At 70.4% G+C, this 115,029-nt stretch carries 101 protein-coding genes (2 of these 101 only partly in view); 23 read left to right on the forward strand and 78 right to left on the reverse strand.

Annotated elements, in window-relative coordinates:
- Positions 1-102, reverse strand: partial view of an acyl-CoA dehydrogenase family protein gene (locus ACQEVJ_RS27240; protein WP_433105782.1) — the start only. The gene continues 1,068 nt to the left of window position 1, outside the view; 102 of the gene's 1,170 nt are visible here — the first part of the coding sequence; its start codon is at positions 100-102; its stop codon lies beyond the left edge, outside the window.
- Between the two features lie 110 nt (positions 103-212).
- Between ACQEVJ_RS27240 and ACQEVJ_RS27245 the strand changes: the two genes are divergently transcribed.
- The gene (locus ACQEVJ_RS27245; RefSeq protein ID WP_433105784.1) at positions 213-908 is read left to right on the forward strand and encodes a TetR family transcriptional regulator; all 696 of its coding nucleotides are present in this window, start codon (positions 213-215) and stop codon (positions 906-908) included.
- 104 nt (positions 909-1,012) lie between these two features.
- Positions 1,013-1,618, forward strand: coding sequence for a class I SAM-dependent methyltransferase (locus ACQEVJ_RS27250; RefSeq protein ID WP_433105786.1), 606 nt, complete (start codon positions 1,013-1,015; stop codon positions 1,616-1,618).
- A gap of 139 nt (positions 1,619-1,757) precedes the next feature.
- On the opposite strand, the gene ACQEVJ_RS27255 is transcribed toward ACQEVJ_RS27250, so the two are convergent.
- From ACQEVJ_RS27255 to ACQEVJ_RS27280, 6 genes are all read right to left on the reverse strand, one after another.
- Complete coding sequence (locus tag ACQEVJ_RS27255; RefSeq protein WP_433105788.1) at positions 1,758-3,896, reverse strand: (Fe-S)-binding protein; 2,139 nt, start codon at positions 3,894-3,896, stop codon at positions 1,758-1,760.
- Positions 3,897-3,995: 99 nt separating this feature from the next.
- Positions 3,996-6,152: a methylmalonyl-CoA mutase gene (scpA, locus tag ACQEVJ_RS27260; RefSeq protein ID WP_433105790.1), complete on the reverse strand. Its 2,157-nt coding sequence runs from the start codon at positions 6,150-6,152 to the stop codon at positions 3,996-3,998.
- The gene (locus ACQEVJ_RS27265; protein WP_433105792.1) at positions 6,149-7,906 is read right to left on the reverse strand and encodes a methylmalonyl-CoA mutase family protein; all 1,758 of its coding nucleotides are present in this window, start codon (positions 7,904-7,906) and stop codon (positions 6,149-6,151) included. The genes scpA and ACQEVJ_RS27265 overlap by 4 nt, the downstream gene beginning before the upstream one ends.
- Entirely contained in the window at positions 7,903-9,672 is a 1,770-nt protein-coding gene (locus tag ACQEVJ_RS27270; RefSeq protein ID WP_433113005.1) for an acetyl/propionyl/methylcrotonyl-CoA carboxylase subunit alpha, read from the reverse strand. The genes ACQEVJ_RS27265 and ACQEVJ_RS27270 overlap by 4 nt, the downstream gene beginning before the upstream one ends.
- Positions 9,673-9,680: 8 nt before the next feature.
- Positions 9,681-9,896, reverse strand: a complete 216-nt coding sequence (locus ACQEVJ_RS27275) for an acyl-CoA carboxylase epsilon subunit (protein ID WP_433105794.1) — start codon at positions 9,894-9,896, stop codon at positions 9,681-9,683.
- Entirely contained in the window at positions 9,893-11,458 is a 1,566-nt protein-coding gene (locus ACQEVJ_RS27280; protein ID WP_433105796.1) for an acyl-CoA carboxylase subunit beta, read from the reverse strand. Before ACQEVJ_RS27280 ends, ACQEVJ_RS27275 begins: the two co-directional genes overlap by 4 nt.
- A 93-nt stretch (positions 11,459-11,551) precedes the next feature.
- Between ACQEVJ_RS27280 and ACQEVJ_RS27285 the strand changes: the two genes are divergently transcribed.
- Positions 11,552-12,232 (forward strand): TetR family transcriptional regulator, encoded by a 681-nt coding sequence (locus tag ACQEVJ_RS27285; protein ID WP_433105798.1) that lies wholly within the window; start codon positions 11,552-11,554, stop codon positions 12,230-12,232.
- 67 nt (positions 12,233-12,299) lie between these two features.
- On the opposite strand, the gene ACQEVJ_RS27290 is transcribed toward ACQEVJ_RS27285, so the two are convergent.
- The 10 genes from ACQEVJ_RS27290 to ACQEVJ_RS27335 form a co-directional block, all read right to left on the reverse strand.
- Complete coding sequence (locus ACQEVJ_RS27290) at positions 12,300-13,781, reverse strand: FGGY family carbohydrate kinase (protein WP_433105800.1); 1,482 nt, start codon at positions 13,779-13,781, stop codon at positions 12,300-12,302.
- A complete protein-coding gene (locus tag ACQEVJ_RS27295; protein WP_433105802.1) occupies positions 13,778-15,529 on the reverse strand; it encodes a glycerol-3-phosphate dehydrogenase/oxidase in 1,752 nt (583 codons plus the stop codon). The genes ACQEVJ_RS27290 and ACQEVJ_RS27295 overlap by 4 nt, the downstream gene beginning before the upstream one ends.
- 13 nt (positions 15,530-15,542) lie before the next feature.
- Complete coding sequence (locus tag ACQEVJ_RS27300) at positions 15,543-16,586, reverse strand: DUF2804 domain-containing protein (protein WP_433105804.1); 1,044 nt, start codon at positions 16,584-16,586, stop codon at positions 15,543-15,545.
- Complete coding sequence (locus tag ACQEVJ_RS27305) at positions 16,583-18,028, reverse strand: NAD-dependent succinate-semialdehyde dehydrogenase (RefSeq protein ID WP_433105806.1); 1,446 nt, start codon at positions 18,026-18,028, stop codon at positions 16,583-16,585. Before ACQEVJ_RS27305 ends, ACQEVJ_RS27300 begins: the two co-directional genes overlap by 4 nt.
- A complete protein-coding gene (locus tag ACQEVJ_RS27310) occupies positions 18,025-18,711 on the reverse strand; it encodes a GntR family transcriptional regulator (protein ID WP_433105808.1) in 687 nt (228 codons plus the stop codon). The genes ACQEVJ_RS27305 and ACQEVJ_RS27310 overlap by 4 nt, the downstream gene beginning before the upstream one ends.
- A gap of 15 nt (positions 18,712-18,726) precedes the next feature.
- A complete protein-coding gene (locus ACQEVJ_RS27315; protein WP_433105810.1) occupies positions 18,727-19,887 on the reverse strand; it encodes a mandelate racemase/muconate lactonizing enzyme family protein in 1,161 nt (386 codons plus the stop codon).
- Complete coding sequence (locus ACQEVJ_RS27320) at positions 19,884-20,717, reverse strand: carbohydrate ABC transporter permease (RefSeq protein ID WP_433105812.1); 834 nt, start codon at positions 20,715-20,717, stop codon at positions 19,884-19,886. Before ACQEVJ_RS27320 ends, ACQEVJ_RS27315 begins: the two co-directional genes overlap by 4 nt.
- Positions 20,711-21,556, reverse strand: a complete 846-nt coding sequence (locus ACQEVJ_RS27325) for a carbohydrate ABC transporter permease (protein ID WP_433105814.1) — start codon at positions 21,554-21,556, stop codon at positions 20,711-20,713. Before ACQEVJ_RS27325 ends, ACQEVJ_RS27320 begins: the two co-directional genes overlap by 7 nt.
- 110 nt (positions 21,557-21,666) lie before the next feature.
- Positions 21,667-23,031 (reverse strand): ABC transporter substrate-binding protein, encoded by a 1,365-nt coding sequence (locus ACQEVJ_RS27330; protein WP_433105816.1) that lies wholly within the window; start codon positions 23,029-23,031, stop codon positions 21,667-21,669.
- A gap of 52 nt (positions 23,032-23,083) precedes the next feature.
- Positions 23,084-24,214, reverse strand: coding sequence for a zinc-binding dehydrogenase (locus ACQEVJ_RS27335; RefSeq protein ID WP_433105818.1), 1,131 nt, complete (start codon positions 24,212-24,214; stop codon positions 23,084-23,086).
- Between the two features lie 424 nt (positions 24,215-24,638).
- Here ACQEVJ_RS27335 and ACQEVJ_RS27340 point away from each other — a divergent pair, with 424 nt between their 5' ends.
- Positions 24,639-25,145 carry a carboxymuconolactone decarboxylase family protein gene (locus ACQEVJ_RS27340; protein ID WP_433105820.1) on the forward strand — a complete coding sequence of 169 codons (507 nt, stop codon included), beginning with the start codon at positions 24,639-24,641 and terminating at the stop codon, positions 25,143-25,145.
- A gap of 277 nt (positions 25,146-25,422) precedes the next feature.
- Here ACQEVJ_RS27340 and ACQEVJ_RS27345 read toward each other — a convergent pair whose 3' ends face one another.
- On the reverse strand, positions 25,423-26,604 hold the full coding sequence (locus ACQEVJ_RS27345; protein ID WP_433105822.1) for a thiolase family protein: 1,182 nt from the start codon (positions 26,602-26,604) through the stop codon (positions 25,423-25,425).
- 446 nt (positions 26,605-27,050) lie between these two features.
- Here ACQEVJ_RS27345 and ACQEVJ_RS27350 point away from each other — a divergent pair, with 446 nt between their 5' ends.
- The gene (locus tag ACQEVJ_RS27350) at positions 27,051-27,674 is read left to right on the forward strand and encodes a TetR/AcrR family transcriptional regulator (RefSeq protein WP_433105824.1); all 624 of its coding nucleotides are present in this window, start codon (positions 27,051-27,053) and stop codon (positions 27,672-27,674) included.
- 80 nt (positions 27,675-27,754) lie between these two features.
- Here the strand turns inward: ACQEVJ_RS27350 and ACQEVJ_RS27355 are convergent, their stop codons facing one another.
- Positions 27,755-28,957, reverse strand: a complete 1,203-nt coding sequence (locus tag ACQEVJ_RS27355; protein ID WP_433105826.1) for a TetR/AcrR family transcriptional regulator — start codon at positions 28,955-28,957, stop codon at positions 27,755-27,757.
- 173 nt (positions 28,958-29,130) lie between these two features.
- On the opposite strand from ACQEVJ_RS27355, the gene ACQEVJ_RS27360 reads away from it, so the two are divergent.
- On the forward strand, positions 29,131-30,909 hold the full coding sequence (locus ACQEVJ_RS27360) for an AMP-dependent synthetase/ligase (RefSeq protein ID WP_433105828.1): 1,779 nt from the start codon (positions 29,131-29,133) through the stop codon (positions 30,907-30,909).
- Complete coding sequence (locus tag ACQEVJ_RS27365) at positions 30,906-32,048, forward strand: acyl-CoA dehydrogenase family protein (protein WP_433105829.1); 1,143 nt, start codon at positions 30,906-30,908, stop codon at positions 32,046-32,048. Before ACQEVJ_RS27360 ends, ACQEVJ_RS27365 begins: the two co-directional genes overlap by 4 nt.
- A gap of 322 nt (positions 32,049-32,370) precedes the next feature.
- Here the strand turns inward: ACQEVJ_RS27365 and ACQEVJ_RS27370 are convergent, their stop codons facing one another.
- From ACQEVJ_RS27370 to ACQEVJ_RS27385, 4 genes are all read right to left on the reverse strand, one after another.
- Positions 32,371-32,847, reverse strand: a complete 477-nt coding sequence (locus ACQEVJ_RS27370) for a (2Fe-2S)-binding protein (protein WP_433105831.1) — start codon at positions 32,845-32,847, stop codon at positions 32,371-32,373.
- Between the two features lie 14 nt (positions 32,848-32,861).
- The gene (locus ACQEVJ_RS27375) at positions 32,862-35,162 is read right to left on the reverse strand and encodes a molybdopterin cofactor-binding domain-containing protein (RefSeq protein WP_433105833.1); all 2,301 of its coding nucleotides are present in this window, start codon (positions 35,160-35,162) and stop codon (positions 32,862-32,864) included.
- 3 nt (positions 35,163-35,165) lie between these two features.
- On the reverse strand, positions 35,166-36,398 hold the full coding sequence (locus ACQEVJ_RS27380; RefSeq protein WP_433105835.1) for an oxygenase MpaB family protein: 1,233 nt from the start codon (positions 36,396-36,398) through the stop codon (positions 35,166-35,168).
- Between the two features lie 312 nt (positions 36,399-36,710).
- Positions 36,711-37,940 (reverse strand): oxygenase MpaB family protein, encoded by a 1,230-nt coding sequence (locus ACQEVJ_RS27385; protein ID WP_433105837.1) that lies wholly within the window; start codon positions 37,938-37,940, stop codon positions 36,711-36,713.
- A gap of 189 nt (positions 37,941-38,129) precedes the next feature.
- Between ACQEVJ_RS27385 and ACQEVJ_RS27390 the strand changes: the two genes are divergently transcribed.
- Positions 38,130-38,786: a TetR/AcrR family transcriptional regulator gene (locus ACQEVJ_RS27390; RefSeq protein WP_433113008.1), complete on the forward strand. Its 657-nt coding sequence runs from the start codon at positions 38,130-38,132 to the stop codon at positions 38,784-38,786.
- Between the two features lie 593 nt (positions 38,787-39,379).
- On the opposite strand, the gene ACQEVJ_RS27395 is transcribed toward ACQEVJ_RS27390, so the two are convergent.
- Positions 39,380-39,811: a hypothetical protein gene (locus ACQEVJ_RS27395; protein ID WP_433105839.1), complete on the reverse strand. Its 432-nt coding sequence runs from the start codon at positions 39,809-39,811 to the stop codon at positions 39,380-39,382.
- A gap of 133 nt (positions 39,812-39,944) precedes the next feature.
- On the opposite strand from ACQEVJ_RS27395, the gene ACQEVJ_RS27400 reads away from it, so the two are divergent.
- A complete protein-coding gene (locus tag ACQEVJ_RS27400; protein ID WP_433105841.1) occupies positions 39,945-41,537 on the forward strand; it encodes a sulfatase family protein in 1,593 nt (530 codons plus the stop codon).
- A gap of 73 nt (positions 41,538-41,610) precedes the next feature.
- Here ACQEVJ_RS27400 and ACQEVJ_RS27405 read toward each other — a convergent pair whose 3' ends face one another.
- The 13 genes from ACQEVJ_RS27405 to ACQEVJ_RS27465 form a co-directional block, all read right to left on the reverse strand.
- On the reverse strand, positions 41,611-42,414 hold the full coding sequence (locus tag ACQEVJ_RS27405; RefSeq protein WP_433105843.1) for an ABC transporter ATP-binding protein: 804 nt from the start codon (positions 42,412-42,414) through the stop codon (positions 41,611-41,613).
- 5 nt (positions 42,415-42,419) lie between these two features.
- The gene (locus tag ACQEVJ_RS27410; RefSeq protein WP_433105845.1) at positions 42,420-43,403 is read right to left on the reverse strand and encodes an ABC transporter ATP-binding protein; all 984 of its coding nucleotides are present in this window, start codon (positions 43,401-43,403) and stop codon (positions 42,420-42,422) included.
- Complete coding sequence (locus ACQEVJ_RS27415; protein ID WP_433105847.1) at positions 43,396-44,244, reverse strand: ABC transporter permease; 849 nt, start codon at positions 44,242-44,244, stop codon at positions 43,396-43,398. The genes ACQEVJ_RS27410 and ACQEVJ_RS27415 overlap by 8 nt, the downstream gene beginning before the upstream one ends.
- Entirely contained in the window at positions 44,241-45,200 is a 960-nt protein-coding gene (locus tag ACQEVJ_RS27420; protein ID WP_433105849.1) for an ABC transporter permease, read from the reverse strand. The genes ACQEVJ_RS27415 and ACQEVJ_RS27420 overlap by 4 nt, the downstream gene beginning before the upstream one ends.
- A gap of 75 nt (positions 45,201-45,275) precedes the next feature.
- On the reverse strand, positions 45,276-46,805 hold the full coding sequence (locus ACQEVJ_RS27425; protein ID WP_433105851.1) for an ABC transporter substrate-binding protein: 1,530 nt from the start codon (positions 46,803-46,805) through the stop codon (positions 45,276-45,278).
- A 157-nt stretch (positions 46,806-46,962) separates the two neighbouring features.
- Complete coding sequence (locus tag ACQEVJ_RS27430) at positions 46,963-48,048, reverse strand: NAD(P)H-dependent amine dehydrogenase family protein (protein WP_433105853.1); 1,086 nt, start codon at positions 48,046-48,048, stop codon at positions 46,963-46,965.
- 2 nt (positions 48,049-48,050) lie between these two features.
- Entirely contained in the window at positions 48,051-48,851 is an 801-nt protein-coding gene (locus tag ACQEVJ_RS27435; protein ID WP_433105855.1) for an SDR family oxidoreductase, read from the reverse strand.
- Positions 48,852-48,876: 25 nt separating this feature from the next.
- Positions 48,877-50,067: an acyl-CoA dehydrogenase family protein gene (locus ACQEVJ_RS27440; RefSeq protein ID WP_433105857.1), complete on the reverse strand. Its 1,191-nt coding sequence runs from the start codon at positions 50,065-50,067 to the stop codon at positions 48,877-48,879.
- Positions 50,064-51,587: a class I adenylate-forming enzyme family protein gene (locus ACQEVJ_RS27445; protein WP_433105859.1), complete on the reverse strand. Its 1,524-nt coding sequence runs from the start codon at positions 51,585-51,587 to the stop codon at positions 50,064-50,066. The genes ACQEVJ_RS27440 and ACQEVJ_RS27445 overlap by 4 nt, the downstream gene beginning before the upstream one ends.
- Positions 51,584-52,771 (reverse strand): alpha/beta fold hydrolase, encoded by a 1,188-nt coding sequence (locus tag ACQEVJ_RS27450; protein ID WP_433105861.1) that lies wholly within the window; start codon positions 52,769-52,771, stop codon positions 51,584-51,586. Before ACQEVJ_RS27450 ends, ACQEVJ_RS27445 begins: the two co-directional genes overlap by 4 nt.
- Positions 52,768-53,877 carry a homogentisate 1,2-dioxygenase gene (locus ACQEVJ_RS27455; RefSeq protein ID WP_433105863.1) on the reverse strand — a complete coding sequence of 370 codons (1,110 nt, stop codon included), beginning with the start codon at positions 53,875-53,877 and terminating at the stop codon, positions 52,768-52,770. Before ACQEVJ_RS27455 ends, ACQEVJ_RS27450 begins: the two co-directional genes overlap by 4 nt.
- An 11-nt stretch (positions 53,878-53,888) precedes the next feature.
- Positions 53,889-55,121: an acyl-CoA dehydrogenase family protein gene (locus tag ACQEVJ_RS27460; protein ID WP_433105865.1), complete on the reverse strand. Its 1,233-nt coding sequence runs from the start codon at positions 55,119-55,121 to the stop codon at positions 53,889-53,891.
- A 12-nt stretch (positions 55,122-55,133) separates the two neighbouring features.
- The gene (locus tag ACQEVJ_RS27465; protein WP_433105867.1) at positions 55,134-56,516 is read right to left on the reverse strand and encodes a 4-hydroxyphenylacetate 3-hydroxylase N-terminal domain-containing protein; all 1,383 of its coding nucleotides are present in this window, start codon (positions 56,514-56,516) and stop codon (positions 55,134-55,136) included.
- A 172-nt stretch (positions 56,517-56,688) separates the two neighbouring features.
- On the opposite strand from ACQEVJ_RS27465, the gene ACQEVJ_RS27470 reads away from it, so the two are divergent.
- A complete protein-coding gene (locus ACQEVJ_RS27470) occupies positions 56,689-57,297 on the forward strand; it encodes a TetR/AcrR family transcriptional regulator (RefSeq protein WP_433105869.1) in 609 nt (202 codons plus the stop codon).
- Here the strand turns inward: ACQEVJ_RS27470 and ACQEVJ_RS27475 are convergent.
- Together ACQEVJ_RS27475 and ACQEVJ_RS27480 are read right to left on the reverse strand one after the other, a co-directional pair.
- Entirely contained in the window at positions 57,294-58,799 is a 1,506-nt protein-coding gene (locus ACQEVJ_RS27475; RefSeq protein WP_433105871.1) for a class I adenylate-forming enzyme family protein, read from the reverse strand. The two genes, ACQEVJ_RS27470 and ACQEVJ_RS27475, sit on opposite strands and share 4 nt — an antisense overlap.
- A 243-nt stretch (positions 58,800-59,042) precedes the next feature.
- Positions 59,043-59,564 carry a flavin reductase family protein gene (locus ACQEVJ_RS27480; RefSeq protein WP_433105873.1) on the reverse strand — a complete coding sequence of 174 codons (522 nt, stop codon included), beginning with the start codon at positions 59,562-59,564 and terminating at the stop codon, positions 59,043-59,045.
- Positions 59,565-59,736: 172 nt separating this feature from the next.
- On the opposite strand from ACQEVJ_RS27480, the gene ACQEVJ_RS27485 reads away from it, so the two are divergent.
- Together ACQEVJ_RS27485 and ACQEVJ_RS27490 are read left to right on the forward strand one after the other, a co-directional pair.
- A complete protein-coding gene (locus ACQEVJ_RS27485) occupies positions 59,737-60,753 on the forward strand; it encodes an LLM class flavin-dependent oxidoreductase (RefSeq protein ID WP_433105875.1) in 1,017 nt (338 codons plus the stop codon).
- A 149-nt stretch (positions 60,754-60,902) separates the two neighbouring features.
- Entirely contained in the window at positions 60,903-61,559 is a 657-nt protein-coding gene (locus ACQEVJ_RS27490) for a TetR/AcrR family transcriptional regulator (RefSeq protein ID WP_433105877.1), read from the forward strand.
- A 115-nt stretch (positions 61,560-61,674) separates the two neighbouring features.
- Here the strand turns inward: ACQEVJ_RS27490 and ACQEVJ_RS27495 are convergent, their stop codons facing one another.
- From ACQEVJ_RS27495 to ACQEVJ_RS27550, 12 genes are all read right to left on the reverse strand, one after another.
- Positions 61,675-62,169: a DoxX family protein gene (locus tag ACQEVJ_RS27495; RefSeq protein ID WP_433105879.1), complete on the reverse strand. Its 495-nt coding sequence runs from the start codon at positions 62,167-62,169 to the stop codon at positions 61,675-61,677.
- On the reverse strand, positions 62,170-62,958 hold the full coding sequence (locus tag ACQEVJ_RS27500; RefSeq protein WP_433105881.1) for a crotonase/enoyl-CoA hydratase family protein: 789 nt from the start codon (positions 62,956-62,958) through the stop codon (positions 62,170-62,172). It abuts the gene before it with no gap.
- Positions 62,959-63,049: 91 nt separating this feature from the next.
- Positions 63,050-63,664, reverse strand: a complete 615-nt coding sequence (locus ACQEVJ_RS27505; protein ID WP_433105883.1) for a TetR/AcrR family transcriptional regulator — start codon at positions 63,662-63,664, stop codon at positions 63,050-63,052.
- 69 nt (positions 63,665-63,733) lie between these two features.
- A complete protein-coding gene (locus tag ACQEVJ_RS27510; protein WP_433105885.1) occupies positions 63,734-65,125 on the reverse strand; it encodes a phosphotransferase family protein in 1,392 nt (463 codons plus the stop codon).
- Positions 65,118-66,302, reverse strand: coding sequence for an acyl-CoA dehydrogenase family protein (locus tag ACQEVJ_RS27515; protein WP_433105887.1), 1,185 nt, complete (start codon positions 66,300-66,302; stop codon positions 65,118-65,120). The genes ACQEVJ_RS27510 and ACQEVJ_RS27515 overlap by 8 nt, the downstream gene beginning before the upstream one ends.
- Positions 66,303-66,344: 42 nt before the next feature.
- Positions 66,345-67,121 carry an SDR family NAD(P)-dependent oxidoreductase gene (locus tag ACQEVJ_RS27520; protein ID WP_433105889.1) on the reverse strand — a complete coding sequence of 259 codons (777 nt, stop codon included), beginning with the start codon at positions 67,119-67,121 and terminating at the stop codon, positions 66,345-66,347.
- Between the two features lie 28 nt (positions 67,122-67,149).
- A complete protein-coding gene (locus tag ACQEVJ_RS27525; protein WP_433105891.1) occupies positions 67,150-67,896 on the reverse strand; it encodes an enoyl-CoA hydratase/isomerase family protein in 747 nt (248 codons plus the stop codon).
- Complete coding sequence (locus ACQEVJ_RS27530) at positions 67,893-69,068, reverse strand: acyl-CoA dehydrogenase family protein (RefSeq protein WP_433105893.1); 1,176 nt, start codon at positions 69,066-69,068, stop codon at positions 67,893-67,895. The genes ACQEVJ_RS27525 and ACQEVJ_RS27530 overlap by 4 nt, the downstream gene beginning before the upstream one ends.
- An 18-nt stretch (positions 69,069-69,086) precedes the next feature.
- The gene (locus ACQEVJ_RS27535) at positions 69,087-69,839 is read right to left on the reverse strand and encodes an SDR family NAD(P)-dependent oxidoreductase (protein ID WP_433105895.1); all 753 of its coding nucleotides are present in this window, start codon (positions 69,837-69,839) and stop codon (positions 69,087-69,089) included.
- A complete protein-coding gene (locus tag ACQEVJ_RS27540; RefSeq protein WP_433105897.1) occupies positions 69,836-71,044 on the reverse strand; it encodes a thiolase family protein in 1,209 nt (402 codons plus the stop codon). The genes ACQEVJ_RS27535 and ACQEVJ_RS27540 overlap by 4 nt, the downstream gene beginning before the upstream one ends.
- Before the next feature lie 87 nt (positions 71,045-71,131).
- Positions 71,132-72,322, reverse strand: a complete 1,191-nt coding sequence (locus tag ACQEVJ_RS27545) for an alpha/beta hydrolase (protein ID WP_433105899.1) — start codon at positions 72,320-72,322, stop codon at positions 71,132-71,134.
- Positions 72,319-73,428, reverse strand: coding sequence for a homogentisate 1,2-dioxygenase (locus tag ACQEVJ_RS27550; RefSeq protein ID WP_433105901.1), 1,110 nt, complete (start codon positions 73,426-73,428; stop codon positions 72,319-72,321). Before ACQEVJ_RS27550 ends, ACQEVJ_RS27545 begins: the two co-directional genes overlap by 4 nt.
- 440 nt (positions 73,429-73,868) lie before the next feature.
- Between ACQEVJ_RS27550 and ACQEVJ_RS27555 the strand changes: the two genes are divergently transcribed.
- Entirely contained in the window at positions 73,869-74,537 is a 669-nt protein-coding gene (locus tag ACQEVJ_RS27555) for a GntR family transcriptional regulator (RefSeq protein ID WP_433105903.1), read from the forward strand.
- Between the two features lie 197 nt (positions 74,538-74,734).
- Here the strand turns inward: ACQEVJ_RS27555 and ACQEVJ_RS27560 are convergent, their stop codons facing one another.
- From ACQEVJ_RS27560 to ACQEVJ_RS27585, 6 genes are all read right to left on the reverse strand, one after another.
- Positions 74,735-75,124, reverse strand: coding sequence for a nuclear transport factor 2 family protein (locus ACQEVJ_RS27560; RefSeq protein WP_433105905.1), 390 nt, complete (start codon positions 75,122-75,124; stop codon positions 74,735-74,737).
- Complete coding sequence (locus ACQEVJ_RS27565; protein WP_433105907.1) at positions 75,121-76,272, reverse strand: SMP-30/gluconolactonase/LRE family protein; 1,152 nt, start codon at positions 76,270-76,272, stop codon at positions 75,121-75,123. The genes ACQEVJ_RS27560 and ACQEVJ_RS27565 overlap by 4 nt, the downstream gene beginning before the upstream one ends.
- 51 nt (positions 76,273-76,323) lie before the next feature.
- A complete protein-coding gene (locus ACQEVJ_RS27570; protein ID WP_433105909.1) occupies positions 76,324-77,862 on the reverse strand; it encodes a class I adenylate-forming enzyme family protein in 1,539 nt (512 codons plus the stop codon).
- Between the two features lie 16 nt (positions 77,863-77,878).
- Positions 77,879-79,060 (reverse strand): CaiB/BaiF CoA transferase family protein, encoded by a 1,182-nt coding sequence (locus tag ACQEVJ_RS27575; protein WP_433105911.1) that lies wholly within the window; start codon positions 79,058-79,060, stop codon positions 77,879-77,881.
- Positions 79,061-79,272: 212 nt separating this feature from the next.
- Positions 79,273-80,166, reverse strand: a complete 894-nt coding sequence (locus ACQEVJ_RS27580; RefSeq protein ID WP_433105913.1) for a hydroxymethylglutaryl-CoA lyase — start codon at positions 80,164-80,166, stop codon at positions 79,273-79,275.
- Between the two features lie 26 nt (positions 80,167-80,192).
- The gene (locus ACQEVJ_RS27585; protein ID WP_433105915.1) at positions 80,193-81,422 is read right to left on the reverse strand and encodes a CaiB/BaiF CoA transferase family protein; all 1,230 of its coding nucleotides are present in this window, start codon (positions 81,420-81,422) and stop codon (positions 80,193-80,195) included.
- A 503-nt stretch (positions 81,423-81,925) separates the two neighbouring features.
- Between ACQEVJ_RS27585 and ACQEVJ_RS27590 the strand changes: the two genes are divergently transcribed.
- A complete protein-coding gene (locus tag ACQEVJ_RS27590) occupies positions 81,926-82,159 on the forward strand; it encodes a hypothetical protein (RefSeq protein ID WP_433105917.1) in 234 nt (77 codons plus the stop codon).
- Between the two features lie 30 nt (positions 82,160-82,189).
- On the opposite strand, the gene ACQEVJ_RS27595 is transcribed toward ACQEVJ_RS27590, so the two are convergent.
- The 8 genes from ACQEVJ_RS27595 to ACQEVJ_RS27630 form a co-directional block, all read right to left on the reverse strand.
- Complete coding sequence (locus ACQEVJ_RS27595) at positions 82,190-82,837, reverse strand: DMT family transporter (RefSeq protein WP_433105919.1); 648 nt, start codon at positions 82,835-82,837, stop codon at positions 82,190-82,192.
- Between the two features lie 18 nt (positions 82,838-82,855).
- Positions 82,856-83,047 carry a hypothetical protein gene (locus ACQEVJ_RS27600; protein ID WP_433105921.1) on the reverse strand — a complete coding sequence of 64 codons (192 nt, stop codon included), beginning with the start codon at positions 83,045-83,047 and terminating at the stop codon, positions 82,856-82,858.
- Positions 83,044-83,760 carry an ABC transporter ATP-binding protein gene (locus tag ACQEVJ_RS27605; protein WP_433105923.1) on the reverse strand — a complete coding sequence of 239 codons (717 nt, stop codon included), beginning with the start codon at positions 83,758-83,760 and terminating at the stop codon, positions 83,044-83,046. Before ACQEVJ_RS27605 ends, ACQEVJ_RS27600 begins: the two co-directional genes overlap by 4 nt.
- Positions 83,757-85,568, reverse strand: coding sequence for a branched-chain amino acid ABC transporter ATP-binding protein/permease (locus tag ACQEVJ_RS27610; protein ID WP_433105925.1), 1,812 nt, complete (start codon positions 85,566-85,568; stop codon positions 83,757-83,759). Before ACQEVJ_RS27610 ends, ACQEVJ_RS27605 begins: the two co-directional genes overlap by 4 nt.
- Positions 85,565-86,434, reverse strand: a complete 870-nt coding sequence (locus tag ACQEVJ_RS27615; RefSeq protein WP_357055672.1) for a branched-chain amino acid ABC transporter permease — start codon at positions 86,432-86,434, stop codon at positions 85,565-85,567. The genes ACQEVJ_RS27610 and ACQEVJ_RS27615 overlap by 4 nt, the downstream gene beginning before the upstream one ends.
- A gap of 49 nt (positions 86,435-86,483) precedes the next feature.
- Positions 86,484-87,644 carry an ABC transporter substrate-binding protein gene (locus ACQEVJ_RS27620; protein WP_433105928.1) on the reverse strand — a complete coding sequence of 387 codons (1,161 nt, stop codon included), beginning with the start codon at positions 87,642-87,644 and terminating at the stop codon, positions 86,484-86,486.
- A 153-nt stretch (positions 87,645-87,797) separates the two neighbouring features.
- Entirely contained in the window at positions 87,798-89,543 is a 1,746-nt protein-coding gene (locus ACQEVJ_RS27625; protein WP_433105930.1) for a thiamine pyrophosphate-binding protein, read from the reverse strand.
- Positions 89,544-89,545: 2 nt separating this feature from the next.
- Positions 89,546-90,991 carry an aldehyde dehydrogenase family protein gene (locus ACQEVJ_RS27630; protein WP_433105932.1) on the reverse strand — a complete coding sequence of 482 codons (1,446 nt, stop codon included), beginning with the start codon at positions 90,989-90,991 and terminating at the stop codon, positions 89,546-89,548.
- Between the two features lie 302 nt (positions 90,992-91,293).
- Between ACQEVJ_RS27630 and ACQEVJ_RS27635 the strand changes: the two genes are divergently transcribed.
- From ACQEVJ_RS27635 to ACQEVJ_RS27645, 3 genes are all read left to right on the forward strand, one after another.
- Entirely contained in the window at positions 91,294-92,058 is a 765-nt protein-coding gene (locus ACQEVJ_RS27635) for an IclR family transcriptional regulator (RefSeq protein ID WP_433105934.1), read from the forward strand.
- An 88-nt stretch (positions 92,059-92,146) separates the two neighbouring features.
- The gene (locus ACQEVJ_RS27640; protein WP_433105936.1) at positions 92,147-93,415 is read left to right on the forward strand and encodes a CaiB/BaiF CoA transferase family protein; all 1,269 of its coding nucleotides are present in this window, start codon (positions 92,147-92,149) and stop codon (positions 93,413-93,415) included.
- Positions 93,412-94,188 carry a citryl-CoA lyase gene (locus ACQEVJ_RS27645; protein ID WP_433105938.1) on the forward strand — a complete coding sequence of 259 codons (777 nt, stop codon included), beginning with the start codon at positions 93,412-93,414 and terminating at the stop codon, positions 94,186-94,188. The genes ACQEVJ_RS27640 and ACQEVJ_RS27645 overlap by 4 nt, the downstream gene beginning before the upstream one ends.
- A 139-nt stretch (positions 94,189-94,327) precedes the next feature.
- Here ACQEVJ_RS27645 and ACQEVJ_RS27650 read toward each other — a convergent pair whose 3' ends face one another.
- On the reverse strand, positions 94,328-96,478 hold the full coding sequence (locus ACQEVJ_RS27650) for a PQQ-binding-like beta-propeller repeat protein (RefSeq protein WP_433105940.1): 2,151 nt from the start codon (positions 96,476-96,478) through the stop codon (positions 94,328-94,330).
- Positions 96,479-96,667: 189 nt separating this feature from the next.
- Here ACQEVJ_RS27650 and ACQEVJ_RS27655 point away from each other — a divergent pair, with 189 nt between their 5' ends.
- Entirely contained in the window at positions 96,668-97,633 is a 966-nt protein-coding gene (locus ACQEVJ_RS27655; RefSeq protein ID WP_433105942.1) for a ThuA domain-containing protein, read from the forward strand.
- A 25-nt stretch (positions 97,634-97,658) separates the two neighbouring features.
- On the opposite strand, the gene ACQEVJ_RS27660 is transcribed toward ACQEVJ_RS27655, so the two are convergent.
- The 6 genes from ACQEVJ_RS27660 to ACQEVJ_RS27685 form a co-directional block, all read right to left on the reverse strand.
- Positions 97,659-98,330 carry a TetR family transcriptional regulator gene (locus tag ACQEVJ_RS27660; protein ID WP_433105944.1) on the reverse strand — a complete coding sequence of 224 codons (672 nt, stop codon included), beginning with the start codon at positions 98,328-98,330 and terminating at the stop codon, positions 97,659-97,661.
- Between the two features lie 40 nt (positions 98,331-98,370).
- A complete protein-coding gene (locus tag ACQEVJ_RS27665) occupies positions 98,371-100,233 on the reverse strand; it encodes a bifunctional sugar phosphate isomerase/epimerase/4-hydroxyphenylpyruvate dioxygenase family protein (protein ID WP_433105946.1) in 1,863 nt (620 codons plus the stop codon).
- A gap of 10 nt (positions 100,234-100,243) precedes the next feature.
- Positions 100,244-101,098, reverse strand: a complete 855-nt coding sequence (locus ACQEVJ_RS27670; protein WP_433105948.1) for a shikimate dehydrogenase — start codon at positions 101,096-101,098, stop codon at positions 100,244-100,246.
- Positions 101,095-101,550, reverse strand: coding sequence for a type II 3-dehydroquinate dehydratase (aroQ, locus tag ACQEVJ_RS27675; protein ID WP_433105950.1), 456 nt, complete (start codon positions 101,548-101,550; stop codon positions 101,095-101,097). Before aroQ ends, ACQEVJ_RS27670 begins: the two co-directional genes overlap by 4 nt.
- 91 nt (positions 101,551-101,641) lie before the next feature.
- On the reverse strand, positions 101,642-102,427 hold the full coding sequence (locus ACQEVJ_RS27680) for an N-acyl homoserine lactonase family protein (protein ID WP_433105952.1): 786 nt from the start codon (positions 102,425-102,427) through the stop codon (positions 101,642-101,644).
- Entirely contained in the window at positions 102,424-103,764 is a 1,341-nt protein-coding gene (locus ACQEVJ_RS27685) for an MFS transporter (protein ID WP_433105954.1), read from the reverse strand. The genes ACQEVJ_RS27680 and ACQEVJ_RS27685 overlap by 4 nt, the downstream gene beginning before the upstream one ends.
- Positions 103,765-104,123: 359 nt before the next feature.
- Between ACQEVJ_RS27685 and ACQEVJ_RS27690 the strand changes: the two genes are divergently transcribed.
- The 5 genes from ACQEVJ_RS27690 (at position 104,124) to ACQEVJ_RS27710 (ending at position 108,826) form a co-directional block, all read left to right on the forward strand.
- A complete protein-coding gene (locus ACQEVJ_RS27690; RefSeq protein ID WP_433105956.1) occupies positions 104,124-104,504 on the forward strand; it encodes a PLDc N-terminal domain-containing protein in 381 nt (126 codons plus the stop codon).
- Positions 104,505-105,025: 521 nt separating this feature from the next.
- On the forward strand, positions 105,026-106,090 hold the full coding sequence (locus tag ACQEVJ_RS27695; RefSeq protein WP_433105958.1) for an acyl-CoA dehydrogenase family protein: 1,065 nt from the start codon (positions 105,026-105,028) through the stop codon (positions 106,088-106,090).
- Complete coding sequence (locus ACQEVJ_RS27700; protein WP_433105960.1) at positions 106,087-107,193, forward strand: acyl-CoA dehydrogenase family protein; 1,107 nt, start codon at positions 106,087-106,089, stop codon at positions 107,191-107,193. Before ACQEVJ_RS27695 ends, ACQEVJ_RS27700 begins: the two co-directional genes overlap by 4 nt.
- Positions 107,190-108,014, forward strand: coding sequence for an SDR family NAD(P)-dependent oxidoreductase (locus tag ACQEVJ_RS27705; RefSeq protein WP_061252781.1), 825 nt, complete (start codon positions 107,190-107,192; stop codon positions 108,012-108,014). Before ACQEVJ_RS27700 ends, ACQEVJ_RS27705 begins: the two co-directional genes overlap by 4 nt.
- Complete coding sequence (locus ACQEVJ_RS27710; protein ID WP_433105962.1) at positions 108,014-108,826, forward strand: FadR/GntR family transcriptional regulator; 813 nt, start codon at positions 108,014-108,016, stop codon at positions 108,824-108,826. Before ACQEVJ_RS27705 ends, ACQEVJ_RS27710 begins: the two co-directional genes overlap by 1 nt.
- A 69-nt stretch (positions 108,827-108,895) precedes the next feature.
- Here ACQEVJ_RS27710 and ACQEVJ_RS27715 read toward each other — a convergent pair whose 3' ends face one another.
- The 6 genes in view from ACQEVJ_RS27715 to ACQEVJ_RS27740 are tightly spaced (at most 54 nt apart) and all read right to left on the reverse strand, a layout consistent with a single transcriptional unit that may run on beyond the window.
- Complete coding sequence (locus ACQEVJ_RS27715) at positions 108,896-109,849, reverse strand: acyl-CoA dehydrogenase family protein (RefSeq protein WP_433105964.1); 954 nt, start codon at positions 109,847-109,849, stop codon at positions 108,896-108,898.
- Positions 109,839-110,987, reverse strand: coding sequence for an acyl-CoA dehydrogenase family protein (locus tag ACQEVJ_RS27720; RefSeq protein WP_433105966.1), 1,149 nt, complete (start codon positions 110,985-110,987; stop codon positions 109,839-109,841). The genes ACQEVJ_RS27715 and ACQEVJ_RS27720 overlap by 11 nt, the downstream gene beginning before the upstream one ends.
- 17 nt (positions 110,988-111,004) lie before the next feature.
- A complete protein-coding gene (locus ACQEVJ_RS27725; protein WP_433105968.1) occupies positions 111,005-112,216 on the reverse strand; it encodes an ABC transporter substrate-binding protein in 1,212 nt (403 codons plus the stop codon).
- A 54-nt stretch (positions 112,217-112,270) separates the two neighbouring features.
- Complete coding sequence (locus ACQEVJ_RS27730) at positions 112,271-112,966, reverse strand: ABC transporter ATP-binding protein (RefSeq protein WP_433105970.1); 696 nt, start codon at positions 112,964-112,966, stop codon at positions 112,271-112,273.
- Positions 112,963-114,774, reverse strand: coding sequence for a branched-chain amino acid ABC transporter ATP-binding protein/permease (locus ACQEVJ_RS27735; RefSeq protein WP_433105972.1), 1,812 nt, complete (start codon positions 114,772-114,774; stop codon positions 112,963-112,965). Before ACQEVJ_RS27735 ends, ACQEVJ_RS27730 begins: the two co-directional genes overlap by 4 nt.
- Positions 114,774-115,029, reverse strand: partial view of a branched-chain amino acid ABC transporter permease gene (locus ACQEVJ_RS27740; RefSeq protein ID WP_433105974.1) — the 3' portion only. 623 nt of this gene lie beyond the right edge of the window; the window shows 256 of its 879 coding nt (coding positions 624-879); the start codon falls outside the window, past its right edge; the stop codon is at positions 114,774-114,776. The genes ACQEVJ_RS27735 and ACQEVJ_RS27740 overlap by 1 nt, the downstream gene beginning before the upstream one ends.

Raw genomic sequence — 115,029 nt, forward strand, 5'->3', positions numbered from 1 at the left:
CGCGGCACGCGGGGCGATCTTCTCGTCGGCGAGGGCCCGGACCGTCTCGCGGAGCATCTCGTGCTCCTCCGCCGTGTCATGCAGGTGGTCAGCCAGGCTCATCCACTTCTCCCCAGACATAAAGAGCACTGAGTGCCTCATAATAAGTCACTGAGTGCCAGTGTGCCAGAGCCAGTGTACGGTAGGTCAGCAGGTAGCGGCCGGAGGGACCTATGTCGACCAGGCGGGACGCGCGGCGGGAATTGATGTCAGCGGCCATCGGTCTGTCGCTCGATGCAGGCTTCGACCAGACGACGGTGGACGAGATCGCCAGGACCGCCGGAGTGGCCAGGCGGACGTTCTTCCGGCACTTCCGGAGCAAGGAAGACGCGATATTCCCCAACCACGAAGAGTGCCTGGGACGAGTGACGCAGTTCCTTGAATCGGCCTCCCCCCTGCGGCCGCCGCTCCTCGTGGTCGCGGATGCCGCCGCGATCGTCCTGGACATGTACGTGGAAGATCCCGAGACAGCCGTCAAGCGCTACGAACTGACGCGGCGCGTACCGGCCTTGCGTGAGTGGGAAATCGCGGCGACCAGCCGTTATCAGCGGGCGTTCGTGCGCTACATGGATGGCCGCCGCGAGGAAGCGGACAGGGAGACATTCCGGCTGCGTCACGAGGTGGCGGCCGCCGCCATAGTGGCCGCGCACAACCATGTGCTGCGCACCTGGCTCCGTACGGGTGCCCACGGGGACGTGCGAGCGCAGTTCAACGCTGCGATGACCGAGGTGACGACGGCGCTACGCCCCTGGATAGACGGCCGGGCAACTGTGGACGAGTCATCTTCTGAGGTCGTCGTGGTCTTGACCGTCAAGGGCACCCCACTGTGGAAGGTGGCCGAGGAGATCGAGGCGGCCACCCGGCACTGACGGGCATTAGCGCTGCTGCGGCGTCAACAGCTGTCCACCAGGAACCGAGTCCTGGTCGAGGCCGGCCCGAACGACCGGCTCCTTCGCTCCGGGAGAATGCAGGCATGGTTGAACAGAGCATTTGGATGCAGAAGGTTGCCGCCGACCCCGATAACTCCACCTGGTATATCGAGCGCTTCCGTTCCATGGCTCGCGCCGGTGACGACCTCGCCGGGGAAGCCCGCCTCGTGGACGCCATGCTGCCGCGCCACGCCCGCATCCTCGACGCCGGTTGCGGATCCGGCCGGGTCGGTGGCGCGTTGGCCGAGGCCGGCCACGACGTCGTCGGCGTCGATGTCGACCCGGCCCTGATCGAGGCCGCCGAGCAGGACCACCCTGGGCCGCTATGGATGGTTGGCGACCTGGCCGAACTCGACCTTCCCGCGCGGGGCGTCACCACGCCCTTCGATGCCATCGTCTGCGCCGGGAACGTGATGACGTTCCTCGCGCCGAGCACCCGTCGTGAAGTGCTGAGGCGGTTCCGTGCCCACCTCGCGCCGGACGGCCGGGCCGCGATCGGCTTCGGCACCGACCGCGGCTACGAGTTCAGCGAGTTCCTCGCGGACGCGGCAGCCAGCGCGCTCGAACCCGACCTGCTGCTGTCCACCTGGGACCTGCGTCCGTTCAGGGACGACTCGAGCTTCCTGGTCGCCCTCCTCCGCCCTGCCTGACACGGCGGCTGAGGACGGCTGAGCACTCCGGCCATAGATCCTGATCTTGTGTGCCCAGGTGGGTAACCAGGAGCTGATAGGCAGCTATCACGTACGCCCGTGCCGTCAAGGTCCGCGCCCGTCGAGTCTCATCAGGCGATCATGTGGTGGGCACCGGCTGGCCCTTGATGGATTTGATGAGGAGCTGGGCGACGTCCACGACCTCCAGTGACTCCTTGGCCTGACCGGCGTTCTTCTTCTCGTTGATCGCGTCGCCGAGCATCACGAGGCAGAACGGGCAGGCGGTGGAGACGGTGTCCGGGTCGGTGGTCAGCGCCTCGTCCACGCGCTCGGTGTTGATGCGCTTTCCGATGCGCTCTTCCATCCACATGCGCGCGCCGCCGGCGCCGCAGCAGAATCCGCGTTCCTTGCAGCGGTGCATCTCCTGGGCCTGGACGCCGGGCACCTTGGCCATGATGTCGCGCGGCTGGGCGTAGACCTTGTTGTGCCGGCCGAGGAAGCACGGGTCGTGGTAGGTGATCTTCTCCTCGATCGGGTTGATCGGGGTGAGCCTGCCCTCCTCGACCAGGTGCGCCAGCAGCTGGGTGTGGTGCACGACCTCATAGGTGCCGCCCAGCTGCGGATACTCATTGGCCAGGGTGTTGAAGCAGTGCGGGCAGGTCGCCACGATCTTCTTGACCCCGGCCTCGTTCAGCGTCTCGATGTTCTGCTGGGCGAGCATGGTGAACAGGAACTCCATGCCCAGGCGGCGGGCCGGGTCACCGGTGCAGGCCTCCATCGGGCCGAGCACGCCGAACTTCACCCCGGCGATGTGCAGCAGTTCGGCCACCGCCTTGGTGGTCTTCTTGGCCCGGTCCTCCAGTGCGCCGGCGCAGCCGACCCAGAACAGGTACTCCACATCCTCGGGCATTGTCGAGTCCACGATGGGGACTTCGACGTGTTGTCCGTCCACGGAGGTGGCGAGCTCCTCGATCCACTCGGCGCGCTTCATCTCCGACATGCCCCACGGGTTGCCCTTGTTCTCCAGGTTCTTGAGCATCACCCCGGCCTCGGACGGGAACGACGACTCGATCATCACCTGGTAGCGGCGCATGTCGAGAATGTGGTCGATGTGCTCGATGTCGACCGGGCACTGCTCCACACAGGCGCCGCAGTTGGTGCACGACCACAACACGTCGGGGTGGATGACCCCGTCCTCGCCGACCAGCGGCTTGTCCAGCAGGGCCAGCACATCCTGCGGGAAGCTCTCCTTGTCCTTCTCCCCGGCCAGCAGGTACGGCGCGACGGCGAAGGCGTGGTCACGCTGGTCGAGGATGAGCATCTTGGGCGACAGCGGCTTGTCGGTGTTCCACGCCGGGCACTGGGACTGGCAGCGGCCGCACTCGGTGCAGGTGTAGAAGTCCAGGAAGCCCTTCCAACTCGTTTCCTGGATCTTGCCGCGGCCGAACACATCCGTCTCGGGGTCGGCCTCCTCGAAGTCCAGCACCGTGCCGCCGCTGCGCATCGGCTGGGCCGGGCCCAGCCCGTCGGGGCGGCGGGAGAACAACACGTTCAACGGCGCGGTGAAGATGTGCAGGTGCTTGGAGTTCACCACGAAGACCAGGAACACCAGCATGACGCCGATGTGCAGCAGCAGGCCGACGGCCTCCAGCACCTCGCTGTCGGGCAGGATCTTCGCGACCGCGTCCGAGGCGAACGCCCCCGACTCATAGGGGAGGTTGCCGGTGTTGACGGCCGCCCCGCGGAACAGGAACATCGTCCAGATCACATTGAAGATCATGAACAGCGCGAACCAGGCCCCGCCCAGGTGCGAACCCGAGAAGCGGGAGCCGCGGCCCAGCTTCTTGGGCGAGTTCTTGATCCGGATGACGGCGAAGGCGATCAGGCCGATCAGGGCCGCGACCGCGATGAAGTCCTGCAGGAATCCCAGCACCGGCCAGGTCCCGATCAGCGGGATGTGGAAATCCGGCTTACCGGTTATGGCGCCCTGGATGAGCGCGCCGTAGGCCTCCAGGTAGACCGTGGCCAGGATGAAGAACGCCCACATGACGAAGAAGTGCGCGGTGCCCGACGGCGTCCACTTCAGCAGCTTGCGCTGACCGAAGACCTCGACCAACTGGGCCTTGACCTCGGCGCCCACATGTTCCCTGGCGTACTCGATGCGCTCCGGGGCCGGCTGGCCACTGCGGGCGAGCCGATAGAGGAACAGCACGCGACGGCCCGCCAACACGACCGCCACAGCGGTCGCGACGAGGCCCGCAATCGCTACCCAGAGCACGAGTCCCTCCACTTCATAAGGCATTGAGACGTGACCGCCAATGGGCACGGTGCCCCCGCGTTCCCGGGTCTCTCACTGAATTCGGCGGTCGCCAGCGCGTCAGGCCGCGAGGTCGTGGCCAAGCCGGGCCGACAACTCGCGCACGAGGTCGAGGGCGGCGTCGGTGATGACGGTGCCGGGCAGGAAGACGGCCGTGACCCCGGCGTCCAGCAGCGCGGGGACGTCGCCGGGCGGGATGACACCACCCACCACGATCATGATGTCGTCACCGCCCGCGGCCGCCAGTTCCTCGCGCAGGGCGGGCACCAGCGTGAGGTGCCCGGCGGCCTGCGACGAGACCCCGACGATGTGCACGTCCGCCTCGACCGCCTGGCGGGCGACCTCGGCCGGGGTCTGGAACAACGGGCCCACGTCCACGTCGAACCCCAGATCGGCGAAGCCGCTCGCGATCACCTTCTGGCCCCGGTCGTGGCCGTCCTGGCCCATCTTGGCCACCAGAATCCGCGGGCGCCGCCCCTCGGCCTCGGCGAAGCGGTCACTGGCCTCGCGGACGACGTCGGCCCCCGAACCCATCTCCTGCCGGTACACCCCGGAGATGGTCTGCACGTTCGCCTGATGCCGCCCGAACACCTTCTCCAGCGCGTCGGAGATCTCCCCCACGGTCGCATGCGCCCGGGCCGCGTCCACCGCCAGGGCCAGCAGGTTGCCGCCGGTGGCCGCCCCGCGGGTGAGCGCGTCCAGCGCGGCGCGTACGGCCTCGGCGTCCCGCTCGGCCCGCAACCTGCGCAGCCGCTCGACCTGCCGGGCGCGTACGGCGGTGTTGTCGACCTTGAGCACCTCCACCTCCGGTTCGGCGTCGGTGCGGTACGTGTTGACGCCGATCACCGGCTGGACACCGGAGTCGATGCGGGCCTGGGTGCGGGCGGCGGCCTCCTCGATGCGGAGTTTGGGCAGCCCGGCCTCGATCGCCCTGGCCATGCCGCCCGCCTGTTCCACCTCGGCGATGTGCTGCCGCGCCTTGCGGGCGAGCTGCCGGGTGAGGGCCTCGACGTAGTAGGAGCCGCCCCAGGGGTCGATGACCCGGGTGGTGCCCGACTCGTGCTGAAGTACGAGTTGGGTGTTGCGGGCGATCCGGGCGGAGAAATCGGTCGGCAGGGCCAGCGCCTCGTCCAGGGCGTTGGTGTGCAGCGACTGGGTGTGCCCCTGGGTGGCCGCCATCGCCTCCAGGCAGGTACGCACCACGTTGTTGTAGACGTCCTGGGCGGTCAGCGACCAGCCGGAGGTCTGAGAGTGCGTGCGCAGTGCCAGCGACTTGGGGTCCTTGGCGCCGAAGCCCTTCACCAGGCCCGCCCACAGCAGCCGGGCGGCGCGGAGCTTGGCCACCTCCATGAAGAAGTTCATGCCGATGCACCAGAAGAACGACAGCCGGGGCGCGAAGGCGTCGATGTCGAGGCCGGCGGCGGTCCCCGCGCGCAGGTACTCCACCCCGTCGGCCAGGGTGTAGGCCAGCTCCAGGTCGCAGGTGGCCCCGGCCTCCTGGAGGTGGTAGCCGGAGATGGAGATGGAGTTGAAGCGCGGCATATTGGCCGAGGTGTAGGCGAAGATGTCGGAGATGATCCGCATCGACGGGCCCGGCGGGTAGATGTAGGTGTTGCGGACCATGAACTCCTTGAGGATGTCGTTCTGGATGGTCCCGCTGAGCTGCTCCGGCTTCACCCCCTGCTCCTCGGCGGCCACGATGTACAGCGCCAGGATCGGCAGGACCGCGCCGTTCATCGTCATCGACACGCTCATGCGGTCCAGCGGGATGCCGTCGAACAGGATCCGCATGTCGAGGATCGAGTCGATGGCCACGCCCGCCATGCCGACATCGCCCGCGACCCGCGGGTGGTCGGAGTCGTAGCCCCGGTGCGTGGCCAGGTCGAAGGCCACCGACAGACCCTTCTGCCCGGCCGCGAGGTTGCGCCGGTAGAACGCGTTGGACTCCTCCGCCGTGGAGAAACCGGCGTACTGGCGGATCGTCCACGGCCGCGTCACGTACATCGTCGGGTACGGCCCGCGCACGTACGGCGCGATGCCGGGATAGGTCCGCGCGTCGTACTCCCCCGCCGCGCCCGGCGCCTCCAGGTCATCGCGCGTGTAGAACGGCCTGATCGGGATGCCCTCCGGGCTGTCCCACGCGCTGTCGCCGATCTCGGGCGGCGTGTCCGGTCGCGCGGCTCCGGCCAGACCGACACCTCGAAAGTCCGGGATCATTCGTCCACCTCCAGAACCGCGAGGGTCGTGCGCAGCACGTCGAGCACATCGCACCCCGCGTACAGGTTCCCGTCCACGCCGTCGTACCGGCCCTTGCCGGCCAGCCAGACCCTGACCGCGCCCGCCTCGCGCAACGCATGCGCGACTGCGGACGCGTGATCGGCGTACAGCGCGTCGCCGGAGCACAGGCACGCCACCGCGCTGCCGCTCGCGGCGAACTCCTCCGCGATCGCGTCCAGGTCGGTGGCCGGGCTCGATGTGACCGTCTCGATGCCGCCGGCCTGGAACAGTCCCGCCGCGAACGACACCCGGGCTCCGTGCTCCCCCGCCGGGCCGACGGCGGCCAGGAACACCTTCGGCCGGACGGGCAGGGCCTCGGCCCGGTCGCGCAGGTCCTCGAACTCCTGGGCGTGGCGGATCCTCGGCAGCGCGCCCTCGGGCAACCTCGGCGTGGGGGTGCGGGCGGGCGGCGCCTCGGACAGGTCCGGGAACTGGCTGACCCCGACGATCGGCGCCTTCCGGCGCGCGATGTCGCGCGACCTGCTCTCCCTGGTCCGTGCGACCTTTCCGTGCACGAGTCCCGAGGCGAGCGCCGCGGCCATCCCGCCCGCATCCTCGATCTCCTGGAACCACTGCCAGGCCTTCTCCGCGAGGTCGGCGGTGAGACGTTCGACATACCAGGACCCGGCCGCCGGGTCGGTCACCCTGGCCACGTGGCCCTCCTCGACCAGCAGCACTGAGGTGTTGCGGGCGATCCGGCGGGAGAAGCCGTCCGGCAGGCCGAGCGCGTCGTCGAACGGCCGCACGGTCACCGCGTCGGCCCCGCCCACGCCCGCCGCGAAAGACGCCAGCGTCGTACGCAGCATGTTCGTCCACGGGTCCCGACGGGTCGTCATCGCCGCCGATGTGACCGCGTGCTGGAACTGACCGGGCGGCCCGCCGCAGACCTCCGCCACCCGCGCCCACAGCACCCGGGCCGCCCGCAGCTTCGCGATAGTGGCGAACTGGTCGGCGGTCGCGGCGTACCGGAACTCCAGCTGGCCGAAGGCCTCACTCACGCCGAGTCCGTGACCGGTGAGCGCCCGCAGGTAGGCCAGGCCCGTCGCGATCGAGCAGCCGAGTTCTTCGGCGTCGCTGCCACCGGCCTCGTGATAGATCGTGGCGTCGGCGACGGCGGCGCGCACGCCGGGCAGGCCGTCGGCACAGCGCCGCGCGAGCACGGCCATCTCAGCGAGACCGGACCCGACGGGGCCCGGGCGGCTCAGGGGATCGGCCCCGAGGCAGCCCCGCAGCGACGAGGCGGGGACGCCGCGCCGGGCGGCCAGCGACAACAGCGCATCCGCCGCCTCCCGGGTCCGGTCGCCCGCGTCCAGCGTGATCGAGATCCAGTCCAGGCGCACGCCGTCGAGGACCCGGGGCAACTCCTCCGGGCCGACCGCCAGCCAGAGCGAGCCGACACCGTTCTCCAGATCGGCCATCACGGCCTCCGGATCGGCGACCTCGTGCCGCTGCCGCACCTCCCACCGGCCGCCGAGCCCGCGGCCCCCCGGCGCGTACGGCGCGAGCCCGGGCAACCCCGGCATCTCGGGAAGGTCCGTGGCGTCGTAGAGCGGGGCGACGATGATCTCGTCGTAGGTCGTGCTCGCCAGCGCCTGCTCCGGCGAGTCCGTCTCCCGGCCCGACCGGCGCAGGACCTCCCGTGCAAGCTCGCGCCACTGCTCCCGGGTGGCGGAAGGGAACCCGGCGCCGCTCACGCCTGGTCCTTGATTTCGCAGATGACCGCGCCCGCGGCCACGGTCGCGCCCATGTCAGCGGAGAGGCCGACCACCGTGCCTGCCTTGTGTGCGGTGAGCGGTTGTTCCATCTTCATCGCTTCGAGGACGACGATCGTGTCGCCGGACTCGACGGTGTCGCCGTCGGCGACGACGACCTTCACGATCGTGCCCTGCATCGGGCTGACGAGGGAGTCGCCGCTCGCGGCGGCCTTCTTGGCGGCGCCTCCGCCGGAGCGCCGGGGCGTCGCCTTCCTGGCCGGGCCGGGGCCGCCGGCCGCGCCCGGGTTCTGCGTGCCCAGGCCGGCGGGCAGGACGACCTCCAGGCGCTTGCCGCCGACCTCGACCGTGATCCGCTCGCGCTCGGCGGGCTCGGCCGCCTCCACAGCCCCCTCATACGCGGGGATCTCGTTGGCGAACTCGGTCTCGATCCACCGGGTGTGCACCGTGAACGGCTCGCCGGTGAAGGCGGGGTCGTCCACCACGGCCCGGTGGAAGGGCAGCACGGTCGGCATGCCGCCGATCTCGTACTCGGCCAGGGCCCGGCGTGAGCGCTCCAGCGCCTGGGCCCGGGTCGCGCCGGTGACGATCAGCTTGGCCACGAGCGAGTCGAACGCCTGCGGCACGCTCATGCCGGTCTCATAACCGCCGTCCAGCCGCACGCCGGGGCCGGACGGCACCCGCATCGAGGTGATCGTGCCCGGCGCGGGCAGGAAGTTGCGGCCCGCGTCCTCGGCGTTGATGCGGAACTCGATGGAGTGGCCGCGCAGCACGGGGTCGTCGTAGCCCAGGGCCTGGCCGTCGGCGATGCGGAACATCTCGCGGACCAGGTCGATGCCGGCGACCTCCTCGCTGACCGGGTGCTCGACCTGCAGCCGGGTGTTGACCTCCAGGAAGGAGATCGTGCCGTCCTGGCCGACGAGGAACTCACACGTGCCCGCGCCGACGTACCCGGCCTCGGCCAAGATCGCCTTGGAGGAGGAGTAGAGGAGGTCGAGCTGCTCCCCGGTCAGGAACGGCGCGGGGGCCTCCTCGACCAGTTTTTGGTGGCGGCGCTGCAGGGAGCAGTCGCGGGTGGACACGACCACGACGTTGCCGTGGGTGTCGGCCAGGCACTGGGTCTCCACGTGGCGCGGCCGGTCGAGGTAGCGCTCGACGAAGCATTCGCCGCGTCCGAAGGCGGTGACGGCCTCGCGCACCGCGGACTCGTACAGGTCGGGGATCTCCTCCAAGGTGCGGGCGACCTTGAGTCCGCGCCCGCCGCCGCCGAAGGCCGCCTTGATCGCGATCGGCAGGCCGTGCTGCTGGGCGAAGGCGACGACCTCTTCCACCCCGGAGACCGGGTCGGGGGTTCCGGCCACCAGCGGGGCGCCCACGCGCTGCGCGATGTGCCGGGCCTGGACCTTGTCGCCCAGCGCGGTGATCGCCGAGGGCGGCGGGCCGATCCAGATCAGGCCGGCATCCAGCACGGCCTGGGCGAAGCCGGCGTTCTCGGCGAGGAAGCCGTATCCGGGGTGGACGGCGTCGGCGCCGGTCTTCTTCGCCACCGACAGGATCTTGTCGATGTCGAGGTAGGTCTCGGCCGGGCTCTGCCCGCCGAGCGCGTGCGCCTCGTCGGCCACCCGCACGTGCAGCGCGTCCAGATCCTGGTCGGCGTAGACCGCGACACTGGACATCCCGGCGTCTGCGCAGGCCCGGGCGATCCGTACGGCGATCTCACCGCGATTGGCGATCAGCACCTTCCGCATGGTCGTGCTCACAGAAGTCCTCCACGGTTCCATCTCGACTCCCGCCACCCCTGCGGGCCTGTGGCGAGCGGGCGGCGCATCGCGTGCCGCCGCGCCAGAACGCACCAGCCGGAGGATGCCGGCGGTGCGACCGGGCCGGTCTGCCGCGCCGCGAGCAGCACCACGGCCAGCGCGGCCAGTTCCTCGGGCGACGGAGCGCCCTTCATCACACGGAACCCGGTCACAGCGGGATGTTCCCGTGCTTCTTGGGCGGCAGGGCGACCCGTTTGCCGCGCAGCATCCGCAGCGCGCGGACGACTTCCCGCCGGGTGTCGCGGGGCGCGATCACCGCGTCGACGTAGCCGCGTTCGGCCGCCAGGTATGGCGTGGCGAGGGTGTCCTCGTACTCACGCACCAGCTCGGCTCGCAGCGCGTCGGGATCGTCTGATGCGGCCAGCGTCCTGCGGTGCAGGATGTTGACCGCGCCCTGGGCGCCCATCACGGCGATCTGGGCGGTGGGCCAGGCCAGGTTGACGTCCGCGCCGAGGTGCTTGGACCCCATGACGTCGTACGCCCCGCCGTACGCCTTGCGGGTGATGACGGTGACCAGCGGCACGGTCGCCTCGGCGTAGGCGTACAGGAGCTTGGCGCCGCGCCGGATGATGCCGTTCCACTCCTGGTCGGTGCCGGGGAGGAAGCCCGGCACGTCCACGAGCGTCAGCACCGGGATGCCGAACGCGTCACAGGTGCGCACGAACCGGGCGGCCTTCTCCGATGCATCGATGTCCAGCGTGCCGGCCAGTCGCATGGGCTGGTTGGCGACGACGCCCACAGAACGCCCCTCGACCCGGCCGAAACCGACCAGGATGTTGGGCGCGAACAGCGCCTGCACCTCCAGGAACTCGCCGTCGTCCAGCAGGGCGGCGACGACGGCGTTCATGTCGTACGGCTGGTTCGCCGAGTCGGGGATGAGCGTGTCGAGGGCCCGGTCGCCCTCGTCGATCTCCAGGTCCGCCGGGACCTCGAAGGACGCGGCGTCGTCGAGATTGTTCTGCGGCAGGTACGACAGCAGCGCGCGGGCGTAGTCGAGCGCGTCGTCCTCGTCCTCGGCGAGGTAGTGGGCGTTGCCGCTGCGGCTGTTGTGCACGCGGGCGCCGCCCAGCTCCTCGAAGGTCACGTCCTCGCCGGTGACCGTCTTGATGACGTCCGGGCCGGTGACGAACATGTGGGACGCCTCGTCCACCATGACCGTGAAGTCGGTGAGGGCCGGCGAGTAGACGTGACCGCCAGCGCAGGCCCCCATGATCAACGAGATCTGCGGGATGACGCCCGAGGCGTGCACGTTGCGGCGGAAGATCTCCCCGTACAGGCCGAGCGAGACGACGCCTTCCTGGATGCGCGCGCCCGCGCCCTCGTTGATGCCGACGATCGGCGCCCCGATCTTCAGGGCCAGGTCCATGACCTTGCAGATCTTCTCGCCGTATACCTCGCCCAGACTTCCGCCGAACACGGAGAAGTCCTGGGAGAAGACGCAGACCGGGCGGCCGTGGACCGTCCCATGGCCGGTGACCACACCGTCGCCGGGCACACGGGTGCGCTCCATGCCGAACGACGTGCTGCGATGCACGGCCAGGGCGTCCAACTCGACGAACGATCCGGAGTCGAGCAGCCGCTCGATCCGCTCGCGGGCCGTGAGCCTGCCCTTGGCGTGCTGCTTGCCGGCCGCCCGTTTCTCAGCGGCCCGAATCGCCTCGTCCAGCCGCTCTTCGAGTCGGCTGAGGCCGGCCGCGGTGCCACGCGGTTCCATCGATCACCACATTCGGCGGTAGGACTGAGTTTCGCAGTGACGATACTCAGTCTCGCAGGCGTGGACAAGCCCGGGGTCCGCGACAATGGCGGCATGGCCACACCGTCCATCAGCCACCGCCTCGCCGAAGCGGCGGTGGCCCTGTTCGACGAGAACGGTTACGACGAGACCACCGTCGACGACATCGCGGCCCGCGCGGGGGTGAGTCGCAGCACGTTCTTCCGCTACTACCGGTCGAAGGAAGACGCGATCTTCCCCGACCACGACACGCTGCTCGCGAAGGTGAACGCCCGCCTGCGGGCCTCGACCGCGGACACGGCGTTCGTCGCGGTGACCGACGCGGTCCGCATCGTGCTCGCGCACTACGTGGAGGATGCGGAGGTGTCGCTGCGCCGCTACCGCCTCGTCGGCCGGGTACCGGCCCTCCGCGACCGCGAGATCGCCAGCGTCGCCCGCTACCAGCGGCTGTTCCGCGAGTTCATCGGCAAGTGGCTGGCCGGGACCCCCGACGCCGACCTGCGCGCCGAACTCATGGCCGGCTCGGTCGTCGCGGCGCACAACCAGGTCCTGCGGGGCTGGCTGCGCGCCGGCGGCACCTACGATCCCTCAGGTCCCCTCGACCACGCCCTCCAGTATGTGATCGCGACCTTCCGCCACCTCGAACAACCGAAGGAGCCCGGAAACGAGCAGGTCGTCGTCGCCACCTTCAGCCGATCGACCTCGCCACAGGCCGTTATGGAGGCCATCGAGAAACATCTGAACACCCGCCCCTAGGGGGACCACTCCTGCGGGCCGTTATGGGGGTCACAACGAAGGTCCACTGCGGATGTGCTCGTCCCGCTCAGGATCCGAACCTCCGCACCGCGTCCACCGCGTCCAGCCAGCGACGGTATCCGTCGTCCGGCAGCGGCTGGGGCGTGAACACCTGGCGGCCCTCGCCCGCCTCGGCCAGCTCGGCGAGGTCCTTCCAGACCCCGGCCCCGAGTCCGGCCAGCAGGGCCGCGCCCATCGCGGTGGTCTCGGTCGTCCTCGGCCGGACGACCGGCCGTCCGAGGAGGTCGGCCTGGATCTGGCAGAGCAGGTCGTTGACCGAGGCGCCGCCGTCCACGGCGAGCCCGTCCACCTGAATGCCGGCCGTTCCGGTCACCGCCTCCACGACGTCGCGGATCTGGTACGCGATGCCGTCCAGGACGGCCCGGGCGACGTGCGCGTCGGTGGTGCCCCGGGTGATGCCGAGGATCGCGCCCCTGGCGTGGGGATCCCAGTGCGGGGTGCCGAAGCCGGTGAGCGCGGGGACGAAGACCACCCCGCCGCCGTCCGGGACGGACGCCGCCAGCGCTTCGCTGTCGGAGGAGCGCTCGAACAGCCTCAACCCGTCGCGCAGCCACTGCACTGCCGCGCCGGTGACGAACACCGACCCCTCCAGGGCGTACTGCACCGGCTGCCCTTCGAGCCGCCACGCGACGGTGGACAGCAGTCCGGCCCCCGCCGGGGGGATCCGGTCGCCCGTGTTGACCAGCAGGAAGCTGCCCGTGCCGTACGTGCACTTCATCGCGCCGGGCACGAACCCGGCCTGTCCGAACAGCGCCGCCTGCTGGTCCCCTGCGACGCCGGAGACGGGCACGTCCAAGCCGAGGAAGTGCTCCGGGTCGGTGCGGCCGATGCTCCCGCTCGACGGGACGATCTCCGGCAGCGCGCCCAGGGGCACCCCGAAGAGGCCGGCCAGCTCCTCGGACCAGCAGGCGGAGGCGAGGTCGAGCAGCAGCGTCCGCGAGGCGTTGGACGGGTCGGTCGCATGCAGCCGGCCGCCGGTCAGCCGCGCCAGCAGGTAGGAGTCGACCGTGCCGACCGCGACCCGCCCCGCGCGCACCCGCGCCCAGACGTCGGGCAGGTTCGCGCTCAGCCAGGCGAGCTTGGTCGCGGAGAAGTACGGGTCGAGGGGAAGCCCGGTCAGCTCGCGGACCCGCGGCTCGTGCTCCCGCAGCCGGTCGCACTCCCCGGCGGAGCGGCGGTCCTGCCACACGATCGCGCGGGTGGCCGGGCGCAGCGTGCCGCGGTCCCACAGGACGACGGTCTCGCGCTGGTTGGTCAGGCCCACGCAGGAGACCGTCACCGCCCGCCCGCCGGCGGACGCGGCGGCGAGCGCGTCAGAGGACGCGGCGAGCACGGCGGCCCAGATCTCGTCCGGGTCGTGCTCCACCAGCCCGGGGGCGGGGAAGTGCTGCGGGAACTCGCGCTGGCCGCGCGCCAGCACCCGTCCGTCCTCGCCGACCAGCAGGCAGGTGACGCCGGTCGTGCCGGCGTCGATGGCGAGGACGGTCACGCGGCACCACTCCTGCGCCCGGCCAGTTCGTCGAGCAGCGGCACCAGCTCGGCGTCCTCGGACAGGTCCAGCGCCGAGCGGCGCACCTCGGCGGCGCGCAGGTACTCCTCCGTCTGCTCCCGCGCCCACTCGGCGGTATGGCCCAGCGCCCCGGCGAGCAGCCCGGCCACGTGCGGGGCCGCCTCCGTGCCGGTGTCGGCGGTCTCCAGCCCGGCTCTGCTCCGGCGCAGCAGCACGTCGTCCACGGTCATCGCGGCCTCGTGCCTGGCGGCGTAGAGGACCTCGGCGGCCAGCAGCGAGGGCGCCCCCGGCACCGGCCGCAGCAGCCCGGCATCCCGCCGCCCCATGGCGAGCAGCGCCGGATAATCCGAGCCGTACCGGCGGGCCAGCCGTTCCACGGCGGAGACCGGCAGCCCGGCGGCGGTCGCGGCCGCGTCGCGGCGGGTCCACGTCTGGGCGAAGCCGTTCGCCCCGACCAGGGCGAGGTGCTCCGTGGCGGAGGGGCGCGCGGCGCGCAGCCCGGGCACGACCGCGTCCACCGCGTCGCGCGCCATCACCCGGTAGGTGGTGAGCTTGCCGCCCGCGACGACCACGCAGCCGGGCGCGACCTCCCGCACGACGTGCTCGCGGCTGATCGACTGCGTGCTCTGCCGGTCGGGCTGGTCCACGAGCGGCCGCAGCCCGGCGTACACGCCGAGCACGTCCGACCGGCGCAGCGGCTCGCGCAGCCACTGGTTGGCCTGGTCGAGCAGGTAGCGGACGTCGGCGCCGGTCGGCAGCACCGGCCCCGGGCCGATCTCCCACGGCGTGTCGGTGGTGCCGACCAGCACGACGTCGCCGGTCGGGATGACGAACAGCACCGAGCTGGGCGTGCGCACGATGAGAGCACTGTCCAGCGGCAGCCGCTCCCGGGAGACCACCAGGTGGACGCCCTTGGACGCGCGCACCCGGATGGCGCCGGCGCCGAGCATCTTCTGCGCGAGCCCGGACCACGGCCCGGTGGCGAGGACCACCCGGCGGGCCCGGACCTGGAACTCCTCACCGCTCAGCGCGTCCACACAGGTCGCCACCGTGTGGTCGGAGCGGCCGGTCAGGCCGGTCACCTTCACCCGGCTGAGCACGGTGGCACCCTCGCGCGCCGCCGTACGGGCCAGGGTGAGGACGAGACGGGCGTCGTCCACATGCCCGTCCTCGTACCGGAGCGCGCCGACCGCGACGTCCGGCCGGAGCTGCGGCACCTGCCGCAGCAGCCCGCGCCGGGTCAGATGCCGGTGCCTGCGGAAGCCGTGCCGGTCGCCCATGCCCGCCAGCGCGTCGTACAGCGTGAGCCCGGCCCCGATGTAGCCGCGCTCCCACACCCGGTGGGTGAGCGGGAGCAGGAAGGACATCCGGCGCACGAGGTGCGGCGCGAGGTCGTGGAGCAGCCCGCGCTCATGCAGCGCCTCGCGCACCAGGCCGAACTCCATCTGCTCCAGGTAGCGCACGCCGCCGTGCAACAGCCGGCTGGAGTTGCTCGACGTGCCGGAGGCGAGGTCCCCGCCCTCGACGAGCGCCGTGGTGAGGCCGCGCGAGGCCGCGTCGAGCGCGGCCCCGGCGCCGGTCGCGCCGCCGCCCACCACCAGAACGTCGAGCAGGTCGCGGCTCAGCTCGGCCAGGTCGGCGTCCCTGCGCAGCGGGTCGAGCGCGGAGCCCGCCCCGAACGGCAGCCCGGCCGCGAACGGCTCCGGCCTCTTGTCTGTGTTGATCACGTGAACCGTCCCCCTACCAGCGCCGCTGGACCTCTTCGGCCCACCCGAACAACTCGCCGACATCGATCACGGTCCCGTCGTCGGCGACGACGGTGCCGCTGTAGTGCCCGAACACCTGGTCCTCGCGACTGCGCATCCAGTAGAGCCGCCGCACATCGGCCGAGCGGACGTACTCCGGGGTGAACACCAGGTCGACCCGCTCGCCGATGATCCGCCACGGGGCCATCCAGTCCGAGGTGTCGTAGTGCCAGACCAGCTCCTCGCTGATCTTGTGCAGGCGGCCGTCGATGATCAGGCCGTTCTCGACGCTGCCGGTGCCGTCGGTCCACTTGCCGCCGATCTGGACGGCGATCTCACGGTCGCCGGCCCGGCCGTAGCCGGCCCCCCAGTTCCACACGATGTCGCCCGGCCAGCGGCCCCGGCCGAGGTCCTGCGTGGCCCGCGCGTCCTCCGGCGAGAACCGGATCCGCCGCCCGTTGACCGTTACGGTGCCCTCGGCGGGCCGGCCCACGTCCTTCACCGTGTACTGGAACCGGCGCGACGACCACGGGACCACCACGCTCAGGCTCTCGCGGCCCTCGATCCGGTGGACCAGCAGGTCGGCGTCGAACTCGGCGGACCGCACCCGCAGCCGGGTGCCCTCGGCCGTCTCGTCCACCGCGATCCGCACCGCGCCCCGGCCGATCCGGACGCTGCCCTCGCCGCCGCGCGGCGAGAACGACAGGCCGTGGCCCGGCACGAGCAGGCTGCGGCTCACCACGTCGCGCCGGGTCGTCCGGTCCAGGTACCACGCGGACTCGCCCGCCAGATAGTCCAGGCTGGACGCGCTGAACGCGAAGATGTGCTCCGGCGTGGCGACGCACCAGTAGTCCCAGCGCATCGTGCGGCCCCAGCCGCGGATGTTGGCGCGGTGCAGCGGGGTACGGCTCCAGCCCACGGCCTCGGGGTTGAGACGCCCGTCGGGGCGGCATAGATCGACCCGGCTGGTGATCTCGCGCTCGGTCACCCGCCGCGCGGAGACGTCCGCCGGCCCGGCTGCGGCTGTCGTGCCCGTCATCGGCCCAGTCCCAGGCTGACGTACTTCCACTCCACAAAGTCCTCCACTCCGTGATGGCCGCCCTCACGGCCGTACCCGCTGCCCTTGACCCCGCCGAACGGCCCCTGCGGCGGCGCGAGCGGCGCGCCGTTGATCGAGAGGATCCCGAAGCGCAGCGCCTCGGCGACCCGCACCACGCGGGCCAGCTCCCGCGTCCACACGTACGCCGCCAGCCCGTACGGCGTGGCGTTCGCCCTGGCCACGACCGCGTCCTCGGCGTCTCCGGTGTCCCCGGAGAAGGTGAGCACAGGGGCGAGCGGGCCGAACGTCTCCTCCCGGCAGACGAGCATGTCGTCGGTGACCCCCACCAGGACGGTGGGCGGGTGGAAGCACCCGCCGGGCTCGCCCGGCTCCCGCGCCGTCACCCGCCGGGCGCCGCCGGCCAGCGCGTCCTCGACGTGCCGCCGCACCTTCGCGACCGCCCGCTCGTCGATCAGCGGGCCCATCGTGACTCCGTCGGCGGCGCCGTCCCCCACGACGATCGCGTCCGCGATGCGGGCCAGCTCCGCGGTGAACTCCTCGGCGACGGACTCGTGGACGTAGATCCGGTTGGGCGAGGTGCAGGCCTGGCCCGCGTTCATGAACTTGGCCCGGGCGACGCCCGCCGCTGCCGCCGCCACGTCCGCGTCCGGGAAGACCAGCACGGGTGCGTGGCCGCCCAGCTCGACGCTGAGCCGCTTCACATCGTCGGCGCTCTGCCGGATGAGATGCCTGCCGACGGCGGTCGAGCCGGTGAACGAGATCTTCCGCACCCGTGGGTCGGCCATGACGACGTCGGTGAACTCCTGTGGCCTGGTCGTGGTGACGAGGTTGAAGACGCCCGGGGGGAACCCGGCGTCGGCGAGGCACTCCGCCACCGCTACCGCCGACATCGGGGTCAGCTCGGACGGTTTGAGCACGACCGTGCAGCCCGCCGCCAGCGCCGGCCCGAGCTTGCGGGTGACCATCGACACGGGGAAGTTCCACGGGGTGATGCCCGCGACGACGCCCACCGGCTCGGGCAGCACCATGATCCTGGTGTCCGTGCTGGTGGAGGGGATCGTCTCGCCGTACAGGCGGCGGGTCTCCTCGGCGGACCACAGAAGGTGGTCGGCTCCCGCGACTACCTCGCCGACGGCCTCGCCCAGCGGCTTGCCCTGCTCGGCGGTCAGCACGGCCCCGATCTCGGGCGCCCGCTCGGCCAGCAGGGCCGCGGCGCGGCGCATGATCCCGGCCCGTTCGTGGGCGGGCATCGCCCGCCAGCCCTGCGCCGCGGCCGCCGCCGCGTCCACCGCCTCGGCGAGGACCTCGGGGCCGCACTCGGCCGCCTCGGCCACGGTCTCGCCGGTGGCCGGGTTGGTCACCGCGAACGTCTCCGCGGCCGTGTGCCAGCGCCCTCCCACGAGGGCCCTTCCTGTCTTCATTCCTGCCTTCTTCGATTCGCGTCCATTGCTTGGATCAATGCGGCCATGGCAGCCATCTCGTGGGCGCGCTGCAGCTCGCTCGCGCGGGCGATGTCACCGGCGACGAGCGCGTCCCTGATGGCCAGGTGCTCCGCGTGGGAGAACGGCAGCCGCCAGGGGACCAGGCGGAAGCCGCGCTGCGCGGTCTCGGTCTTGGCCCACAGCCCCTGCAGCATCCGGTGCACGATCCGGGACTCCTCCGTGTCGCACAGCAGCGAGTGGTAGCGCCGGTTCAGCCGGGCGAACGCAGCGACGTCCCCGCCCTCGATCGCCCGCTCGGAGGCGGCGAGGACCTCGTCCACGGCGGCCAGCCGCTGGCCGGAGAGGGGCGCCGCGTGCAGATCGAGGGCGAGCGCGGTCAGCGCCGCCCGGATGCTGTACAGCTCCCGCACGTTGGCCACCGTGAACTCGGCGACCACGGCGCCGATGTGCGGGCGCTCCACCAGCCACTCCTCGGAGACGAGTTGCTTGATGGCCTCGCGCACGGGGGTGTCGCTGACGCCCACGGCCTCGGCCACCACCCGCGTGATGATTTTGGTTCCGGGAGGGGTCTTGCCGGACATGATCATCTGCTTGATGTGCTCGGCGGCGAGCTCCGCCTTGGTCCGGAACGGCCGGTCCGGCGCGAGGAACGTTTCCGTCATCGTTTGCGACACCCCTCAGACCCGTTGGACGGTCAGCGGTTCGATCACCGCGTGGTCCAGCTCTACACCCAGACCTGGGCCCTCGGGAACGGCCACGAAGCCTGTGGAATCAGGGAGAAGCGGCTTGGTGAGCATCACGTGGAAGACCTCGGGCACGATCACCGGAGGGTCGTACGGATACTCCAGCCAGTCGCAGGTCGGCAGCGAGGCGGAAAGGTGCAGGTTGCCCGCGACACCGAGCCCGGTCGCCCACGCGTGCGGGACGACCCGGCGCTGCCGCGCCGCCGCCATGGCGCCGAAGTCGCGCAGGGCGGCGATGTCCTCGCTCTCGTTCGCGTCCGGCTGGTAGATGGTGAAGCAGTCGTCCTCGAGCAGGCGGACGAGCTGGCCGATGCCCCGGTTGTGCTCGCCTCCCGCGATCGGGATCGGCGACAGCGCCGTCAGCTCGCGCAGCGCCCGGTAGTCGTGCCGGGGCAGCGGCTCCTCCAGCCAGGTGACGCCGAGGCCGGCCAACTCCCTCGCCGTGGTGAGTGCCCGGTCGAAGTCCCACATCATCCGGCTGCCGTCGGGCCGGTAGCGCCAGCGGGCCGCGGCCTGATTGGCGTCCACCATGATGGCGACGCCGGGGCCGACCGCCTCGCGCACCGCCGCCACCTGGGCGATGTCCTCGTCCACCGTGTCGGCGTGCACCCGCAGCTTGAGCCCGGTGAAGCCCTCGGACACCACGCGCAGCGCGTCCTCGACCCGCTGCGCCGGGTCGCGGACCTCCCCGAAACTGGCGTACGCACGGATCCGGTCGGTGTGCCCGCCCCAGAGCTTGTGCAGCGGCGTGCCGCACACCTTGCCCACGGCGTCCCAGACGGCAACGCTCACCACCCACGGGCGGGGGAAGACGTACTCCGCGACGTAGCGGAGATGGTTGGCGATGTGCTGGGTGGCGAACAGGTCCATGCCGACCAGCCGCGGCCGGATCCACCCTCTGATCGTCTCCAGGAGCAGCGGCCCGGTCGAGTGGCCCATGTCGCCGCCGGACACGCCGACGACTCCCTCGTCCGTCTCGACCTCGACGATCACAGCGGACATGCTCCGGTGCGCGCCCTCGGGGGCCCAGGACGGGACGAAGGGGCGCGGATAGGGCAGCTCGATGAGCCGTGCCCTGACGTCGCGGATCCTCATCCCTTCGTTGCTCCGTCCGCGAGCCCCTTGACCAGGTACTTCTGCACCGCGAGCGCGAAGATCACCACGGGGAGGACGGTGAGCACGCCCACAGCCGCCAGCGGCCCCCACAGGCCGCCGTTCTCTGTGTCGGCCGCGATGCCGGCGATGGCCACCGGGATGGTAACCGCCTTGTCGTTGGTGAGGATCAGCGCGAAGAGCAGCTCTTCCCAGGCGAGGATGATGCAGTAGATCATCGTGGAGATCAGCCCAGGCAGGCTGCACGGCACGATGATCCGGAAGAAGGCGCCGAACCGGCCGCAGCCGTCCAGCATCGCCGCCTCCTCCAGCTCCTTGGGCAGGCTCCGGAAGAACGCCCGCATCAGCCAGACCACGTACGGCACCAGGAACGTCACGTAGGCGAGGATCACGGTGATGTACTGGTCGGTCAGGCCGAGCCGCCGCGCCACCAGGAACATCGGCACCACGAGCGCGATCGGCGGCACCGCGCGGGAGGCGAGGATGAGCCCCGCCATGACGCCCGCGCCGCGCATCCGCATCCGGGTCAGCGCGTATCCGGCCATCGCGCCGGCGACCATCGAGACGATCGCCGACCCGGCCGCCACGATGACGGTGTTCACCATGCGGGGCAGGATCCGGGCCTGGTGGAAGTAGCTGGTGTAGTTGTCGAAGGTCAGCTCGCTGAACCAACGCGGCGGCACCGTGAAGATGTCGCGCGGCAGCTTGAACGAGATGCTGACCATGTAGATCACAGGGAAGAGGAAGACGAGCGTGGCCAGGATCGCCCCGCCGATCGCCGCCGCCCGTCCCAGGCGGCCGCTGCTCACCATCGGTTCTCCAGATAACGGCTCAGGCGGAACAGGAAGAAGGTGATGATCATGGTGATGACCAGGACGATGGTGGCCATCGACGACGCGGACCCGAACTCCAGCCCCCGGAACCCCTTCTCGTAGATGTAGAGGTTCACGACGTCCGTCGCCTGGCCGGGACCGCCCTTCGTCGCCGCGAGCGCGATGTCGAACATCTTGACCGCACCCAGCCAGCGGACGACGAAGGCCGCCGCGATCACCGGGACCAGCAGCGGCACCGTGACGTGCCGCAGCGTCTGCCAGCGCGACGCGCCGTCCGACCTGGCCGCCTCGTACACGTCGGACGGCAGCGCCATGATGCCCGCCGACGCGACCAGGACGACGAACGGCGTCCAGCGCCAGCTGTCGATGAGGATGAGGCTGACCATGGCGAGAGTGGGATCGCCGATCCACTCGACCGGCCCGATCCCCACCAGGCCGAGCGTGTAGTTCACCACTCCCCACAGCGGGTCGAGCAGCATCCGCCAGACGCCGCCCGCGACGACCGGGGCGACCACCATCGGGATGAGGAACAGCGCCCGCAGCAGGCCGCGGCCGCGCCACTCGACATTGAGCAGGAACGCGATGGCGAAGCCGAGCACGAGCTGCAGCGGCAGGGCGATCACCAGGTAGACCCCGGTGACCTTCAGCGACTGCAGGAACCCGGGATCGTTGATCACCGCCTCGTAGTTCTTCAACCCGACCCAGTCACCGGGCTGGAAGGTCGACAGGTCGAAGTCGGACAGGCTCGTCCAGACCGTGTAGATGATCGGGTACAGCAGCATGCCGGCCAGGAGGACGATCGCCGGGGTGAGGAACACCCAGGCCGTGCCCGGCTCGCCGAGGCGGAGTCGTCGCGCCCGCGGAGGCCCCCCGACCCCCCGGGTGGGACCCGTGGCCCCAACCCGGGAGGACGAAGTGTGGACCGCACTCACTGCTGGTAGCCCTTGGACTTGAGCAGTGCGGTGATGTCGGTGGCCGCCTGGTGGATCGCCTCCTGGGCCGTGGCCTGGCCGGAGACGGCGCGGCTGGTCTGCAGAGCGAGGATCTGCTGCACGGCGTCGGACTCGGGCAGGCGCGGGCGCCACATCTGGCCCTTGGTGGCGGCGTCGAAACCCTCCGCGATCGCGGCGTAGACCGGCTTCAGCCACGGTGCGGGCGGGGTGCCCTTCAGCGTGGAGTCACGCGCGGGAAAGCTACCGAGGTTGGCGCCGATCCACTGCTCGCCCTCCTTGGAAGTCATCCACTGCAGGAGCGTCCACGCGGCGGCCTGATGCGTCGACTTCTTGGCCACGCCGGCCGTCCAGATGCCGCGGTGCGCGCCCGGCCCGGCGCTGCCGGCCGGCATCGTGGTGATCCCGACCTCGTCCTCCTTGAGGGTGGTCGTCGCCTTGTCGACGGCCGTGCCCTTGTAGACGCTGCCCCACATGAACATCGTGGCGACCTTGCCCTGCCGGAACGCCTCCAGCGGTTCGTTGAACTGGTAGGTGGCCGCACCGGGCGGGGCGTACTTCAGCAGGTCGATCTGCGTCTGCAGCGCCTTGACGCCGGCCTCGTTGTCGAACTGCACCTTCAGGTTGTCATCCAGCAGCTTGCCGCCGTTCGAGTTCAGCACGGTCTGCCAGATCGTGGGCGTCAGCGGGTCCTTGGTGAAGTAGGTGCCGACCGCCCAGGAATCGGTCTTGCCGTCTCCGTCGGTGTCCTGGACGAGCTTGGCCGCGTCCTTGAAGTACTGCTCCCAGGTCGTCTGCGGGGTCGGCTCGTCGACCTTGGCCTTCTTGTACAGCGAGCGGTTGTAGAACATCAGCAGCAGGTTCGAGCGCACCGGCACGGTGTACTGGTGGCCGTCCCACTCGCCGGCCGCCAGGGCCGCGGGGTCGATGTCGTCCCAGTCGTAGTTCGCATCGGTGAACTTGGCGAGGTCGGTCTTCAGGTCGGCCAGGCCACCGGTCTTGGCCAGCTGCGGAGCCCAGGGATCGTCGGCGACCACCACGTCGTACGTCGGGGTTGGGCTGGTCAGCTCCAGCATCGTCTTGGCGATCTGGTCGTTGTACGGCACGCCGTCCACGGTGACCTTGATGTTCGGGTACTTCTTGGTGAACTCGGGGACGAGCTGGTCCTGCCACTGCTTGGCGAAGGCGTCGTTGGCGAGGACCCGGATCGAGACCGGGTTCTGCGCGGTGCCCAGACCACCGCCGTCGGAAGCGGAGGCGTCGTCACCGTCGGACGAGCCGCAGGCCGTGACAGTGAGGCTGAAGACGGCGGCGGCCGCCGCCAGCCGGAGATAACGGCGCATGGCCGGTTCTCCTCTCAAGGGGTTGTACGGGGAAATTGCCGGAAAAAGAGGCTCAGGCCCGGGGATCGATCGCGAGCTTGACGATCGGCCGGCCGTCGAGGGAGAAGCCGCCGCCGAGTGCGGTCAGCGCCTCTCCCACCCGCTCCAGGGGCACGCGGTGGCTGACCACACGGTCGTACGGCCGGCCTCCGCGCTCCAGGACGAGCAGCGCCTCGTGGTACCTGCGCTGCATGTCGGGGCCGGCGCCGTAGACGCCGGCGATGGTGATGTCACGCTTCAGGAGGTCGCTGAAGGGGTTGAACGCGACGGTGCCCCGGTCGGTGAAGTTGCCCAGCTCGGCCAGGACGCCTCCGTCCGTGACCAGCCCGATGGCCTCCATGAAGGCCTGCGGGGACCCGCTCGCGCCGATCACGCAGTCCGCGCCGGGCGAGCCCAGCGCGTCGAAGACCGCCCGCCGCCGCTCGGGAACGTCGGTCACCGCGGCGATGTCCACGACCGCATCGGCGCCGAGCGCCTCCGCCAGCTCCAGCCGTGCCGCAGGCGCGCCCACGGCGACGATCCTGGAGGCCCCGGCGGCGCGCGCGGCGACCACGGCCATCAGGCCGATCGCGCCGACACCCTGCACGACGACGGTCGAGCCGAGGCGGACCCCGCCGCGCTCGATGCCGTGCAGCGCGACCGACAGCGGTTCCTGGAGCACCGCGACCTCAGGCGGCAGGTCCGTACGGTGGAACACCGTGCCGGCGTTGGCCGCGTGCAGGTACTCGGCGAACCCGCCGGTCAGATGCGGCGGGGTCGTCACCGGGGACTTGAAGCCGTAGGAGGGGCGGCGGTCGGGGCAGTTCGCGGGGCGGCGCCGCACCTGACACTGGTGGCAGCGACCGCAGCTCACGGCCGGGAAGACGCCGACGCGGTCGCCGACGGCGACGGGGCGGCCGCGGTGGTCGGCCGTCACCCCCTCGCCGAGCGCTGCCACGGTGCCGACGATCTCGTGTCCGAGCAGCGCGGGAAACACGATGCTCGGCAGCCGTCCCTGGTAGACGTGGGCGTCGGTGCCACAGACGCCGCACAGCTCCACTTCGAGCGTGAACTCCCCCGGCCCCGGGTCGGGCACCTCGTAGGTTCTGATCTGCACCTCGCCGCCGGCGTCAACGACGATCGCTGCTCGCGACGTGATGCTCATCCAGATCCTCCATATTCTAGATTCTATAGAATATGGAGGAGACGATAACGAGCTGCTGTGCTTTATGACAACTTGCGTGGCATGTCCGTTATCGAGATGTTTCCTCCGGCGCACCGACCCCACCCGCCCCGGTGAGCCTGTGAGCGACGTCAGGAGGCGGGCGTGATCCGTCCTACGGCGCCCGCGCCGATGACCAACTCGGCCCGGTGGGGCACGCGGAGGCCTCCTCCCCGAGCCGTACGTACCGTCCGCGGCCGGCCAGGTGCTGGTGGCGGGATTCAGCCTGCAGTTCGGGTGCGGTGCGGTGCGGCCGGCCTGGGCCAGGTGCCGGAGATCGGCGCATCGCCTCACATTCCCAGCGGTTGCGTCGTCGGACTACCGAGGCCTCAGAACACCGCTGAGATTCAGAAGGGAAGACTTCGCGATGTCCACACCCACGACGACCACGCAGGACGACCTGCGGTCGCGTCTGCCCGACCCCACCCAGTTCTTCCCCGAGGTGGCGGCAATCGCCGGAGGCATGGCCAAGGCCATCGGGAACGGTTCGATTCCGCGGACCACCATCGGCCTGGTGCAGCTCCGCGCCGGGCAGATCGTCGGCAGCACCTACCACACCGTCCGGCAAGCCGGCGACCTCCGCGCGGCCGGGGAAACGGAGGAGCGCATCACCGCCGTGGCGTCATGGCGGGACGCCCCCTACTTCACCGATGCCGAGCGGGTCGCGCTGGAGCTCGTGGAGGCCGTCCTCACCCCGAACCCGTCCGGGGAGCGCGTCTCCGACGAGCTGTACGCCAAGGCATCCGCCCACTACGACGACAAGGCGTTGTGGACGCTCACCTTGGCGATCGGCCAGATCTGCTTCTTCATCCCCGTCGCTCTCATCGGCAAGCCGATCCCTGGTAAGGCCCTCGGGGAGAATTGGAGCAAGTAACGCCGGCAGGCTCAGGGTGAGAACGCGCAACCGTGCCTCACCCCACGGCCGGCTCTGAGTGAATGCTTCGTTGCGCCAGTTGCCCTGCTCGTCACGTGACGAGCAGGGCAACGCACCCATCCTCATCAACCGCCAAGACTGACGCGATCAGGGGTCGACGGCGGTCAGTCATGACCGGCTCCACGCCGAGGTCAGCGGGCCGTGAAAATGCTTCGTGGTCTTCGTCGAAGAGCGGGCGCCGTGCCCGGAGGCCCTTTCTCATGCCTGCTGTCGTGGGTCAGAGTCGCTCGATGACGGTGGCGTTCGCGAGACCGCCGCCCTCACACATGGTCTGCAGACCGTAGCGGCCGCCGGTGGCTTCGAGGTGGTTCAGCAGAGTGCCCATCAGACGTATGCCGGACGCGCCGAGCGGGTGGCCCAGGGCGATCGCGCCTCCGCGAGGGTTGAGTTTGTCGAGGTCACCGCCGAGTTCGGCCAGCCAGGCCAGCGGCACCGGGGCGAAGGCCTCGTTCACCTCGTAGGCGTCGATCGCGCCGATGTCCAGCCCGGCCCGTTTGAGCACCTGCTGGGTGGCCGGGATCGGCGCGGTGAGCATGAGCAACGGGTCGTCACCGGTCACCGCGAACGCGTGGAAGCGGGCCCGCGCCCGCAGGCCGAGCCTCCCGGCGACGTCCTCGCCCATGATCAATGCGGCGGAGGCCCCGTCGGTCAGGGGCGAGGAGTTGCCCGCGGTGATCCGCCAGTCCAGGTCCGGGAACCGGTCGCGCATATCCGATGTGTCGAACGATGGACGCAGCGCCGCGAGGCCGTCCGGAGTCGTCGTCGGACGGATCGTCTCGTCGGCGCAGAACCAGCCGCCGTCGCCGGTCCACACCGGAACGATCTCGTTGTCGAACCCACCCGCCGCGGCGGTCTCGGCCGCGAGCCGATGGGACCTGGCGGCGTACTCGTCGAGCCGCTCACGCGATAGTCCCCACTTGCGCGCTATCAGCTCCGCGGAGACCCCCTGGTTCACCAGCCCCTCGGGGTAGCGGCGGGTGATCGACGGTCCGTACGGGTCCTCGCCCATGGCGGCGACGCCCATCCGAACCCGGCTCATCGACTCCACGCCGGCGGCCACCACGATGTCGTAGGCGCCGGCCATCACGCCCTGAGCGGCGAAGTGGACGGCCTGCTGACTGGATCCGCACTGCCGGTCGACCGTCGTGGCCGGCACCGACTCCGGCCAGCCCGCAGCGAGCACCCCCTGACGGCCGATGTTGAGTGCCTGCTGGCCGGCCTGGCCCACGCAGCCGGTGATGACGTCGTCGACCCGTGCCCGGTCGAGGTCGTTGCGCAACTCCAGGGAGCGGAGCACAGTGGCGAGCAGTTCGACCGGATGTACTGCGGACAGCGCTCCCCCGGGCTTGCCCTTGCCCGAGGGCGTCCGGACGATGTCGACGATGACCGCGTCGCGCATGACCTCCTCCTTCTCTCGCGGGGCCTCTCAACGCGGAGCCATTCGAATGGCGCCATCGAGGCGGATGGTCTCGCCGTTCAGCATCGGGGTGGCCACGATCGCTGCGACCAGCCGGGCAAACTCCGCCGGATGACCCAGGCGACTCGGGTGCGGCAACCTGGGTTCCCGGGCGCCGGCTGCAACGAGTGCCTCCACCGTCGCCGGCCCGAGCCCGGACGCGCCTCGGGTCACCAGCGCCTGCTTCCCGTGGACCTCCATATCGACCCCCTTGGGCCAATTTAGTTAGCGATCGCTAAGTTAGGCTGCCGAGCGACCGAACGCAACCACTCGCCGCGCCGAGTGCCCGCCGGACACGCTTAGCGAGCGCTTGCTAACCCCTCGCGGGCCGCTTTAAACTCGTTCCCGCTACCGGCACAGACCTGGGCGGGAAAGAGGCGGGGATGCCGGTGACCGAAGACGCATTCGACTGGCGGGCCTACCCGCCCCTCGAGCTGTCACCGATCCTCTCCGCGGCGCTGGCCGAGATCGTCGAACACGGCTACGAGGGGACGACGGTTCGCAAGATCGCGAGCCGTGTCGGCGTCACGGTGCCGGCGCTCTACTATCACTTCGAGAACAAACAAGCCATGTTGCGAGAGCTTCTCGATCGTGCGATGCGGATCGTCCTGACCCACGCCCGGGCGGCCCTCGAGGAGGCCGGCGCGAGCTGCGTGGACCGTCTCAGCGCGCTGGTGGAGGCCATCGCCCTGTACATGGCCCACCACCGTGACCTGGCGTTCCTCGACTCCGAGCGCCGGAGTCTCACCCCGGGGAATCGGGCCGAGTACGTCTCCCGGCGTGACGAGCTTGAGCGAGAACTGCGGGCCGCGATCGATACCGGAGTGCGGCAGAAGGTCTTCCGCACTCGGTATCCCGACGAATGCAGCCGGGCGATCCTCTCCATGTGCCAGGGCATCGCCGGCTGGTACCGTCCCGATGGTTCCATCGACCCCCAGACCATGGCCATGAGGTACGTCGACATCGCCCTGGCGACCGTGCGGTACCAGGAACAGGATGAGGCCGTACGATGACCGATCCGCTCGATGCGTTTCGGCTCGACGGCCGAGTGGTGATGATCACTGGCGTCCGGCGGCGGATCTGAGGCTCGCCGTCAGCCGGCGAAAAACGGCGGCCGGCTGCGATCGGGCAGTCCCAGCATCTGCCCGAGCAGGGCGGCGGTTCTCTCCTCGGTCACCGATGGGTCGGAGGAGCGGGCGAGGTCGGTCACGACGTTCAGTGCCGCATGCGTACGGAAGCGGGTCTCGGACGGTTCCTCCCCCGGACTCACCTCGGCGACCAGGCCGACCCAGGTCTCGACGTGCCGCCGCTGCGCGGCTCGCAGCCGCCGAAGGTCGGCCGGAGCCAGGTTCTCGCTCTCCGAGAGGTAGACCGCGGCCAGGTCGGCCTGGTCGAAGGTGATCTCGACGTAGGCGTCGATCAGCCGGCCCAGGGCCTGCGCCGGCGTGCTCGCATCGGCCAGCTCCGCGGCCACGGTGTGCTCCAGACGGCTGGTGGCACGGTAGTAGGCGGCGGCCAGCAGCTCGGCCTTGCTCGCGAAATGCGTGTACACACTGGAGGCGTTGATCCCGGCGGCCTGGCCGATGTCGGAGATGCTCACCTGGTGGTAGCCGCGCTCGTGGAACAGCCGTATCGCCTCGGCCAGCAGCCGCTCCCGGCGGGGCAGCAGCGTGAACTGGTCCGGGCGACGATGCCGTGAGCGTTTCTGCCGCGGTGCGGGCAGGTCGGCGGCGATCACGGCGGTGACACAGTCGAGAATCGCGCGTTCGGCCTTGGTTCTGGACAGGCTCGCGCGGTGGGTGGAGGGGCTCGCGATCACACTCAGTGCCGCGACCGTCAGGAGCGCGGCATCGTGTCTGGCCAGTTCGGGCCGAAGGTCCAGCAGCAACTCGCGGAGCGTGTGCACGGCGCCGTCGAAGGATGCGGCGAACACCGCCTGTTGCTCGGCGCGGAGATAGCGGCCCTCCCACTGGTAGAGCCGCGCCACGGTGCGCCTGTCCAGGGTGTAGCGCACCAACGCCCGCAGAGCGGTGTGCAGGCGGTCGTGGGGAACATCCAGATGAGCGCCGGAGCGGACGCACTCCCCGAAGCGGGTGACCAGTTCCTGGACGGCCGCGGCGAGGACGGCCTGCTTGGTCGGGAAGTGCCGGTAGATCGCCGGGCCGGTGATGCCGACTTCGTGGGCGATGTCCTCGATGCCGACATTGTGATAGCCGCGGGCGCAGAACAGCTCTGCGGCGACGAGGGCGATGGCCTGCTTGCGATCCTTCGACCGTCGGCGCTGGCTTGTCGGCATGAACCGAGTGTAGCGGTCGCGTAGTGGCTCCATAATCGCAGACTTTCATCTCATAAAATGCCGTTGAGCTGCTGAAACAGAAAAATAAGTGAGTGGGGATTCGGATGTCTTGACAGTAGAACGATGTTCGGGTTCTGATGGATGCGCTCAATGCCCGGCGGAGGGAGCGATGGATGGTCACGGAGGAGGACGTGCGCGCCGCAGTGGGGGCGCACACGGTGCCAGGACTGCTGCGGCGCAATGCCGACGAGTACGGAGGCCTGCCCGCCCTGACCGGAGCCGACGGGCGCACCTGGACCTGGCGGGAGCTGTACGACCAGGTGCTGTCCGTGGCGAACGGGCTGCGGGCGCTGGGACTGCGACGCGGCGACCGGATGCTCATCGGCATGTCCAGCCGCCCGGAGCACTGGGTCGTCGACCTCGCCGCGGTCGAACTCGGCGCGATCCCGTGCACGACCTACGCGACATTGAGCCCCGAGCAGATCCGGCAGGTCGCCGTGCACAGCGCGGCGACCGTGGTGGTGCTGGAAGGTCCCGCCGAGCTGGCCCGCTGGACGTCGGCGCTCGCCGAGATGCCCGCGGTCAAGGTCGTCGTCGTCGAGGGCCCGGAGGGCCGGCACACGCGCTACGCCGATCTGCTGGCGGCGGGGCATGCCGCGCCGGCCGCCGAGACCGGCCAGGACGATCCGGTAGCGATGATCTACACCTCGGGCACGACCGGCGATCCGAAGGGCGTGGTGCTGTCGCACCGCAACGTGCTCTACCAGTGCGCGCTCCAGGAGCTGGTCCAGCCGGGCCCCGCGCATCCCAGGACGGTCGCCTACCTGCCGCTCGCCCACATCGCCGAGCGGGTGCTCGGTATCTATCTGCCGATCTACACGGCCGGACACGTGACGATCTGCTCCGACTCCACCCAGCTGCTCGCCACGTTGATCAGGGTGCGGCCGCACGGGTTCTTCGGCGTGCCACGCATCTGGGAGAAGTTCGCGGCCGGGGTGCAGCACATGCTGTCCGGCCTGGACGAGGACCGCCGTGCCGCGGTCGGCCACGCACGGGAGGTAGCCGCTGAGGCGTACCGGATCCGTGCCACCGGTGACCCGCTGCCCGACGAGCTCGCCGAGGCGCTGACACGCGCGGACGAGATTCTGCGCCCGCTGCGGGAACGGATCGGACTCGCCGAAGCGGTTCGGCCGGGCAGTGGCGCCGCGCCCATTCCGGCCCAGGTGCTGGAGTTCTTCGGCAGCCTCGGCCTGACGATCATGGAGGTCTGGGGCCTCAGCGAGACCACGGGCGCGGCCACCAGCACGTTCTCCGACAACTACCAGCCCGGCACGGTCGGCCTGCCCATGCCCGGGATGGAGGTCCGGCTCGCCGAGGACGGCGAGGTCCAGGTGCGCGGTCCGCTGGTGTTCCTGGGCTACCTGCAGCCCGACGGGCGGATCCAGACGGTGGTGGACGCGGACGGCTGGCTGTCGACCGGTGACATCGGCAGGTTCGACGAACGCGGACTGCTGCGGATCGTCGACCGCAAGAAGGAGATGATCATCACTTCGAGCGGCAAGAACATCGCACCGAGCGCGGTCGAGTCGCTGCTGCGGACGCACCCCTTGATCGGCTACGCCACGGTGGTGGGGGACCGTCGCCCGTACCTGACGGCGTTATTGGCGCTGGACGAGGAAGCCGCGCCCGTTTGGGCCGCGGCCCACGGCCTGGCCGCTGTGGAGTTGAAGGAGCTGGCCGCGGAGTCCCGCGTGCTTGAGGAACTGGCCGCCGCCGTCCGGCAGGCGAACGCGGCCTTGTCCCGGCCGGAACAGGTGAAGGCGTTCCGCGTGCTCGACCACGCGTGGCGCCCGGAGAGCGGACAGCTCACTCCGTCACTGAAGCTGCGGCGGCGCGTGATCGAGCAGCGCTACGCCGACGAGATCGAGAAACTCTACACGGAAGGGTCGTGATCTTGACCTTGACCGACGAGCGGCGCGACTTCGTGGCCGCGATCGAAGACCTCTGCCGGCGCGAGGCGGGGACTCGCGAGCAGTGGCTCAAGCTGACCGACGGCGGCAGCTCACCGCACAACGCCGAGCTGTACCGGAAGATGGCCGAGCTCGGCTGGCTGGGGGTCGCCGTGCCGGAGGAGTACGGCGGCGCCGGTCAGAGCATCGTCGACCTGCTCCTGTTCCTGGAGACGACCTCCTACTGGCAGGCCCCGATCGGCGGCTTCGCCACGTCCGCGATCACCGCCGCCTCGTACGAGAAGTTCGGCAGCGAGGAGCAGAAGCGCCGCGTGCTCGGCGACTTCGTGAGCGGCAAGGTGCTGGCGGTGTCGATGTCCGAGCCCGGTGCCGGTTCGGACGTCGGCGCGCTGAACTGCAGGGCCGAACGGCGTGACGGCGGGTGGGTGATCAACGGGCAGAAGACGTGGTGCTCCAACGCGCACCTGGCTGAGCACATCCTGCTCGTCGCCCGCACCTCCACGACGGGTGACAAGCACGACGGGCTCACGATGTTCTCCGTACCGGCCGGCATCGACGGGCTCACGGTGCGCGGCATCGACACGATGGGCGGCCGCGAGGTCAACGACCTGTATTTCACCGACTGCTTCCTGCCTGACGACGCGGTGGTCGGCCAGGTCGACCAGGCCTGGCGCCAGCTGATGGCGGGACTGAACCAGGAGCGCCTGATCATTGCCGGTCTCATGCTCGGGGCCGGGCGCAGGGCGTTCGACGACGCGGTGTCCTACGTGCGGGAACGCCGGCAGTTCGGCCGGCCGATCGGCAGCTTCCAGGCGCTGCGGCACCGGCTCGCCGACCACGCCACCGAACTGGAGTGCACCCGGCTGCTGGTGCACGACGTGGCACGGCGGGTCGAGGCCGACCCGGCGCGGCAGCTGCCGCGCGAGGCGTCGATGGCCAAGCTGAAGGCTTCGGAGTTCGCCAAGGCCATGGCGCTGGACGGCATGCAGATGATGGGCGGCTACGGCTACGCCACGGAGTACGGCATGGAACGCCTGCTGCGATCCACGGTGGTGTCCACGGTCTACGGAGGTACGAGCGAGATCCAGCGCGAGATCATCGGTAAGGCCTACGGACTCTGACAGTGCCGACCCGTGAGTGGGACGAACACGACCAGACTCGGGCCGGTGACGTCCAGGCCACGCCCGCTCAAGGGCACGATCGATTCGCGGGACCGTGAACGCGGCCGGCTGACAGGTCGGCCGCCATCGGCTCCACCAGAGCGCGCTCGTGGCGGCGACGAGCCACCGCGCTACGCGAGAAAGTCCGCAGTGCTCCGGCCTGAAGGCAGGAGCGCTGCGGACGACCTGGTGACGGCGGGTGGCCAGCGTGCCGAGCATCTTGCCGGCGCCGGAGTCCAGGACCTCTGGTCTCCGGGTAGGCACTCCCACCGCACGATGCGCCTCACATGTTCTCGGCGCCAGCCCTGATGGCTTCACGGATGCGGAAGTAGGTGCCGCAGCGGCAGATGTTGCGGATGCCGTCGAGGTCGGCGTCGGTGATCGCGCGGCCTTCGGCGGCGACACGACGGACCAGCGCCACGGCGGCCATGATCTGGCCGGGCTGGCAGTAGCCGCACTGGGCGACGTCGTGGTCGAGCCACGCCTGCTGCATGGGGTGCAGGTCCTTGCCGACCGTGGCCGGAAGTCCCTCGATGGTCGTGACCTCGTCGGTCGGCTGGAGGTCCGCGACGGGGACCGCGCAGGGGTTGAATGCTTTGCCGTTGATATGGCTGGTGCAGGCCTTGCAGACGTTGATGCCGCAGCCGTACTTCGGCCCGGTGATGCCGAGGATGTCGCGCAGCACCCACAGCAGTCGCACGTCGTCGGCGACGTTGACCGTGACCTGCTCGCCGTTGACGCGGAACGTGTGTTCAGGCACTCACATCTCCTTTTTCAGCGGGCATAGCTCAGGCCGTCGGTCGGCGATTCGGGAATGGGGGGAACAGTCGGTTTGGGGGTGAAGGAGAGCGTGCCGTGGTTGATCGGGAAGCTGGTGGGCATCTTTCCGGTCGCGCGGCCGTACGCACAGGCGACCGCCGCCATAGACGCGGCGACGCCCAGCTCCCCGGCGCCGCCGGGCTTCTCGGAGGTGCTGGGCATGACGATGATCTGGAGTTCGGGCGGAGTGTTCCACTGCCGGGTGTAGAAGTAGTTGTCCCAGCTCGCTTCGAGGAAGTACCCGTCGCGCAGGTGCAGGCTGGAGGTCAGGGCCAGCGCGATGCCGTCCATGATGCAGCCCATCATCTGCGCCTCCAGACCCCGCGGGTTGACGGCGAGGCCGACGTCCACGGCGAACACGGCCTTGGTGACGCGTGGTCCGGCCACGCCGTCGCGGATGGGACGGTTGACGGTCTCGGGCCGGCAGTCGATCTCCACCAGCGCGGCGCTGACGGACTTGTACTCGCTGTGGAACGCGATGCCCTGCGCGGTGCCGGCCGGCATCGACCGCCCCCAGCCGCCGGCCTCGGCCACCTTCGCCAGCACCGCCCGGGCGCGGTCGTCGCTGAGGAAGTCACGCCGGAACCGGTAGGGGTCCTTGCCCATCTTCGCGGCGAGCTGGTCGACGATGAGCTCCCGGGCGCAGGTGACGTCAGGCGAGTAGACGTTACGCATGCTGCCGGTGTTGAAGCTCTTGTCCGTTTCGCTCAGCAACCGGCTGTTGCTGCCGAAGTTGTAGGGCATCGACTGGCTGAGCTGGAAGAACGTCTCGGAGAACCCGATGTCGCCCACCGGGAGCTTCGCGGCCATGGCGGTGATGATCTCGCCGAGCCCGTGGCCGAGGTCCGTGGAGACGCTGGTGTGCCGCTGACTGTAGCTCAGCACGGTGGCGCCGAGGTAGGCGACGCGTACCCGCGAGGTGGCCATCGGGTGGGTGCGGCCCTGGCGGGAGTCGTCGGCGCGGTGCCACATGAGCTTGACCGGCTTGCCGGTCTTCTGGGACACCTCGGCGGCTTCCAGCGCGGCGTCGAAGAACAGCTTGCGCCCGAAGGAACCACCGCCCTCGACGACGTGCACGGTGACCTTGCCGACCGGCAGCCCCAGCTTGGCCGCGATGGCCTCCTGGGCGACGATCGGCGACTTCAACCCCGACCAGATCTCAGCCCGGTCGGCCCGCACGTCCGCGATCGCGCAGTTGGTTTCCAGCGCGCTGTTGCTGCGGAAGTAGAAGGTGAACTTGCCTTCGACGATCGGAGTCGGCGGCCTGAGCCCGAGCGGCAGCTCCGCGGCTTCCAGTTCCCGGAGCACGGTCGCGTCGGACTTTCCTTCCGCGGTACCGGCCTTCCAGGAGACCTTCAGGGCGCGTACGGCGTCGATGCACTGGCCGAAGGTCTCGGCGCGCACCGCCACCCCGGTGGAGATCGTCACGACGTCGGTGACGCCCGGCATGGCACGGACCTCGGCGAGATTGGCCACCGAGCCGACTTTGCCGTTGATGGTCGGCGGGCGGCACACCATCGTCGGTTTCGCGCCCGGGACGTCGAGGTCCATCGTGAACTTCTTGCGTCCGGTCACCGCGTCCAGCGCGTCGATGCGGTTGTGCGGCCTGCCGATGACGGTGAAGTTCTCGCGCGGCGTGAGCTGCACCGACACCTGCTGGGTCTGCGCGCTCGCGGCCTTCTCGGTGAGCGCGCCGATGTCGATGCTGCGGCCGGAGCGATCGGTGATCACTCCGGCCTTCAGCGTCAGGTCGGAGACCGCCGAACGGAGTTCAATCGCCGCGGCCGCCATCAGCCGGGACCTGGCGATGGCGGCGGCGACCCGGATCGGGGTGTAGGTCGCGATGGTCGTGTTCGACCCTCCGGTGAGCTGGTTGAACACCAGTTCCGGCCGGGCGTCGGCCAGCGTGACACGCACCCGGTCCAGCGGAACGGACATCTCCTCGGCGATCAGCATGGCAGTCGAGGTGGTGATGCCCTGCCCCACCTCGGCCCGCGGCAACGCGAACGACACCGTGCCGTCCCGGTTGACCTCGACCGTGATCAGGCCCGAGGTCGGCAGCGCCGCCAGGGTCATCATGTCGCTGAGGTCGAGTATGTCGGTGATTTCCGGTGAAGGCAGCTGGACGCTTGCCGGCGCCGGCGTCGGGACGAGGTTGGCGGCGGCAACCAGGGTCGGAGCCGCCACCACGTACCCGAGGAACCGCCGCCGCCCGATGGCCTCGTCCAGCAGCCCGCCACCATGGGTTTCCGTCATCGCTCAGCTCGGGTTCGGACGGTTGACAGCAGGGATTTCGATCTTGGTCTCCTGGCCCTTCGTGAGATAGAACAGGATGTACTTCCGCAGGGCTTCGTCGATGACCCAGGCGACCTCGGGGACCAGCGGCAGCGGAATGAGACCCTCGCGGAACTTCACCAGAAGCGGCCAGGCGGTCTTGATCGCCGCGTCCCACACCGGCTCGCGCGGGATATCGTCCCAGCCCGCGACCTGGTCGCCGACCAGGTGCCGGGCGAGCGCGTTGCACAGGGACCGGCTGGCCCTGGTGCCGAGGCTGGTCTGCTCGGCGAGCTGGTCCAGCAGGATGTCGGTCAGCTTCACCCCCTCGGGCGTCGGTCCCATGTTCCGGGGCAGGATCTGGTCCGACTGCGCGTTGGCCGCCGCCCAGGTGGCGGGGATGTATTCGTCCCTGATGCCGAGCATGTGCGCGGTCACCTGCCACACGTGCAGGTACGCCTCCGACTCGGCGGTCTTGATCGGGACATTCCACTCGCGCATCTTGCGCATCGCGTAGGTCGGCAGGGTGTGCCAGGTGACCAGCATGTCTTCCTGGCTGATCGGAATCTCCTCGCCGGAGACCTGCCCCCAGTACGGGGACTGCGGCAGCAGGTGCCGCACCGCCGCGTGCACCAGCCGGGTCTTCACGGCCTGAACGATGCAGGTGCCGTCGGGCCGGTAGGCGTTCAGGTCGCCGACGGCGAATCCCAGGAGGCTGGTCTTGGCGACGCGGTCTTCCATGTCCGCGCCACCCTTGGAGTAGTAGACCGCGATGGCCTCCTTGGGAATGGCGGTGCTCAGCATGCCGCCACCCACGCCGTTGAGCAGGTTGAGGTAGAACCCTCGGGACTTGTTGAACTGGGCCGCGAGCTCCAGCTTGCCCCGGTCCGCCCACGAGGGCAGCTGACGGGCTCGCTCCATGAAGTCCCGCAGATCCGCCGGCAGCCCTTCGGGCAGGGGCTGGTCATTACGGTTCCAGCCCCACAGCAGACGGTTGACCTCGGGCACGGCGCCGCGATCGAGCAGCGAGGCGACCAGCGGGTCGGCTTCCTCGTCCCACACCCACCGCGGATCGACGCCGGCGCCGGCGCCGGCGACCGAACCGCTCGGCGCCCAGGTCCAGGGCATCGCCCGAGCCGGGAACGCCACCCCCAGCGCTCCGAGCGTCCCCAGGGCCCTGCCTGAAATCAGAATCTTGCGCCTACTCAGCTCCGCCATTCCGGGCTCCTCGTGAGTTGCGAAAGCTAATGATACGTTGATACGTATTAGGTTTACTTGTATCTCGACAAGAATGCGAAACACCCATAGAAACGGCTGTCGCTTCGCGGCTCCCGGCCGGACCTCGGTATCCCGGCCGGCTCCTCATCGATATCGGACCAGCCACAGCGCCGCCACCGAAAAGCTCTGGTGCTTTGCGAGCTCGGTAGGGCGGAACGGAGATCCTGGGGCCCGGACTCCGCCAGGTCTCGGGCCCCGGAATTCACAGCGGTGCTCATCGCCTCGGCCGTGGGTCTGGCTCAGGGGTCCTGATCAGTAGTTCGGGTTGTTGGACAACGGAATCTCGATGCTGATCTTCCGTGCTTCGGACAGGTAGACCAGGAGCACCTGGCGAAGGAGCTCCTCGAAGAGCCAGTAGATGTTCTGCGTCCCGGGGAACACCTTGAGCAGGCCTTCGCGGACGGCGATGAACGGCCCCCAGAGCGTGTCGAGGATCCCTTCCCAGAACGGCTCCTTGGGGATCTTCATCCAGTCGCCGATCTTGTCGCCGAGCAGGAAGCGCGTGAACGCGGCGAGGATGTCCTTGGTGATGAGGCCGCCGTCGATGCCGGAGCCGAGTTTGAGGAGGATGTCGGCCAGCTTGATGCCCTCGGGCGTCGGGGCCAGCACCGGGTCCAGGACCTGCTTGGCCTGGGAGTTGGCCTCGCTCCACGACGCGGGGATGTACTCGTCCTTGATCCCGAGCATGTGCCCGGCCACCTGCCACGAGTGCAGGAATGCGTCGGACTCGTTGGCGGGGAGCGGCACCTTCCACGCCTGCAGGGTCTTCATGACGGTCGTGGGCAGGCTGTGCCAGGTGACCATCATGTCCGCCTGGCTGATCGGGATCTCCTCGTCGGCGGAATTCTTCCAGTACGGGGACTTCGGCAGCAGGTGACGGACGGCCGCATGGATCAGCCGGGTCTTGACGCAGGTCACGATCATTTCGCCGTCGGCGTCGTAGGCGTTCGCGGTCCCGATGTCGTACCCGAGCTTGGCGGTCTTGGAGACGCGCTCCTTCATGTCCGCACCGCCCTGCGAGTAGTAGACCGCGCGCGCCTCCTTGGGGATGGCCGTGCTGATCATGCCGCTGGCGAAGCCGTACAGCACGCCGAGGTAGAGACCCCGCTTGTTGTTGAACTGGACCGCGGTGGCGAGCTTGCCCCTGTCGACCCACGAGGGCATCTGGCGGGCTCGCTCCATGAAGTCCCGCAGGTCCGCCGGCAGTCCGGCCGGCAACGGCTGACCGTTCGTGGTCCAGGTCCGCAGCAGCGGATTGACCTTGGGCACGTCTCCCCGGTCGATCAGCGAGGCGACCAGCGGGTCGGCCTCCTCGTCCCACACCCACCGCGGATCGACGCCCGCTCCCGCGCCCGCCACCGAACCGCTGGCCGACCACGTCCACGGTACGCGCGCCTGCGCGGGTGCCGCGATGCCGAGCGCACCGAGCGCGCCCAGCGCCCCGCCCGCCTTCAACATGTTGCGCCTGCTGACTTCGCCCATGCTTTCGTTCCTCCTCCTTGTCGAGGCCGAGCACACGCGTTGATACGGTGACACAGGGGCTGCCTCCGTGTATCGTCGCAATGACAGCACACTGTTACGTTTCTCACAAGACCCACAAAAGCGCCTGTTAGGGCGAACCGGGCAGATGACTCACAGGAGGTGATCGTGGAATCTGCGTTGTCCGCACTCATGGCGCCTTCGGACTCGGAGTCGTTGTTGGAGCGCGCATACCTCGATGCCGTCGAACGCGTCGACGACATGGACGAGACCCGGGCGCGCATACTCGATGCGGCGTATGAGCAGTTCTGCCGGATGGGCATCCGACGGTCCACCGTGGAAGACGTGGCCCGGCGGGCGGGGGTTTCACGGATCACGGTCTACCGGCGGTTCGCCACGAAGGACGTGCTGGTCGAACACGTGGTACGCCGTGAGTTCCGCCGGTATTTCGATCAGTTCCTCATCGATATAGAGCAAGCCGACACCGCCGCCGACCGGGTGGTTCTGGGCTTCGTGAGCTCGTTGCGCGCGATCCGGAGCAACCCGCTGATCGGCGGTCTGATCGCCGCGGAACCGGACCTGCTCGTGCCCTCCATGATCAGCGACGGCGGCCGGACCCTCGCCACCGTACGGCGGTTCGTCGCGGGCCAGCTCCGCAGCGAGCAACGCGCGGGCAACGTGTCGAGCGACATGGACACCGATCTCGTGGCCGAACTGATGGTTCGAGTCTCTGCCTCCTTTCTGGCGATCCCCAGTCTCGTCGTCGACCTCGACGACGATGAGCAGCTGTCCGCGGTGGCCCGGCAGTTCCTCGTGCCCATGCTGGAAGCAACCGGCTCGTCGGATTGACCGCCGAGAAGAAAGGCGGAAGCCCGCTTCCATGCGGACGAGGCGGTGATGGATCCGGTCGACGAACCCTGTACCGCTTCAGAAGTCATGGCAGGCGCTTGACCTGCGGCGGCCTGAGCCGGCGGCGCAGGCGAGCATCCGATGTGCTCGGGTGGTTCGGCCGGCTGGTGGGGCCGGAGGCGAGGCGGCGTCGTCCCCCAGACAAGCGGGGAGGTCCGGGACCTGGTGATGCGCCTGGCGCGGGAGAATCCCCCTTGGGGACCGCGCCGGTACGGATGGGAGGGGCCGATGCGTGATGTGCTGTGCCGGCGGGAGTAGGGGCGGCGGTTCGGCCTCGCCACCGTCGTCGGCACCTTCCGCAGCGCGCCGCGCCCCGCCCGCTTTGTGATCCTGCTCATCGGGACGTCCGTTTCGACGCTCGGCCTTTTCCACCGCCACCCCTCACCTGGACAGGCATCGCCGGTACTGGTGACCCTCGGTTTCCCGACTCCGGGGATCAGTCACGTGACGTACCCGCGCACGGGCACGGGACCCGGACGGCCGTTATCTGGGGTCGCCGCCCGTGACGGCGAGAGCGTCACTCTGAAACTTCCTCAAGAGGCTTGACCCATTTCAAGCCGCCCTGAGTAGCGGATCTTTCGGCCGCCGCCTGCTCCCATGAACCGGCGCAGCTGGTCATGAGTGCTGCGCCCGCGCCATGTGGGTTGCTTTTGGCGTGTACGAAATGAGCTGAGCTCGCCCTCGGAATCGACGACGCGCTCGACCGCGGCGGCGCCGAGGGCGCGGATCAGCTCGTCTTCCAGGTCGGCCACGCACACGAAGAATCCGAGCGCCTCCAGATCGCTTCTGTTGAGGGTGGATCCAAGGCCGACGCGCTCGAGACCCCTCCGGAAGTCGCCTTCATCGCCGGCGTCACACAGACCGGCCAGCCGGAGATCGGGACCGGGAGGGCCGAACTTGCCGATATACGTCCCGATGTGCGTCGGCGGCGCGCCAACGGGCCCGGGCCGACTGTGCGGAGGCACAGGCGATCTCCCACAGCCCCGATCCCGCAGTGGCGACGGCTGGTCACCGCCCGCCATCAGGTTTATGATTCTGATATTAGTATCAGTTTTGTGCTACCGCCGTCGCGACCCGCTCCAGGCGAAGCGTGCCGGCGTGAGACCGGAGGGCGGCAACATGGGGCGCAAGATTCTCTTCATCACCACTGATCAGCAGCGCTACGACGCGTACGGGTGCAATGGAGGGAAGATCGCCCGAACGCCGGTGACCGACGGACTGGCCGCGGAGGGCATCCGGTTCGAACGGGCCTACTGCGCGAACGCCGTGTGCACCCCGGCCAGGTCCACCATGCTCACCGGGCAGTACCCGCGGACGCACGGCGCGATCGCCAACGGAGTCCCGCTGCCGCAGGACGCGCCCAGCGTCGCTCAGGTGCTGGCCGACGCCGGCTACCGGACCGCGCTCATCGGCAAGGTCCACTTCGAGCCGATCGCCGACCCCACCGGCCGCTACGAGCAGAACCGGCTCGCGCTCGCCGACGAGCACGGGCCCTATCGGGGCTTCGAGCACGTGGAGTTCGCGGGCCACGGCACCTTCGGCGCCTCGCACTACGCGAACTGGCTGCGGGAGCGGTACCCCGACGAGACCGGCGGCTTCCTCCGGACCTTCTCCAGCGCGCCCGGCGGCGACACCGGCGCCCCGGGTGTCGCGCCCAACCCGATCCCCCGCGAGCACTACCACACCGACTGGGTGGCCGATCGGGTGATCGCGTGGCTCGACTCGCTGTCGGACGACGACGACTGGTTCTGCTGGATGAGCTTCCCTGACCCGCACCACCCCTGGGACCTGCCGGCCTCCGAGGCCAAGCGGGTGGACTGGCGCGAGCTGGACCTTCCCGCCGGGCACCCGGGCTCGGACGAGCGCATACGCGAGATCCTCGCCGGCCGGCCCGCCCACTGGCTCGCCTGGTACGACGGATCGGTCCCCAACGTCGACGGCGCTCCCGGCGACTTCGTCCCGGCCGACCTGACCCACGACCAGATCCGCGAGATCAACGCCCTGATCCACGCGAAGAACGAGATGCTGGACGAGGCGTTCGGGCGCGTGATCGACGCGATCGAGCGGCGCGGATGGGGCGACGACACGGACGTCATCGTCACCACCGACCACGGCGAGTTCCAGGGCGAGCTGGGGCTGCTGTTCAAGGGGCCCTACCACGTCGACGCCCTGCTCCGGCTGCCACTGATCTGGCGACCGGCCGGTTCCGCGGGGTTTCCGCCCGCGGTGGTACCCGAGCCCGTGGGGCAGGTCGACCTGGCGCCGACGTTCTGCCGGATCGCCGGCGTCCCGGTTCCCGAGTGGATGCAGGGGGCTCCGCTGCCCACCGCGGCGGGCGCCGGGCGGGAACGCGCGATCATCGAGTGGGACAGCCAGCTCGACACCGGCTACCGATTCAGGACGATCGTGAAGGACGGCTGGCTGTGCACCGCGTACGAGCCGACCGACCACGAGTACGGCATGCCGAAGGCGGAGCGGTACGCGAGTTTCGGCATGGTCGCGCCGGATCGGGAGATCGTGTACGACGGCACCGAGGGTGAGCTGTACAACCTGGAGGACGACCCGCATCAGTGGGTCAACCTGTGGGACGACCCGGCGGTCGCCGAGGTGCGCGCCGCGCTCGTGGCCGACCTCTACGCGCATCTCGCGCCCGCCCGCGAGCCGCGGCTGCGCCCGGAGGCGATGGGATGACCGGCGGCCCGGCGCGCGGCCTCACCGGAGTGTTCCGGCCGAGGTCGCGCACCGGGCGGACCGCGCGGACGGGTCAGGCGCCTTCGCCGGGGTCGACGGCCGTCTTGGGGACGGCCGACAGCAGGCGGCGAGTGTAGGGATGCCGCGCCGCCTCCTCCGTGAGGCCGGCCGACGGCAGCTCCTCCACCACCTCGCCCCTGTTCATGACGAGAATCCGGTCGCAGACCAGCCGGATGACGCTGATGTCGTGACTGATCAGCATGTAGGCCAGGTCGTTCTCCTGTTTGAGGTCGAGCAGGAGCTGCAGGATCTGCGCCTGTACGGAGACGTCGAGGGCCGACACCGACTCGTCCAGGACGACCAGGGACGGGGAGGCGGCCAGGGCGCGGGCGATCGACGCGCGCTGCCGCTGCCCGCCGGACAGGCTGCCCGGCCTGCTCCGCGCCGCTCCCGATGACAGCCCCACCCGGTCCAGCAGTGCCAGCGCGCGCCGGTCGGCGTCCCCGCGGCCCAGGCCGTGCCAGAGGCGCAGCGGCTCGGCCACGATCTCCGTGACGCTCATGGCCGGGTTGAGCGACGTGTACGGATCCTGGAAGACCATCTGGATCGTCCGCCAGACGTTCCGGTCCAGCCCACGGCGCGCGTACACGTCCCGGCCGGCGACGCGCACCGTTCCCGAGTCGGGCCGGGTGAGGCCGCAGATGATGCCGGCCAGGGTGGACTTCCCCGAGCCCGACTCGCCGACCACGCCCACGGACTCACCCCCCGCGATCCCCACGCTCACACCGCCGACCGCGACGGTCGGCGTCCTGCCGAACCGTCCCCCCAGCCGGTAGGTCTTGGTCACCGACTCGACCTCGACGAGCAACTCCGCCATCGTCCCTACCCCTCCGATCCGCGCCGATCCGCGTGGTGGCACCGGACGAGACGCCCGGCCGCCCGGACCTCAAGCACCGGGTGTTCCCTATCGCACTCCTTGGTCCGCAGTGCGCATCGCGGCGCGAACCGGCATCCCGACCGCACCTCCCCCGCCTGCGGCACCCGTCCCGGCAGCGGACGCAACGAGCCTGCCGCCAACGCGTGCTCCGGAGTGCACTGCTTCAACGCCCGCACGTACGGGTGCGCTGGCCGCCGGAGCACATCCGCGGTCGCGCCCGACTCCACCAACTCCCCGGCATACATCACCAGCAGGCGGTCGCAGCGTTCCCCGACCAGCGCGAGGTCGTGGGATACGAGCAGAACGGCGAGCCCCAGATCGCGGCGGAGCCGGTCGAGGAGGTCCATCACCCCGCGCTGCACGGTCACGTCCAGGGCGGTGGTGGGCTCGTCCGCCACGAGGACGGACGGTTCGCCGGCGACCGCGATGGCGATCATCACCCGTTGCCGCATCCCGCCGGAGAACTCGAACGGATACTGGCGGGCCCGCTCGGCGGGCCGGGTGATCTCGACGCGATCGAGCAACTCCACCGCCTCGCGCCGGGCCTCGCGCCGGGACGTCCCGGGCCTGCGCAGCCGGATCGCCTCGGCCACCTGGTCTCCCACCCGCATGGACGGGTTCAGGCTCGTCATGGGGTTCTGGAAGACCATCGCCACCCCGTGACGCGGCGCGGCGCGGCCCGTGGCCGGGCCGGACGCGTCGCCGCCGATCTCGACGGCGCCGCCGGTGAGCCGCACCCCGCGCGGCAGCATCCCCGCGACCGCCGAGGCGGTCAGGCTCTTGCCGGAGCCGGACTCGCCGACCATGCCCACCATCTCGCCGTGCCGGATCGTGAAGGAGACGTCCGTGACGAGCGGCGCGCTCTCGCGCCGGCGGTCCAGTTCGACGGTGAGGCCGGTCACCCTGAGCATGGTCTGCGCGTCAGCCACGGCGCTCCCCCTTGCTCTCGATATCGCCGATCACGTTCAGGCTCAGGATCAACAGGGACAGCACGGCGGCCGGGATGAGCACGACCCGGGGGGCGGAGGCCAGCATGGTCGCCGCGCCCGAGAGCATGGTGCCGAGGCTCGCGTTCGGGGACTCCACGCCCACTCCCAGGAAGCTGATGCCGGCCTCGATCAGGAGGGAGAGCCCCAGCAGGTAGCTCACCTGAACGAGCACCTGTGCCCTGATCCCGGGAAGCAGGTACCGCGCCAGGATCCGGGTGTGCGAGCAGCCCGACATCCGGCCCGCCATCAGGTACGGCAGGGTGGCGACCTTGACGGTCTCCGTGCGCACCACCCGGTAGATCCGCGGGGCGAAGACCACTCCCAACGTCACCATCTGCCCGGTGATCCCCGTACGGAGCGCGGCATGCACGGTGAGCAGCAGCACCAGCGCCGGGACGGTCAGGATCACGTCCGCGAGCCGTCCGGTGACCGCCTCGATCCAGCCTCGGCGGTATCCGGCCAGCATCCCGAAGGGAAGGCCGACGGCGGTGGCGACGGCGATCGCCGTCAGCGCGGCGAACAGCGACGTGCGCGTGCCCCACAGCAGCCGGGTGAGCAGGTCGCGCCCCAGCTGGTCGGTGCCGAACAGGTGCTCGGCCGAGTACGAGGCCAGGGTGTCGCCCAGGTGCTGCTGGTTGGGATCTCCGAGCGGCAGGAACGGCACGGCCAGGGACACGGCGAGGCAGACGAGCACGAACCCGAGGGCGAACGCCCGGGTGACGCCCAGGCCGGCGAGCCGGCCGGCGGAACGGGACCGTCCGGTGGCCACCACCTCGGTCATGACAGCCCCCTCGACGCGGGATTTAGCCAGAGCGCGATGAGATCGGTGATCAGGTTGGCCGCCAGGATGACCAGGGCGCACAGAGCGACCAGTGCCTGCACCACGGGGAAGTCCTGGCCCTGGACGGCCTCCAGGGTGAGGGTGCCGATGCCCGGGATCGCGAACACCGACTCCACCAGCAGCGCGCCGGTGATGAGCACCCCGACCTCGAGGCCGATGACGGTGACCCAGGGCGCGGAGGCGTTGCGGGCGACGTGCCGGAAGAAGACACCGCCCGGGGAGACGCCCTTCATCCGCGCGGTCCGGACGTAGTCGCCCTCGTACTCCTTGATGAGCGAGGCCCGGAAGGTGCGCATCTGGACGCACATCAGGCCCAGCGCCAGCGACGCGGCCGGCAGTGCTAGGAACTGCAGCGCGGTCCCCCAGCCCACCTCCGCCGGATCCCGGTAGCCTCCGGCGGGGAACCACCGGAACCACAGTGAGAACACCAGGATGAGCACGTAGCCGACGAGGAAGTTGGGGACCGCGATGCCCAGCACCGCGACGGCGCCGAGACCCCGGTCCACCAGCCCGCCGGGCCGCGACCCGACGGCGCTCCCCATCAGTACGGAGGCGAGAACCGCCACGGTCAACGCCAGGAAGGACAGCAGGAGTGTCGGCGGCAGGTACTGGCCGATCAGGCCCAGCACCGCGCCCCTGCTGTGCAGGGACTCCCCGAAGTCGCCCCGGACCGCGTTCCCCAGCCAGTCGAGGTACTGCGTCATGACAGGCCGGTCCAGTCCCAGGCTGTAGCGGACCTGCGCCACCTGCTCGGGAGTGGCGGACTCGCCGGCGACCACGGCCGCCGGATCGCCGATGGCGAAGAGCATGACGTAGGTGCAGGCGGTCACCACGATGAGGGTCGGGACAGCCGCGAGGACCCGTAGCGCGGCCTGCCTGAGAATCAGCGTAAACATCGGGGAGACCTCCGGGAATCGGCGGGAGCCGTCCGGCGGACCGGACGACTCCCCCCGGACATCGGACGCACCCGGTCAGCCCTTGACGCCGCGGAACGTCGGGAAGGCTTGGGACCAGGGGTTCTGCCAGCCGGTGACCGCGGGCGACACCGCGTAGCCGGACTTGACGCTCAGGATGGGCACCATCTGGAATCCGTCCATGACGGCGACCGAGAGCTTCTTGTAGATCTCGTCGCGCTTGGCCTGGTCGGTCTCCCGCACGGCCTCGGCGGCCAGCTTCACCACCTCGTCGTTGGTGTAGCCGCCGGGGTTGTACAGCCCCTTCGGCAGGACGTACCGGGCGACGGTGGCGGAGGGATCAAAGGTGTTGCCGCTGGCCCCGACCGCCATCGCGACGCTCTTCTCGGCGGTGAACTTGCCGACCACCTGGGGCGGCGCGACCGGGCTGACGGAGGCCTTCAGCCCGATGCTGTTCATCTGCTCCTGCACCACGGAGGCGAGCTGCTCCATGATCTGGTTGCCTGCGACGGTGACGATCTCCACGCTCGCCCCCGTCGCTCCCGCCTCCTGGATCAGCTTCTTGGCCTTGTCCAGGTCGTACGGCACCGCCTTGAGGCCGAATTCCTTGTCGTACTGGGTGGTGCCGGCGGCGAAGAACTGGCCGGTCGGCTCGCACTGGCCCTGGAACAGCCCCGTGCAGACCGCCTGGCGGTCCACCGCCAGGTTGACCGCTTCCCGGACGCGGGGGTCGTCGAACGGTTTCGTCTCGGTGTTGAAGGAGAAGGAGAAGTTCTCCGTGCCGTAGGCGCGGTCCACCTTGTAGCCGGCGTCCTGCGCGGCCTTGGCCATCTGCTCCGGGATGACCGTGACGTCCAGGTCGCCGGTGCGGATGGCGTTCAGCTTCGCGTCGTCGGTCAGGTAGTTGAGCTCCAGCGTCTCGCTGGCCGCCGCCTGGGAGTCCCAGTACTTCGGGTTCCTCTTGTAGACGACCCGGTTCGGCTGCACGGTCTGCAGGGTGAAGGGGCCGATGCCCACCGACTGCCGCGTCAGATCCGTGCCGTCGGCGACGGCCTTGTCGGAGATCATCATCCCGGCGGGTCCGGCGAGCGTGCGCGGAAGGTCTCCCACACCGGCCTCGTGACGGAACCGCACCATCGACGGCCCGGACTCCTCGACGGTCACGCCGGCCAGCTCGGCCGCGTTGGTGCTCTGCTTCAGCGTCTGCGAGCGCTGCACGTTGGCGATGACGGTCTTGGGGGTGAACGCGGTCCCGTCGGGGAAGGTCAGCCCCTCGCGCAGGGTCATGTCCAGATAGGGACCCTTGTCGTCCTCACCGGTCTCCCACTTGGTGGCGAGCATCGGCTGGATGCTGTGATCCGGCGCGAGGTAGGTGAGCGAGTCGTACAACGGCTGGGTGTAGACCACCATCTGCCGTACGGGGATGAGGTCCGGGTCCAGGGTCGTGTCCGCCAGGACGGCGCCGAACTTCAGCACGCCGTCCGCGCCGGACCCCGTGGTCGCGGCCCCGCCCCCCGAGCCGCCGCCGCAGGCCGAGACCAGGCCCAATCCCATGGCGGCGGCCATAACCGCCAAGTGCTTTTTCATGTGGGAGCCCACCCTTCCGCGGGACACACGTCCCGGAAGCAGAGTGTGAGAAATTTCTGAAACTGACTTTATCCTCAGAATCTCGGCCCGGACAAGGCTTTGACGGCAGGCATCGGATAACGGAAAAAGCACTGGTTGACGGCGGCGGCGCGGCGCGTCAGCGCGGCAGGGGCGCGGGGCGCCACGGCGCGAACGTGGGAAGCACCAGGATCCCCGGAGGCGCCGCGCAGACCTCCTCGATCGCCTGGACGACCGGTCCCGCTACCGCGTACTGCATCGCCTTGGACCTGTCCGGGTAGCCCTCGGGGTCGTCCAGGCCGACCTGGATTTTGAGCTTGGGGGCGCCGTCGATCGTGATCGTCCAGCCGTCCTCGCCCTGGAAGTCCGGCTGGTCGTCGTCGGCCCGCCAGTCCATCTGAATGGTCAGGAACCGGCCGGCCTCGGTGTTGGCGTGCCAGCGCCAGCGGGCGCAGGAGACGGTGCCCTTGGGGATCGTGCCCACGACGATGTGCACGTCCTCCTTGGCCACCGCGATCTCATGGTCCTCCTCGACCGAGACGAATTCCACGTTCAGCGCGTGCGACACGTACCCGGTGATCTCGCCGAAGAGCTCGGTGAAGAACGCGGCGCGGCCCGCGGTCGCCTCCTTGAACCGCTCGGGGGTCATCCCGAATCCGCACAGTTCGTAGATGAATCCCGGTGAGATGACCGGCGAGCAGTCGTAGACCTCGCGGAAGTGGATGTGCCTGACGTCGGTGCACATGGTGGTGGCGGTGACGGCCAGGCGCTCGGTGATCAGGCCCGGGTTGACGCCCGTGCCGAACAGCGTGGCGCCTCCCTCGAGAGCGGCCTGCCTCAGGCTGGCGGTGTGCTCCGGCTCCGCCTTGCCGGTGTTCCCCGGGGTGATCGGCCACGGGTAGGTGAAGGCGACCGTCGTGATGACGTTCTTGCCCGAGCGCAGCAGCCGGACCAGGTCGTCCACGTGCTGGCCGGGTGACTCGCCGTTGAGCGGGGTGTGCAGGACGACGTCGGCGTCCAGGGCGAGGATGTCCTCGATGTCCTTGGTCGCGGTCACGCCGATCGGCCGGCGTCTGAGGATCTCTCCGGCGTCCCGGCCGGCCTTGTCGTCGCTGTAGGTCAGCAGGCCGACCAGTTCCATGCCGGGCCGGTCGATCACGTGGCGCCCGCAGACCCGCCCGATGGCGCCGGTGGCCCACTGCACCACCCGATAGCTTCGCGACACTCTCACTGCCCTTCTTCCGTTGTCCGCCGAGATTTGGAGCGCCGCCCGAGTTGCACCGAGGCGCCCCCGTCGAGGTTGACCGTCTCGCCGGTCATCCAGCTCGATTCGGGACCGATGAGGAAGGCCGCCAGCGACGCGACGTCGTCCGGCTCGCCCAGGCGTCCCATCGGGCTGCGCGCTCTCATGAGGGGCTCGGCCGTCTCCCACACCGCCCGCGTCCCCGGCGTGCGGATCAACCCGGGGGCAATCGCGTTCACCCGTACCCGTGGGCCGAGTTCGGCGGCGAGCATGCGGGTGAGATGGTGCAGGGCGGCCTTGCTCACGTTGTACAGGCCCATGTTGGCCTGCAGCGACACGCCGCCGAGCGAGCCGACGTTCAGCACGACCCCGCCGTGCTCGGACATCCACGACCGGTACGCCTGCCGGACGAGTCGCAGCGGAGCCGCCACGTTGACCTCCCACACCCGTGAGACGGCCTCGTCGTCGTAGTCCAGGAGCCGCCCGGGAGGGGGCACGTAGGCGGCGTTGTTCACCAGCACGTCCAGGCGGCCGAAGTGCTCCAGCGCCGCCTCGACGCAGATCCGCTCCACGCCCGGCCCGCCCGCGTCCACGACGACGGGCCGGGCGACGGCCGTACCGAGCTCCGCGGCCAGGGCCGCCAGCGGCTCGCGGCGCCGCGCGGTGACGACCACCCGGGCGCCCTCGGCGGCGCACCGGGTGGCGATCGCACGGCCGATCCCCTCCGAGGCGCCGGTGACCAGGGCCACCTTGCCCGACAGCGGCCCTTCCCGCTGAACCGTCATGACGCCGCCGAGGAGCCGGGCCCGGTCACGCCCGCCCGCCGGAGCCGCCCACGAGCCCGGCGTCGCTCGCCTGCCCGGGCGTAGCGGCGGTGAGCAGCGACAGGCATCCGGCCGTCGCGGCGGCGTCCCGCAGCCGCGACGGCTGCCCGTCGAGCGCCGCGGCCGCCCTCGCCCGCCTGAAGTACAGGTGGGCGTCGTGCTCCCAGGTGAACCCGATCCCTCCGTGCACCAGGACGAGGGCGTCGGCCGCCGCGGTGAACGCCTCGGACGCCTCGGCCTTGGCCAGCAGGACGAGCTGGTGCGCCTGCTCGTGGTCGCCCGCGTCGACCGCCCTGGCGGCGGCGAGCACGAGTGCCCGCGCCGCCGTGACGGCGATCGCGACCTCGGCGCAGCGGTGCTGGATCGCCTGGTACGCGCCGATCGGCTGGCCGAACTGACTGCGGATCTTCGCGTACTCGACCATGTGGCCGAGACAACCCTGGGCTCCGCCGACCTGCTCCGCGGCGAGCAGCAGCCGGGCGACGTCGCCGAGGCGGGCGACCGCCGAGGCGTCGCCGGGCGTGGTCATCGGCACGGCCGGAGCCCTGTCGAGGTAAAGGTCGGCCGGCCGCGCGGTGAGGTCGACGGCCCGGACCGGCCCGCGGGTGACGAGGGCGCGCCCGTCCGCGTGGGAGCCGAGCGGCACCAGGACGACGGCGGGGCCCTGCGGTCCAGCGGCGACCATGAGCAGCGCATCCGCGGTCATACCGTGGGTGACCTGCCGCACCACGCCGGACACGCGTCCCTCCGGATCCAGCGCCGGCAGTGGCCCCTGCGACGCGAACGCCTGCGGCATGCCGACGATCACGGTGCCGGACAGCACCCCCGCCGCGTGTCCGAGCAGGTCCTCGCCCATCGGGCCGTCCAAGCCGAGCGCCCAGGCCGCGAGCACCGAGGCGCGCAGCGGCCCCGGGTACAGGCAGGCCCCCGCCTCCTCGGCCGCCGCGACCACGTGCTCCAGGCCGAGACCCAGCCCGTCGGCCGCCTCTGGCGCGGCCATGCCGATCAGGCCGACCTCTTCGGCGAGAGTGCGCCAGCGCCCGCGGTCGAACCCCGCCTCGTCGACGTCCGCGGCGCCGTCACGGAGCGACCGGGCCTCGTCCAGCCCGGGGTGGTCCGCGAAGTACGACCGCACCGCCGACCTGACCTCGTCGGGACTCAGCAGATCGTCGCTCACGCCCCCGCCTCCCCGTCCGCGTCGCCGAGCTTCGCCCGGACGATCTTTCCCGTCGCTGTCCTCGGCAGCGCGGGCAGGAAACTCACGGTCTTGGGCACCTTGTATCCCGGCAGGTACGTCCGGCAGTGGTCCGTGACGGCCCGCTCCGTCAGCCCGTCCTCGCGGGCGACCACGACGGCGCACACCCGCTGCCCCCACAGCTCGTCCGGCGCGCCGTACACCGCGCACTCCAGGACCTCGGGCATCTGGTCGATGACGTTCTCCACCTCGCCCGGGTGGACGTTCATCCCGCCGGTCACGATCATGTGGTCGGACCGGCCCTCGACGTACACGTAACCGTCCTCGTCGACATGCCCGACGTCACGGGTGTTGAGCCAGCCGTCGGCCAGGACCTCGCGGGTGGCGTCGTCCCTGCCGATGTAGCCGCGCATCATGTACGGGGAGCGGAAGTACAGCTCGCCGGAGACTCCCGGCGGCAGCTCGGCACCGGAGCCAGGCTCGCGCACGCTCAGCTCGACACCGGGGGTGAGACGGCCCGCCGACGACAGCCGGCCGGCGTGCTCCGGATCGAGCCGGTGGTCCTCCGGCGGAAGGCAGGTGACCGGGCTGCCCGCCTCGGTCATGCCGTAGATCTGGCAGAGCTCGCAGCCCAGCACGTCAATGGCCTCCTTCAGCAGGCTCATCGTGATCGGAGACGCGCCGTAGGCGATGTGCCGGAGGTGGGGAAGCTTCCTCGGGTGCTCCTTCAGGTTGTCGACGATCGCCCGGAGCAGGGTGGGCACGAGCACCGCGTGCGTGATCCCGTGCTCGGCGAACGCGTCAACGATCGCCGCCGGTCCGGCCTCGGCGATGTAGACCTGGGTGGTGCCGTACCGCAGGCCGTACTGGACCCAGGTCGCCCCGGCGAGATGGAACACCGGCGGCACGATCAGCTGCCGCGACTCGGAGCCGAAACGGTGCACCGTCCGGTTGGCCACCCCCAGCTCGTTGGCCATGCGGGTCAGCGGGACCGCCTTGGGCACGCCGGTCGAGCCCGAGGTGAAGAAGACGATGGCCTCGTCGCCGGGCTCGGGTTCGAGGGTCTCGCCGGGCGCGTCGTCCGGCCACAGCCTCTCGCCGGCCGCCGAATGCGTGGTGAGCCCGGACGCGACCTCCGCTCCGCGCTCGGCGAACCCGGGACCGGAGATCAGGTGGGTCAGCCCCACGAACCCGATCGCCTCGCGCTGGCCGGCGGCGGGGAGCCGCCAGTTCAGCCCCACCAGGGAGGCGCGCCTGCGCCATGCGGCGAGGAGGACGACCGTGAAGGCGGCGTCGTTGCCGCCCAGCCATCCGACCCGCGACCCCGGCCCGACCCCGTGGCCGGCCAGGTGTCCGGCGCAGCGGTCCGCCGCCTCGTCGAGCTCGCGCCAGTTCAGGGACAGCCGCGGGCTCACTACCGCGAGCGCGTCCGGCCGCGTGCGGGCGTGCTCGCGAACGGCCTCGTCGATCGTGCGCACCGGCCAGTTGCGGTGTTGCGTCATAGCGATCCCGCCCAGCCTCGCTTCGCCATCCAGTCGGTGATCACGCCCACCGCTTCGGCGAGGTGCGGACGCTGGTCCCTGCCGGAGTAGTAGTGCGTGGCGCCCTGGACCGTGTGGAGGGTCCTGTCCGGATGGCCGACCGCGTCGTACAGACGATTGGTGTGACTCGGCGTGCACGCGTCGTCCGCCGAGTTGCCGATGACCAGCGCGGGCACACGCAGGTCGGCCGCGCAGCGGACGCCGTCGGCGTACGCGTCGTCGTAGCTCCACTGTGACAGCCAGCTCCGCAGCGTGCTGAAGCGGGCCAGGCCGACCGGCCCCATGTTCACGATCCGGGGATCGCCCAGGTAGCAGGTGCCCGGCACCCGGTCGTTGGGGTCCAGGGCGGGGTCCAGCCAGCGCGGGTCGGCCATCGTGCCGTGGGTGACGAAACCGCGTTCCTCCAGCCCGCGCCCGGACGAGCGCAGGTCCTCCAGCGTCTCCTTGACCCAGGCGGTGATCCGCCGGTTCCTGGCGATCTGCGCCTCCCGGTAACGGGCGACGAACTCCGGGGTGTAGGGCGGCTGGTTCGGGTTCGCCGGGTCGTAAAGGTCGAGCTCGGGATCGCGCTTGCCGGGATCGCTCTCGTCCAGGATCGACGCGTCCAGCCACTCGGTGAGCGTGCCGTGCCGGCTGACGTGCGCCGCCAGCAGCATGACCCCGTCGGCGGGCTGGAGGTCGAGCGCGGTGAGGTCCGGCGGTTCGCCCGCCGGGGTCCGCGTGACGGTGGGCGACTGGGCCTGCTGCTGGTAGTACAGGGACAGCGAGCCGCCCCCGCTCCAGCCGGCGAGGACGACGTTGCGGTACCCGAGCCGTTCGCGGGCGTCGCGGACGCAGGCGCCGAGGTCCTGGACGACCTTCTCCATGATGAGCGCGCTGTCCACGCCGCGGTACCGGCTGTTGCAGTAGATGACGTGGTGACCGGCCCTGGGCAGGGCGTTGCTCATCGGCAGGTAGGCGCCGCCCCCGATCGGGTGCATGAAGACGATGACCGTGTCGGACGGGAGGTTCTTGGGCCGGAGCAGGTAGCTCTCCAGCACGACGTCCTCCCCGACGCCGCCGTACGTGTCGCGGTAGGCCGATTCGTCCCGGAACAGCACCAGGTAGGGGATGCGTTCGTACTCGAAGCGATCGGCGGCGGTCATGCCTGCGCCTCCGCGGGGACCTCGACCTGGGCGGCGGCCAGCAGCACCTCGCTGGGCGTCAGCCGGCGCCGGCTGTCGATCGAGATGACCTTCCACTCGACCCGGGTGTCGACGTCGTGCCGTCGCCGCGAGCGCTCGCGCGCGCGTTCCGGCACCCCGTGGTGCACGCCCTGCGGGGCGTGGGAGATCAGGCCCGCGGGCATGTCCACGCCGAACACGCTGCCGCCGTGGTAGAAGGCGACCTCATCGTAGTCGACGTTGCGGTGGTACCAGGGCATCCGCTCGGCCCCCCGGACCGACTCCACCGGGCGAGGCAGGAAGTGCATCACGTACACCCCGGTGGCCTGCATGAACAGGTGGACCGTCGGTGGCAGGTGGACGCTCTCCGACGTGATCACGTCGTAGTCCTCGATGTTGAACGTGAACGGGAAGTTGTCGCCCTTCCAGCCCTCCGCGTCCAGCGGGTGATGCGGGTAGAACAGCGACGTCCGCCCCCCGGCGTGACGGAGGCGGACCTCGTACTCCTCGAGCACCGGCTCCTCGAACGCCTCCGCCTCCGGAACCGTGACGAGCGAGGAGTCGTAGGGGAAGTGCCTGCCCAGCACACCCGCCGGGGGAACCCGGAACTCCTCCGTCGCCTCGATGACGAGCATGTGCCCGTCGTCCTCCGGCACCTGCCGGTAGGTGGTGGACTTGGGCAGGTAGACGTAGTCGCCGGGCCTGTAGGGGAGGCGGCCGAACTCCGTCTCGAAGTGGCCGCGCCCGCGGTGCACGAACCAGAGCTCGTCGCCGTCGATGTTGCGCTCGTAGAAGGGCGCGGCCGCCCGCCGCCGGCTGAGCGAGATGCGACAGTCCTCGTTGCTGAACAGCAGCATCGGCCCGCCTTCCGGATCCCGCAGGTCGCCGGGCTCGAGGTCGCCCGTCTGGGCGTCCAGCGGGCGCAGGTCGCCCTCGACGCGATAGGCGGTCGGATCGTTGCGCCGGTAGAGGTGAGCGGTGCGTCCGGTGAACCCGGACCTGCCCATCTCGTCGTCCTTGAGCCCGTCGAGATCGCGGTGGACCTGGCGTGGCGTGCGTCCCTTGCGCAGCTGGATGAAGGATTCCACTGCAGTGTCCTTTACTTCCGTGTCGTTTCGCGTCCGGCGGGCTTGGGCGGCCGGGGCAGGCCGAGGCCACGCTGGGCGATGATGTTGAGCTGGATCTCGTCCGTGCCGCCCGCGATGTGCAGGGCCGGCGCTCCGAGCACGAACTCCGACCACGCGTAGGTGTCCCACCCGCCGTCGTCGGTGAAGGCGCGCTCACCCAGGACCGAGCCCGCGAGCTCGGCGATCCGGTCGACCGCCCTCGTCATGAGCAGCTTGAGCACGGAACCCGACACGGGCCCCAGTCCGTGGCTCCAGGATCCGTCCGGGAGCTCGGCCGCGGCCCGCATCGCGACGATCGAGGCCACGGTCCGCGCGATCTCCTGGCGGTGCACCGGATCGGCGACGGCGTCCAGCCGCGTGACCAGGGCGGCCAGCCGCTGCAGCACGTACGGGCTGACCGGGCCGTCGTCCCCGCTCATGGAGTCGCGCTCGCTGCCCAGGCTGGTGGCGGCGACCCGCCAGCCCTCCCCCACGGCTCCGATGCGGTTCGCGTCGGGAACGCGCACGCCGTCGAGGAAGACCTCGTTGAACGCGGCTCCGCCGGTCATCTGGCGGATGGGCCGTACGGTCACCCCCGGCGCGCGCATGTCCACCAGGAACATGCTCAGCCCCTCGTGCTTGGGCGCGTCGGGGTCCGTGCGGACCAGGGCCTCGCCGACATCGGCCAGGTGTCCCATGGAGGTCCACACCTTCTGGCCGGTGAGGATCCAGTCGGCGCCGTCCCGGACGGCTCGCGTGGCGACGCCGGCCAGGTCGGAGCCGGCGCTCGGCTCGGAGAAGAGCTGGCAGCCGATGATGTCCGCGCGCATGAGCGCGGGCAGCGTCCGCGACCGGAGCGAGGGGGAGCCGTGCCGGTCGATCGCCGGGGCCACGATGTGCAGGCCGACGAACAGCACCTCCCTGGACGGGAATCCCAGTTCGGCGAGCAGATCGTCGAGAACCTGGTCGTGCTCCCGGCTCAGGCCGCGCCCGCCGCAGTCGGGCGGGCCGCTCGGCCAGGCGAACCCGGCGTCGAACAGCCGGGCCTGCAGCTCCCGGGCCTGCTTGACCTGCAGCTCGTGGCCCTCCCCCAGCTCCTCGACCGCGGCGATGCGGTCGGATTCGCGCTGGTCGGCCTCACGGGCGCCCTCGGCGGCGATCGAGCGCAGGAACGCGCCCGCCTCCTCGCGGAATGCCTCCGGGCTGGGAGCGCTCGGGTTGTTCACGGTGCGGTCCCCTCAGTCCTTCGAGAGCCCGGCCAGCTTGAGGGCCAGCGCCTTGGCGTCGTCCATCGGGTAGTGCTTGCGCGCGACGAGCCGCTGGGCGTAAAGACCGCCTCCGGACTGGATCATGGTGACCAGCTGCCAGCCGCCGTACGCGTCGGCCGTGAAGTCGCGGATCGCGTGGAACAGACGGGTGCGATACTCGCCGTCGCCCACTTCCTTGCCCGCCATGTACTTCTTTATGAAGGGCCCGACCTCGTCGTGCTCGACGTCCGCGATCGAGGGGGCGGTGACGATGGAGCCGCCGCCGATGTCGTGCAGGTGGCGGATCATCAGGCTGAACTCGGCCGCGCCGTAGTGCTTGGCCGCGTTGGTGAACAGCTCGCTCGGGAAGTACCAGCCCTCCGGGCTCGCCTCGGCGTTCGCGATGGCGGCCTCCAGGCCGGCCCGCACGAGCGTCGCGTAGATGACCATTTCGGCGATCTTCTCGCGGATGTGCGAGACGCGCTCGGTGCCGTTCGCCTCGGCGACGAGCTGCGCCAGGCCCACCAGCGTGTCGCCGTACTCGGCAAGGTGCGCGGTCCCGCCCAGGCGCTCCCAGAGCCCGAGCGAATGGGCGAACGTCGCCGAGTGCTCGGTCTCACCGGCCAGGAACACCCGCTCGTTCGGGACGAAGACGTCGTCGAGGATGACGAAGCCCTCGGGCATGTTGTGCCGGGAACTGACCGGGAAGTCCGCCGCCCGGTCGCGGGGCGCGTAGTTCGTGTTCACGATCTTGACGCCCGGGGCGTTCACCGGGATGGCGCAGGCGACCGCCCAGTCCTCCTCACCCGGCTTCATCTTCTTGGTCGGCATCACCACCAGCTCATGACTCACCGCCGCCGAGGAGATGTGCAGCTTCGCCCCTCGCACGACGATGCCGTCCGGCCGCCGCTCGACGATCCGCGTGTAGCTGTCGGGGTCGCCCTGCCCGCTCGGGGGCCGCATGCGGTCCCCCTTGGCGTCCGTGATCGCTTGCACGCAGCGCAGGTCGTTGTCCCGGCAGTACTCGAAGTAGGCCTCGATCCGCCGGGCGTACTCCTCGCTCTTCGGGCGGATCCGCGCGGCGGCGGTGAGCAGCGCGAGCAGGCCCTGGGAGGTGGTCACCGTCACCATGTCCCAGCCCAGCAGCAGCTCCAGCAGGTCCTTCAGCTCCTCGCGGCTGCGAGGGATCATGAAGTACGGCCCCTGGGCGTCGGCACCGGGGCGGTGGTGCCTCTCGTATCCCCCGGCCACCAGGTCGAGCGCCGTGGCGAACTGCGGGTGGGTCGCGAGGTCCTTGACCTCCTCCCCGTCGGCGAAGATCCGCCTGCCGTCGTTCAGCGAGGCGAGATACTCGCCCCCCGTCATCATCGCCATCGTGCATCCCCTCGGATCGCGCGCACCTTCACATCGCCTAGAATTCTGATGCTAAATTCAGTTTTAGTCAATGGTAGTCGAGCGGAACAGATCCCGGTGCATGAACATCTAGACTCGGGTCCGCCGCCAGGTAGACGGTTCGCCAGTGAATGAGAGACGGAGGAAACCGGCCATGCCAGCCACGCCGAAGGGACGGCGCACCGAGGCCGCGTTCTTGGAAGCCGCCCGGCAGGTCTTCGCGGAGAAGGGCTACTTCAACGCGAAGATCTCGGACATCGCGCAGGCTGCCGGCAAGTCGCCAGGGTCCTTCTACAACTACTACGAGAACAAGGAGGAACTGCTCGAAGGGCTCCTCGAGCAGTTCTCGACGGAAGTTCTCGAGGAGTCGCTGAAGAGCCAGACCGACGACCCTCTCGGCGGGATCCGCGGGGCCGTGCGGGCGTACTGGACCACCTACCGCAAGTACCTGGCGGAGATGGTGGGGGTCTTCCAGATGTCGATGACGGACCCGGTCTTCGCCGACCGCTGGCGGGAGAACCGGGCGGCCGGCATCCGGGCGGTGCTCGCGGGGATCAAGCACGCCGAGAAGGCGGGGTACCGGGTCGGCCTCGATCCCAGCGCGCTCGCGTCCGCGATCGTCTCGCTGCTGGAGTCCTACTGCTGGACGTGGATGGCCGCCGGCGGCGACGCGAACGTGGATCCGCCCGACGACGAGACCTCGATCGAGACGCTCAGCGCGATCTGGTACCGAACCCTCTACTTCCGTCACGAGCCCGGTTAGGACCCCGCCGCCTCCCCGGCGGTCTCCTCCACCAGCCGCAGCCGGAAGATCTTCCCCGCGGCGGTGCGCGGCAGATCGGAGACGATTCTGATCAGTTTGGGCACCTTGTAGCCGGCGAGGTGCCTGCGGCAGTGGTCCCGTATGTCGTCGGGGCCGGCGTGCGGCGCCCGGAGCACGACCGAGGCGCACACCATCTGACCCCAGTGCTCGTCGGGTACGGCGTAGACCGCGCAGTCCGCGACCTCGGGCATCTGAGCGATCACGTTCTCCACCTCGGCCGGGTGGACGTTCTCACCACCCGTCACGATCATGTCGTCCGATCGGCCCTGGACGTACAGGTAACCGTCGGCGTCGACGTAGCCGACATCGCGGGTGTTGAGCCATCCGTCGACGAACACCCGCCGGGTGGCCTCCTCGTCGTTCAGGTATCCGTCCGCCACGCTGGGCCCGCGGAACCAGAGCTCCCCCGGCTCGCCTCGCGGCACCTCGGCGCCGGTCACCAGGTCACGGACACTCAACTCGACCCCGCGGCCGGGCCGGCCGGCCGAAGCGAGCCGCCCGGCGTGCTCACCGTCGAGCACGTGGTCCTCCGCCGCGAGGAAGCACACCCCGCCGCCGGCCTCGGTCATGCCGTAGACCTGGCTGAACTCGCACCCGAGCGCCTCGATCGCCTCGGTCAGCAGTGCCCGGCTGATCGAGGAGGCGCCGTAGCCCACATGCTCCAGTCTGGGCAGCGGCACGGGCTCCTCCCCGAGCCGGCCGAGGATGGCCCTCATCAGGGTCGGCACGAGGATGACATGGGTGATCTCGTGTTCCACGAGCGCCCGGACCAGTCCGGCCGGAGTGGCGTCGGCGGTGAACACGTGCGTCGCGCCGACCGCCAGTCCGTACTGGACCCAGGTCCCGCCGGCCGCGTGAAACGCCGGCGGTACGATCAGCAGCCGGGATCCCGGGCGGAAGTGGTGCACGTCCGCGTTGGGGATGGCGCAGTTCACCGCACGGTGGGTCAGTCCGACCGCCTTGGGTGTTCCCGTGGTGCCGGAAGTGAAGTAGACCACCGCCAGGTCGCCGGGCCGCGGGGCGAGCACCCCGGCGACCGGAAGGTCCGGCCACGCAGGTGCCTCCTGGTCGAGCACGGTGTACGCGCCCTCGGGCATGATCTGCCGTGCGACGTCGGCGAACTCGGCGCCGGCGATCAGGTGCGTCAGCGCGACCGACTCGGCGGCGGCGCGGAGTCCGGCGACGGGCAGCCGCCAGTTCAGTCCGACATGCGCGGCCCTCCGTCGCCAGGCGCCGAGCAGGGTCACCGGGTGGCCGATGTCGTTCTGGCCCAGCCAGCCCACCCGGTCGCCCGGTCCGGCACCGTGCCGGGCCAGCAGCGCGGCGGTCCGGTCCGCGGCTTTGTCGAGTTCGCGCCACGTCAGGGTGAGCGCCGGGCCGACGAAGGCGACGTTGTCCGGACGGGCCGCCGCGTGGTGGCGGACGGCCTCATCGACACTCATGGCCTCTTCTGCGCTGTTGTCTTTCATTTTTGTCTCACCACGCTCTGGCACCAGGGCCAGTCCTCGATCCGGGCAGCGTCATCGTGCGTTGAATGATGTGCGGGAGCTCGCCGCGAAAGGACGGCATCGGGTACCGGGGTCTCCTCAGCCCACGTCAGAAGGGGCTGGTGTGGCTTGTGATAGTAAGTTCAGATTCAGGAAAGAACAAGAGTCTCTTGTGAAGTCCGTCACCGGCGTACGGGCTCAGCCCGAGCGGAGGAGCCTGGCGTATCGGCCGCGATAGTAGAGCAACGGCTCGGTCCGCCCGGTTCCGCCGAGCCGCACGACCCGGCCGAGCACGATGTCGTGATCGCCGCCCGGATAGACGGATTCGATCTCACACTCGATGTGCGCCAGCGCGTCATCGATCAACGGCGCGCCGGCCAGGCCCGGCCGCCAGGAGATTCCGGCGAACTTGTCGTCCCGGCGCTGGGCGAACACATCGCTCGTACGCCGCTGAGACTCCGAAAGGATGTTGACGCAGAACGCCCCCGCCGACCGGATCTGCCGCCAGGTGACCGACGCGACCGACGGGCAGAAGGCGACCATGGGCGGAGTCATGGACAGCGACGTGAACGACTGACAGGTGAAGCCGACCGGGTCTCCCCCGGACATCCCGCTGATGACGACGACGCCCGAGGCGAAACACCCCAAGGCGTCCCGGAAGGTTCGGGAATCGATCTCAGTCGCCGGAGACGCCTGCATCACTTCAGACGGGTCCTCCATCGGGTTCCTCCTTCACGATGGGCCGGCCGCCTCCGCATGGGACGAGGCGGTCGCGGTCGCGCTATTGCCGTGGCCCGGGCGACCCAAGCCCTTGACCAGGGCGCAGAACAGAAACTAACATCAGTTTCAGTTTTGCAACAAGGCCCGTCTCTGGAAAGGACTGGATGCAGCGGTGAAACTGGGAGTACTGAGCCTGGGAGACCACCTGCCGAACCCGCACGACGGACAGCGCGTGCCCCAGGCAGCCCGGCTGCGATCGGTGGTCGACAGCGGAGTGAGGGCCGAGGAACTCGGGTTCTCCATGATCGCCATCGGCGAGCACCACTTCAACGACTACATCGTGTCGTCGCCGCAGCTGCTCCTGAGCGCGATCGCGGCACGCACCGAGCAGATCCGGCTGGCCACCGCGGTGACCCTCCTCCCCATGCTCGACCCGGTGCGGGTCGCCGAGGACTTCGCGACGCTTGACCTGCTGTCGCAGGGCCGCCTGGAACTGGTGGTGGGGCGGGGCATCTCGCCGGAGCACTACCTGGCGTTCGGCTTCGATCCCGAGGACGCCAAGAGGAATCTCGAGGAGAAGCTGGCGCTCCTGGTTTCCCTGTGGTCGGACGACCAGCCCGTCACCTGGTCCGGGAACTACCGGAGCCCGCTCCATGAGGTGACGGTGCAGCCACGGCCCTTCAACGGCGTGCCGCGGGTCTGGATGGGAACGGGCATGAGCGAGGAATCGGTGCGCCGTGCGGCCGAAAGCGGCCTCCCGCTGATGCTTCCGAGCATCTTCAAGCGCGCCGAGGAGTACCGGCCCCTGGTGCAGCTGTATCGAGAGATCATGGCTTCGGCCGGACGGGCCGCCCAGGCCCTCGTGGGCTGCTGCAGCCATGTGCACGTCGGCCCGACCAGCCAGGCGGCACGCTCCGGATGGCGGCCGTACCTCCTGCAGTACCTCGACTGGGGGAACAGACTGCGCGGCGTGCGGCTGGAAGTGGACTACGACCGCTTCATCGAAGGTCCGGCCGTCTGCGGCAGCCCCGCCGAGGTCGCCGAGCGCCTTCTCTCCATCGAGGAGGCCCTGAAGCCGGACATTCACCTGTCGGTCTTCGATCTCGGTGGTCTGCCGGACGCCGACCTCGCCCGCACCATGGAACTGTTCGCCGGCGAGGTGATGCCGAAGGTCCAGGCGGTCCCCTGAACCAGGGGCGTGTCGCCCGCGTGGCGGGTCGCGGGCCCCGGTCCGCCCGCGGCGGCGTCGGGGATCTGCCGCACAGGCCTCGCGAGCCGTCGCGGCGGATTTCCCGGACAGAACGATCAACGACGACTTGGGATATGGGGTTACGGTCAGTGCAGGAACGGTCGGGCGCGCTCGAACGGACGGATCTGGGGCCGAAGGGCCTACGCACCGAGCGGTCGCTCAAGGACGCCGCGCGTCGCGTGTTCGCCCGCGACGGATACGTGAACGCCAAGATAACCGACATCGCCGTCGAGGCGGGAAAGTCGCCCGCGTCGTTCTACAACTACTTCCAGAACAAGCGGCAGATCCTCGAAGCCCTGCTCGACGACTTTATGGAGGCGCTGAACGACCGCACTCTCTTGCTGACGCAGCCGGGGACCGCGCGATACGAGTCGCTCCGCGCCGCGGTTCAGGCCTTCTGGCAGACGTACCAGGACTTCCTGCCCGAGCTGGTCGGCGTCACCCAGGCAGCGGCGGTGGACGAGGATTTCATGCGGGTCTGGCTGCGCGTGCGGGAGCTGGGTGTCCAGAACATCGCCCGGGCGGTCGCGGCGGCACAGCGCAACGGCCGGCTACCGGCCCGGCTGGACGCCATGATGGCCGCCTCCGCCCTGTCGTCGATGCTCGAGCACTCGTGCTACCTCTGGCTCGGCATGGGCGTGGCCACTCTCGGCCGGCCGTCCACGGACGAGACGGCCATCGAGACGATCGCCACGCTGTGGTACCGGGCGCTCTGGTCCCCGGACGAGGCCGGCGCCGGAGACTGAGCGCCCCGCCGCCGCCACGCCGGCGGCTCGTCCGCCTGGTCGTGATCGTCTCGCTGCCGAGTGCGTCAGCGGCGACCGCCTGGCGTGGGACGAGCACCCCGGATACCGACCGGCGTCACCTGGCCTGCGCGCGCCGGGCGATCACCGGTGCCGCGCCCAGAACCCCGAGGGCGAACGCGGCCCACCCGGTCCACGGCCTGGCCAGTTGCCAGCCGATCAGGCCGTCGAGGCTGTAGCGGCCCGGGCCGCAGAACCCGAGCGCGAGGGCGATCAGGCCGTACATGAGCGGCAGTTCGAAGCCCTTGCCGGTCGCCCACAGGCCGTTCCGCCAGTGCACGGAGGCGGCCACGAGCATCGTGGCGAGCATGCCCGCCGCGGCGAGAGGCGTGAGGAGACCGACGACGACGCCGAGACCGGTGGTGATCTCCATCACTGCCGCCACCAGAGCCATCTGCCGACCCGGCCGGTATCCGACCTTCTCGAAGATCGAGGCCGTCTTGGCGAGCCCGTCGCCGTCGAGCCAGCCGAAGGACTTCTGGAGTCCGTGGCCGAGAAGCAGGAGACCGGCCACGACGCGCAGGACGAGCAGGCCCGCGTCGACCGAGGCCATCTACCGCCCCCGCCACACCGGCGGGCGCTTCTCCGCGAACGCGGTGGCGCCCTCCTTCGCGTCCTCCGAGGCGAAAACCGGCTCGATGATCTGGTCCTGCCGCTCCCAGCCTTCGGCGATCGACCAGTCCGGGCTGGAGCGGACGATCTTCTTCGTGGCCGCGACCCCGAGCGGGCCGTTGGCGGCGATCTTCTCGGCCAGTTCCAGGGCACCCGCGAGCGCCCCGCCCGCCGGCACCACCCGGTTCACCAGACCCACCTCGAAGGCGCGCTGTGCGGTGATCGGCTCACCTGTGAGCAGCATCTCCATGGCGACCACGAACGGCACGCGACTCGGCAGCAGCAAAGCGCCCCCCGCCGCCGCCACCAGTGAGCGGCTGACCTCCGGAACGCCGAACCTGGCCGTCTCGCCCGCGACGACCAGATCGCACGCCAGCAGCAGTTCGAACCCGCCAGCCAGCGCCCAGCCCTCCACCGCGGCGATCAGCGGCTTCCGCGGCGGGGTCATGGCGATCCCGGCCAGGCCCCGGCCCTCGATGGACGGCCTCTCGCCGCGCAGAAACGCCTTGAGATCCATTCCGGCGGAGAACGTCCCACCGGCACCGGTCAGGACACCGACCCGCAATTCATCGGAAGCGTCCATCTCGTCGACCGCGTCGGCGATGCCCTGGGCGACGGCCGCGTTCAGGGCGTTCTTCGCCTTCGGGCGGTTGATGGTGATGATCTGCACGCCGCCGCTGCGCTCGACGAGGACTTCCTTCGTCTCGCTGCTCTCTTCTCGCGTACTCATTTTCAACCTTTCATTATTGTCGGATGGAGTCGGAGTTTTGCGGCGGCATGACGGGGCTCAGCGCCTCGGCGGCGAACCCGTGCTTCTCCGGTCAACCGCCCGCGGAGGACGCCGATCCCCAGGACGGAGCGTCCTGCCGGATGCCCGCGAGGAACGTGTCGCAGAAGACGTCCGCGACGGCCCGCGGCGGCAGCGCCGCCTCCCTCTTCAACCACACATAGGAGTAGTTGAACATCCCGAGTATTCCTTTCAGAATCACGGGATCCGGCGACTTCTTGAATTTCCCCTTGGCCACCCCGGCGTTGAGCGCACGCAGCCATACCTGCTCGTACTGCTTGCGCAAATCGAGCATCGTGTCCCTGCGCTGGCCGGTGAGCGCGTTGAAGTCACGATAGTGGACGGTCCATTCGAGAACGTGGTCCGCGACATTCTCCATAAGAGTGCGGGCCAGTTCCCGCAACCGTTCCTCGGGATCCTCCGTACGCGCTTCGATGTCGTGGGCGGCGTCGACCATCAACCGCAACTGAGAAGTGCTGATCTCGAACAGCAGCGCCTCTTTGCTGCCGATGTGGTGATAAAGGGCACCGCGCTGGAGACCGACGGCCGCCTCGAGCTGCGACATTCCCGTCCCGTGGTAACCGTGTTCCGCGAACAACTCGGCGGCGACGCGCAGAATCCGAGCTTTCTGCGATGACTCGCGGACCATTAACCTGCCGATCTCTCTAGGGGATAAGGCCTGCCGATCAGCGCCGGCGTGAAGGTACGATACGGGTTTTCACTCCCCCTTCGGGGAGTCAGGGTGCCCCAGGTAGCTCGGATTGGCGACGAGAAGCTTGTCGTGCACCGTCTCGGCCACGGCCCATGCGACCTCCGCCGGCTCGGCGGCACCGGAGCGGATCGCCGACGCGAGGTCCGCGTCGCTCGCGAACCCGAGACGACCGAGCCGCCGTCGGTGTCTGTCCTCCAGCTCCGCACCGAGCAGGATCTCTCGCCGGGCGATCCGGATCGCGTTGGCCGCGACCCGCGCCATGAAGCGCGGCGAACCGGCGGGCAGCGACTCCCCGAGATCTTTCTGGAGGGAGTCGGCCACCACGGCGAGCAGCCGGTCCGCGTCCGGCGCGTCGTGCGGCGCGCGGCCCGTCGCGGCCGTGCCGGCCGCCTCGGCCGCCACCGTGTCGGCGGTGGCCAGCGGGTCCCGGACGGCGCCCGGCCGGGTCAGGCCAAGCGCGAGCAGCAGGTCGAATTCCGCCTCGCATACCCGGCGGCCGATGACGGCGTGCTCGAGGGAGTTCCGCCTCCCCTCCAGGTATACGGCGGCCTGCTGACGGCAGATCAACACCCAGCGCAGGGTTCCGTACACCTCCCACCAGTGCAGCTGCTCGTCCGAAGGGCGCCAGCCCGCCACTCGCTCGTATCCGTCGAGAAGCTGCGCCCTGGTCCCGAAGCCGCCGACCGGGAGCGCCGCACCGAACCGCCATGCCTTGACGCACAACCAGCCAAGGTCCTCGATCGGGTCGCCCCGATGGACCAGCTCCCAGTCCAGGACGGCCCGGATGCCCTCGGGCCCGACGATGGCGTTGCCGTTGCGGAGGTCGCCGTGCACCACGGCGTCGGGAGCCTCGGCCCTGGGGTGGTCGCGGAGCCATCGGATTCCGAGCTCGACCGCGGGCCGGGGCGTGTCGTACCTGTCGGACAGCGCGCGCAGCGCGTCGATCGGATCCTGGCGGGGCAGCGAGCCCAGATCGGCGACGGGAATCGAGTGGATCCGCGCGGCGATGCCGCCGAACTCGACCGCGAGCGCCGAGCGGACGGCGGCATACTCCTCGTCGCGCAGCAGTCTGCGCGGGATCGTCTCGCCCACGATGTGGCTCATCACGATGTACGGGTGTCCCCCGAGCGACGGGCCGCTGTCCACCACCTCCGGGACCGGCACACCGGCGGCGGCGGCCGCCACCATTGCCCTGGCCTCGTTCTCCATCGCCACGACGCCGTCCGGACCTGACGGATCCCGCCGGAGCACAAGGTCCCGGGTGCCACCGCCGGTCTCGGCCGTGAATCGCATGGTCTGCCGGCTGGCACCGCCCGGCATCGTGCTCGGGACCGTCACGGTGACCGGCTCGCCCCACACACGGCTCAGCCGCGCCTGGATCTCCGAACGATCAGTCATCATGATCCGTCAGCCATGGGGCGCGGGAGGGATCGGCCAGCAACCGGCGCGCGACGACCATCCGGTGGACCTCGTCCGGACCATCGTAAATCCGGGCGTAGCGCGCCTCCCGGTACATCCCCTCCAGAGGTGTGTCGTCGGTGACGCCGAGCGCGCCATGGACCTGAATCGCCCGGTCGATGACGTTGTGCAGCATGCGCGCGGCCCAGAACTTGATGATGCTGATCTGCACCCGGGCCTGGCCGTCCCTGTCGTACTGCTTCGCCGCGTCCAGGGTCATGAGCCGCGCCGCGTGGATCTCCGCCGCCGACTCCGCGATCAGCCGCTGGATCTCGCCCTTCTCGGCCAGCAGAGATCCGTGCGCGTACCGGGAGCCGGCCCGGTCGACCATGAGCTCGAACGCCCGCTGTGCCTGGCCCAGCCAGCGCATGCAGTGGAAGATGCGGCCGGGCCCGAGACGGACCTGGCCCACCTTGAATCCCTTGCCGCGCTCGCCGAGCAGGTTCTCCTTCGGGACCCGCACTCCGGACAGGCGGATCTCGCAGTGGTCGCCGCTGGTCGAGCCCATTGTCCGCAGCACCCGCACCACCTCGAATCCGGGAGTGCCGGCGGGCACGATGATCGCGGACAGCGCGTTGTGGCCGTCCACGTCGTCGGGTTCCGTCCGTGCGAAGACGGTGGTGAACGCGGCGGTCGAGCCCCCGGTGGTGAACCACTTGTGCGCGTCGAGGACCCACTCGTCGCCGTCCAAGCGGGCCGTCGCCCGGATGAGGGTCGGGTCGGACCCGGCGACCTCCGGCTCGGTCATCCCCGTGCTCGGCGTGATCTCCCCCGCGACCAACGGCCCCACCCAGCGCTTGCGCTGCTCCTCGGTGCCGAACCGGTGCAGCATGATCGCGTCCTGCATCGACAGCGTGCCGGCGGCGGTCTGGCCGTACTTCGACCGGCCGATGATCTCGTTGACCAGAGCGAACTCGTAGAACGGCAGGCCTCCGCCGCCGATTTCGGCCGGATGACCCAGCGCCCAGAGGCCCTGCTCCTTCGCGCCGGCCTGCAGTCGCCGCATCGTCGCTGCGGCTTCCTCGCCGCCCGCCTCCAAGGACGGTTCGGCCGGGATGACCTCCCCGTCGATGAATCTCCGCATCGCCCGGCGGAGCCGCGGCCCTGCGCTGCTCATGAACATCACTCCCGAAATGGTGGCCGACCGTGTGGCTGACGGTTACTTCGGCGGAAGCCGGACGCCGGCGTCGATCCGGATGACCTCGCCGTTGATGTAGCTGTTGGACAGCAGCTCCCAGGCGAGGCTGGCGAACTCCTCAGCCTGACCGAGCCGTCGGGGGAACACCACGTCCTTGGCGAGCTTGGCCTTGAACGCGTCCGGGTCCGGCACGGTGTTGTAGATCGGCGTGTCGATCAGCCCCGGGGCGATGGTGTTTACCCGCACCCCCACGACCCCGAGGTCACGCGACAGCGGCAGGGTGAGGCCGACCACGCCGCCCTTGGACGCGCTGTAGGCGGCCTGCCCGATCTGGCCTTCAAACGCCGCGACCGACGTCGTGTTGACGATGGCGCCACGCGCGCCGTCAGCGTCGGGTTCGTTGCGGGACATCGCGGTCGCGGCGAGACGCACGACGTTGAAGGTGCCGATCAGGTTGACCTCGACGACCTTGCGGAAGGCATCGAGGCTGTGTGCCGAGGCGTACTCGCCGTCCTTGCCGATCGTCCGGGACAGGCTCGGAATCCCGGCGCAGTTGACGACGGCACGCAGTGGGGCCTGCGCCGCCGTGGCGTCGATCGCAGCGATGACCTGCTCGGTGTCGGTCACGTCCGCGGCGAGGAACCGGCCGTCGATGTCGGCGGCGACCCGCTTTCCGTTGTCGGCGTCGAGGTCGATGACGGTGACCTTCAGGCCCTTGGCCGCCAGAAGGCGGCTGGTGGCCTCTCCGAGTCCGGACCCGCCGCCGGTGACGATAGCCGAGCTACCAGTCAGATTCACCTGTGTCTCCTTGAGCTTCATGAACGGCTTACTGCTTGCGGAGGAAGGCGGCGATCATCGCCTGCGCCTCGGGAGCGGAGATCACGTCCACCTGGTTGACGATCTCCGCTTCGAGCGCGGCCGCGAGGTCGGTCTCCCACGCGTCGTTGAGCAATGACTTGGTGCCGGCGAGGGCTCTGGGCGCCAGGCCGCGAAGCCGGTCGGTCAGCGCGGCCACCTCGGCTGGCAGCCGGTCCTGCGGGACGACCGCGTTGATCATCCCCCATTCCAGCGCGGTCGCCGCGTCCAGGGAGTCACCGAGGAACGCCAGCTGGCGAGCCCTCCGGCCCCCCACCAGCCGGGGCAGCAGCCAGCTCGCCCCGCTGTCCAGCGACAACCCGCGCCTGATGAACAGCTGCAGGAAGCGGGACCGGTCGCTGGCGATCACGAAATCGCAGGCGAGGGCGAGGTTCGCGCCGGAACCCGCCGCGATGCCGTCGACCACGGCGACGGTCGGGACCGGCGCCTCGTGCACGGCCAGGACGCACCGGTTGGAGACCCTGATCCGATCCGGCAGGCCGCCGAGGTCGTCGAGCAGGCCGCCGACGTCCGATCCTCCGCAGAACACGCCGCCGGCCCCGGTGAGCACCACGACCCGGACTTCCGGGTCCGCGGACAGCTCCGCGAGGGTGACGTCCAGCGTGCTCCACATGGCGTCGGTCATCGCGTTGAGCTTGTCCGGGCGGTTCAGCGTGATCGTCGCGACGCCGTCCCGGACCTCGCGGTCGACGCTCATACCCGCTCCGCCTTGGCCGGCGAGTCGATGGACCGGCCGATGATCTCTTTCATGATCTCGTTGGTGCCGGCGTAGATGGTCTGCACCCGCGCGTCGAGGAAGGCCCTGGCGACCGGGTACTCCTGCATGAATCCGTAGCCGCCGTGCAGTTGCAGGCAGCGGTTGACCACGTCCTGCTGCAGGTCGGTGGTCCACCACTTGGCCTTGGCGGCATCGTCGGCCGTCAGCTCGCCCGCCACGTGCCGGCGGATGAGGTAGTCCACGTACACCTGGGCGACCTCGGTGGCCGTGGTGAGCTCGGCCAGCACGAACTTGGTGTTCTGGAAGGAGGACAGCCTCTCGCCGAACGCGGTCCGCTCGCGGCAGTAGTCGATCGTCCACTCCAGTACGGCACGGGCCGCGGCGATCGCCGACACCGACAGGGCGATCCGCTCCTGCGCGAGGTTCCGCATGAGGGTGCCGAACCCGGTCCCCGGCTCGCCGAGCAGGTTCTCCGCCGGGACGCGGGCGTCGTCGAAGAACAGCTCCGCGGTGTCCTGGCTCTTCAGCCCGATCTTCTTGAGTGCGCGGCCCCGCTTGAACCCCGGCGTGCCCTCCTCCACCACGATGAGGCTCATCCCGCGGTGGCGCTGCGCCGGATCGGTCTTGACCGCCACGATGACCAGGTCGGAGTTGAGCCCGTTGGTGACGAACGACTTGGAGCCGTTGAGCACGTAGTCGTCGCCGTCGCGGATCGCGGTGGTCCGGATCGACGCCAGGTCCGACCCGGTCCCCGGCTCGGTCATGGAGATCGCGCCCATCGTCTCCCCGGTGACCATCCCGGGCAGCCACCGGGCGCGCTGCGCGGGGGTCGTGACGGTCATCAGGTAGGGCAGCACGATGTCGTTGTGCAGGGTGATGCACATGCCCGAGCCGATGACGTTGGCCCGTTGCAGTTCCTCGGAGATGATCACGTTGTACCGGAAGTCCGGCTCGCCGAGGCCGCCGTACTCCTCCGGCACCGCCATCCCCAGGAAGCCGCCCGCGCCGGCCGCGAGGAACATCGATCTGTCCACGCGTCCCCGCTCCTCCCACTTCTCGTGGTAGGGCTCGATCTCGGTCCGCACGAACGCCCGGAAACTGCTCCGGAAGTCCTCGTGGGTGTCGTCGAACAGGTCACGATGTACGGCCATGCCGTCCCTCCTCCTGGTTCATCGCGCGGTCCAGCCCCCGTCGACGGCGATGGTCTGCCCGGTGATGAACGCCGATCCGGGGCCGGCGAGCAGCAGAAGGACCGCGTCCAGTTCCTCGGGCCGCCCGGGGCGGCTCATAGGGGTGTTGCGCTCGATCCACCGGCGCGCGGAGTCGTCGGCGAGCATCCGCTCGGTCAGCTCGCTGGGGAACCAGCCGGGCGCGATCGCGTTGACCCGCACGCCGTTGCGCGCCCATTCGCAGGCCAGGTGCCTGGTGAGGCTGATCACCGCACCCTTGGCCGCGCCGTACGCCGCCTGCGGGACGGGAGCCGAGGCCACCATGCCGAGGATCGACGCGATGTTGACGACGGACCCGCCGCCCCGGGCCGCCATGGACTTCCCGGCGAGCACGCTGAGCTGGAACAACGCGGTCAGGTCGACGTCGAGGGTCCGGCGGAACGACTCGATCGGCTGTTCGAGGGCGGGGCGCGAGTCGGCCCAGCCGGCGTTGTTGACCAGGACGTCGATCCCGCCCAGCTCGTCGGCGCGCTCGATCAGCCGCGCGCAGTCGGCGTCATCGGTGACGTCGCACCGTTGGGCGAGGACGCCGTCCTGCTCGGCGACCAGTTCGTCGAGCAGCTCCGTCCGGCGGGCGGCGGCGATCACGGTCGCGCCGGCGCGGGCGAGCACCAGGGCGAACCGCCGCCCGAGCCCGCTCGACGCGCCGGTGACGACCGCGACCTTGCCGCTCAGGTCGGTGAAACCGCTCATGCGACTCTCTCGATGATCGTAGCGTTGGCCATGCCGCCGCCCTCGCACATCGTCTGCAGGCCGAAGCGGCCCCCCGTGCGCTCGAGCTCGTGGAGCAGCGTGACCATCAGCTTGGCGCCGGAGGCGCCCAGCGGATGCCCGAGGGAGATCCCGCCGCCGTTGACGTTGACCTTGGCCGGGTCGGCGCCGGTCTCGCGCTGCCAGGCGAGGACCACCGAGGCGAAGGCCTCGTTGACCTCGAACAGGTCGATGTCGCCGGCGCTCATCCCGGCGCGGTCCAGGACGCGCCTGGTGGCGGGGATGGGCGCGGTCAGCATCTCGACCGGGTCGGCGCCGACGACCGTCATGTGCCGGATCACCGCACGCGCGCGCAGGCCCAGGGCTCGCGCCCGGTCGGCGCTCATGATGAGGAGCGCGGCCGCTCCGTCGACGATCTGCGAGGAGTTGCCGGCGGTGATCCGGCCCTCCGGCACAAAGGCCGGCTTGAGCGCGGCCAGCGCCTCCATCGAGGTCTCGCGGATGCACTCGTCGACGGTCAGCGTCCCGCCCGGCACGGCGACCTCGCCGGTCTCCCGGTCACGCCGCTTGAGCGCGACGGGAACGATCTCACGGGCGAACCGGCCCTCGTCGCGGGCGGCCGCCGCGCGCTTCTGGCTGAGCAGGCCGTAGGCGTCCAGCTCCTCCCGGGTGATGCCCCACCGGTCCACGACGAGCTCGGCCGAGATGCCCTGCGGCACCAGGCCGGTGTAGCCGTACGCCTCGCGGTCGGCGTACCGGCTCTGCGCCGCCTCGCCGTACACGGCGCGGATGTCGCCGCCGGGAGCGTTGGAGAACATCGGCACGGTCGACATGCACTCGATGCCGGCGGCGACCACGACGTCACACGTCCCGGCGAGGATCGACTGCGCGGCGAAGTGGACGGCCTGCTGGGAGGAGCCGCACTGACGGTCGACGGTGGTCGCGGGGACGGTCTCCGGCCAGCCGGCCGCAAGGACCGCGGTGCGTCCGACGTTGGTGCTCTGCGGGCCGTTCTGGGTGACGCAACCCATGATCACGTCGTCGACGATCGCGGGGTCGATGCCGCTCCGCTCCTGGAGCGCGGTCAGCGTCTGGGCGGCGAGCTCCGCAGGGTGCCATCCGGACAGAGAGCCGTGACGCTTGCCCGCAGGCGTGCGCACCGCCTCCACGATCACTGCTTCGGACATGGGGGAAACCTTTCTGATCTGCGCCCGGACCGGAGGCGGCGCCGCGGCCGGAACTGCTTCAGGGGCCTGTGGAACAAGGGGGCCGGCTCAGAGCCGCCCGGCGAAGCCGCGCTCGGCCAGCCACGAAGTGACCACTCCGATGGCCTCGTCGAGCTTGGGCCGCTGGTCGGGGCCCGCGTAGTAGTGCGTCGCGCCCTGGACCACGTACAGCGTCTTGTCCGGGTGCCCGACCGCCTCGTAGAGGCGGTTGGTGTGGCTCGGCGTGCAGGCGTCGTCCGCGCTGTTGCCGATGACCAGCGCCGGGATCTCCAGGTCGGCGGCGCACTTCAGGCCGTCGCCGTTGGCGTCGTCGTAGCTCCACTGGGACAGCCAGCTGCGCAGCGTGCTGAACCGGGCCAGCCCGACAGGGCTGTTGTTGACGATCCTCGGATCGCCCAGATAGCAGCGCCCCGGCACCCGGTCGTTCGGATCGATGGCCGGGTCGAGCCAGCGCGGGTCGGCCATGGTGCCGTGCACCACGAAGGCACGCTCCTCGAACTCCCGGCCGGAGCCACGCAGGTATTCCAGCTGCGCCTTGACCCAGGCGGTGATCCTCCGGTTGCGGGCGATCTGCGCCGCCCGGTACCGCTCGACGAACTCCTCCGTGTACGGCGGCTGGTTGGGGTTCTTCGGGCTGTAGAGGTCCAGTTCCGGATCTCGGATGTCCGGGTTGGACTCGTCCAGGATCGACGCGTCCAGCCACTCGGTCATCGTGCCGTGCCGGCTGACGTGCGCGGCGAGGATCATGATCGCGTCGGCGGGGATCAGGTCGAGCTGGGTGAGGTCAGGTGTGCCGCCGGCGGGGGGCGCGGTGACCGTCGGGTGCTGCGCCTGCTGCTGGTAGAACAGCGACAGGGACCCGCCGCCGCTCCAGCCGGCAAGCACAACCTTGCGGTAGCCCAGGCGCTCGCGGGCGTCGCGGACGCACGCCCCGAGATCCTGCACCACCTTCTCCATGATCAGCGCGCTGTCGACCCCGCGGTAGCGGCTGCCGCAGTAGATGACGTGGTGGCCCGCGCGGGCCAGTCCGTTCATCATCGGCAGGTAGGCGCCGCCACCGATGGGATGCATGAACACGATGACCGTGTCCGACTCCACCCCGCGCGGCCGCAGCAGGTAACTCTCCAGCGCCACGATCTCGCCCGGACCGCCGTAGGTGTCGCGGTAGGCGGAGTTGTCGTCGAAGATGACGAGGTACGGGATACGGTCGTAGCCGAACTTCTTGTCGTCGGCGCTCATATCTGGACCTCCGGGTCGGAAACGCTCGCCGCGGCGCGCACGGCCTCGCTCGGCACCAGACGCCGCCGCGTGTCCACCGCGATGATCTTCCACTCGACCCGGTCGTACTGGTCGAACTTGCGCCGGGCCCGCTCGCGCGCCTTCTCCGGGGCGCCGTGGTGGACGCCCTGCGGGGCGTGCGAGATCAGCCCGGGCGGCATGTCGATGCCGAAGACGTTGCCGCCGTGGAAGAAGGCGATCTCGTCGTAGTCGACGTTGCGGTGGTACCAGGGGTAGCGCTCGGTGCCCGGCACGCCCTCGGCCGGCCGGGGCAGGAAGTTCATGACGTAGACGCCGGTCGCCTGCATGAACAGGTGCACTGTGGGGGGCAGGTGCACGCTCTCCGAGGTCAACACGGTGTAGTCGTCGATGTTGAAGGTGAACGGGAAGTTGTCGCCCCGCCACCCCTCCGCGTCACAGGGATCATGCGGGTAGAAGATCGAGGTGTGCTGACCGGAGTGGTACAGCCGCACCTCGTACTCCTCGCGCCCGTCGTCCTCGACCACGCTCGCCTCGGGGATCACGACGAGCGCGCTGTCGAAGGGGAAGTGACGGCCGAGCACACCGGCCTCCGGAACGCGGAACTCCTCGGTCGCCTGAACGATCAGGACGCACGTGTCGCGGCCGTCCGGGATCTGACGGTACGTCGTCGACTTGGGGATGTAGACGTAATCGCCGGGGCGGTAGGTCAGCTCGCCGAACTCGGTGACGAACTTCCCGGTGCCGCGGTGCACGAAGTGCAGCTCGTCGCCGTCCACGTTGCGTACGTAGAACGGCGGGGCCTCGCCGCGCTTGCTCAGGGAGATGCGGCAGTCGGCGTTGTCGAACAGCAGCAGCGGCTCACCGCTGGGATCGTCGGCGTCGGTCGGCGACAAGGCGTCCGTGGAGACGTCGACGCCGGTGAGCGGCCCCTCGCTGCGGAACTGGGTGGGGTCGTGGCGGCGGTAGAAGTGCGCCGTACGGCCGGTGAAGCCGCCACGGCCGAGCTCGTCGTCCTTGAGGCCGTCGAGGTCGGCATGGATTCTCCGGGGAGTCGTCCCCTTGCGCAGCTGGACGAATGACTCCACTGATTCGTCTCCCGTCTCCGTCCGAGAAGACCGGACGGCTCGCATTCGGCATCCCGGACAGAGTCAACAGAATGTACCGACTGATCAGTACAGTACTCAGGTCGTATAAACGCGTCAACTGCCTCGTTCGCTGACCGGCACTGGTTCTTGTGTTGTACTGTCTGGTCGGTCAGACTCCACGACTGCACTAACGCGCACTGGACCAAGCACCCGATCCATGCCGGATCATGCCTGTTTGGGCAAGGATGTCGCAGTCTCAGCCTGCCATGACCGGCGCGCTGCCCTGACCCCCTATCCGGACGAGGTCGGCGGCGCCGGCAAGACGTACACGGAGGAGCAGGGGCAGGGCGCGCGGCGGGCGCCTCCCCCGGAGCGCGGCGTGAGTGCCATGGGCCGACGTGGTTGCATATATCAGCGGAACCGCACCGGAGGCAGACACGATGACCAGACCATCGGACAAGGTCTACGAGGACCTGCGCCGACGCATCCTCACCGGCGCCCACCAGCCGGGTGAGTGGTTGCGGGAGGAGGGTATCGCGACCGCCCTGAACGTGAGCCGTACCCCGGTCCGGGACGCGCTGCGCCGTCTGCAGGCCGACGGCCTGATCGAGTTGCACCCGAATCGCGGGGCTCGGGTGGCCGGGTTCGCCGATGCCGATCTCGACGACATCTTCAGCATGCGCGCACTGCTGGAGGGGTTCGCCGCGCACCGGGCGGCCGAGCGCGGCGGCGGTGATCCGGCCGTGGTCACCGAGCTGAGCGGGCTGTGCGACGAGATGGAGGAGCTGGTGCGTACCGGCGCCCCGGACGCCTACGACCGGATCACCGAACTCAACATGCGATTCCACCGCACGCTGCACCGCGCGGCCGGCAACGCGCTGCTGCCCGGCCTGCTGTCCGGCGTCATCGAGATCTCCCTCGTTCGCCACACCTTCCACCACTACACGCCCGAGGAGATGCAGCGAAGCTTCAGCCAGCACCGCGAACTGGTCGAGGCCGTCATCACGCGCGACGGCACCTGGGCGGAATCGGTCATGACCGCGCACGTCCTCGCGGCGCGGGCGTCGCTGCGCCGCCGCATGAACCATCAGCAGGCGATCCACCCCTGAACCGGCCCCTGGGTCACATCTGACAGAACCATGCCCTGCCGCGCGCCCCCGGTGGCGGCCGGCCGCGCTCTGTCCGCGAAAGCTCCTCTCGCGGGCGGCGATCGGCATTCGTCCTCGGCACGCTCGTGGCGTACCGACTAATCGGTACAGCGGGTGGCGGCCGTACCGAGAGGGTACGGCCGCCGCCGGTCGGCTCGTCAGGTGTCTCGCCTGGCAGCCGCCAGCCGTGCGTTGAGCGGCGTGGGATCGACGTACTCCTCGATCCGGTAGACGAGCCCGTCGTCACAGCGGACGCGGAGCATGGCCGGCATGCGGAGGCCCTCGCACTGCCCACCGAGCTCGACCACGTGCTGCTGCACGAACCCGTCCTCCAGCAGGATCCGCCGCACCTCCACGTACCGCAGGGGCCCGGCCTTGCGGGCGAGCCAGGCCAGCAGCCGCATGCTCTCGTCACGCGTCTGCGCGACGTCGTCGTAGTTGTGCCACACGACGGCGTCCTGGCTGTAGAGCGCGTCGAGTTCGGCCAGATCGCCCCGGGAGACCGCCTCGAAGAACCGGTCGGCCAGGGCGGACACTCCGGAGCTCACCGCGGGCTCCCGGAAGCGAAGTTGAGCTTGAGTCCCGGCCGCTTCCAGTCCACCTTCAGCAGCTTGCCGGTGCTGGAGGCGGTGATGTACGCGGTCCGCATGTCCCGGCCGCCCCAGCAGATGTTCGTGATCCCCGGGTCGCCGTCGACGGCGATCGGGACGAATTCCACCAGCTCGCCGTGCGGGTTCACCACGGAGATGCCGGCGTGGATCATCGACGCGACGCAGACGTTGCCGTTGGCCTCGACCCCGAGGGAGTCGAAGTTGGTGTAGTCCGGCGCGGTGTAGAGGAAGTTGCCACCGCCGGATCCGCCGAGTGACTTGCCTCCCTTGACCACCCCGGGGGCCGTCACGTCCCACCACCACACCCGCGCCGTGTACGTCTCGCTGACGTAGAGGCGCTTACCGTCAGGGGACAGGCCGATGCCGTTCGGGCCCTCCATTCCGCCGGCGATCTGCTTGATCGACCTGCCGTCCGGGGTGGCGTAGAACAGGCGCCCCTTGTCGCCGGTGCTCCCGTCGCTCTTGCCGTGGTCGGTGAAGTAGAAGCCGCCCGCGGCGTCGAAGACCAGGTCGTTCGGCCCGCGCAGCGGCTTGCCCTCCGCTTCGGTGTAGAGCGTCTGCACCGCGCCGGTCGACAGGTCGACCGCCTGGATGCTGCCGCTGGTGTAGTCGGCCGGGATTCCACCGGCGAAGACGAATCCCCCCACCTCGAAGGCGTACATGCCGCCGTTGTTGGCGACGTAGACCCGGCCGTCCGGGCCGAGGGCGGCGCCGTTGGGCCCCCCGCCCAGCTCGGCCACGACCGAGGTCTTCCCGTCCGAAGTGATCCGGGTCAGCGTCTTGCGGTGGATCTCGACGACGACGACGTCGCCGTTCGGCAGGGCGACCGGGCCTTCGGGGAACTTCAGCCCGGTTGCCAGAACGGTGATGGCCACTTTCTTTCCCTTCCCATGCTTCTTGCCTTTGTCGTCGCCCTTGCCGGGCTGAGCCGCGGCTGCGGCACCGGTCGTGCCGAGCAGCCCGGCGCCTGTGATGCCGGCCACCGCCATGCCGCCGATCAGTGATCGGCGGGAGAGCCGGCGCGGCGACGCGGGTTCGTGGTCCGCGTCCCTTGATGCGGGGACGTTGAAATCAGGCACGGTCACCGGCCTTCGATCGGGGGAAGTGGTCATCTGGAAACGGAACTCGCCGGAAGGTCACTGTCCGGCGCCGAACTGGTCGCGGAGATCGCCCTTACGGATCTTCCCGCTGACCGTCTTCGGGATGGAGTCGACGAAGAACACCTCGCGCGGCTGCTTGTAGGACGCGAGCCGGCTCTTGCACTGGGTCACGATCTCCTCGGCCGAAACGCGCTGCCCCTGCTTGGCCACGACGACGGCGGCGACCTTTTCGCCCCACACCTGGTCCGGAAGGCCGATGACCGCCGCCTCCGCGACGGCCGGGTGCTCGTAGATGGCGTTCTCGACCTCGCTGGAGTAGACGTTCTCACCGCCAGAAATGATCATGTCCTTCTTCCGGTCGACGATGTAGAGGAAGCCCTCCTCGTCCTGCCGCGCGAGGTCGCCGGTGCGGAACCAGCCACCATCGAAGGCCTCCTTGGTCGCCTGCGGGTTGTCCCAGTAGCCGGTCGTCACCTGGTCGCCCCGGACCACGATCTCGCCGACCTCGCCGTAGGCGCAGTCCTCCCCCGCGTCGTCCACCACGCGCACGTCCACCAGGGACATCGGCTTTCCGACGGCGTCGAGCAGGTGCTCCTCGCCGTTGGCGGCCCGGATGTGCGCCTCCTTGCCGAGGGTCAGCATGTTCCCGCCGAGCTCGGTCATCCCCATGCCGGCGTAGACGATCGGCCCGAACCGCTCGATCGTCTGCCGCAGGATGTCGGCCGGGATCTTGGAGGCGCCGTAGCCCATCCATTCCAGACTGCCGAGGTCGTAGTCCCGGATCTTCGGATGCGCCAGCAGCATGGCCATCATCGTCGGCGCGAACCCGCCGCTGGTGACCCGATGGTCCTGGACCAGCCGCATCCACTGCTCCGGATCCCATCCGGACATCATCAGAACCGACCCGCCGTAGAACTGGTTCACCGGCGTGAGGTATCCGGCGACGTGGCACAGCGGCATGGCGTTGAGGTATGCGGTCCGCGGCGTGGGGTCGTACTCGAGCACCGACTGGATCAGCGCGGTGCAGAGGTTGCGGTGGGTGAGCTGGGCGCCCTTGGGGAATCCGGTGGTCCCGCTGGTGTACAGCAGCCATGCGACGTCGTCCTCGCCGACCCGGATCGCGGGCGCGCTCGGCGCGGCGGCGCCGAGCAGGTCCTCGTACGTCCGCACGCCCGGCACCGGTTCACCGATGACGATGATGTGCTCGACCGTGGACAGTTCGCTCCGGTGGTCGGCGATCACCTCCAGGTACGGCCGGGAGACGAGGACGACCCTGGCGCGGGCGTTGTTGAGGATCCACACCCACTCCTTCGGGTGCAGCCGGTAGTTGAGCATGGTCAGCGCCATGCCCGCCGCGGGAACGCCGTAGTAGGCCTCGACGTACTCGGGGCTGTTCTCGGACAGGATGGCGATCCGGTCTCCCTGCGACGCGATCCCCAGCAGCCCGTTGGCCAGGCGCATCGCGCGCTCGTACAGCTCGGCGTAGGTTCGCGACCCCGAGCCGTCGACCATGAGCAGGGCGTTCCGGTCCGGGTTCCGCGTCGCGTTGCGGCGCAACACGTCGTTGATGAGCATGCCGTTCTCCTTGGAGTCAGCGCTGGAGGTGAGTGGCGGAACCGCGGTCGACGACCACGCGCCGGTCGATGAGGCAGGAGATCTGGTCGCGGTCGTAACCCGCCGCGAGCAGCAGCTGGAGGGAATCCCGTCCGGGGACGGGCGGCGGCGCCGGCGCGGCCGCCGGGGTGCGGCTGAACCGGGGCGCGGGGGCCGGGTGGACGACCCCGTCGACCTCGACGAACGTGCCGCGTTCCCGGTTGTGCGGATGGCCGGCGGCCTCGCCGAGCGAGACGACCGGGGTCACGCACGTGTCGGCCCCGTCGAACACCTCCAGCCACTGCGCCCGCGTCCGGCCGGCGAACGCCTCCGCCAGGCACTCCTTCATAGCGGCCCAGTTCGCGGGATCCAGCCGGTCGCCTCCGAGCCGGGGATCGCCGGCGATGCCGAGAGCGCCGACCAGAGCCGCGTAGAACTGCGGCTCGGCGGCGCCGACCGCGACGTACTCGCCGTCCGCACAACGATAGGTGCCGTAGAAGGGTGCACCGGAATCGAGCACGTTGGTGCCGCGCTGATCGTTCCAGGTGCCCGCGGCCCGCATTCCGAACACGGTGGCGAGCAGCAGCGCCGCGCTGTCAACGATGCTCGCGTCGACAATCTGCCCCCGCCCCGATCGCCGGGCCTCGAGCAGCGCACAGACGATCCCGAAAGCCAGGAACGTTCCGCCCCCCGACTCACCGAGGTAGTTCACCGGCGGCACCGGAGCCTGCCCGGCGAGGCCGATGGTGTGCAGCGCGCCGGTCAACGAGATGAAGTTGATGTCGTGGCCGGCCCGGTCGGAGAGCGGACCCCGCTGACCCCACCCCGTCATGCGCCCGTACACGAGACGGGGGTTGCGCGCGTGGCAGTCCGCCGGGCCGATGCCGAGTCGTTCTGCCACACTGGGGCGGAAGCCCTCCACCAGCACGTCGGCGTTCTCGACGAGGCGCAGCACGATCTCGACGCCTTCGGCCGCCTTCAGATCCACCGCCAGCGATCTGCGACTGCGTTCCGAGACGCGGAACCGGGGGTCGTCCAATCCGGGCAGTGGCTCCACGGGGTCGAGGCGGTCGACGCGGATCACCTCGGCGCCCATGTCCGCGAGCAGCATCGCACCGAACGGCGCAGGGCCGATCCCCGCGATCTCCACTACACGCACACCTGCGAGAGGCCCACTCACGCCAAACTCCTTGTTGTACCGTTCGGTCGGTACAGAGATGTAACCACACGCGCATCAGCGCGTAAAGGCTCTGAAACAGGTCGGAAGCGGTGCCGACGAGCGTTCGGGCCGCGGGGCGCCGTCACAGGGCGCGCGCCGCTCACCCGCTGTCCGCCGACATCGGACCGCCGGGTCGCCCGGCGGTCGATGTCAGGTACGGAACGCGCCGTGGCTCACGCCGCGGGGCGGGGAAACCTTCCGGTGCGCAGCAACTGGCCGGGCAGCGGCCTGCCGAGCACCTCGGTGATCCAGGCGGAGACCGACAGCAGCTCGTCGAGATCGATGCCGGTGTCCACGCCCTGCCCCTCGAGCAGGTAGACGAGATCCTCCGTGGCGATGTTGCCCGTCGCGTTCGGCGCGAACGGGCAGCCGCCGATGCCGGCGACGGAACTGTCGAGCACCGACACGCCCGCTTCGAGCCCGGCGATCGCGTTGGCGTAGCCGGTGTTGCGGGTGTTGTGCAGATGCAGGCCGAGCGGAATCCCGAACCCGGCCGCCCCGGTGAGCAGCCGGGTCACCTGCCGGGGCACGCCGACCCCGATGGTGTCGGCGAAGATGATCTCGTCCACGCCGGTGGCAGCGACCCGTTCGGCGATGGCCAGCACGCGCCCCGGATCGACCACGCCCTCGAAGGGACAGCCGAAGGAGGCGGCCAGGGTGGCGCTGGCGCGCCGCCCGTCGGCGTGCGCCGCCTTGACGATCGCCTCCGCCTCGGCGATCGACTGCTCGACGTCGCGGCCCTGGTTGCGCCGGTTGAAGGTCTCGGTGACGCAGAACGCCATCCGGGCCTCCACGCACCGGGTGTCCGCCAGCCGGGTGTAGCCGCGCTCGTTGAGCACCAGGGCGACGTGGTCGACGCCGTCCACCGGCTTGGCGAGGGCACAGACCTCCTCGGCGCCGGCCATCCGCGGTACGCGCGACGGGTTGACGAAGCTGGCCACCTCGACGGCGGCCACCCCGGTGCCGGACAGCCGGTCGACGAACTCGGCGCGCCGCTGCGGGCTCAGCTCCTCCGGCTCGTTCTGCAGGCCGTCACGCGGGCCCACCTCGCAGATTCTCACGGTCACGGCCTTCCGCTCCCCGATCAACCCGTTCAAATGACCCTCCGCGACCTGAGCCCGGCCAGGGCCTCAGCGTCCAGCCCCAGGACACCGCCGTAGACCTCGTCGTTGTGCTGCCCCAATTCCGGCCCGAGGGCCCGGACGGCGCCCGGGGTCTCGGACAGGCGGGGGGCCACGTTCTGCATCGGGAACGAGCCCAGCTTCTCGTGCATCAGCCGGACGATCGCCTGCCTCGCCTCGAAGTGCGGATCGGCGAACATGTCCTCCGCGGTGTAGATGAGCCCGGCCGGAACCCCGGCATCGTGCAGGCGGTCCAGCAGCGCACCGGAGTCCTGCTCCCGGGTCCATTCCGACACCAGCTTGTCGAGCTCCGCCTGGTTCGCCCCGCGCGCGCCGTGCGTCGCGTACCGGTCGTCCGTCTGCCACTCCGGCCGGCCCATGAGCTCGGCCAGCCGGTTGAAGACCGTGTCGCGGTTGGCCGCGATCAGGACGGCCGAGCCGTCCCGGGTGGGATACACGTTGCTGGGAGCGACTCCGGGCAGGATGGAACCGGTGCGCTCCCGCCGCGCCCCGCTCAGCTCCCATTCCGGCAGGATCGACTCCATCAGCGCCAGCACCGCCTCGTAGATCGCGGAGTCGACCACCTGGCCGCGACCGGTGCGCTCGCGGGCGAACAGCGCCATCACCGTGCCCAGCGCGGCGAAGGTGCCCGCCAGCGAGTCGCCGATCGATACGCCGGCGCGGCTGGGGGCGCGGTCCGGTTCCCCGGTCACGTAACGCAGGCCACCCATCGCCTCACCGATCGAACCGAAGCCGGCCCGCCTGGAGTAGGGGCCGTCCTGGCCGTAGCCGGTGATCCGGGTGACCACGAGCCTCGGGTTGAGCTGGGCCAGCTCCGCGGGTCCCAGCCCCCAGCGTTCGAGCGTGCCCGGCCGGAAGTTCTCGATGAGCACGTCGGCGTCGGCGAGCAGCCGCCGCAGCAGCTCCTGCCCCTCGGGCCGACGGAGATCACACGTGATCGACTTCTTGTTGCGGGCGATGATCGGCCACGACAGCGACAGTCCCTGCGGAAGGTGGTTCCCCCACTGCCGCATCGGGTCGCCGTTGCCGGGATCCTCAACCTTGATCACTTCGGCGCCGAAGTCGCCCAGAAGCTGGCCGCAGAAGGGCCCGGCGATCAGCGAACCGGTCTCTACGACCCGCAGCCCGGCCAACGGGCCACGGGCGGCCCCGACGTCCTCGGGACCCTCAGAGTGATCCACAGCCACAGCCCTCACCTCTCTACGCCCAATGCGTCACACATGCAGACCAGCGGCACAATTTTGGTACACAATCTAACGCCCACAAAGCCCTTAAACAAGCAGCGATGTCCTGGTCCGCGACAGTGATCCGCGTTTTTGTATGCAATCATGGCCACCTCGGGCGCCCGGCACACGACCGGCCTGTGTCCCGCCTCCGCTGTCGTTGCCGCCCGGGCCGCCGCATCAGGAGCGCTTTGGCCGTCCTGGACCCCGGCGTTGGCGATCGTCGCGATCACGTCGCCGGTCGCCGGATCGTGCATGTCTCACTTCCGGACCGACGCGAGCAGCTCCGCCTCGGCCGCGGCCGTCGTCTGCCGGCTCACAGCTGCTCGCCGAGCTTGAAGCCGCGCTCGACGTGTGACCTGTGCTGGACAGCCGCAAGGAACAGGTCGATTGTCGAGTTCGGTGTAGTGCTGTGGGCGAGCGACTGGCACAGTGCGCCGAGAGCACAGAACTCGAAGGCGATGCATTCCTCGACGGCGCAGCCGGCCTCGCCCTACTTGCTCAAGCGCGAGGTGCTGCCCGAGCACGTCGCCGCCGCCGTGTTCGCCGGGCATCCCACGATCTCCATCGATCGCAAGACACTCGCGGCACGCGCGTTGGACGTGGTGGACACACTGGCCGCGATCAACTTCGCTGAGACGGAACACATCCGGCACGTCGTGCGGTCACACCTGCTGTGGCGTGAGTCCACGTGAACAAGCGTCGGACAAGCGAGGGCACATCGTTCAGGAGAGCGGGTGAAGAACCCACCGCAGGCCGACCACGATTACGCCGATCCCGGCGATCGTCACCGGCGACAGCGGCTCACCGAGGAGCAGGAAGCCCCACAGGACGCCGAAGGCCGGCACCAACAGGTTGACACTGGCCGTGCGGACGGGTCCCTCATGGTCGATCAGCCAGTAGAACAGGAGGTAGGCCAGCCCGCTGCCGAGCACGCCGAGTCCGACGACGTCCGCGGCGACCCCGACGGTGAACGGACCCGGCGGCGGTGACAGCACGAGAAGCGGGGCCAGGACGGCGGCCGCGCCGAGTTGCTGCCCGGCCGCCACGACCAAGGGCGGCACTCCGGCGAATCCTCGGCCTGCGTACGAGCCGCCGTACGCGAAGACGAAGGCGCCGAGCAGCACAGCCACAACGCCGATGACCCCGTCACCGCTGACGCCGAGGCCGCGCGGGGCGGTTGCCAGTGCGACCCCGGCCATGCAGGTGACGAGGCCGGCGAGGCGCCTTCGGCTGAGCCGTTCCCGCCCGGCCGTGACCTCGATGAGCAGGGCGAACGCCGGACTGGATGCGTTCACCACCGCGGTGGTCCCCGCGTTCAGGCTGGTCGTGGCGATCGACAGCAGCAGGAACGGCGCCGCGGCCGACAGCACGCCGAGCAGCGCGAACCGTCAGGCCGGCACGTCGCCGCGCTTCAACCCGCGGGCACGTGCGACGGCCAGCAGCAGGACTCCCCCGATGAGCGTGCGGCCCAGAGAAAGGGCGACCGGGCCGAGGTACGGCACGGCCGCCCGGACGAACACGAAGGAGAGCCCGAAGACGGCCCCGCAGCCGATGAGGATCGCCAGTGAACGGCGGCTCACAGGCCGAGGTAGATGCTGCGCACCTTCGGGTCGCCCCGCAGGTCCTCACAGCTTCCGGTCATCGCGATCTCACCGTTCTCCATCACCAGGCAGCGCCCGGTGACCTCGAAGGTGAGCTTGGCGTTCTGCTCGACCAGCAGGATGCTCAGCCCCTCGGCGTTGAGCTTCTTGAGGACCTCGACGATCTGGCCGACCAGCTTGGGCGACAGGCCCATGGACGGCTCGTCCAGCACCACGAGCCGGGGCCGCGACATCAGCGCCCGGCCGATGGCGAGCATCTGCTGCTGCCCGCCCGACAGCGCCCCGGCGAGCCGGTCACGCATCTCGCCGAGCACCGGGAACAGGTCGTAGACCTCGTCCAGCGACGCGCGGGTCTGCGCCTTCCACGGTCGCGTATAGGCCCCCAGCAGCAGGTTCTTCTCCACCGACAGGCCGGGGAAGACGTGCCTGCCCTCGGGGACGTAGCCGATCCCGGCGCGCACCACGTGGTGCGCGGGCATCCGGCACAGGTCGTGCTCGCCGAAGCGCAGCGACCGGACCACCCTCGGCGCGAGACCCATGATGGCCTTGAGCGTGGAGGTCTTGCCCGCGCCGTTGGCGCCGATGATTCCGACGGACTCCCCCGGCGCGACGGAGAAGCCGATGTCGTGCGCGGCTCGCACGCCGCCGTAGCTGACGCCGAGCCCGGCGACGGTCAGTTCCGGGCCGCTCATCGGGTGACCTCCTGTGTGTCCTGCGTCTCGGCGTTCAGGTAGCCGGCCTCGCCGAGGTAGGCCTCCACGACCTCGGGCACGACGGCGACCTCGGCGGGCGGGCCGTCGGCGATGACCCGGCCGCCGGACAGCACGGTGACCTGGTCGCACAGGGACATGACCAGCCCCATGTGGTGCTCGATGATCACGACGGTGACCCCGGAGTCGCGGATGGATCGGACCATCTCGGCCAGGTGCCGCACCTCCTCGTCGTTCAGGCCTGCGGCCGGTTCGTCGAGGAGCAGCAGGCGCGGCGACATGGCCATGGCACGGGCGATCTCGATGCGGCGCTGGATGCCGTACGGCAGGGATTTCGGCTGGCCGCCGGCGAAGTCGCCCAGGCCGTAGCGGCCGAGGAGCTCGTCGGCGTGACGGCGCAGGTCCCGGTCGTGCCGTACGACGCCCCAGGGCAGCAGCACGTATCGCCAGATCCAGTGGGTGCGGGTGCGGTCCAGGGCGACCAGGATGTTCTCCCGGACGGTGAGGTCGCCGAACAGGCGCAGGTTCTGGAAGGTGCGCGCCACGCCGAGCTGGGAGAGCCGGTACGGCGCGGCGCCGCCGATGCCGCGCCCCTCCAGGAGGACCTGTCCGGAGGTGGGGACGTAGAAGCCGCTGATGATGTTGAACAGCGTGGTCTTGCCCGAGCCGTTGGGTCCGACCACCCCGCGAATCTGGCCGGCGGGCACGCTCAGCGTCACGTCGTCGAGTGCGCGCAGGCCCTTGAAGCTCATCCCCACGCCACGCACTTCCAGCATCACGCCGCCGCCGCGGACGGGAGCGGGCTCGTACGGCGTGAAGGATCCGAGCGCGGCCCGGCGGCCCTCGTCGCGGCCCGTACGCCGGCGCAGCCAGGAGCGCACGAGCCGGGGGACGCCCGCGAGCCCGGTGGGGGCGAACACGACCATGAGCACCACGACGGCGCCGTAGCCGAGCTGCGCGTAGACCGAGAAGTCCACCAGGAGCTCTCTCAGCAGCGACAGCGCCAGCGCGCCGACGACGCAGCCCACGATGCTCTGCCTGCCGCCGATGATGACCATCGCGAGCAGCAGGAACATGTTGGCGATGCTGAAGGTCTCCGGCGCCACGTAGCGGATCAGGCCCGCGTACAGGACGCCGGCGACGCCGCCGTACAGGCCCGACAGGACGAACGCGGTGATGCGCAGCAGCGGGATCTCCGCGCCGAGCGCCCCGGCGGCGAGGCTGTCGTCGCGCATCGCCCGCATCCGGCGCCCGAGCGGGGTGCGAACGATGAACAGGGCGAAGGCCAGCGCGATCGCGAAGACCACCAGTTCGACGTAGTAGAAGAGGTACTCGCTGCTCAGGTCGATGCCGAACATCGGCGGCACCGGCAGGTCGCTGATCCCCTCGGATTTGCCGGCCAGGGCCGCGTTGGTGATCCAGTTGATGAAGGCCAGGGCCAGGCCCAGCGTCACGATGCCGAGGTAGTGGGACTGCACGCGCAGCGCGGGGACGGACACCACCAGGCCCACGACGATGGCGGCCAGCACGGCCAGCGCGGCGGCGACCCAGAAGCCGAGCCCGGCCCGGGTGGTCAGGATCGCGCAGGCGTACGCGCCGATACCGAAGAAGGCCACCTGGGCCAGGTTGATCTGCCCGGCCACACCCATGACGAGGCCCAGGCCGATGCCCAGCAGGGCGAAGACGACGGCGACGTCGACCACATGGATGGCGTAGCGGTCCAGCCCGTACGGCAGCAGCCAGGCGGCGACCGCGAGGAGGACGAGGGCGACGGGGGTCAGGCGCTTCACGCGCGGTTCACCGTCCTCTCACCGAAGATCCCGGTCGGGCGGATCATGACGGCGACCGCGAACACCAGGAAGACGACCAGTTCCGAGTACCCCTGAAAGGCGCCGGCGGCGAAGGAGTCGAGGATCCCGAAGGCCATGCCGCCGACGATCGCGCCGGGGATGCTGCCGAAGCCGCCGAAGATGGCCGCGGCGAAGCCCTTGATGCCCAGTGATCCGCCCATGACCGGGCTGACGTAGAGGAGCGGCCCGACCAGGCCGCCGGCCAGGGCGGCCAGACCGGCGCCGATGGCGAAGGCCATGGCGTTGCTGCGGCCGACGTGGACGCCCACGGCTGTCGCGGCGTGCGGGTTCATCGCGACCGCCTGCATCGCCGCGCCGAGCTTGGTCCGCTGCAGGAACAGGGCGAGCAGCACGGTCGCCACGGCGGCGATGGCGATGACGACCAGGCTGTAGGTGCGGATTCGGATGCCGAACACGTCCAGCGGCGCGCTGCCGACCGGAGAGGGCACGGCGTGCCCGGTGGCGCCCCAGATGAGGACCGCCAGCGCCTCCAGCACGGTGCCGAAACCGATGGTGCCGATCAGCATCAGATCGAAGTCGCGGCCCTCCAGCCGGCGCAGCATCCGCTCGATCACGAGGCCGACGACGCCGGTCACGACGATGGCGACCACCATGGCCACCGCGAACGGCAGATGGGCGGACATGTAGAACGTGGAGGCCGCGTACGCGCCGATCATCACCACGTTGCCGTGCGCGAAGTTGACCAGCCCCATAGTCCGGTAGACGATCGAGAATCCCATCGCCACCAAGGCGTAGACGGCGCCGAAGCCGATCCCTCCGATGAGGGTCTGCAGAAATACCTGCATGGTTCTCCTTGGTCCGGGGCGGAGCGGCCACCCCGGACGACGGCCGAGATCAGCTCGCGCTCTCGGCGACGAGCTTGCCGGACTTGATGACGGCGATCCGGGTGGAGTGGAGGCCGACCCCCGACTCGTCGTAGGCGAAGTCGCCGAGCAGCCCGGAGTGCTTGGTGGCGCGGATGGCGTCGGCCAGCTTCTGCCCGCCCTCGCCGCCGGTGGCCTTGAGCGCCTCGATCACGATGCGGGCGCCGTCGTAGGCCTTGGCGCCGTGCAACTCGGCCTCCTCGTTGTAGGCGGCCTTGTACGCGGCGGCGAAGGCGCGGCTCGCGTCGGTGGCGTCGTTGCTCAGGTACGGGGAGCTGACCACCGAGCCCTCCACGTTGTCCTCCCCCGCCGTGCTGATGTACGGCGCGGTGCCCATCGGGGCGCCTCCGGCGAAGACCGCCTTGAGGCCGAGTTCGCGGGCCTGCTTGGCGATGAGGCCGGACTCCACCTCCTCGGCGCCGATGAACAGCACTTCGGGGTCCTTCTGCCGGATGCCGGTGAGCGCGGCGCTGAAGTCCTTCTGGTCGGGTGTGACGACCTCGTCGGCGAGCGGGGTGAGCCCGCGGGTCTTGAGCGAGGCGAGGAAGGCGTCGTGCTCGCCCACGCCGTACGAGCCGTTGTTGCTGATCAGCGCGTATTTCTTGAAGCCCTTGGACTCGACCAGATACTTGGCCAGCGTCTCGTCGTAGGCGACGCTGGTCGGGGCGTTCAGGAACAGGAAGGGGCTCTTCAGGTCGGCGAGCTTGGGCGACTGGCCGGACGTGATGTTGGGGATCTTCGCGTCCTTCAGGATGGGGGCCATGGCGAGCGTGACCGCGCTCTCCGCGGTGCCGAACATCGCGATGTAGCCCTCGCTCGCGATCTTGCGTGCCAGGTTGGTGCCGATCGTCGGGTCGCCCTGGTCGTCGAAGAGGTCGAGCTGGATCTGCCGGCCGTTGATGCCGCCGGCCTTGTTCGCCTCGTCGACGGCGAGCTTGACGCCCTTGTTCTCCCACTTGCCGAGCGGGCTGAGCTGCCCGCTCTGCGCGTTGATGTTCGCGATCTTGATGGGTCCCGTGGCGTTGGCGCCGGACTCGTTCGATTCGCCAGGTGCGGCGCAGGCGGCGAGCGTGGCCAGGGCCGCGGCGGTGGCCGACACGGCCAGGGACCGGCGCCAGGAGATGGAGGACATGACTGTCACCTCGTTACGAGAGGGGGGTGATGGTGCGAGGCCCGGCATCTCGCGGACGCACAGGCGTAATGTACGAACGAGTACGTTAGTTATACGATGCTTCGTCGCCGCGGGGAATCTCGAAAGCGCAACGGTTGGCGGCGACGGGGCGGGTCAGTCGGCGAACACGCCGTGGTAGATGTCCTTGATGTTCCAGTGGCCCGGCGTGGGCACCGGTTCGTTGACCATGGGCACGTCGATCACCGTCGGCCGGCGAGCGGCCAGGGCGGCACGCAACGCGGCCGAGAGGTCCGCCGGACCGGCGACCGAGTAGCCGTCCGCCCCACACGAGCGCCCGAACGCGGCGAAGTCGGGACTGTACGCCTCGCCCTCCCGCGTGCGGAAGTCGCACCCGTAGCTCTGCCCGTAGTTGGCCGACTGCAGGTCGGAGATCGTGCCGTGGGCGCGGTTGTTCATCACGACGAAGACGACCGGCGCTCCCTGCTCGACGGCCATCGGAACGGCGGGCAGCTGCGCGCTCATCCCGCCGTCCCCGATGAGGGCCACCACTGTGGCATCCGGCCGGGCGATCTGCACGCCCACCGCCGCCGCCGGGCCGAATCCCATGGTGGAGGCGCCGCCGGGGGTGATGAACCGCCCCTCGGGCGGCAGCTCGTAGCACTGCGCGACACCGTTCTTGTTCCAGCCGACGTCGGTGACCAGGATCGTGTCGGCCGGCACGGCGTCGCGCAGGTCGGCCAGGATGCGCTCGGGCCGCAGGGGGAACTGGTCGCTGGTGCCTCGTTCCCGGCTGGCCGTGAACAGCTCGCGGCGCGCGGCCCCGATCTCCTGCCGCAGTTCGGGCCTGCTGACCGGGGGCCGCGCCTTGACCGCGTCCGCGATCGCCCGCAGCGCCAGCGTGACGTCGGCGACGGCGCCGATTTCCACGGGGTAGTTGCGGCCGATCTCTGCCGGGTCGATGTCGATCTGGATGAGCCTCCCCGGCGGGAAGGCCCAGGTGTAGCGGGGATCCCAGGAGCTCGCGTCGGTCTCGGCGAAGCGGGTGGCCAGGGCGAGGACGACGTCGGCCTCGCGGGTGTAGCGGTTGGTCAGCTCCAGGCCCCAGAAACCCGGCATGCCCAGCACCAGCGGATGCTCGTCGGGCACCGCGCCCTTGGCCATGAGCGAGTGCACCAGGGGAATGTCCAGGTGCTCGATCAGGGACAGCAGCGCGGCGCGGCCGTCCTCTCCCCTGGCCCCGCCGCCGAGGTAGACCAGCGGGCGCTCGGCGCCGGCCAGGGCGTCGGCGATGCGCTCGGCCACCGCCTGCGGCAGGTCGGGCGCGGCCGCGAGCCGCACCGGCGGACGCGGCCCGGCCGCCAGCGGACGGGAGAACAGGTCCATCGGCACGTTGACCATGACGGCGCCCGGCCGGCCCGAGGTGGCCGTCCAGAAGGCCCGCTCGACGTTGCGGAGCAGGTCCTCGGCCCTATGGGTCTCCCAGGCCCGCTTGACGAACGGCCGGACGATCGAGGTCTGGTCGGCGTCGGCGTGCAGGTTCACCTCCTGGTGGGGATGCCGGCCCCGGTAGTAGGACGGCACGTCGCCCGCGATCACGACCAGCGGGATCGAGTCGAGCGCCGCGGTCATCACGCCGGTGACCGCGTTCGTCAGTCCCGGGCCCACGTGCACCAGCAGAACACCGGGCTTGCCGGAGGCGCGGGCGTAGCCGTCGGCCGCGTGCGCGGCGGCCTGCTCGTGCCGGGCGATGACGAACTCGATGGGGCTGTCGCGGAGCGCGTCCAGCACCGCGATGTTGGTATGGCCGCACGTCCCGAAGACGTACTCCACTCCCAGCTGTTCCAGTTGTGCCACCAGCGCGTGGGCGGCGGTCATCGGCGTTTCCTCTGTCCTGTTCATGATCATTCCCCCCAGACGGAGACGCCGCGCAGGAGCAGCGTCTTGACGACGGTGAAGTCCTCCAGCATCCACCGCGGCGACTCGCGGCCGATGCCCGAGTCCTTCACGCCGCCGAACGGCACGTGGTCGAGACGGAAGTTGGAGGAACCGTTGACGACCAGGCCGCCCACCTCCAGCTCGCGCCAGGCCGTCATGATGCGCCGGATGTCGTGGCTGAACAGCCCCGCCTGCAGGCCGTACCTGCTGCGGTTGCACTCGGCGAGGACCTCGTCGAAACCGTCGTACGGCAGGACCGCGACGAGCGCGCCGAAGACCTCCTCGCGCACCAGCGTGGCGTCCGGCGGCGGGCCGGCCACGACCGTGGGCGCCGCCACGGCGCCGTGCCTGGTGCCGCCGGTGGTGACGACGGCCCCGCGGTCGCGTGCCTCGGCGGTCCAGCGGACGACCCGCTCGGCGGCCTCCTCGTCGACCATCGACCCCACGTCCGTGACCGGATCGAGCGGATCCCCCACCACCAGGGACCGCACCTGCTTGGTGAACGTCTCGACGAACTCGTCGAACCGGCTGCGCTGGACGTACACCCGCTGCACCGAGATGCAGCTCTGGCCCGAGTTGCTGTAACCCGTGGCCGCGCAGATCCGGGCCGCCTGATCGATGTCGGCGTCCTCGCAGACGATGGTGGCGGCGTTGCCGCCCAACTCCAGCGCCAGCCGTTTCGGCCCGGCCGCGCGGGCCACGGCCGCGCCGGTCGCCGCGCTGCCGGTGAAGCTGATGACCGTCACCTCGGGCGCGGCGCACAGCGCGGCGCCGAGCGCGCCGTCTCCGTGCAGCACCTGTACGGCCTCGGGCGGCATTCCCGCCTCCAGTAGCAGGCTCACCAGCGCGGCGGAGACGGCCGGCGCCTGCGGGGGCGGTTTGACCAGCGTGGTGTTGCCCGCCGCGAACGAGGCGCCGAGCTTGTGGGCCAGCAGATTGGCCGGGGCGTTGAAGGGGGTGATCGCCAGCGCCACTCCCGCCGGCGCCCGGTGGGTCAGGGCCGTGGTGCCCGCACCGCGTTCCCACCCCGCGACCGGAAGCACCTCCCCGCCCAGGGAACGGGCCTCGGCCGCGCACACCGCGAACGTGTCGGCCACGCGCGTCATCTCGCCCCGGCCGTCCTTCAGCGGCTTGCCGAGTTCAAGGGCGAGCAGGCGGGCGAACTCCTCCCTCCGTTCGATCACCATGCGCGCCGCCTCTTCCAGGACCCCCGCTCGCGCCGCGGGGGTGAGCCGGGCCACGGTTTTCGCCTGCTCTCGCGCGTACCGGCGGGCGGTGGTCACGTCGTCGGGCCGGGCGATCCGAGCCTGGCTGACCACGTGTCCGGCATAGGGGCCGACCCGTTCGAGCCACTCCCCCTCGGACACCCACTGACCTGCGATGAAGCAGCCGGCTCGGCTGATGCTGTCCAAAGACCTCTCCTCAGGTGATCCGCTAAGCGGTACTTATGGACCGCAGTGTGGACTGGGTGTTAACGTACGGGTGCCCGGACGTTCTGGCAATAGGAAGTTTCAGAGCCGTTACGGGCACGGCATCCCGGCCGCCGGGAGCGCCTGACAAAGGCTGCCCGTCGTGAGCGTGGAGCCGGACGGACGCGTCGCAGCGACATCGCGGCGACCGCCATCCGGGCCAGGCGCGGCAGGGCATGATTTGTCCGACGCGACCGAGGGCGGGGTGACACCACCGCGCCATCCCTACTGTCTAGTGAGGACCTGTGCCTTCATCCGAACCCGGCGAAGCCGGCGGCGTCCGCAGCGTGCAGCGCGCGTTCGAGATCCTGTCGCTGCTCACCGAGGACCGGCCGGCGATCACGATCAGGGAGGTCGTGGAGGCCACCGGCCTGGCCAAGACGACCACGATCCGGTTGCTCCAGACGCTGGAGCAGATGGGTCTGCTGTGGGCCACGCCCAAGGGCTACACCGCGGGTCCCGCGTTGTGGCGCTGGGCCCATCTGGCCAAGCGGGCGTGGGAGCTGCCGCCGGAGACCCAGGCCATGATGCGCCAGCTCGCGTTGCGGCAGGGCGAGACCGTCAACCTGTACGTCGCCCGCGGCATCTTCCGGGTCTGCGTGGCCCAGCAGGAAGGCACGCAGGCTCTGCGGCACGTCGTACGCATCGGCGACGAGCTGCCCATGTGGGCCGGAGCCTCGTCGAAGGTCCTGCTCAGGGATGCCAAGCCGGAGCTGCTGGAGCGGATCGCGGCCACCTCGCCGCGCGGAGCCGCGCACCTGGCGACTCTGCAGGGATGGATCGCCGAGGCGACGCGGGCCGGATACGCCACCAGCCACGGAGAGCGGGACACCGGTCTGTCCGCGGTGGCCGTTCCGGTCGTCGCCGCGTCGGGCTCGGTGGTGGCCGCGCTGACCCTGAGCGGACCGACCCAGCGTTTCACCGAGGACCGGGTCCGGGAGTTCGCCAAAGAGCTGGCGGATGTGGCCCGCCGCATGTCGGAACGGGGCTTCGACCACCCGCTCGCCTAGCCGCGGCGGGCGTACGGGGACAACGACTTTCCACAACCACGTGACGAGACGGCGTCGTCGGTGACGGCGCCGCTGGAGGTGTGCCCGAATGCAGGAGTTACCCCTCGCGGGGATCAGGGTCGTCGACCTGACCAACGTGCTCGCCGGACCGTACTGCAGTTATCAGCTGATGCTGCTGGGCGCTGAAGTGATCAAGGTGGAGGTGCCGGGGCGGGGCGATCTCGCCCGCCGTCTGGGCGCCGAGGCCGAGCTCAACGAGGCCGGCATCGGCGCGTCGTTCCTCGCACAGAACGCGGGGAAGAAGTCCGTGGAACTGGATCTGAAGGACGACGCCGGACGGGCCGCCTTCGAGGAACTCGTCACCGGCGCCGACGTGTTGCTGGAGAACTTCCGCGCCGGGGTGATGGCCCGGCTCGGTTACGGCTGGGACCGGCTGCGCGAGCTCAACCCGCGCCTGGTGTACTGCGCCATCTCCGGCTTCGGGCAGAGCGGGCCGATGAGCACCGCCCCCGCGTACGACCAGATCGTGCAGGGGCTGTCGGGGATGATGAGCATCACCGGCACCCCGGAGACCGTGCCGCTCCGGGTGGGATTCCCCGTGTGCGACACGATAGGCGGCCTGTCGGCGGCCATGGCGGTGTCGGCGGCGCTTGCCGGGCGGAGCCGTACGGGCCTGGGGTGTTTCCTCGACCTGTCCATGCTGGAGGCGTCCATCTCGGCGATGGGCTGGGCGGTCTCGAATCTCCTCATCAGCGGGATAGACCCGGAGCCGACGGGGCGCCAGAACGCCACAGCGGCTCCGTCGGGGACCTTCGAGGCCGCCGACGGCCCGCTCAACATCGCCGCCAACCGTCAGGAGCAGTTCCTGAAGCTGTGCCGGGTGATCGGGCGCCCCGACCTGGCACAGGACTCCAGGTTCGCCACCCGTGAGGCGCGCAAGCGCAACCGGGAGGAGCTGAACGCCGAACTCAACGCCGTGCTCCGCACCAGGACCGCGCAGGAGTGGGAGCAGGACCTGTCCGAGGTGGGCGTCCCCGCGGGACGGATCCTGACCCTGCGGCAGACCCTCGCTCTGGAGCAACTGGCGCATCGGGGCTTCTTCACCGAGTTGCCCTTCCCTGACGGCTCGGCGCGGCGGCTCGCCGTCGTGAGCAACGGCGTCGTGGTGGACGGCCGTCCGCTGGGGCCGCCCGCGCCGCCTCCTCTTCTCGGCGAGCACACCACGGAGTTCGTACCGGCACCGGCCGGTGCGACCCCGGCCGGTCCCGCTCCGGCCGCCCCTGCTCTGTCCGACGCGGCTCTGTCCGACGCGGCCCTGTCCGACGCGGCTCCGTCCGGGAAGGCGGCGACTCGATGAGCCACAACACGCTCGACCAGGCCACGGCGGCGGCCGACTGGTGGGCGACCGGTGTGTCGCGGATCGCCCCGGACGTCATCGAGCTGCGCGGGCTCCCGGTTCAGGAGCTGATCGGCAAGGCCGGATTCGCCGAGATCGTGTGGTTGATGCTGCGTGGCGCGCTGCCCGAGCCCCGGCAGGCGGCGCTGCTGGAGGCCGCGCTCGTGTGCTCTGTCGACCACGGCCCGCACGCTCCCTCGATCGCGGTCGCCCGGATGGCCGCCACCTGCGGCATCGGCCTCAACGGCGCGGTCGCCTCCGGCGTCAACCTGCTCGGGGACTCCCATGGCGGGGCCGGGCAGCAATGCGTCGAACTCCTGGAGGACGTGCTGGAGCGGGGGTCGGCGGAGGAGGCGGTGGCCGCTTGGCGCGCCCGCAGCAGGTACCTACCGGGCTTCGGCCACCGCTTCCACAGCAAGGACCCGCGTCGCGATCCGCTGCTCGGCCTGGTGGAGGAGGCGGTCGCCGACGGCGTCGTCCCCGGGCGCCATCTGCGGGCGGCGCGTGAGGTGGAAGAGATCCTGAACAGGGGAAGGAGCAGGCCGATCCCGATGAACGTCGACGGCGCGACCGCGGTCGTCTACGCCGAGCTCGGCTTCCCCGCGCCGCTCGCGAGAGGCCTGTTCGTGCTCAGCCGCAGCGTCGGCATCCTGGCCCACGCCTGGGAGGAGTCCCAGCAGGGCCGCCGCAACAAGGGCCCCATCCCGCCGTCCATCCTGCCCACGCAGCTCTGAGATCGGAGGAGGGCCGGCTCGCCCGGCCCTCCTCTTGTCGCCTCCCGACCGCGAAACGCGTCCGGAGGCTCGTCGACGCACTAATGCCGAAGCGCCCGCCGCGAGGTCACGGCGGGCGCTTCGGCGTCTGTCGCGGGGGTCAGTAGACGACGATCTTGCCGGTGTTCTGCGGGAAGATCGCGTCGTTGTAGAAGAACTCACCCGGGGTGTCGAAGGTGTGGGTGAACGACTGCCCGGGCATCAGCACGCCGCTGTCGAACTCGTACTCGAAGAACGAGACGGCCGCGTGGGCGTAGGCGTTGTCGGCGGGGTTGACGAAGGTGACGGTAGTGCCGACGGGAACGCGCAGGTGCTGCGGGGACATCGCGTTCTGCGCGACCGTGTTCTCCTTGGCGCCGGGCCGCTGGGTGGCGTTGTCCCAGACGCGGCCCAGGGTGACGGTCGTGCCGTTCACGGCCGCGACGCGGATGTCGTTGCGCTTCTTCGGCGGCACGGGAGCCGGCGCGGGCGGCACGGTCCCGCCGAGCTTGAACGCCCACAGGTGGTCGCCGCGCGGGATGTCGGGGTACGGCAACCCGTTGCCGCCGGCGAACACCGCGATGTACTGCTCGCCGTCGATCTCGTAGCTGACCGGGCTGGTGTGCACGCCCGCGCCGCACTGGAAGCTCCACAGGACGTCGCCGTTGGTGTCGTCCATCGCGTGCAGGACACCGTCGGGACCGCCCTGGAACATCACACGGCCCGCCGTGGTCAGGATGCCGTTGCCGTGGGCCAGGGACCACTCCCGGTCCAGCGTCCAGACCGGTGTGTTCGTACGGGGATCCACGGCCGCGATCCCGCCGGCGAAGTACTCCCCCAGCGGCCGGGAGGTGTTGACCCGCCCGTCCCTGGAATTGGAGAAGCCCGAGTTGATGAGGCCGTACCCGACGTAGATCCAGCCGGTCTCGGGATTGAACGACAGGTGCGTCCAGTCGCCACCGCCGCCCGCACCGGGGAAGATGATCGTGGCCCGGTCCCAGTGCGGTGTGTACAGGCCGCCCCAGGCATAGAACGGCACCGGGCGGGTGGCGTTGTCGAAGCGGGGCGCCTGGGGGATGAACGGCTCGCCGCCCGGGAACGGCTGGGTCTTGGAGGTCTTCTGCCGCTCGTCCTGCGGCACCGGCCGTTCCTCCATCCCGTGGAGCGGCTCGCCGTTCGTCCGGTCGAGGATGTAGAACATGCCGACCTTGCTGCCGTAGACCACGGCCTTGCGCACCCGCTTGTCGATTTTGATGTCGATCAGGACCGGCGCCATGACGTTGTCCAGGTCCCAGATGTCGTGGTGCACCGACTGGAAGTGCCACTTGCGCTTGCCCGTCTTGGCGTCCAGGGCGACGATCGAGTTGGCGAACAGGTTGTCACCACCGCGGCTCGCCCCGTCGAGACGGGGATAGGAGCCGCCGAACGTCCAGTAGACCAGGCCGAGGTCGGGATCGATCGCGGGATGGATCCAGGGCACCGCTCCCCCGGTCTTCCAGGAGTCGCCCTCCCAGGTGTCGTTGCCGAACTGGCCCTCGCCCGGGGCGCTCCAGAAGATCCAGGCGATCTCACCGGTGGCCGCGTCCAGCGCGTACGCCCGGCCGCGGGCGCCGCCCGTGCTGCCCTGCATGCCGACGTAGATCAGGCCGTCCCAGTAGACGATCGCTCCGGCGAGGGTGCCGGTGAGCCCCCCGCACTGACCGTTGGACGGGTCGCATCCGCTGTCGGCGCCACCCGTCTCGCCCTCGGTCATCAGTTGCTTCTGCCAGACGATCGCCCCGGTGTCCTTGTTCAGCGCGTAGACGATGTTGGCGCCCGAGGTGGAGAACACGAGGCCCTTCGCGACGGCGACGCCCCGCATGTTGGTGGTCTTGCTGCCGAGGTTGGTCTTCCACTTGATCTGACCGGTACGCCCGTCCACGGCGAAGACGTTCTGCTGGGTCGTCTGGACGTAGATGACGCCGCCCTGCACGACGCAGGTGCTCTGCTGAGGGCTGGCGGTGCTGCCACCCTCCAGGTTGACGTGCCAGGCCCCGCCCAGCTTCTTCACGTTGCGGGGGGTGATCCGCTTCAGAGTCGAGTGGTTGCTGTTGGCGAGGTTGCCGCAGACCTTGGGGTAGTCACGGCCCGCTTCGCCGAACGCGTCGGGCTGGCGAGGCACCGGTACGGCGAGGCCGTCCGTCACGTCGGCGCGGGCAGCGGTGGGGATGCTCAGCGCGGCGGCGCCCGCCGTGACGCCGGCGGCGCCGGCCAGGAATCGTCGTCTGTCCACGGTAGCTCTCCTATGGTCCATAGAATGGACCTATAGATCCGTTTGATGGACGCACAATAGGCCGGTTCGCATTCGGAAACAAGAGGCTTCATAAGCGTGACAAGGGGTTGTGGTGGCGGCGGAGAGACGGTTACCTTCGACCTCTAGATGGTTCTGATGGTCCATCTAGCGGATCAAGAAAGGCCCCCCATGAGGATCAGACGCTCCACCCTGTTCACCGCCGCGCTCTCCGCCGCAGCCGCGGCGGCCGTCGTCACGCTGGCGGCTCCCACTTCGGCCAGCATCACCGCCGGCAATCCCAAGGGAGCCACCGAGCTCGGCGACCCGGACTACGGCGTCTGCCGCGGCGTGGACCCGCGCTGCTACCACGACTGGGGCAACTTCGACCCGGCGAAGGGCTACCGCATCCTCGTCTACACCCGCACGGCCGGGCCCCGGCACGCGCACCTCGGCACTACGCTCGGCCCCGGCCTCAACCCGTCGCTCAACGACAACAACGTCGCCGTCAAGGCGGTGATCAAGCTCGGCCAGGAGAACGGCTTCGCCGTCGACTACACCGAGGACGTCACCCAGCTCGCCAGCGCCCAGACGCTGCTGAAGTACAACGCCGTCATGTTCCTCAGCACGACGCGCGACGCCCTGGACGACGGCGCGCAGACCGCGCTGCGGCAGTACATCCGCGCGGGCGGCGGCTTCATCGGCGTCCACAACGCGTTCGGCACCGAGTACAACTGGCCCTGGTACGAGGGCCTGCTCGGCAACGCCAACTTCTACGACCACGGCTCGAACCAGCCGGGCACGGTCGAGGTGGTCGACAAGCACGACGCCTCGACCGAGGGCCTGCCGAAGCGCTGGAACTTCACCGACGAGTGGTACAACCTGGTGCCCTTCCCCACCAAGGTGCGGTTCCTCGCACGAGTGGATGAGAAGACGATGCCGCAGGGCGCGCGCGGGAATCTCGGCCATCCCGGGCACGGTAGCGACCACCCCGTCTCCTGGTGTCAGTACTACGACGGCGGCCGTTCCTGGGTCACGACGCTGGGGCACGACGTCAAGGCGTGGACCGACGAGCCCATGGAGGGCGACCAGTACTTCCTGCAGCACCTTCTGGGCGGGATCAAGTCTGTGATCGGCATGGCGCCCTTCTGCAGGTAGAAGTCACGCCGGGGGCGCGCCGCGGTCAGGGCGCGGCGCGCCTGCCCGCCCCGGTCAGGTAGGCCACCACCATCTCGCCGATCATGGCGCGCTGCCGCTCGCGGTGCTCCGGCGCGGTCATGTCGCGGCCGAACAGGGCGCCGAAGGTGTGCTGGTTGGAGATGCGGAAGCAGCAGAAGGCGCTGATCATCATGTGCACGTCGATGGCGTCGGCGTCGGTGACGAAGACGCCCTGAGCCTGCCCGGCGTCCAGGATCCGGGAGATCAGGTCCAGCACCGGGGTGCCCAGGTTGGCCAGCACCTCGGATTTGCGGATGTGCTCGCCGTGGTGGATGTTCTCGATGCTGACCAGCTTGATGAAGTCCCGGTGGGCGTCATGGTGGTCGAAAGTCAGCTCCGTGAGCGTGCGGATCGCCTCCACCGGCGCCAGATGCTCCACGTCGACGGTCCGCTCGACAGCCCGGATATCGGAGTACGCCTTCTCCAGCACCGCGACGTACAACTGCTCCTTGCCGCCGAAGTAGTAGTAGATCATCCGCTTCGTGGTGCGGGTGAGCGCGGCGATCTCGTCCACCCGCGCCCCGGCGTACCCGTTCCTGGCGAACTCTCGCTGCGCGACCTCCAGGATCTCCGCCCTGGTCCGCTCGGCGTCACGTGAGCGATCCCCGGGGGCGCGGGTGGCGGGCTGGGAGGACATGACGCTCCACTGAGGCCGGTGAGTCAGGGTCGGCCTCATCCTATTGCCGTCCCGCCGGCGGTACGGGGCCGTGCTGGACGGCGAGCCGGATCGGCGCGTTCTGCGCCCCGTACCCTTGGTATCCGCCGAATCGCTGGACGACCTCGAAGAACATCCGGCCCGCGGTGATCGTGTACAGGTGGAGGAACTCCCCGGCGGCGTCGCGGTCGTACAGCAGGTCGAGCTCCCGCAAGGTACACAGCCGCTCCGGGGCGAGGTCATACCTGGCGCGCAGGTCGTCGTAGTAGTTGGCGGGGACGGGCAGCACCAGCCCGCCGATCTCACGCAGTCGCCGCGCCGTGGCGAGGATGTCCCGGCTCGCCAGCGCGACATGCTGCCAGGGAGCGTCGGGCGCGGAGGGATGACCGCCCACGTAGCCGACGTTGATCGCGATCCTGACCGTGCCGTCCGCGTTGGTCATCGCCCGGCTGCGCAGCAGTCCGTACGGGTCGGGCAGTTCGAGGCTCTCCTGCGGGCTCAGTCCGAGCACGCCGCGATAGAACAGGGCGGCCTCGTCGAAGTGGTGCCAGGGCTGGGTCAGCGCCACGTGGTCGATGTGGGTGATCTCGCCGCCGGGCCGCCCCGCGCGGACAGGGGCGAAGTCGCCGGTCCAGCTCGGGTGATCGGGCTGTGCCGTACGGCAGAAGAACAGCGCGGTGCCGTCGGGCGCCGCGACCGCGTCGAGCGGCGCCTCGTCCGGAGCACGGTGCCGCGGCAGCACCGGCGACAGCAGCGACTGGGCCCGTTTGACCGATCCGGCCGGATCGGGTGACTCCAGCCCGATCGCCGCCACCGCAGGCACGTCGGCGGGCTCGCCGGTGTTGAGCAGGATCCGGGCCTCACCCTGCTCCCACAACTGGACCGGCTTTCCCGTGTGCGTACCGGTATGGGCGAAACCGAGCGCCACGAGCAGCGGCTCCAGCGCGTTCCGTCCCGGCAGTGCCCCCACCGGCAGCGGCGCGGCGGACACGGGCATGGCCAGTTCGGCGAAGGCGAACCCGGTGGGCTGCACGGGCGGCGGCGGAACGGCGAGCACGGCGGCACCCGGCAGTCGCGCGGCGGTCTCCTCCTCCAAGGCGATCAGCGAGCGCATCGCGTCCACGGCGGTGCGTGCGGTGTCCGCCTGCCGGAACACGTCGTTGAACACTTCCAGCGACAGCGGACCGCTGTAGCCGGTGCGCAGCACGTGTGCCAGCAGCCCGGCCAGGTCGAAGCCGCCTTGACCCGGGAAGCAGCGGTAGTGCCTGCTCCACTGGAGGACGTCCATCGCCATCAGAGGCGCGTTGGCCAGTTGCAGGAAGAAGATCTTGTCGCCGGGGATGGCTTCGATGCCGCCGGGATCGGAGCCGCGCGACAGGATGTGGAAGCTGTCCAGGCAGGTGCCCAGATTGTCGTGGTCGGCCATCCGGACGATCCGCCACGCATGCAGATACTCGTTGACGTGCCGCCCCCAGGCCAGGGCCTCGTAGGCGATCGTGATGCCGTGGTCGGCCGCCGCCTCGGCGAGCAGTCGCAGTTGCCCGGCCGCCAGTGCGTCGTCGTCCACGGCGGTGGCGCTGACATTGGAGCACACCAGCAGCCGAGTGACACCGAGGCGTTCCATGACCGCGAACTTGCGCCGTGCCCTGCGCAGGTTGCGTTCGAGCAGGTCGGCGGGAACGGCCTCGAAGTCCCGGAACGGCTGGTAGAGGTCGATGCTCAGGCCGAGGTCGGCGGCCCGCACGCGCACCTCCTCCGGCGACATGGCGCTGGCGACCAGGTCGTTGTCGAAGATTTCCACGCCGTCGAAGCCGGCCGCCGCGATGGCGTCGAGTTTCTCGGCCAGGGTGCCGCTCAGCGACACCGTGGCGATGGCCTTGCGCATCGGCGGCTCCTCAGGCGGCGACGAGGTCGGTCATGTGTGCGAGCATCCGTTCCGCGTCCGGCTCGCGGCCGGTGAACAGGCGGAACGCATGGGCGGCCTGGAAGACGACCATGCCGCCGCCGTGGAGCGTGCGGCAGCCGACCTCCCGGGCCTGCCGCAGCAGCGCAGTCTCCAGCGGCCGGTACACCACGTCGGCCACCCACAGGTCGGGCGTGAGCAGTTCGGCGGGCAGCGGCAGGCCCGGATGCGCGGCCATCCCGGTGGGAGTGACGTTGACCAGCCCGTCGGCACCCGCGAGCAGCGCCGGCAGCCGGTCTGCCGTGGCGGCGACGGCGCGGCCCGTCCCGAAGCGCCGGGCCAGCTTGACGGCCAGTTCGACGGCCCGGTCCTGCTGGACGTCCACCAGCGTCACCCGGTCGGCCCCCAGGGTCAGCAGCGCGTGCGCCACCGCCGAGCCCGCCCCGCCCGCGCCGAGCTGTACGACCCGGCGGGTCGCCGCGTCAGGCAGGCCGCGGGCGAACGACTCGGCGAACCCGGTCCAGTCGGTGTTGTGCCCGATGGCGCGGTCGCCGTCGAACACCACGGTGTTCACCGCACCGAGCTTCTCGGCGTCGGGCGACAGCTCGTCCAGATGCTCGATGACCGTCTGCTTGCAGGGATGGGTGATGTTGAGCCCGGTGAAGCCGAAACGGCGGGCCGTCGTCATCAAATCGCCGGCGGCCTCCGCGGGCAGCCCCAGTTCGGCGATGTCGATCAGCCGGTAGATGAAGCGCAGGCCGTGGAAGCCGGCCTCGCGCTCGTGCAGGGGCGGGCTGAGCGAGGGTCCGATCCCCGCCCCGATGAGCCCCACCAGATATGACGTCATCGTCCTTCCTTCTTCAGGAGCATGGCCGCGTGGGCGAGGGCCAGTGCGTAGCCGTGCGGCCCCGCGCCGCAGATCAGCGCGTCGGCGACCTCCGACACGTACGAGTGACGGCGGTACGGCTCCCGCCGGTGGATGTTGGTCAGGTGGACCTCGACCACGGGCAGTCCTACGGCGGCCAGCGCGTCCCGCAGCGCGACGGACGTGTGCGTGTAGCCCCCGGCGTTGATCACAATCGCGTCCATCTCGCGCCCGGCCTCCTGAACGGCGTCGATGAGCACGCCCTCATGGTTGCTCTGCCGGAAGTCGAGGGCCAGGCCGTGCTCGCGGGCGGCGGCGAGGGACAGTGCCTCTATGTCCGCCAGGGTCGTGGTCCCGTACACAGCGGGCTCGCGGCGGCCGAGCAGGTTGAGGTTGGGCCCGTTGAGGACGAGTACGCGGGGGTCGGGCGGCATCGGCGCTCCATTATGTACGAACTAGTACGTTACTTTTATAGACCAGCTCGGCCGGCGTGGGAAGCCACGCCGGCCGGCGCCGGCGGAAGGGTCAGGCGATGACCGCGACCCGTCCCGTCAGGGCCTCCGAGAAAGACGGGTGCACGGCCAGCACCTCGGGGTCATGACCGGGGAGGATCAACTCCGGCCCTCCGGCCAGCTTGTTGATGCGGTCGAAGGCCGCGTACATGCCGGTCATGCTGTGCAGGATCGCGAAGGGCCGGTCCTCGCGGATGTTCTCGTAGTAGTGGCTCGCGTCGGAGGCCACGACCACGTCGCCGCGCGCGGTGGCGATCCGGACCACCTGCATGCCGGCGGTGTGCCCGCCCACCAGGTGGACGCTCAACCCCGGAAGAAGCTCCACGTCGCCGTCGACGAGGAGCAGCCGGCCGTCCTCGCCCGCCTCCAGCAGGTGGTCGACGTCGTTCCGGTCGAGCAGCCACTGCTCGCGGGTGATGCGCTCGGCCCATGGCCCCGTCCAGTAGTCGAGCTCCGACCGCTGCAGGACGTATCGAGCACGGTCGAAGTCGCGGGCGGTCCCGGTGTGGTCGTAGTGCAGGTGCGTGAGGACCACGTGATCCACCGATGCCGGGTCGACGCCCATCTCGGCCAGCGTCTGCGCGGGCGAGGCCAGATAGGTCATCCCCGCGATTCCGGCGGCGCGCTCGGGACGGATGCCGCTGTCGATCAGCACGGTATGGCTCTCGGAGACCGCGAGCCACACGTAGTAGGCCGTGGGATGCGGTTCGTCCCAGCGGTCGTCGTATCCGTGGAAGTGCTGGCCGCGGCGGCCCTCGCGCTCGGCGTACCGGATGGCGTAGACGCGGAACACGCTCATGCCGGCACCTTGACCCGCGTCGTGGCCCTGAGGCCGAGCTGGTCGGTGGGCACCCGATAGGTCTCGCGCGCCGTCGCCACCGCCGCCACGTTGACCAGGCACAGCAGTGCGGTGAAGGCCGCGACCCCGAGCCAGCTGTCCGGGCCGGTGCCCGCGACGGCGGTGGCGATCGTGGGCGCGAACCCGGCGATCGCGAAGCCGATCTGGGTGCCGACGGCCATCCCCGACAGCCGCACGCGCGTGCTGAACATCTCGCCGTAGAAAGCCGGCCACACGCCGCTGGTCGCGCTGTGCACGACGCCGAACATGAGGATGCCGATCACGAAGATCAGCAGGTAGTCGCCCGCCGAGATCGACCACAGGTAGCCGAACATCAGCACCGCGCACCCCAGCGAACCGCCGGCGAACACGGGCTTACGGCCCACCCGGTCGGAGAGCCTTCCCCACAGCGGGATGGCGATCAGGGCGGCCACGTTGGCCAGGACCCCGACCCAGAGCATGGGCGTGCGATCGAGCTTCATCGTGTTCACCGCGTAGGACAGCGCGTGAACCGTGAAGATCGTGCTGACGGACGCGATGACGGCGGCCACCACCACCCGCAGCACGTCCTTCCAGTGGTCGCGGAACAGCACGGCCAGCGGCATCTTGGCGACCGCGCCCTCGGCCACCTCCTGCTCGAAGGCGGGAGTCTCCTCAAGGGTCCGGCGGATCAGCAGGCCGACCGCGGCGACCACGATGCTGAGCCAGAACGGCACTCGCCAGGCCCAGGTCAGAAGCTGGTCCTCGGGGAGCACGGCGATCGGGAGGAAGACGGCCGTGGCCAGGATCTGCCCGGCCTGGGTGCCGTTGAGCGTGAAGCTCGTGTAATAGGCGCGGCGTCCGGGCGGGGCGTGCTCCAGGGTCATGGAGTTGGCTCCGGCCTGCTCCCCCGCCACCGAGAAGCCCTGCAGCAGCCGCAGCACAACCAGCAGCACCGGGGCGAGCACGCCGATGTCGGCGTACGTCGGCAGGCAGCCGACCAGGAAGGTGGACAGGCCCATCAGGACCAGCGTGGCGACCAGCACCCGCTTGCGGCCGAACTTGTCGCCGATGTGCCCGAGCACGAAAGCGCCTACAGGGCGGGCCAGATAGCCGACGCCGAAGGTCGCCAGCGCCAGCAGCGTTCCGGTCGCCGGGGCCGACTCCGGAAAGAAGATCTTGCTGAAGACCAGCGCTGCGGCGGTGCCGTAGATGAAGAAGTCGTAGTACTCCAGGGCGCTGCCGATCCACGCGGCGAGCGCGGCCTTACGGGGCTTGCCCCGTGCGGCATGGGGACGGTCCACGGGAACAGCCGACACGGCGGGTCTCCTCTGTGACATCGGGCGGCGAGTCGGGTCGCGCGCGAAGGGGTGGGGTGACCGCTGAGAACGGGGGTGCCGTGTCGGGCCAGGGGCTCACCCATAGCAAGCAAAGTTACCCACTGAGGGATAACAGGCCGCCAAGCCCTCACTGGTACGGGGTGTCCGTTCCAGGCCGACTTGTGACGTTGAAGTTAACTCACTAGTTCGTTCATTACAAGGGTGCCCAGAGCAATTCGCCGATGCCGTCGGAGCCGGCGGCCGGCGCCGCATCGGGAAAGATCACCTACCACGAAAGTCCCGTCAGACCAAGATCGAACCCACTACGCTCTGCGCGTCTGCAACTGGGAGGATTCGGGATGCCCCTCATCTACGGCGGGTTCGGTCTGGTTCTGCTCGCCTTATGGATCTTCTGCCTGATGGACGTGATCGTCACGGCGGAGGAGGACTGCCGCAACCTGCCCAAGGGGCTGTGGATCATGATCGTCCTGTTCCTCCCCGAGGTCGGGTCGGTCCTGTGGCTGGTCGCGGGCCGGCCGCAGAGCGTGACGCGGCCGGGCGGGCTGCCGTACAAGGGCAACACCGGGCGCTTCCCCGAGTACGACCGGCCGGGCCGGTTCGCCCCCTCCAACCCCGACGACGACGAGGAGTTCCTCCGCCGCTGCCGGGAGCGGGCCGAGGAGCAGCGCCGCGCCTACCTCAAGCAGCAGCGTCAGGCGGAGAAGAACCAGGACCAGTAGTAGAGGCGAGCCCGATCCGGCGAGGCGAAACCGAGCACGGACCGGTCCCGGGGCAGCGCGAGGACGTCCGCGGAGATCTCGGAAGCACGGTCGCGCGCCTCGGCGAGAGGTCGCAGCGCGGCCTCCGGCAGGTGGTCGCCCAGCCTGAAGGCGGGCGCGACGGCAGCGGTGAACCTGACGCCGTAGAAACCGGAAGCCGGCTGGCGGGTCAGGTCCCCGGTCCACGTCCGGGTCGGCCCCGGGGAAGTGGGCGAGGGTGAGGCTGGCGCTCGCCCGGGCCAGCACACAGGCCGCGGACGCCGGTATCTCCCCGAGCACGGCGACGGCCGGCTCGTCCGCGGGGAGCCAGGCCGGCAACTCGGCCGCCAGTGCGGCGACAGGGGACCCGGCAGAACCGGGCCGTTCCCCGAGCACGCCCACAGCTGGGAGTTAACATCTAAATCATATATAGGCAAAGGCGAAAATCCGGTATCATCTGCCGTGATGGCGATCGCACTCCAATGAGGAGAACCCGGACAAAGATGACGGACTGGCAGCTTCTCGCCCCAGACGAGGACACCCTCGCCCTCGCCGACACCGCCCGCGCCCAGTTCCGATCGCTGCACGGCCCGGCGGTCATGCGTGCCACCCTCGACGGCGGTGTGCCGGGCGGGTGGGAGACGGTCGCGGACGGCGGCTACGCCGACATCGGGATACCCGAGGACCTCGGCGGGATCGGCCGGGTGATCGACCTGGTGGTCATGCTCGAAGAAGCCGGGCGCGCACTGCTGACCGCTCCCCTGCTGGCGTCGGCGCTCGCGTTCCGGACGCAGGTCGCGGTCGGGGTGCACCGCGAGGACTTCCGGCGGGCGCCCGCGGGCTTCGGGATCGCCGAGGGGGTCGTCGACGGGAACGGCCGGTGCCGAGTCGAGCGGGCGCACGTCCTGGGCGGCCCCGGTGCCGCCGCGTTCACCCTGATCGTGAAAGGCCCGGACCGGGCGTGGGTCGTCGTGGTCGATCCGGAGGCCGAGGGGGTCGAGCCGGTGGGGCAGGCGACCCTGATCGACCCCTCCCGGCCGCTCCCGGCGTTCCGGCTCGGGGGCGAGGCAGGCGTGGCCTGCGCCGAGTGCCGGGAACTGCCGCTCGGCGACCTGGACCGGGTGCTGGCGGGAGCCCGCGCCTGTGTCGCCGCCGACCTGGTGGGGACCGCCGCGGGTGCCCTGGAAGCGGCCGTCGGGCACGTGCTCCAGCGCAGGCAGTTCGGCCGGGCCATCGGCACCTTCCAGGCGGTGAAGCACCAGCTCGCGGACGCCTACACGGCGGTCGAGCGGGCCCGCAGCCTCGCCTACGGCGCGGCCCTGAGCCTGACCGGGGGCCCGCCCGGCGACGCGGCAACCCGGGACTGCCTGCTGGCCAACGCGGTCGCGGCCGAGACGGCCGTCCGGGGCGCGTCGCTGTTCACCCAGCTGATGGGTGCCATGGGGGTCACCTTCGAGGCGGACTGCCACCTGTTCCTGCGGCGCGCCCACCAGACGGCCTGCCTGCTCGGGGAGCCGGACGACCTGTACCTGGCGGCGGCGCGGATCGAAAGGCGGATCTCCCGATGACGGATGTGACCTCCGAGTTCGAGGCGTTCCTCGACGGCTTCCTGCCCGCCGACTACGCCGAGAACTACCGGCGCTACCGCCGCGACGTGAAGCTCCGCACCGAATACCAGGCCGCCGCGTTCGACGCGGGCTGGCTGATCCCCGAGTGGGGCCCGGGCGAGGGCGGGCGCCACCTGAGCGTCCCCGACGCGCTGGCCGTCAAGCTCGCCGGCGCGGGCCGCCGGGTGCCGCGGCTGATGAACATCCAGGGCGCCGGGGTCGCGGCGCCGGCCATCCGGGCGTTCGGCACCGCCGCCCAGCGGGAGCGGCTGCTCCGGCCGGCCGCGCGCGGGGACGAGTGGTGGGCGCTCGGCATGTCGGAGCCCGGCGCCGGGTCCGACCTCGCCGCGCTGCGCACGACGGCGACGCTCGCCGACGGGGTGTTCACCGTCAACGGCCAGAAGGTGTGGACGACACAGGCCGACGAGGCCCGGTGGTGCGCGCTGTACGTCCGCACCGACCCGGAGGCCAGGCCGCACCGCGGCATCTCCTGCCTGGTCCTCGACCTGCGCAGCCCCGGGGTGGAGATCCGGCCGATCCGCACCGCCGGGCCGGCGGTCGAGTCCTTCTGCGAGGTCTTCCTCGACGACGTGAAGGTGCCCGAGGAGGCGCTGCTCGGCCCGCTGCACGGCGGCTGGGGCGTGGCCATGTCCAGCCTCGAACACGAGCGGGACATGATCTGGATCAACACCTGGCTGGAGACCACCCGGGCGCTGGAACCCACGCTGACGGCGCCGGAACTGTCGGAGCACCAGCTCGTCCGGCTGGGCCGGTCGCTGGCGGACGCGGAGGGGGTGCGGCTGACCGGGCTGCGGACCGCCGCCCAGCTGTGGGCGGGCCTGCCGTCCCCCGCGTCGTCGATCCTCAAGCTGCTCGGCTCGGAGTCGGTGCAGCGCGCGGCCCTGCTGTCGCTGGAGACCGCAGGGGCGCGGGCGTTCGACGACCCCGCCCTCTTCGACGAGCGCCTCGAATCGCTGGCCGCCACCATCTACGGCGGCACGTCGGAGATCCAACGCAACATCATCGCGGAGCGTACGCTCGGACTACCGAAAGGCACGCAATGACAGACACCCACCCCCTGCTGGGCAGGACAGCCGTCGTGTCCGGGGCCGGGCGCGGACTGGGCCGGGCGATCTCCACCGCGCTGGCCGGGGCGGGCGCCGTGGTGTGCGGCGTCTCCCGCAACGCCGAGGAGCTGGAGAGCCTCGCGGCGGAGATCAAGGCCGCGGGCGGCCAGGCGTACGCCTTCCCCGCCGACATCCGCAGCTCCGCCGACCTGGACCGGCTGCGCGACGCGGTGCTGGCCGAGGTGGGTGGCGTCGACATCCTGGTGAACAACGCCGGCAACCTGGTCAAGCGGCCGGTCGTCCCGCTGCCCGTGGACGAGGCGTCCGGGGAGAAGGTGGGGCAGCCCGGCTCGGGGCCGGCCGGCGTCGCCATGACCGACGAGGAGTGGGACTCGGTGCTGGACACGCACGTCCGCGGGTCGCTCCACCTCGTGAGATCATTCGTACCGGGGATGCTGGAGCGGGGGCGCGGCCGGGTGATCAACATCGCGTCGAGCAGCGTCGCCCGTTCGGCCAACCTGACGGTGAGCTACCAGGTCGCCAAGGGCGCCATCGCCCAGCTCACCCGGGCGCTCGCCAAGGAGTGGGCGGCGTTCGGCGTCACCGTCAACACCATCGCTCCGGGGCACTTCCGCACCAGCATGACGCAGGCTCTTCACGACAGTCCCGAAGGTCAGGCCTGGCTGAAGGAGCGCATCCCGATGCGGCGCACCGGCGACCCCAGGGAGCTGGGGGCGCTGGCCGTCCACCTGTCGGGGGACCTCGCTTCGTTCATCACCGGTCAGACCATCTTCATCGACGGCGGTGAAACACTCTGATGACCGAGTCCGAGATCCCACCACGCCCCCGCCGCATGCCGTTGCGGACACCCCGGGTGGCCGAGGCCCTGGCGGCGCAGCTCAGGCTGCGCATCCTGGAAGGTGATCTCGCCGACGGGGCGGAACTGCCCACGGAGCCGGTGCTGCTCCAGGAGTACCCGGTCAGCCGGCCGAGCCTCCGCGAGGCGTTCCGCATCCTCGAGACGGAGGGGCTGGTGGTCGTCCGCCGCGGCAAGCGCGGCGGCACCGTCATCAAGGCCCCGACCCCCGGGTCCGCCGCCTACCACATGGGGCTGCTGCTGCACGCGCGCACCACCTCCATGCGGGACCTGGCGGCGGCCCGCAACCTGCTGGAGCCGCTGTGCGCGGAGCACGCGGCCCGCCGGGACGACCACGCGGCCGTCGCCGAACGGCTCCGGCAGCTCAACGACGAGGCCGCGCAGGTCGTGGAGGACGGGCCGGCGTTCACCGGGGCGTCGGTCAGGTTCCACGAGGGGCTGGTGGACGCGGCCGGCAACGAGACGCTCCGGGTGGTCGTCGGGATGCTGGAGAGCGTCTGGAGCGTGCAGGAGCGGGGGTGGGCCCGCCGGGCGTCCGACGAGGCGAGCTACCCGGCGGTGGACCGGCGGCACGCGGTGCTGCGGGCGCACGGCGCCATCGAGAAGGCCATCGAGGCGGGGGACGCGGCGCTGGCCGGCAAGCTCATGCGGGCGCACCTGGAGGTGTCGCAGCTGTACGTCGCCTCGGACGACGCCCCGCCGGTCCAGGTGCTGGACGAGTACGGCAACCCGCGCATGGATCCCCGGGACTGACCGGAGACCACGAACCGGTACGCGAAAGCCGGCCAGGTCCTGGACCTGGCCGGCCTTTCCCTTTGCGGGCTACCGCCACGCGGCCACCGGGTAGATGCCGTCGAACCCCTCAGCGGCGACGGCCCGCGCCAGCAGGTCGGTCGACCTGATCCGCCCGGCCGGCCGGTGCAGCACGCTCTGCAGGTGGCGGTCGATCACGGTGAGGTCGTGCTCCTCGCACAGGCCCATGGCGCCCAGCACCTGGTGCCCGTTGGCCAGCACCGTGTTCGCCCCCTCGATCATCTGCACCCGCAGCGCCAGCAGGTCGGCGGACCGCGCCTCGCCCCGGCGGACGAGCCACCACGCGTGCAGCGCCAGCTCCTCCAGCCCGTCGAGCGCGAGGGAGATGTCCGCGACGCGCCACCGGATCTCGCCGAACTTGCCGATCGGCTTGCCGAACTGCTGCCGGTCCCGGGCGTGCGTCACCGCCAGCTCGACGGCGGCGGCGAGCGCGCCGGCGACCCAGAAGGCGTCGAGCAGCATGCGCATCGCCGTGACCCGCGCCGCGTCCACGCCTGGCACCTCGGCGCCGAGGACGACGTCGGACGCGAACGGGTCCAGCGGCGCCGGGCGCGGCGCACCGGCCGTCACCCGGCGGGCGACACCCCGGTCCAGGTCGACGGCGACCGCGTCGCGCAGCAGGTCCGCGTGGTCCAGCCGTTCGGTGTCCCCCGAGGTCAGGTGGACGCCGCCGACGTCACCGCGCAGGTCCGCGGGTACGGCCAGCTCGTGCGCCAGCGGCCAGGGCAGCACGACGGCGCCCGCCGCCCGGGCCGCCAGCATGACGGCGGCCGACTCGTCCTCCTCGCCCCACGGGTCGAGGCCGCGCAGGTCGAGCCGGTCCAGGGCGGGCGCGACGAGCGCCTCCCGCCGGGTCCGGTCCGCCTCGGCGGCGCGCGCGAGGTCCACCCCGCCCAGCGCGTCGAGGGCCCTGGTCACGCTCTCCTGGTAGGCGACGGCCGCCTGTGGCCAGTCACGACGCACGCCGGTCCCCCTCGATCGACGACCGGGCGACGAGCATGCGCTGCACCTCGATGGTGCCGGACGCGATGGTCGCCGAACGGGCGTACCGGAACACGTCCTCGACGTGGCCGAGCAGGCCAGCCGACGGGTCGGGAACGAGGGCGTCGGCGCCGGAGACGTCGAGAGCCAGCTGAGCCACCTCCTGGTCGAGTTGGATGGAGGCCAGCCGCGCGGTGGAGGCCTCCCGGTCGGTGAGCCGGCCGGCGTCGTTCAGCGCGACGGCGCGGTAGTTGAGCAGCCGGGCCACCCGGGCGTGCACCAGTGCGCGGGCGTACTCGTGCAGCGCGGCCGGTTCGGCCAGGGACGGGTGACCCGCCAGCGCGGCGAGCACCCGCTCGTCCCGGGCGTACCGGGAGATGCCGATCCGCTCGTGCTTCATCACCCGCCGGATGACGTCCCAGCCGCGGCCGACCTCGCCGAGCACCGCGCCGGGGCCGACCCGGACGTCGTCGAAGAACACCTCGTTGAGGTGCTGCTCCCCCATGATCGAGTCGATCGGGACGACCCGGATGCCGGGTGAGTCCATCGGCACCAGGAAGACGGTGATGCCGTCGTGCTTGGCCGCCCCCCTGCCGCTGCGGGCGGCGAGGAAGCACCACTGCGCCAGTCCCGCGTACGAGGTCCAGATCTTCTGGCCGTTCAGCACCCACTCGCCGTCATGGAGCTCGGCGTTCAGTTGCAGCGAGGCGAGGTCGGAGCCCGCGCCGGGTTCGCTGAACCCCTGGCACCACACGGCCGTGCCGGAGGAGATGGCGGGCAGGTGGACGGCCTTCTGCTCCGGCGTGCCGACCTCCATGATCACCGGCCCGACCCAGTTCAGGCCCATGTACTGCGGTCCGCGGGGCTCGAAGTGCGCCCACATCTCCTCCCGCAGGACGGCCTGCTGCCAGATGTCGGTGCCGGCGCCCCCGTACTCCTCGGGCCAGCTGAGCGTGAGGAGCTGCTCCTCGGCGAGACGCTCGACGACCCTGGTCACCACCGACTGGACCGCCGGGTCCGGCGAGAACGACGTCGTCCAGTCGTCGGGGAGGAGCTCCGCCAGCAGGGCCCGCAGGCGGACGCGCAACGCGTCCGCCCGCGTTCCCAGCCGGAGATCCACTGAGGTCTCCTCGGGCATTACTCCCCCGCACTCACGGCGGCTTCGACACACTTGCCGTCCGGGCACGGCTGAGCGGGTACGAAGACGCCGAGCTGGTCGGCATCGATTCCGATGCGCTTGTCAGGACCGAACGTGTACGTGCCGTTGGCGCCTTGGAAGGTTCCCCCGGAGACGAGCGCCTTCTTGATCGCGTCGGCCTCGGTGGACTTGGCCTGCTGCGACGCCTGGGTCACCAGCAGCGCCCAGTCGAAGGAGACCGCGCCCACCGAGTCGAGGGCGTTGAACTCGGTCTTGCCCTTGGCCTTGAGGTAGAGCTTGACGAAGTCCGCCGTGATCGACGCGTCGCCGGTCGAGGACGACAGGAACGTCTTGGCGATGGGCCCGGCGGCGAGGGTCTTCTTCATCCCCTCCGGGATGAGCTCGGTGGTCGCCGGGTCGCCGATGCCGAGCACCGCGGACATCTGCGGGTTCCAGCCGATCTTGTTCAGGCTGGACATGGTGGCGACCAGCGGTGCGCCGTACGACCAGACGATGAGCGACTCCGCGCCCGAGTCCTTGAGCTTGGTGAGCTGCGCGGTCACGTCCGAGGCGGTGTTCGGGAAGCTCTCGTGCACGATCTTCACGTCCGGGAACTGGCTCTGCGCGATGGCGAGCGTGTCCTTGGTCTGCGAGGTGCCGAAGGCCGAGGAGTCGTCGAGCATGGCGACCGTCTTGCCGGCCGACGCCGCGTACGCCAGCAGCGGCGTGATCGAGGTCTCGCCGGAGGTGCCGGCGCCGGTGCTGAACGCGTACTTGTACCGCTTGGAGTCGCCGACGTCGGCCGCGATCGAGCCGATGCCGCCGGCGGTGTCGCCGGGCACCTTCACCTGGTTGAGCACGTCCTGCACGGGCGGGAACGCCTCGGTGGTGAAGTACAGCGCGGACACGCCGTCCTGGGCGAGGGCCCGGGTGGCGGCGACGGCCGCGGTCGGCTCGCCCTTGGTGTCCCGCTGCTCGATCACGATCTTCGTGCCGGGGTTGTGCTGCTGCACGTACTCGGCGCCGGCCTTGAGCCCGGCGAGCGAGTTCTGACCGCTCGGGGAGAGCGGGCCGGTGAGCGCCCCGACGAAACCGATCTTGATGGTGGAGCCTTCGGCCTGGCCGCCGGAGGATCCGCCGTCGCCACACGCGGCGAGCGCGAGCAGCGCCGCGCACACCATGGCTGTGCCCACTGTGGCACGTGTCCTCATGGGGGGTCGTCCTTCCTGGGGGTTTCCTGGGCGTTTCCTGGGGGTGGGGGTGGGTCAGGAGAGGTAGGCGGCCTGCAGCAGGTCGGGCAGTTCCGGGTCGGTGCCGCGCACCCGGTGCGCGACGTGCCCGTGCCGCAGCACCACGACGTCCGCCTCCAGCTTCTGGGCGACCTCGACCCGCTGTTCGACCAGCAGGACGGCGAACCCGGCGTCGCGCAGGTCGGCGAGGATCTCGATGGTCCGGCCGACCAGCTTGGGCGACAGGCCGTTCGTGGGCTCGTCCAGCATGATCACGCGGGGTGCGCCGGCCACCGCGCGGGCGATGGCGAGCATCTGCTGCTGGCCGCCGGACAGGCCGCCCGCGAGGCGCTGCAGCATCGGGCGCAGCTCGGGCAGCAGGTCGAGCGGGTCGAGTTCGGGCTTGCGGGCCGCGCGGGCCGCGGCGACCCGGAGGTTCTCGGCCACCGACAGGCTCTTGAACACGTGCCGGCCCTCCAGCACGTGGCCGAGCCCGGCCCGGGCCCGCCTGCTCGCCGGGAGGTTGTCGAGGCGCAGGTCGTCCAGCCAGATCCCGCCGCCGGCCGACTCCAGCCCGCCGATGCCGCGCAGCGTGGAGGTCTTCCCGGCGCCGTTGGCGCCCAGCAGGGCCAGGCAGGCGCCGGGCTCGACGGTGAGGGACAGGTCCTCGACGGCGGTGACGCCGCCGTACCGGACGCGCAGCGCGTCCACCTTGAGCCGGCCGCCGTTCACGCGACCCCCATGTACGCGGCGCGGACGCTGTCCACGCTGTGCAGGTCCCCGGGCTCGCCCTCCCACAGCACTTTGCCGAGGTCGAGGACGACGACCCGGTCGACCAGGCGGCTGATCATGTCCAGGTGGTGTTCGACGATCACGACGGCCACTCCCGCTGCGGCGACGTCACTGACGACGCGCTCGAATCCTTCGATCTCCGCGGCCGACAGCCCGGCCGCGGGTTCGTCCAGGAGGAGGACCTCCGGACAGGTGCCGAGGGCCATGGCGGCCTCAAGGAAGCGGAGCTGGCCGTGGCTCATCACCCGGCTCTCCCGGGTGCCGGCGGCCGGGTCGTGCGGGTCGAGGCCGCCGAGCTCCAGCAGGGTGAGCGCGCCGCGCCGGCAGGCGTCCCGCATCGCCTCGTCACGTTCCCCGTGGACGGCCGGGAGCGCGAGGTGCTCCTCGATGCTCATGCCGGGGAACGTCTTGGGGGTCTGGAAGGTGCGGGACACGCCGCGCTTGGCGACGGCGGCGGCGCCCAGGCCGCCGAGGTCCGTCCCGTGCAGGGTGATCCGGCCGGCGGTCGGCGGGTAGTGCCCGGACACGACGTTGAGCAGCGTCGTCTTGCCCGACCCGTTCGGCCCGATGAGGCCGACGATCTCGCCGCGCCGCAGCTCCATCGACACCCCGCCGAGCGCGTCCACGCCGCCGAAGCTGCGCCGCAGGTCGGTGACCTTCAGGATCGGCTCGCCGGGCGCGCGCTCCGGCACCTCCACCTCCGGAGTGGCGGCCAGGTCGCGCAGCGCCTGGGGGGCGGGCGCCGCGGTGCGGCTGAACAGGCCGCGCGGCCGCAGCCGCATGAGCACGATGAGCAGCGCGCCGTACAGCAGGTTGTTCAGGTGCGGGTACGCGTCGAGGCGCAGCGGGATCAGCACGAGCAGCACCGCGCCGGCGACCGGGCCGAGCCGGGAGCCGCTGCCGCCGAGCACCACCATGACCAGGAACAGGATGGACAGGTTGGAGGAGAAGGCGTCCGGCGAGATGTAGGCGGACAGGTAGGAGAACAGCCCTCCGCTGAGCGCGCCCAGCGCGGACCCGGCGGCGAAGGCGACGACCTTGGTGAGGTAGCCGGAGACACCGAGCGCGGACGCGCCGATCGGCTCGTCGCGGACCGCTACGGTGGCCCGGCCCAGGCGGGACGTCCGGTACCGGGCGTGCAGCCAGTAGCTGACGCTCGCCACGACGACGATCACGATCGCCACGACCCACGGGGTCGAGACCGGCTCGCCGCCGAACCAGAACCGGGCGTCGATGCCGGCCAGGCCGTTGTTGCCGCCGGTCACCGACTGGAACTGGATGAGCATGTCGTTGACGACGAGCATCAGGCCGAGCGACATCATGGCCAGGCCGATCGCGCCCAGCCGTCCGGCCGGGAACCCGGCCAGCGCCCCGGCGGCGAGCCCGGCCAGCGCGGCGACCGGCAGCGCCGCCCAGATCGGCCAGCCGTGCGAGACCACCAGGATGGCGGTGACGTAGGCTCCGATGGCGAACGACGCGCCCTGCCCGAGGGACAGCGCGCCGGCGTAGCCGGTGGTGATGTTGAGTCCCAGCGTGGCGACCGCGTACAGGCACACCAGTTGCAGGACGTAGCCGTTGTAGGACAGCGGGCCCCACAGGGCCAGCAGCGCCGTCGCAACGACCAGCAGCGCCGCGCCGTGCGCGGCGGGCCTGGCGAGCACCCGCCGGACGGGCGCGGGGGTGGCGTCGCGGCCGCGTGCCGCCGCGGCGCGCAGGGTCCGGGACAGGGCGGAGAGTCGGTACGACATCACACCGCCCGCACCGGTGCCGCGCCGAACAGGCCGTGCGGGCGCACCACGTAGACGACGACCAGCAGCAGGAACACCGCCAGGTTCACCGTGAGGCTGCCGACGTGGACCCCGGCGAACTGGCTGACCACGCCGATGACCAAGCCGCCGACGACGGCGCCGCCGATGCTGCCCATGCCGCCGATCGCGGTGGCCACGAACCCGTAGAAGGTGTACGACAGCCCCAGCGACGGGGTGACGAGCTGGGTGGAGGCC

The organism is Microbispora sp. CA-102843 (genome assembly GCF_050936215.1).
In the GTDB taxonomy this organism is placed as follows: Bacteria; Actinomycetota; Actinomycetes; order Streptosporangiales; family Streptosporangiaceae; genus Microbispora.

Coding starts and splice junctions, on each gene's coding strand:
- ACQEVJ_RS27305 (WP_433105806.1), bottom strand. CDS start 18,028: ATGAAGACAGGAAGGGCCCTCGTGGGAGGGCGCTGGCACACGGCCGCG.
- ACQEVJ_RS27655 (WP_433105942.1), top strand. CDS start 96,668: ATGAGGATCAGACGCTCCACCCTGTTCACCGCCGCGCTCTCCGCCGCA.
- ACQEVJ_RS27670 (WP_433105948.1), bottom strand. CDS start 101,098: ATGACGTCATATCTGGTGGGGCTCATCGGGGCGGGGATCGGACCCTCG.
- ACQEVJ_RS27315 (WP_433105810.1), bottom strand. CDS start 19,887: ATGAGGATCCGCGACGTCAGGGCACGGCTCATCGAGCTGCCCTATCCG.
- ACQEVJ_RS27405 (WP_433105843.1), bottom strand. CDS start 42,414: ATGGCGGAGTTGCTCGTCGAGGTCGAGTCGGTGACCAAGACCTACCGG.
- ACQEVJ_RS27615 (WP_357055672.1), bottom strand. CDS start 86,434: ATGCAGGTATTTCTGCAGACCCTCATCGGAGGGATCGGCTTCGGCGCC.
- ACQEVJ_RS27435 (WP_433105855.1), bottom strand. CDS start 48,851: ATGACGGTTCAGCGGGAAGGGCCGCTGTCGGGCAAGGTGGCCCTGGTC.
- ACQEVJ_RS27445 (WP_433105859.1), bottom strand. CDS start 51,587: ATGACGCAACACCGCAACTGGCCGGTGCGCACGATCGACGAGGCCGTT.
- ACQEVJ_RS27725 (WP_433105968.1), bottom strand. CDS start 112,216: ATGAGGACACGTGCCACAGTGGGCACAGCCATGGTGTGCGCGGCGCTG.
- ACQEVJ_RS27415 (WP_433105847.1), bottom strand. CDS start 44,244: ATGACCGAGGTGGTGGCCACCGGACGGTCCCGTTCCGCCGGCCGGCTC.
- scpA (WP_433105790.1), bottom strand. CDS start 6,152: ATGATCCCGGACTTTCGAGGTGTCGGTCTGGCCGGAGCCGCGCGACCG.
- ACQEVJ_RS27355 (WP_433105826.1), bottom strand. CDS start 28,957: ATGCCGACAAGCCAGCGCCGACGGTCGAAGGATCGCAAGCAGGCCATC.
- ACQEVJ_RS27505 (WP_433105883.1), bottom strand. CDS start 63,664: ATGGTCCGCGAGTCATCGCAGAAAGCTCGGATTCTGCGCGTCGCCGCC.
- ACQEVJ_RS27625 (WP_433105930.1), bottom strand. CDS start 89,543: ATGAACAGGACAGAGGAAACGCCGATGACCGCCGCCCACGCGCTGGTG.
- ACQEVJ_RS27285 (WP_433105798.1), top strand. CDS start 11,552: ATGGCCACACCGTCCATCAGCCACCGCCTCGCCGAAGCGGCGGTGGCC.
- ACQEVJ_RS27690 (WP_433105956.1), top strand. CDS start 104,124: ATGCCCCTCATCTACGGCGGGTTCGGTCTGGTTCTGCTCGCCTTATGG.
- ACQEVJ_RS27640 (WP_433105936.1), top strand. CDS start 92,147: ATGCAGGAGTTACCCCTCGCGGGGATCAGGGTCGTCGACCTGACCAAC.
- ACQEVJ_RS27330 (WP_433105816.1), bottom strand. CDS start 23,031: ATGCGCCGTTATCTCCGGCTGGCGGCGGCCGCCGCCGTCTTCAGCCTC.
- ACQEVJ_RS27710 (WP_433105962.1), top strand. CDS start 108,014: ATGACCGAGTCCGAGATCCCACCACGCCCCCGCCGCATGCCGTTGCGG.
- ACQEVJ_RS27465 (WP_433105867.1), bottom strand. CDS start 56,516: ATGGCGATGATGACGGGGGGCGAGTATCTCGCCTCGCTGAACGACGGC.
- ACQEVJ_RS27515 (WP_433105887.1), bottom strand. CDS start 66,302: ATGAGCAGCGCAGGGCCGCGGCTCCGCCGGGCGATGCGGAGATTCATC.
- ACQEVJ_RS27660 (WP_433105944.1), bottom strand. CDS start 98,330: ATGTCCTCCCAGCCCGCCACCCGCGCCCCCGGGGATCGCTCACGTGAC.
- ACQEVJ_RS27385 (WP_433105837.1), bottom strand. CDS start 37,940: ATGGGCGAAGTCAGCAGGCGCAACATGTTGAAGGCGGGCGGGGCGCTG.
- ACQEVJ_RS27425 (WP_433105851.1), bottom strand. CDS start 46,805: ATGAAAAAGCACTTGGCGGTTATGGCCGCCGCCATGGGATTGGGCCTG.
- ACQEVJ_RS27320 (WP_433105812.1), bottom strand. CDS start 20,717: ATGGTGAGCAGCGGCCGCCTGGGACGGGCGGCGGCGATCGGCGGGGCG.
- ACQEVJ_RS27665 (WP_433105946.1), bottom strand. CDS start 100,233: ATGCGCAAGGCCATCGCCACGGTGTCGCTGAGCGGCACCCTGGCCGAG.
- ACQEVJ_RS27525 (WP_433105891.1), bottom strand. CDS start 67,896: ATGAGCGTCGACCGCGAGGTCCGGGACGGCGTCGCGACGATCACGCTG.
- ACQEVJ_RS27605 (WP_433105923.1), bottom strand. CDS start 83,760: ATGAGCGGCCCGGAACTGACCGTCGCCGGGCTCGGCGTCAGCTACGGC.
- ACQEVJ_RS27345 (WP_433105822.1), bottom strand. CDS start 26,604: ATGCGCGACGCGGTCATCGTCGACATCGTCCGGACGCCCTCGGGCAAG.
- ACQEVJ_RS27510 (WP_433105885.1), bottom strand. CDS start 65,125: ATGACTGATCGTTCGGAGATCCAGGCGCGGCTGAGCCGTGTGTGGGGC.
- ACQEVJ_RS27495 (WP_433105879.1), bottom strand. CDS start 62,169: ATGGCCTCGGTCGACGCGGGCCTGCTCGTCCTGCGCGTCGTGGCCGGT.
- ACQEVJ_RS27480 (WP_433105873.1), bottom strand. CDS start 59,564: ATGGAGGACCCGTCTGAAGTGATGCAGGCGTCTCCGGCGACTGAGATC.
- ACQEVJ_RS27380 (WP_433105835.1), bottom strand. CDS start 36,398: ATGGCGGAGCTGAGTAGGCGCAAGATTCTGATTTCAGGCAGGGCCCTG.
- ACQEVJ_RS27310 (WP_433105808.1), bottom strand. CDS start 18,711: ATGACGGAAACGTTCCTCGCGCCGGACCGGCCGTTCCGGACCAAGGCG.
- ACQEVJ_RS27530 (WP_433105893.1), bottom strand. CDS start 69,068: ATGGCCGTACATCGTGACCTGTTCGACGACACCCACGAGGACTTCCGG.
- ACQEVJ_RS27340 (WP_433105820.1), top strand. CDS start 24,639: ATGTCCACACCCACGACGACCACGCAGGACGACCTGCGGTCGCGTCTG.
- ACQEVJ_RS27250 (WP_433105786.1), top strand. CDS start 1,013: ATGGTTGAACAGAGCATTTGGATGCAGAAGGTTGCCGCCGACCCCGAT.
- ACQEVJ_RS27245 (WP_433105784.1), top strand. CDS start 213: ATGTCGACCAGGCGGGACGCGCGGCGGGAATTGATGTCAGCGGCCATC.
- ACQEVJ_RS27475 (WP_433105871.1), bottom strand. CDS start 58,799: ATGAGTGTCGATGAGGCCGTCCGCCACCACGCGGCGGCCCGTCCGGAC.
- ACQEVJ_RS27280 (WP_433105796.1), bottom strand. CDS start 11,458: ATGGAACCGCGTGGCACCGCGGCCGGCCTCAGCCGACTCGAAGAGCGG.
- ACQEVJ_RS27360 (WP_433105828.1), top strand. CDS start 29,131: ATGGTCACGGAGGAGGACGTGCGCGCCGCAGTGGGGGCGCACACGGTG.
- ACQEVJ_RS27735 (WP_433105972.1), bottom strand. CDS start 114,774: ATGTCGTACCGACTCTCCGCCCTGTCCCGGACCCTGCGCGCCGCGGCG.
- aroQ (WP_433105950.1), bottom strand. CDS start 101,550: ATGCCGCCCGACCCCCGCGTACTCGTCCTCAACGGGCCCAACCTCAAC.
- ACQEVJ_RS27620 (WP_433105928.1), bottom strand. CDS start 87,644: ATGTCCTCCATCTCCTGGCGCCGGTCCCTGGCCGTGTCGGCCACCGCC.
- ACQEVJ_RS27390 (WP_433113008.1), top strand. CDS start 38,130: ATGGCGCCTTCGGACTCGGAGTCGTTGTTGGAGCGCGCATACCTCGAT.
- ACQEVJ_RS27680 (WP_433105952.1), bottom strand. CDS start 102,427: ATGAGCGTGTTCCGCGTCTACGCCATCCGGTACGCCGAGCGCGAGGGC.
- ACQEVJ_RS27590 (WP_433105917.1), top strand. CDS start 81,926: ATGCATTCCTCGACGGCGCAGCCGGCCTCGCCCTACTTGCTCAAGCGC.
- ACQEVJ_RS27420 (WP_433105849.1), bottom strand. CDS start 45,200: ATGTTTACGCTGATTCTCAGGCAGGCCGCGCTACGGGTCCTCGCGGCT.
- ACQEVJ_RS27335 (WP_433105818.1), bottom strand. CDS start 24,214: ATGAGCATCACGTCGCGAGCAGCGATCGTCGTTGACGCCGGCGGCGAG.
- ACQEVJ_RS27470 (WP_433105869.1), top strand. CDS start 56,689: ATGCCAGCCACGCCGAAGGGACGGCGCACCGAGGCCGCGTTCTTGGAA.
- ACQEVJ_RS27450 (WP_433105861.1), bottom strand. CDS start 52,771: ATGACCGCCGCCGATCGCTTCGAGTACGAACGCATCCCCTACCTGGTG.
- ACQEVJ_RS27705 (WP_061252781.1), top strand. CDS start 107,190: ATGACAGACACCCACCCCCTGCTGGGCAGGACAGCCGTCGTGTCCGGG.
- ACQEVJ_RS27270 (WP_433113005.1), bottom strand. CDS start 9,672: ATGCGGAAGGTGCTGATCGCCAATCGCGGTGAGATCGCCGTACGGATC.
- ACQEVJ_RS27375 (WP_433105833.1), bottom strand. CDS start 35,162: ATGACGGAAACCCATGGTGGCGGGCTGCTGGACGAGGCCATCGGGCGG.
- ACQEVJ_RS27570 (WP_433105909.1), bottom strand. CDS start 77,862: ATGCTCATCAACGACGTGTTGCGCCGCAACGCGACGCGGAACCCGGAC.
- ACQEVJ_RS27535 (WP_433105895.1), bottom strand. CDS start 69,839: ATGAGCGGTTTCACCGACCTGAGCGGCAAGGTCGCGGTCGTCACCGGC.
- ACQEVJ_RS27545 (WP_433105899.1), bottom strand. CDS start 72,322: ATGAGCGCCGACGACAAGAAGTTCGGCTACGACCGTATCCCGTACCTC.
- ACQEVJ_RS27540 (WP_433105897.1), bottom strand. CDS start 71,044: ATGTCCGAAGCAGTGATCGTGGAGGCGGTGCGCACGCCTGCGGGCAAG.
- ACQEVJ_RS27500 (WP_433105881.1), bottom strand. CDS start 62,958: ATGAGTACGCGAGAAGAGAGCAGCGAGACGAAGGAAGTCCTCGTCGAG.
- ACQEVJ_RS27695 (WP_433105958.1), top strand. CDS start 105,026: ATGACGGACTGGCAGCTTCTCGCCCCAGACGAGGACACCCTCGCCCTC.
- ACQEVJ_RS27700 (WP_433105960.1), top strand. CDS start 106,087: ATGACGGATGTGACCTCCGAGTTCGAGGCGTTCCTCGACGGCTTCCTG.
- ACQEVJ_RS27555 (WP_433105903.1), top strand. CDS start 73,869: ATGACCAGACCATCGGACAAGGTCTACGAGGACCTGCGCCGACGCATC.
- ACQEVJ_RS27645 (WP_433105938.1), top strand. CDS start 93,412: ATGAGCCACAACACGCTCGACCAGGCCACGGCGGCGGCCGACTGGTGG.
- ACQEVJ_RS27300 (WP_433105804.1), bottom strand. CDS start 16,586: ATGACGGGCACGACAGCCGCAGCCGGGCCGGCGGACGTCTCCGCGCGG.